This window comes from Pseudomonas sp. GL_090 (genome assembly GCF_057837765.1).
On record NZ_CM174452.1, the window covers coordinates 3787266 to 3902608 of the forward strand.

A 115343-nucleotide genomic window follows, 5' to 3' on the forward strand; every position below is an offset into this window, starting at 1 on the left:
AACCGGCGAGCATGCGCAGCAACGTGGTCTTGCCGCAGCCCGACGGCCCCAGCAGCGCGAAGAACTCGTTCTCGCGGATGCTCAGCGACACCTCGTTGACCGCCAGGCCGTTGCCATAAGACTTGCTGACCTTGTCCAGGATCAGTACCGCAGATGAATTATTCATGGGTGCGAGGAGCCTTGTTGAGACGCTGCGAAGCCAGCAGCGCGGTGATGCTGACCAGCATCACCAGCGTCGCCAGAGCGTTGATTTCCGGGGTGACGCCGAAGCGGATCATGGCGTAGATCTGCATGGGCAACGTGGTCGAGGCCTGGCCGGAGCCGGAGTTGAAAAAGGCGATGATGAACTCGTCCACCGACAGGGTGAACGAGAGCAAACCGCCCGCCAGCACACCGGGAAAAATCACCGGTAGCAGCACTCGGCGGAACGTGGTGAACCAGCTCGCGCCGAGGTCGATCGAGGCTTCAAGGATCGAATAATCGAAGTGCTTGAGCCGCGTGCGCACCACCGCGCAGACGAAGGCGATGTTGAACACCGCGTGGCTGATGATGATCGAGTGCAACCCCAGGCCGACCTTGAGCAGGTTGAAGAAGCTCAGCAGCGCAATCGCCAGCACGATGTCGGGAATGATCATCGGCGCCATCAGCAAGGTGTCGACCACCTGGCCTTTGTGGTTGTCCTTGCGGCGCAACTCGATGCCCAACGCCAGGAACGTGCCAAGCACACAGGCAATGAAGGTCGCCGACAACGCAACGACCAGGGTGTTGAGCGCCGCCGACAGAATCGCCGTGTTGTGCGCCAGTGCCGCGTACCACTTCAGCGATACGCCGCCCCAGGCGGTGGGCAAGCCGGACTTGTTGAACGACAGCAGGATCAACACCAGGATCGGTATATAAAGGAAGGCGTACACCAGCCCCAGGTGCGAACCCAGCACGGTGGCGCTGACAGAACGAGACTGACTCATGAGCGCGCCCCTTCTGCACGACGGGCCACCAGTGCCTGGATGAATAACAGGATCAACATGATCGCGATCAGGAAGAAGCTCAGCGCCGCGCCAAACGGCCAGTCCCGCGCCGTGAGGAATTGCGAGTAGATCAGGTTGCCGACCATCTGCACCTGCTTGCCGCCCAACAGGTCGGCCGTGATGAAGTTGCCGATGCTCAGCACGAAGACAAACACCGCGCCCGCAGCGATACCCGGCACGCTCAGCGGCAGGATGATCCGGCGAAAGGTCATCCAGCCCGAGGCGCCGAGGTCTTTCGAGGCGTCCCACAGTTCGTTGTTGATGCGCGACAGCGAGGAGAAAATCGCCAGGATCACAAAGGGGATGTAGTTGTAGACCAGCCCCAGCACCACGGACGATTCGGTGTACAGCAGGCTGATGGGTTCGCCGCTGTAGCCGAGCATTTGCAGCAGTCGGTTGATCAGGCCTTCGCGGTTGAGCAGGACGATCCAGGCATAGGTGCGGATCAAGTAGTTGCTCCAGAACGGCAGCATCACCAGAAACAGATACACCGCCTGACGCCGCCGTGGCGCGCGGGCAATCGCATAGGCCGCCGGGTAGCCGATCAACACAGCAAACACCGTGGCCAGCCCGGCGATCTTCGCCGACTTGAGCAGGATGCCCAGGTACAGCGGATCGAACGCGCGCTGATAGTTTTCCCAGGTGAACAACCAGTCGATGCCACCGTAGGCGCCGCGTTCAACGAAGCTGTAGACCAGCACCAGCAGGCACGGAATCACCAGGAACATCAGCAGCCAGCCGAAGCCGGGCGCAAGAAGCCAGGCCGACAGACGCCTGTCAGCATGCAAAGCACTCATTGACCCTATCCTCCCGCCTCAGGACAGAGGCGGCTTGCGAGCGTGGCGAGGCATGCCGGGCATGCCTCGAATCGACGTGGCGTTAGTTCTGCGCCGCCATGATTTCGGTGACGGCGCGGGTGTAGGCCTTTTGCGTGGTGCCGCCCAGGTCGCGCAATTGCTCCATTTTCAGCAGCTCGGCGGGGGCGATGGTCAGGTTGGGGTATTGCTTGAGCAAGTCAGCGGACAGCCCGGCCATGGCCGCCTGGTTGGGGACTTTGTAGAGGATGTTTTCAGCGACCCAGGCGTGGTTTTCCTTGGCCAGCATGAAGTTGATGAACTTGAAGGCTTCGTCCTGGTGCTTCGAGCTCTTGAGCACCACCATGGTGTCCACCCACAGGTCGGAACCTTCCTTGGGCACCACGAACTTGATCGCCGCGTTGGCCTGGGTGCCGTAGTTGCACCAGCCGTCCCAGGCGTGGGCCATCAGCGATTCGCCGGAGGCCAGCTTGGAGTAGAAGGTGGTGTCGTCGAAGGAGAGAATGCGTTTTTTGGTGGCGATCAGTTGGTCGCGAACGGCGGCGATTTGCGCGGGGTCGCTGTCGTTGACCGACCAGCCCTTGGCGAGGAACCCGGCGCCGAGCATCCAGCGGTCGGTGGCGAGCATCGTCACCTTGCCCTTGAGCGCGTCGCTCGGGTTGAGCAGTTCGTTCCAGCTCTGTGGCGCCGGTGTCACCTTGTCGGAGCGGTAGCAGATGCCGGTGGTGCCCCAGGTGTAAGGCACGGAGAACCGGTTGCCCTGGTCATATTCCAGGTGCGTGGCTTCGGGGTAGAGGTTTTTCAGGTTGGGGACCTTGACCGGATCGATGTCCGCCAGCAGCCCCTGTTTGTGCAGGACTTCGGCGAAGGGCGAGGAGACGAACACCACGTCGTACCCTTCACCACCGGACGCCATCAGCTTGCCCATGACTTCTTCGTTGGTGGCGTGCAGCGCCTTGTCGACGTCCACACCGCTGGCAGCCTTGAACTTGTCCAGGGCATCCGGGGCCATGTAGCCGTCCCAGATGGAAATCACCATGTCTTTCGCACTTGCAGCCTGTGAAGCGATCGCCAGGGAAACGGCCAATCCCACGCACAGAAGATCATTCAGCTTGCTCATAAATACTCACCCGACGATTGATTATTGTTGTGTTCGAAGGCAGTACGGCAAAACGAGAAACGATTGCTTGTGTTTTTTTTTAGAAATTAGGACCAGTATCAAAAGATGTCAACGCATTTTTTCCAGCCTGACGATTACCCGGCGCATGACATAAGATGAGCACCTGAGTCCGACAGCGGATCACAACGAGAAAAGACGCTTGAGTACGACAGTCGAAAAAAAACCGCGCACCAATCACCTGGAACTGGCCCGGCGCATCCTCGAGCACACCCAGGAAAGCGGCCTGGTGGCCGGCGACCCGGTGGCCGAGCAGGCCCTGGCCCGGACCTTCCAGGTCTCGCGCACGCTGATTCGCGGCGCGTTGAAAGTGCTGCTGGAAGAAAACCTGCTGAGCCACGAAGCCGGCAAGGGCTACCGATTGCTGGCCTCGCCGGCGGGCCAGGCCTTCAACGCCGCCCTGCCCCAGGCCGAGGAAGAAGAACTGGCCGCTTCGGTGCTGCGCGACCGCATGGCCGGACGCCTGGGCGACAGCATCAGCATCAGCGAGTTGATGCGCCGCTACGCCATCGGCCGGCCAGCGGCACAAAAGGCCCTGCAGCAACTGAGCGAAAGCCAGGCCATCGAGCGCGGCCCCGGCCAGTCCTGGCTGTTTCGCCCGTCGCTGAACAGCCTCGCCGCCCTTGAAGAAAGCCTGAAATTCCGCCTGATTCTCGAGCCCGAAGCCTTGCTCAGCCCGAGCTTCAATGCCGACCCGCAACGCCTGGCGCTGTTGCGCAGCGCCACGCAAAGCCTGCTCGCCCGCCCCGTGGAAGACTTCGATATCCAACAGTTTCGCGAACTGGACATCAGCTTCCACGAACTGCTGGCCCAGAGCTGCGGCAACCGCTTCATCAGCGACGCCCTGCTCCAGCATCAAGGCCTGCGGCGCCTGCCGAACCTGCTGCCCTCGGTGAGCGTGCATCGCCTGCAGGAGGCGCTGCGCGAACACCTGCAAATCATCGCGCAGATCGAACGCGGGCAGATGGAGATCGCCGCCGACCTGCTGCGCCTGCACCTGCGCCTGAGCGCCGCGCAACGCCCGCAAACCGCCAACCGTGGCATCCCGCAAAGTCATCTGTTCGGGCGTCGCTAACCGGCTCGCAAAAACATGATGATTTTTTTTTGAAAATAAGACAGCATCAAAAACACCTTCAGGAGCGGCGGGTCTGACCCGCCATGGACAGTCCCTCGCCATGCAAAAACAAAAACTGATCGCCCTGTTTCCGGAAGCCAGTTTCGGCGCGGCCTTGAACTGCATTGGTATCGCTCAGTCGCTGCGTGAACTGGGTGCCAGGCCAGTGTTCATCTGCCATGAACATTTCCAGGGGTTGTTCGCCGAATACGGTTTCGACGAGTACCCGATTCCGCAAGCGAGCCCATTGTCGGCGGCGGAACACCAGCACTACTGGGAGCGCTTCATCGAGCGCAGCATTCCGTACTTCGACCAGACCCCGCTGGCGCAGATCGACAGCTACGTGGCGCCGGCCTGGGAAGCCATCATCGACACCGCGATCGAAGCGGAAAAACCCTTGCAGCAGTTGCTCGGCCGCCTCAAGCCCGACGTGATCGTGCTCGACAACGTGGTGATGTTCCCGGCCATCGCCAACGCCGGTTGCCCCTGGGTGCGGGTGGTGTCCTGCGCCGAAACCGAACTGCCGGATGCGGCCGTTCCGCCGTACCTGTCCGGGTGCATGGCCAGCGACACCCAGGCCTGCGAGCGCTACACCGAGCAGTACCTGAAGGCCGTCGCACCGGCCCATGAACGCTTTTCGCAATTTCTCCTCGGCAACAATACGGCGCCGTGCCCAGCGGGGCAGTTCCTCACCGACTCGCCATGGCTGAACCTGCTACTGTCACCGACGCCAGTACGCTATGAGCGCCAGCAACCGCTGGACCCGCAACGCTACATCTACCTCGACGGTTGCGTACGCCGCGAAGCGCCGTACATCGCCCCTGACTTTCCACGGCACAACGACGCACCGCTGATCTACCTCAGCTTCGGCAGCCTCGGCGCCGCCGACACCGGGATGATGAAGCGCCTGATCAGCACAATCGAAACCTTACCGTATCGCTTCCTGGTCAACGTCGGCGCCTACCGCGACATGTACACCACCGTGCCGGACAACGTGTACCTCGACAGCTGGTTTGCCCAGCCGGCGGTGCTCAAGGAATGCCAGTTGTTCATCCATCACGGTGGCAACAACAGCTTCTGCGAAGCGCTGTATTTCGGCCTGCCATCGCTGATCATTCCGTACTGCTGGGACGGCCACGACAACGCCGCCCGCGCCGAGGAAGTCGGCGTCGGCCGCTACCTGCCGCGCTTCGCCGATCCCCTGGCCGCCCTGCCCGCCGCCCTCGAACAGATGCTGGCCGATCAAGCGATGAAACGACGCCTCCAATCGTTCAGCGAGCGCATGCAGGCGACCCGCGGCACCGACATTGCCGCCCGCGCGATCCTGGCGCTCTAGCCATAACAACAAAAACCGTCGGGCAACCGAACGCAATCGTCGCTGCCCGACACACCGCCGGAGTTTCAGCATGAATGCCCCACCGCGTCTTGATGCGCTTGACCGAGCCCTGCCTCACCCCTTTTGGCAGGACACCGTAACCCCACAGACCGCCGCGCCCGCCGTCATCGGGTCCATACAGTTCGATCTGGTGGTGGTCGGTGGTGGCTTTACCGGCTTGTGGACGGCCCTGCTGGCTCGCCAGCGCCAGCCCGGTTTGAGTATCGCGATCATCGAAGCACGTCGCTGCGGGGGTGAGGCCAGCGGGCGCAATGGCGGATTCTGCGCGCCGAGCATTTCCCATGGTGTGTCGAACGCGCTGAAGCGCTGGCCTGATGAAGCCGAACAGTTGATTCGTCTCGGCCGACAGAACCTCGACGAACTGGCTGCCGACCTGCAACGCTTCGGCATGAACGTTGAGTTCGAACGCCAGGGCAAACTCAACGTCGCGGCCCGGCCGTGGCAGGTCGACGGGCTGCGCTCGATGCAGCGCAACTATGCACGGTTCGGCATCGACTGCCAGTGGCTCGAAGGCAGCGATCTGACACGCAAGCTTGATTCACCGGCTTATGTGGCCGGCCTGTTCGAAACCAATTACGCCCTGCTCAACCCGGCGAAAATGGCCGCTGAACTGCGCCGTGTTTGCCTTGAGCAAGGCATTCAACTGTTCGAAAACAGCCCGGTCCTGCAATTGAGCGCGGACAAAGACAACCTGCGCCTGCGTACAGAAGGCGGCGAAGTGAGCGCCGGAAAAATCGCCCTGGCCACCAACATCGCCCCGCCGCTGCTCGGCCATCTGGCATCGAGCGTGATCCCGGTCTACGACTACAGCCTGGTCAGCGAACCCTTGAGCGATGCGCAGCTGCAAGCCATCGGCTGGATCGGCCGCTACGGCATCGCCGACGCCGGCAACCAGTTCCACTACCTGCGCAAGACCGCCGACAACCGCATTCTCTGGGCCGGCTTTGATGCCATCTACCATTTCGGCGGACGCCGCGACGAAGCCCTGACCCAGCGTCCGCACAGCTTCCAGCGTCTGGCCGAGCAGTTTCAACAGACTTTCCCGGCGCTGCGCGATGTGCGTTTCAGTCATGCCTGGGGCGGCATCATCGACACCTCCGCGCGCACCACGATGTTCACCGGTTGCGAACACCAGGGCCGCGTCGCCTATGCCTTGGGCTTCACCGGGCAAGGGGTGTCCGCCAGCCGTTTCGCCGCACTGAACATGCTCGATCTGTTGGCCGGCGAGCGTACCGAACGCACCGAACTGCTGATGACTTCCAAGGCGCCGTTCCGCTTTCCGCCCGAACCCTTGCGTTATGTCGGCGTGAAACTGGCCCAGCGTTCACTGGCGCGGGAAGACCGCGACGGTCACCGCGACCTGCTGCTCAAGACCTTCGATGCCTTTGGCATCGGTTTCGATTCCTGACCCGGAGACCCCCATGTCCACAGCCCTGCCCCGGCACGTCATCGACTTCGCCAGCGACCTTACTCCCCGTGAAACCGAAATCAGCGACCCGGCCGTGGTCGACGCGCCTTATCGCAGCAAGAGTTGGCGGCACTTTGTAGCACCCGGGAAAAACGCCGTGGCCGGCATCTGGGAGGCAGGACCGCACCGGGAGCGTTGCCAGTGCGATTACGACGAGCTGTGTCACATCCTCGAAGGCAGCGTACGCCTGACCGATGCCGAAGGCGTCGCGCGCACGTTCGGCCCCGGTGATTGCTTCGTGGTCGCCAGCGGATTCAATGGCACCTGGGAAAACCTCACGACGGTGCGCAAGGTTTACTTCATCCTCGGCTAAACGGCCCCGACCGCTACATCAGGCTGCTGACGCACCTGATTGCGCCCGTTGCGCTTGGCCTGGTAAAGCGCATCGTCGGCGCGGGTCAACAGGCTTTCCGGTGTGTCGCCGGGTTGAACATGAGCCACGCCAAACGACGCGGTGATGGTGTCCAGCACCGTGTCGGTGCCCCGGGCCTTGACCCGCAGCGACTGGATTTTCAGCCGCAGGCGCTCGGCAAAAGCGCCCGCGGCGGCCAGGTCCGGGCAATCCTTGAGCACCACGCAGAACTCCTCGCCGCCATAACGCGCCGCGAACGCTTCTTCGGGCAGCGAATCGCGCAACACCCGGGCGACATGCTGCAGCACGCGGTCGCCCAAGGGATGGCCGTACTGGTCGTTGAACTGCTTGAAGTGGTCGATATCCAGCATCACCAGCGCCACGCCCTTCGCCACGTTGCCCATGGCCTGTTCAAGCTGGCGGTTGAAGGTGGCGCGGTTGAGCAATTCGGTCAGGCCATCGAGGGTCGCGGCCAGTTGGGCGCGCTGCAGTTTGTCCCGCAGGCTTTTGATTTCATGCTGCGCCGACTGCAACTGGGCGAGGAAGTGTTCCTGCTGCCCCTGCATCAGCCGGGTGCTCTGTTGCAGCTCGCTCAGGATGCTCGGCAAGCGCTCGCTGGCGGGCTGTTCGAGCATCTGCAGGTATTGGCCCAGGCTGGCCTGGAAGTTCTGGTTCCCCCTCACGCTGCGCGAAACATCGCGCTCCATGTCGTCGACCAGGTTGATCGCGTCCTGCTGCCCGGAGCGGGCGTCCGCCAGCTCATCGCGGATGATGTACTCGCGAAACAGCTTGGCGGCCGACTCCGGCGGGAAACAGTCGAAGTCGTTGACTACCCGGTCCAGGTGCCGGTTGAGCTCCGGCTCCTGGCCCTTGCTGTAGGTGTACCAAAGCGCGTAATGCACCGGGTTGGGCGGAATGTTATGACGAACCATCAGCGGCACGGCCTGCTTGAGCAATGCCGCAGCCTCGCGGGAGTCTTCTGGATACAGCGCTAGAACAGTCGCTCGCGTGTCTGATTGGCTCATGGTTTCACTGTGGTTGTTATCATTGGCGTTTGGCAAACTCGCAGAGCATAGCGATACGCCCGGCAAACGACCATCCCGAATGACACAATCATTTCATCCCGGTACGCCCGAGGTATTGCCCCCGGCTTTTTTGTAGGAGCCGTGTGCGCCACATTACTATTGTGGGAGCCAGCCTGCTGGCGATGGCGGTGTATCAATCAACGACGATGTTGGATCTGATGGCCTCATCGCGAGCAGGCTCGCTCCTACAGGGGGCCATGTGCGCCACATCACTATTGTGGGAGCCAGCCTGCTGGCGATGGCGGTGTATCAGTCCACGAAGATGTTGAATCTGATGGCCTCATCGCGAGCAGGCTCGCTCCTACAGGGAGCCGTGTGCGCCACATTACTATTGTGGGAGCCAGCCTGCTGGCGATGGCGGTGTATCAATCAACGACGATGTTGTATCTGATGGCCTCATCGCGAGCAGGCTCGCTCCTACAGGGGGCCGTGTGCGCCACATCACTATTGTGGGAGCCAGCCTGCTGGCGATGGCGGTGTATCAGTCCACGAAGATGTTGAAACTAGTGGCCTCATCGCGAGTAGGCTCGCTCCTACAGGGGCCTGCGGTGCCTGTGTTATCGCGCAGCCCAGGCATTGAAGCGCTGTTCAAGCTCCTCGCCATGGTCGACCCAGAACTCCGCATCCACGGCCCGGGCGCCGGCCAGGTTGGCCTCGGCGGTCGGCAGTTGCTCCTGCACGTCCTTGGGCAGCAATGGCAGGGTCTGGCGATGCACCGGCCCGTAGGGGATGGTTTCCGAGAAGACCTTTTGTGCCTGCGGCTGGCTGGCAAACGCAATGAAGTTTTCCGCCAATGCCTTGTTCGGCGTGCCTTTGACCACCGCCCAGTATTCCGGGTCGTACAGGCTCTGCGGCCAGACGATGCTCAGCTTCATGCCTTCCTTTTGCGCCGAGGCTATCCGGCCGTTGTAGGCGGCGCTCATCACCACGTCCCCGGCCACCAACCATTGCGCCGGTTGCGCGCCCGCTTCCCACCATTGGATGTTCGGCTTGATCTGGTCGAGCTTGGCAAAGGCCCGCGTCACGCCTTGCGGGGTGTTCAAGACCTTGTACACGTCGTCCGCCTTGACGCCGTCGGCGAGCAAGGCGATTTCCAGGGTGTACTTGGCGCTCTTGCGCAGGCCGCGCTTGCCCGGGAAATCGGCGACATTCCAGAAGTCCGCCCAGGACTGCGGCGCCTTGGCCTGCTTGCTCTGGTCGTAGGCCATGACCATCGACCAGACGTATGTGGCCACCCCGCACTCGGTCAACGCACCCGGCACGAAGTTCGCCGAATCACCGAAGCGCCCCGCATCGAGCTTCTCGAACAGGCCCTCCTCGCAGCCGCGCAACAACTCGGGGCTTTCGACTTCCACCACGTCCCAACTGGTGTGACCGGCGGAGACCATGGCCTTGATCTTCGACAGCTCGCCGTTGTACTCACCGGCGATGATGTTGCCCGCGCCGCTGGCGTTGAAGGGCTGGAAATAGGCCTTATCCTGGGCCTGTTTGGTCGCGCCACCGAAGGAAATCACGGTGAGGTCCTGGGGGGCCGCCCACACACTGGCGCTCAACACCGCCAGGGCAAACGGAACACTGCAACGCAAGGATCTGGACATGGATCGCTTCCTCGGGCCTTGTCGACCCTTTGTTGTCATGGGTGTTCGGATTCACTCAAGTACGCCGCCAGGCGATCCATCAGGCGGTCGCAAGCCGCCATCTGTTCGACGCTGACAAATTCATCGGGCTTGTGTCCCTGGTCCATGCTGCCAGGACCGCAGACCACCGAAGGAATGCCGGCCTGATCGAACAGCCCGCCTTCGGTGCCAAAAGCCACGGTGCTGAACTCGTCACTGCCGCATAGCCGGGCAATCAGCCGGGCCGCCGCGCTGTCGGTGGGTGTCGCAAGGCTCGGATAGGCCGATATTTTTTCAAAGCGGATACCGGTATCGGTGTCCACGGCCTGCATGCCCGGCAGCAACGTCTGCTCGGCGTAGTCCTGCAGTTCGTCGACGACCACTTGCGGGGCGAAGTCCGGCAAGGCGCGGATCTCGAAATCGAAACGGCAGTCCGCTGGAACGATGTTCAGCGCCGTACCGCCCTGGATCACGCCGACCTGCACGGTCGAGAACGCCGGATCGAAACGCTTGTCGTGCAATGGCGGCCGGGCCAGGGTGGCGCCGATGTCGCCCAGCCGACCGATCAGGCGCGCGGCCTGCTCAATGGCATTGACCCCATAAGGCGCATAGGCCGAATGACAGGCGGCGCCGCGCACGTGACAGCGCATCGCCAGTTTGCCCTTGTGGCCGAGCACCGGCTTGAGTTCGGTCGGCTCGCCGATCAGGCACAAGGTCGGTGCCGGGATGCGTTGCGGCAGCACTTCGAGCAAGCCGCGCACGCCGAGGCAACCGACTTCCTCGTCATAGGAAAACGCCAAGTGCACCGGGCGCTTCAAAGGACTGGAGAGAAACATCGGTACCGCCGCCAGTACAGAAGCCAGATAGCCCTTCATGTCCGCGGTGCCGCGTCCGTAAAGCCTTCCGTTCGCCTCGCTCAGGCAAAACGGCTCGACCGTCCAGGCCTGGCCGTCCACCGGCACCACGTCGGTGTGCCCGGACAGCACGATGCCGCCGGCCACGCGCGGGCCGACCGTGGCCAACAGATTGGCCTTGGTCCGCTCGGCGTTGTAGATCAGTTCGCAATCCACGCCCAGTCCGTACAGGTAGTCGCGCACGAACTCGATCAGCGCAAGATTCGAATCGCGGCTGACCGTGGCGAACCCGATCAATCGCGCGAGCATGGCGCGGCTGCGCAACTCACTCATCGCCGGGCACTCCATAGGCGGGGGCCAGAGTCGGATTGAGGGCGCGGGTCAGGTAGTCCTGCAATTGCGGTTCGTAGGCCGTCCACAGTTTGCCCAACTCGCCGATCGGGTTTTCATCGGCCCAATCCACCCGCAGGTCGACCATCGGCCAGGTCAGGTCACCGACCACCGACAACGCCGCCGAGTGCACCGCGCCAGCTTCGCCGCCGGCATCCTGCCCGGCCTGCAAGGCGATCATCAGCCGGGTGGCGAGGCAGCCTTCGCTGTTTTCGAACGCCGCGACCATCGCCTCGATCACCCCGCTGTTGGCCAGCAAATTGCCGGCCGCCACACATTGGTCACCGGCCACCGCGTTATTGATGCCCAGGGCATGGTTGCCGCTGAACACCGCCGTGCGTCCGTGGGCATCGACCACCGCCACCTGGCGGTATTGGCTGTAGCCATTGCGGGTCAATGAGTGGTCCAGCGCCTGGGGCGGCGCCGAGCCGTTGGCCAGTTCATCGAGGATCTGCGGGCCGAGGGCCGGCAGCGTGATGTTCTGGCTCGACACCGCGCCGACACCGGCCCGCAGCCACGGGCAGCGCGCGCCGACAGCAATGCTCGAGGAGCTGATGGCAATGCCCAACTGACCGGTCTCGGCGCAGCGACCCACGATGGAAAAAGTCATAGCGAATTCCTTATTCAGGGATGACAGCGATCACATCGATTTCCATCAGCCACTGCGGCTGGCCGAGGGCGCTGACCACAAGGCCAGTGGAAATCGGGAACACGCCCTTGAGCCACTTGCCGACCTCCTGGTACACCGGCTCGCGATAGCGCGGGTCGATCAGGTAGGTGGTGGTCTTGACGATATGGCTCAGGTCGCTGCCCGCCTCTTCCAGCAGTTGCTTGACGTTGCGCATGGCCTGTTCGGCCTGGGCGCGCGGATCGCCGAGGCCCACCAGTTGGCCGTTGAAATCGGTACCGACCTGACCACGCACATACACGGTGTTACCGGCGCGCACGGCCTGGCACAAATCATTGTCCAGCGTCTGGTTCGGGTAGGTGTCCTTGGTGTTGAACATGCGGATGCGGGTATGAGTAGGCATTAACGAACTCCCATGAGGCTGGCTTTCTGAAGAGGTGCACGGGCGGCTTCGGCTTGACGCTGGGTCGCATCCCGATAGTTGAGATAGGTGTGCTGTTTAACGATGTGGTCGGCGATGTGCTTGGCATCGTGCCAAACGCCCCAGATAAACGCGGAGCCGCGGCGGGACTGCCAAGGTAACCCGACGAAATACACCCCCGGCTCGGCCGACACGCCGCGCTGGTGCCGGGGTTTGCCGTTTTCCTTGAAGGCATCGACCTTCAACCAGCTGTAATCGGTGGAGTAACCCGTGGCCCAGATGATCGTGGTAACACCGGCCTTGAGCAGGTCCAGTTCCAGGATTGGATGGGTCACGCAATCCGGATCGGCCAGCATGGCCCGGGCTTCGGGCTCCAGCGGCAGGTCCAGGCCATTGCGTTCGACATAGGCGTCGGCCTTGTCGAGCAGCGCCAGATAATTTTCATCGCCGCGCCGGATGTTGTCGGCCAGGTTGTCTTCGAAACTCACCACAGTGCCGTTGAACGATTGGGTCAGGCCGACCAGCGTCATGCCCTGATGGGCCAGCCGGCGGAAGTCCACGGTGTGGCCGCCTCGGGCACCGCTCACGGCGATGGTCACGTGCTCTTTACCGGGCTGCATGGTTTCGGCATCCCACTCGCCGAGCACCCCCAGCCACCAGCAGAAATCACGGTTACGATAGGCACGTGGCGGACGGTCATGGGCGCCGACTGACAGATAAACCTGTTTGCCGGAGCGTTGCAGTTCATCGGCGATCTGCACGCCCGAAGAACCGGCGCCCACCACCAGCACCGCGCCTTCGGCCAGTTGTTGCGGGTTGAAGTATTGGGCGGAGTGAATCTGCGTGATGCCGGCGATTTGCGGGGCAATCGGCGGGATTGCCGGGCGTTGGAACGGACCGGTGGCGACCACTACGTGGCGGGCCTCGATCACGCCTTCAGAAGTTTCAACAGTGAAGCCTGGACGATCAGCGTTGCGTTCCACTTTCCTGACTTCAACGCCAGTACGGATCGGTGCGTTAAATTTGCGAGCGTAGGCTTCGAAGTACTGAGCCACCTGCTCTTTCCCGGCGAAGGCATCCGGGTCCAGACCGTCGAATTCCAGCCCCGGGAAACGGTCGTGCCAGGCCGGACCGTTGGCTACCAGCGAATCCCAGCGACCGGTGCGCCAGGCTTCGGCAATACGATTGCGCTCCACAACGAGGTGCGGCACACCGAGCTTGCCCAGGTGTTCACTCATGGCCACGCCGGCCTGGCCGGCGCCAACAACAAGCGTATCAATTTCGGTCTTGTCTACTGTCATGGCTGTGCACTTCTGAAAGGTGGTTTGATTCAGGTCGGTCATGGCTGCCGCCTCGATGCTGATCACTGTTGTTCTTCTGCTTGAGCTATCGGTGCAAGGGTGTTGGCCGCATTCTGTTCGGAGCCGGGGATTAGCGAAATTATGTTTTTTGTGGTTGTTGGCGAGGAAAAAGCGTCGAGCCGACCGACTGGCCGTGCAAGGTTGCGGTCGACCCAATCCCGGCCTATGGTCCAAGCGATGCATTGCCCGCGACCGACGCGAAGACCCGGCGCGGATTGCTGTCCATCCAGTGCGGATTTACGCAAGGAGTGATGACATGCCCGACAATTCCCGTCCTGCCGTGCTCGAACTGATTGGCAATACCCCCCTGGTACGCGTCAGCCGTTTCGATACCGGCCCGTGCACACTGTTTCTCAAACTCGAATCCCAGAACCCCGGCGGTTCGATCAAGGACCGTATCGGTCTGGCCATGATCGACACCGCCGAGCGCGATGGTCGCCTCAGGCCCGGCGGCACCATCGTCGAAGCCACCGCCGGCAACACTGGCCTGGGCCTGGCCCTGGTCGGCCGCGCCAAGGGCTACCGGGTGGTGCTGGTGGTGCCGGACAAGATGTCCACCGAGAAGGTCCTGCACCTTAAGGCCATGGGCGCCGAGGTGCACATCACCCGCTCCGACGTCGGCAAGGGCCATCCCGAGTATTACCAGGACGTCGCCGCGCGGTTGGCGGCGGAGATTCCCGATGCGTTCTTCGCCGACCAGTTCAACAACCCGGCCAACCCGCTGGCTCACGAATGCAGCACCGCGCCGGAGATCTGGGCGCAAACCCAGCATGATGTGGACGCCATCGTCGTCGGCGTCGGCTCGGCCGGGACCCTCACCGGCCTGACCCGATTCTTCAAACGGGTGCAGCCGGACCTGGAAATGGTCCTGGCCGACCCGGTCGGTTCGGTGATGGCCGAATACAGCCGCGGCGGCACCCTTCCAACCCCCGGTTCCTGGGCGGTGGAAGGCATCGGCGAAGACTTCATTCCGTCGATTGCCGACCTGTCGAGCGTGCGCCACGCCTATTCGATCAGCGACGAAGAAAGCTTTGACCATGCTCGCCAACTGCTGCGCGCCGAAGGCATTCTCGGCGGCTCATCGACCGGCACCTTGCTGGCGGCGGCGTTGCGTTACTGTCGCGAACAGACCCAGCCGAAACGGGTGGTGAGCTTCGTCTGCGACACCGGTACGCGTTACCTGTCGAAGGTCTACAACGACCAGTGGATGAACGATCAGGGCTTGCTGCAACGCAAGCACTACGGCGACCTGCGCGACCTGATCGCGCGGCGTTTCGAGGATGGCCGGGTGATCAGCGTCGGCCCGGATGACACGCTACTGACGGCTTTCCAACGCATGCGCCTGGCGGATGTCTCGCAGTTACCGGTGCTGGTGAACGGCAAACAACTGGTCGGCGTGATCGACGAGTCCGACATCCTGCTGGGCGTGCATGAAGACGTTGCGCACTTTCGCAAGGCCGTCTCCAGCGCCATGACCGACAAACTGCAAACCCTGCCCCCCGATGCCACCCTGGCTGAACTGGAAGCCGAGCTGGGCCGTGGGCTGGTGGCGATCATCCAGGACGCCTCGGGCTTCCACGGCCTGATTACCCGAACCGACATGCTCAACCATTTGCGGAGATCCCTGCCATGAATCAACAGGACAAAAACGCCCCGCCACAGGGTTTCGCCACCCGGGTGATCCACGCCGGGCAAGCACCGGACCCATCCACCGGGGCGTTGATGCCGCCGATCTACGCCAACTCCACCTACCTGCAACAGAGCCCCGGGGTGCACAAGGGCCTGGACTACGGGCGTTCGCACAACCCCACGCGCTGGGCACTGGAGCGTTGCGTGGCCGACCTCGAAGGCGGCACCCGGGGTTTTGCGTTCGCCTCGGGGCTGGCGACCATTTCCACGGTGCTCGAACTGCTCGACGCGGGCTCGCACATCGTCTCGGGCAACGACCTGTACGGCGGCACCTTCCGCCTGTTCGACAAGGTGCGCCAGCGCAGCGCCGGGCATCGCTTCAGCTTCGTCGACCTGACCGACCTGGCGGCGTTCGAGGCCTCCCTGCAAGACGACACCCGCATGGTCATGGTCGAAACCCCGAGCAATCCGCTGCTGCGCCTCACGGACCTCGCCGCCATCGCCCGCACCTGTCGCGCCCGCGGCATCATCTGCGTGGCCGACAACACCTTCGCCAGCCCGTGGATCCAGCGCCCGCTGGAGCTGGGCTTCGACATCGTGCTGCACTCGACCACCAAGTACCTCAATGGTCACTCCGACGTGATCGGCGGCATCGCCGTGGTCGGGCAGAACGCCGAACTGGCCGAGCGCCTGGGTTTCCTGCAAAACGCCGTCGGCGCCATCGCCGGCCCGTTCGATGCCTTCCTCACCCTGCGCGGCGTGAAGACCCTGGCCCTGCGCATGGAGCGGCACTGCAGCAACGCGCTGGAACTGGCGCAGTGGCTGGAACGCCAGCCGCAAGTCTCACGGGTCTATTACCCGGGCCTGCCGTCGCACCCGCAACACGAACTGGCCCAACGGCAAATGCGCGGTTTCGGCGGAATGATCTCCCTCGATCTCAACAGCGACCTGGCCGGCGCCAAACGCTTCCTTGAAAGCGTGCAGATCTTCGCCCTGGCCGAAAGCCTGGGCGGCGTGGAAAGCCTGATCGAACACCCGGCGATCATGACCCATGCCACCATTCCGCCCGATACCCGCGCGGAACTGGGGATTGGCGACGGGTTGGTGCGGTTGTCGGTGGGGGTTGAGGATGTGGAGGATTTGCGGGCGGATCTGGCGCAGGCGTTGGCGCGGATGTAAGCAAGCTGGCTCCCACACTTTTGAATTTCTGTCATACGCAAATTTTGTGTTTACCAGAAATCCATTGTAGGAGCGAGCCTGCTCGCGATGGCGGCGGATCAGTCGATATTGATGCTGGCTGACACTCCGCAATCGCGAGCAGGCTCGCTCCTACAGTTTTGAATTTCTGTCATACCAAAACTTGGTGTTCACCAGAGATCCCCTGTAGGAGCGAGCCTGAACTGGCCTAATAATTCCGGACACCTCTTAAGGGCGATATGATTTCGCCAACTTGGAGGTTCCATGAACGAAAGAAAGGTCTATACCCGCGAATTCAAGCTGCATGCTGCCAGCATGGTGCTTGATGATAACTGCCCGGTTCCAGACGTGTGTGCATCGCTGGACATCGGGCCCACCGCTTTACGGCGCTGGGTCGATCAGGTTCGCAAGGAACGCGAGGGACAGCCCGTCAAGGGCACCAAGGCGATTACCGAAGATCAACGGCAGATCCAGGAACTAAAGGCCAAGATCAAGCGCATGGAGATGGAAGCCGAGATCTTAAAAAAGGCTACCGCTCTCTTGATGTCGGATCCCGATCGTTTTCGATGATTGCGGAACTAAGAGAGTCATTCCCGACTGCCATTGTGTGTCGTGTTTTCGAGGTGAAGCGCAGCAGCTTTTATGAGTGGCTTCAGCGGCGAGCCAAACCGCGGATCAGACGCGAAGAGCTCAAGCTGAAAGTGGTTGAACTGCACAGCGAAAGCCGGGAAGCCATGGGTTCCAGAATGATCAGCAAGAACCTGAAGTCCCAAAACATCGCGATCGGAAGAGGCCTTGTCAGAGTGCTGATGAGGGAGGCCAACATTGTCAGTAAACAACGTCAGCCTCACCCATTCAGATCCAAAGGCGTTGAAGCATTTGTCGCGCCCAATCGGCTCAAGCGCAATTTCAAGCCGGCTGCAGTCGATCAGGTTTGGTGTGGCGACGTTACCAGCTTGATGGTGGGCAAACGCTGGGTTCATCTGGCCATCGTGATCGACTTGTTTGCTCGCCGCGTCATTGGCTGGGCGTTTTCGCTGGTCAATGACGCCCACTTGGTCAGCAAGGCGCTACGCATGGCAGCAGAGGTTCGAACGTGTCCTCCGGGACTGATGTTCCATTCGGATCAGGGCTGTCAGTACACCAGCCGCAAGTTTCAAGAAGAACTGAAGCGTCGTGACATATTGCAAAGCATGAGTCATCGCGGGCAGTGCTGGGACAACGCTCCAACAGAGCGGTTTTTCGGCACGCTGAAATCAGAATGGGTGCCTCGCAGTGGTTACAGCAAGATCGAGGAAGCAAAAACCGATATGGTGCGCTTCTTCATGTACTACAACCGCACCAGGCTCCACAGCTACAACAACTATCTGTCGCCAATAGCCATGGAGCAAAAAGCGGCATAAACACCGTAACCGGTGTCCGGGATTACTTGACCAGTTCAGCCTGCTCGCGATGGCGGCGGATCAGTCGATATTGAAGCTGGCTGACACTCCGCAATCGCGAGCAGGCTCGCTCCTACAGTTTTGAATTTCTGTCATACCAAAACTTGGTGTTCACCAGAGATCCCCTGTGGGAGCGAGCCTGCTCGCGATGGCGGCGGATCAGTCGATATTGATGCTGGCTGACACTCCGCAATCGCGAGCAGGCTCGCTCCTACAGTTTTGAATTTCTGTCATACCAAAACTTGGTGTTCACCAGAGATCCCCTGTGGGAGCGAGCCTGCTCGCGATGGCGGCGGATCAGTCGATATTGATGCTGGCTGACACTCCGCAATCGCGAGCAGGCTCGCTCCTACAGTTTTGAATTTCTGTCATACCAAAACTTGGTGTTCACCAGAGATCCCCTGTGGGAGCGAGCCTGCTCGCGATGGCGGCGGATCAGTCGATATTGATGCTGGCTGACACTCCGCAATCGCGAGCAGGCTCGCTCCTACAGTTTTGAATTTCTGTCATACCAAAACTTGGTGTTCACCAGAGATCCCCTGTAGGAGCGAGCCTGCTCGCGATGGCGGCGGATCAGTCGATATTGATGCTGGCTGACACTCCGCAATCGCGAGCAGGCTCGCTCCTACAGTTTTGAATTTCTGTCATACCAAAACTTGGTGTTCACCAGAGATCCCCTGTGGGAGCGAGCCTGCTCGCGATGGCGGCGGATCAGTCGATATTGATGCTGGCTGACACTCCGCAATCGCGAGCAGGCTCGCTCCTACAGTTTTGAATTTCTGTCATACCAAAACTTGGTGTTCACCAGAGATCCCCTGTAGGAGCGAGCCTGCTCGCGATGGCGGCGGATCAGTCGATATTGAAGCTGGCTGACACTCCGCAATTGCGAGCAGGCTCGCTCCTACAGTTCCGTTTTGGCCCTCTCCCCTGCTTCAACGCTGGTCAAGCCCGCAAGAGTCCCTATAATCGCGCCGTTTTCGTCTACCCTCACGAAGCGTCGTGCAGCAATCAGCTTGTGCGGGGCGCATCGACATTTTTCCGCTATTGAACCGGAGAACTTCCATGCTCAAACGTACCCTGGCAATGGCCGTCGGCCTGACCCTGTCCTTTTCCACCCTGCTGGCACAGGCCGCCGACACCCTCAAGGTCAGCGCCATTCCCGACGAAGCCCCCACCGAATTGCTGCGCAAGTTCAAGCCCCTGGGCGAGTATCTGGAGAAACAGCTGGGCATGAAGGTCGAGTTCGTACCGGTGTCCGACTACCCGGCGGTGGTCGAGGCCCTGGCCACAGACCGTATCGACATGGCCTGGCTGGGCGGCTTCACCTTCGTGCAGGCGCGGCTGAAAACCGGCAATGCCATTCCATTGGTACAGCGTGAGCAGGACGCGCAGTTCACCAGCAAATTCATCAGCGCCGACCCGGCCGTCAAGTCGCTGGCCGACCTCAAGGGCAAATCGTTCGCCTTCGGCTCGGTGTCGTCGACGTCGGGCAGCTTGATGCCGCGTTACTTCATGCTGCAGGACGGCATCAAGCCTGAAACCTATTTCAGCCGTGTCGGTTACTCCGGCGCCCACGACGCCACCGTCGCCTGGGTTCAGGCTGGCAAAGTGGACGCTGGCGTACTCAATGCCAGCGTCTGGGCAAAACTGGTCGCGGCCGGAAAGGTCGATACCGACAAGGTCAAGGTCTTTGCCACCACGCCGGCCTACTTCGACTACAACTGGACCGTACGCGGCACCCTCGACCCGGCGCTTGCGGCCAAGATCAAGGCAGCCTTCCTCGCGCTCGACCCGGCAAAACCCGAAGACAAGGCCATCCTGGACCTGCAAGCCGCCAGCCGTTTCATCGAGACCAAGCCGGAGAACTACAAGGGTATCGAGGAAGCCGCGCGCGCTGCCGACCTGCTGAAATGACCTTGCATCTGAACCGGATCAGCCTCACCCACGGCAATGGCGTGCGTGCGCTGCATGAGATCGACCTGCACATCGCTGCCGGTGAGCAGGTCGCAATCATCGGTCCGTCCGGTGCCGGCAAATCGAGCCTGCTCAACGTGCTGGCCACCGCCCTGCGCCCGGACAACGGCGCGGTCGAGGTCCTCGGCGAGCACGCCTGGCAGCTTGGCGCGCATCGGCGTCAGCAGCTGCGGGCGCGCATCGGCCTGGTGCATCAGGCGCCGCCACTGCCACCCCGGCAACGGGTGGTCACGGCGGTGCTGGCCGGAAAGCTGGGCCAGTGGGGTTTTGCCAAAAGCCTGCTGAGCCTGCTGCATCCGGTGGATGTTCCGGGGGCGCGGGCGGCACTGGTCAAGCTGGACCTGGGTGACAAGCTGTTCGCCCAGTGCCAGCAATTGTCCGGCGGCCAACTGCAGCGCGTGGGCATTGCCCGGGTGCTGTACCAGGCGCCCGAAGTGCTGCTGGCCGATGAGCCGGTGTCGGCGATGGACCCCGTACTGGCCGGGCACACCCTGTCGATCCTCTGCCGCCACGCCCGGGAGCACAAGGTGACACTGGTCGCCAGCCTGCATGCCGTAGAACTGGCCTTGACGCACTTCACGCGCATCATCGGATTGCGAGAAGGACAGGTCCTGTTCGACCTTCCCGCCAGCGACGTCGACCACGATTTGCTCGACAAGCTCTACGCCAACGAGCAACTGCTGTCGCCACCCACGCCAGTGACGCCCTTGATCCTGCAGATTCCCCGATGCTGACCCGCGATACACGAGACCCGGCCACCCTGCCCCGCCTGCTGCTCAGTCTGTTGGCACTTGCTCTGCTGTGGCCCGGCATTCATTTCAGCGAACTGGACCTGGGTGTGCTGCTCCAGGCCGACAGCCAGAGTGAGATGGGCCGGTTTGTCTCAGCCTTCTGGCCGCCTGCCCATGGTGAAGAGTTCCTTCAGCTACTGTGGCAAGCCACGTTGCAAACCCTGGCCATCGCCACCGCCGGCATGGCCCTGGCCTTGATGTTGGCCGTGCCCGCCAGCTTGTTGGCCAGTCGAGCGCTGTCGCTGTCCGCAGCCTCGCGCAGTGGTCGTCCGAGCGCACTCGGGCGGCTGTTGCGCTGGCCGGTGCGCGGGCTGCTGATCTTCCTGCGCAGCGTGCCGGAAATCGTCTGGGCCTTGCTGTTCGTGCGCGCCGTCGGCCTTGGCCCGACGGCCGGGGTGCTGGCGATTGCCATCACCTACAGCGGCATGCTGGGCAAGGTCTACGCGGAAATCTTCGAATCCGTCGACCAGCGTCCCGCCCACTCGTTGCTGCAAGCCGGCAGCGGCCGGTTGGCGGCGTTCTGCTACGGCATCCTGCCCAATGTCGGCGCGGAGTTGCTGTCGTACACCGTGTACCGCTGGGAATGCGCGATCCGCGCGTCGGTGGTGATGGGCTTCGTCGGCGCTGGCGGGCTGGGCCAGCAGATCGACTTGTCGTTGCGCATGTTCGCCGGCGGTGAAGTGGCGAGCATGTTGCTGACCTTTTTCGTCCTGGTGCTGTTCGCCGATCAGATCAGCCGCCTGCTGCGCTGGAGGTTCGCATGAATCGCCTGATCAACCTGCTGCTGATCCTGTGCATTGGCGCAGCGGTCGTCGCTTCGTTCCGCTATCTGGGCATCGATCTCGGCGAACTGATGGGCAGCGGTAACCTGAAGCAGATGGGCGCCTACGTGCTGCGTTTTCTCAGCCCGGACCTGAGCGCCGGCCATCTGCAAGCCATCGGCCGTGGCGCCGTGGAAACCATGGCGATGTCGGCCCTCGGCACCCTGCTCGCGGCGGTGTTCGGCCTGGTGCTGGCACTGCCGGCAGCCGGGCGTTTCGGCTGGCCGCTGCAGAGTGCGGCGCGCCTGGTGCTGAACGCCCTGCGCGCCATTCCGGAACTGGTGTGGGCCGCGCTGATGGTGCTGGCCGCCGGACTCGGCCCCAACGCCGGTACCCTGGCACTGGCCATGCACACCACCGGGGTGCTGGGTCGATTGTTCGCCGAAGCACTGGAAAACACCCCGCCGCAACCGGCCGAAGCTATTCGTTTGCAGGGCGGCAACGTGGTCTGGGCTTTCTGCTACGGCACCCTGCCCAACCTGTTTCCGCAGTTGTTGGCGTACATCCTGTACCGCTGGGAAAACAACATCCGCATGGCCAGCGTGCTCGGCTTTGTCGGTGCCGGCGGTTTGGGGCAGATGCTCTATGTCAGCCTCAGCCTGTTCCAGGAAGCCCAGGCGAGCACGGTGATCCTGGCCATGTTGCTGCTGGTATTTGCCGTTGATGGGTTGAGCAGTTGGAGTCGCCAGCGCTGGGTTAAGGCGTGATGGGGGATTGAATGGATTTACACCTATATGACCGGTGATTGAGCTACTCGGCCTTTTTACCGGAGGTCACGAGTTCAATCGGATCAGTTATGTAGAACAAACAGGTAGATATGCAGGGTGAGGTTCAACCTGCCTGTACCGATCAACCATGATTACTCGCTGGCGGATCACGTTGAGGGTAAACATGCGGAGCCTCGATTCTCTCCTTGAGCCTGGCAGCAAAGTCGTGAGCACTTTGTTCATGCCGAAACTGGACTCGTCTGATGCCAAAACACACAGACCAAAGAGCTTCTCTTTGACTGGACAGGTACTCGACTTTCACTGACATGATCATGTCTCCAGGGCGCGATCCAAGGGTTAAAAGTGGATTTCAGCGGTCTTGAGGCCCAAGTCTCGAAGCTCGGCGATCAGGTCATCCAGATGCCCGAAAGACTCGACTTCCTCGTTGTCATCAACCAAAAAATAACTTCTCCCTGCGTCCTTCTTGAAAAACACGATCCACTCCTTGGGGTTGGTCGGGTTTGCGATCACATGGGTGTCAAAGGTCACGCCTTCGGCGTGTTTGCTTTTCACAGCTTTACGATTCATGTCAGTCACCACGCTACACGCGCTCTCAAGATTCTCTATTTACAGTGCATGCCCGCCCAGCTCCATCTGAACTTTCTCTATAAACATCTCCAGCCGCCCGAAGCAGTGGATCAAAGGCATTTCAATTATCACTGTATGTTAATATTATGCACATGCATCCACTGAGGAGCTAGCCATGATTGCGATAGGTGAGGCATGGAAGGCGGGGTTGTTGGGGCGAGAGCATTGGCTCCGCAATCTGGTGTCTGGCGTGATCGTCGGGGTCGTGGCGCTCCCTCTGGCAATGGCGTTTGCCATTGCATCTGGCGTCAAACCTGAGCAAGGCATCTACACCGCAATCATCGGTGGTCTGCTGGTTTCGCTCTTTGGGGGAAGCCGCTTGCAGATTGCCGGGCCGACAGGTGCGTTCATCGTGATCCTGGCCGGAGTCACGGCCGAGCACGGTATAGACGGTCTGCAAATCGCGACGATGATGGCGGGTGCCATGTTGATATTGCTGGGGATGGCCCGGCTCGGTGCAATCATCAAGTTTATCCCCGATCCGGTGATCGTCGGATTCACCGCAGGCATCGGCGTGATCATCTGGGTCGGACAGTGGAAAGACTTTTTCGGTTTACCGAGGATCAGTGGAGAGCATTTCCATGAAAAGCTCTGGCATTTGCTCCAGGCGCTCCCTGATCTTCATATGGCCACGACCCTGCTGGCGGTACTCAGTCTTTTCCTGGTCATCACCGCGTCCAAAATTCCCGGACTCAAACGGGTACCTGGCCCATTAGTCGCAATGGCGGTCGCTACAGCGATACAGTCAACCTTTCATTTCGAGGGGGTAGCCACGATCGGCAGCGCATTTGGTGGCATACCTCAAGGCCTTCCAGCGTTGAGCCTGCCTGAAATCACGCTGTCTCGCGTCATCGACTTGATCGGTCCGGCGTTCACTATCGCCATGCTTGGAGCGATCGAATCGCTGCTGTCCGCCATGGTGGCCGATGGCATGGCGGGCACTAAGCACGATTCCAATCAGGAACTGGTCGGTCAGGGTGTGGCTAATCTGGTCACGCCATTGTTTGGCGGTTTCGCAGCGACCGGAGCCATTGCCCGTACTGCAACCAATATCCGTAACGGCGGCACGAGCCCGCTGGCCGGCATTACGCACGCGGTCACGTTGGTGCTTATTATTCTGTTTCTGGCACCTCTGGCCTCAAACATCCCACTGTGCGCCCTGGCCGCCATTCTTTTCGTGGTCGCGTACAACATGAGCGAGTTGAAGCACTTCAAACGCATGGTCCAGCGGACCCCGCGCGCAGACGTAGCTATTCTGCTCATCACTTTCAGTCTCACAGTGTTCAGTGACTTGGTGATCGCTGTGAACATCGGCGTCATCCTTGCGATGCTGCACTTCATGCGCCGCATGGCCTCATCTGTTGAGGTACAACAGGTAGTCGAGCACGAGCTTGAAGAAGAATTGAGGGCCAATGGGCACACTCGCCTGCCGCCTGGGACAATGATTTATACGATTGAAGGGCCATTGTTCTTTGGCGCGGCCGAGACCTTCGAGCGAGTCCTGGCACAGACCCATACCGATCCACGTCTGCTGATTATTCGCTTGAAGCGTGTACCGTTTATGGATATCACTGGTTTGCAGGTACTGGAGGAGGTCATTCAGCAACTGCACAAGCGCAATATCGTGGTGAAACTCTGCGAAGCGAACACGAAGGTGCTCAACAAGCTCGATAGGGTGGGTATCTTGCAAGAAATCGGCACGGAGCATTACCACGCCGACTTCAACACCGCGCTGGCTAAAGCGGTCAGTCTCGCAGAGGGTCCATCGACCCTTTAAAGGCTTGCTGCCCGTGCCAGGTTATGACTTGGTACTGGCGGCATGCTTGCTTTTGGTCGAATAGGTGGCACCGTGGGTGTCCAGGTAGTCACGAATCAGTTGACGGACCACCTGAGAAGGCGTCAGGTCTTGTGCTGCACAGAGTTCCTCGAAGGCTTTTTTCTTGACGGGATCAATGAGCACAGTGAGGCGCGCAGTCTTGCTTTCCATGGGGTATTCAATCGCTCAATTCGCTAGATGTTAATCAAATTGTAATTGCCTTGTCCGGCGCTGTCACTGTGCTGCTCGTTACTTCGACTTTACTCACAAGAAAAGATTCGGCTCTCACGGTGGGTGATGAGTCGGATCTGCTTCGACTCGCGTGGATAGTCCCCATCCGCGAGGAAGGGAGCAAATTTATTCCAAGCTAGCCGACTGCCTGCCAAACCAATACTTTCAACGCAAAAAACCTTCCTGCGCGTCAACACAGGAAGTTTTTTTGTTTGCGGCCGATCAGTCTTTAGCCTGGCTCAACTTGGTGAACAACTCGGTCGGTACTTTCTTGCCGTTCGAGGTGAACTGGTTGGTGCGGAACTTGTACACCTCACCCTCGGACAGGAAACCATCGCCATTGGTGTCCATCGCCTTGAATTCCTCGGTGCCCTTGGGCGCCACCGCCAGCAGTTCCTTGAGCGACACGCGGCTGTCATCATCGGTGTCGGTGCGCGCAAACGAAGCATCGCCGCATTTGCCTTCACCGCACTTGCCCTCGGCCTGGGTCTTTTGCGCGCCGGCTTCGGCACCGCACTTGCCTTCGCCACACTTGCCTTCGCTGGTCTTTTCCGCGGAAGCCAGTTGATAGCCCTGAGGCAAGGCCTCGGCGGAAAACGCCGAGGACGCGAAGTTGATACCGCCGACCAGTGCAACAGCGATCAGGCCAATGCGGGTTTTGTTCGACTGGATACGAGACATGTTGATACTCCGGATCAATGGTGCGGCGGGACCTCTATTGGTCGTACCGCAAGGGTTGATAAACCTGGTGGCGAGCTGCGTTGTGCATCTCGCTTTGCCAGGTCTATTTGGCCCCGGTGGTGTATCCCGGCTGTATCCGTAAAGCGCTGGTTTTGTATGGCTGTATGCGGATGCCGCGCCCTGATACACGGCGATACACGAAAGCCGATACTCCGTTGCTCATGTCCGCAGGAGCGCTTGTTTAAAAAGGTTGTAGGGTATTTCCCGAGGGCTACAACACCTTGCGTCGTTGCCTACGGTTACGCCAGAATCCGCCGGCTTGTGCGCCTAGGGTCCAGGTTTTATCGTTTGCGCGTCGTTGCCAATTCAGCGACCAGGCTTGGAACCCTGATGATTAAACGGCGCATAACGCCCTTCATAACCTATGGTGCACACTTTTGAGTGTGTACTCCGTTATGGCGGCTGTGCGTGGGAGACCTTAGGGTCTGCCGGGTTTCCGTTTCCCGGGTTCCAACCTGCGTACAGCTGCCACCCTTCGCTTGGAACCGAATGGTGCAGCGCTAACTCGTAGACGGAGAGTTACCATGTTCAAAGTCACCCCCAACCCGCCGGACACCGATCCAACATCCCCGTACGAATCCGATTCAAACAAGCTCAACGAGGCTGCCGAACGCACGCTCGCCTACCACTTCCCGTCGACTGCCGACATCAAAGCCACACCGCGCACGCCTGGCTCTCTGTTTACCGTCGACCCCAAGATCGATACCGAAACCCTGATGGTGTATCTGGTCGAAACGCTGGCCTCGGTCGATGTGATGGTGCACCAGTTGGTGGATCACCTGGACGGCGGATCGCGCAATGCCCTGCTGGGGATTTCCAACAGTGTGATGTTGGCGGAGATCACGGCGAATCGGGTGCTGGACCTAATCGACCCGCCCGCATAAATACGGCTACCTGAGGCGAGGGAGTTTGCTCCCTCACTTCAGTTCCTGTGTTTTTGATGTTGGCTGGGCTATCACTAGTTCGGGTCCAGCAACCCCCCACTCCAATTACGCGACACCCGGCTACCGGTGAACTTCGCCACCCCCATGCCCTGGGGGATCAGGCGGTCGCGATAGCGCGTCACCAGGCGCCCCGCTTGTTCGGCGTGCAGTACCACTTCGGAGGACGGGTCGCCCGGCCGCCCAAGGATTCGCGCAAAGCGTTGCCCTTCCTCGACAAAATCCCCCAGCTCTTTTTCGAAGATCAGCACCCCGGGTTGCGGCGCGATGATGGTTTCCATGTTGCCCATTTCCACGGCCTCAACGGGCCAGTCCGTGGGCGCCACTGACTCATCGATGACACCGCAACCGCACAGCCAGTTGTACAGCCCTTCGGCATCCTGTTCGGCAAAACGATCGCTGACATCGCCCTGCCCGCGCAGCTCCAGGGTCGCAGCCAAGCGCCCCGCTGTGACTCCGTCGCGTATCCAAGGAGCAATGATGGTTTCCTCGAAGGAGCCATCGCCGCCGTCATCCCAGATGATCGCCACGTCCATCTTCATCGCCGCCGCCAGTTCGCGGCCACGGGGCCAGAAACTGCGGTGCATGTACAGGTACGGCAGCGCCTCGTCATCGGTGTGCAGGTCGAGCATCACATCGGCCGGGGCGGCCAGTTGCACCAGTTGCTTTTGCCATTGCTGAACGCAGGTCGAAGGTCGTTCCATGGCCGCCGACTGGTCGAACCCGCGATTGAAGTTTTGCCCGGTGGCGTCGTGATAACGGCCGAGGATCCGCCCCTGGCGAAACTGCCCGATGCCCAGCGGATTGGCCTGCGGCACCACGGTAATGTTGCCTTTGAGCCGGCCCTGGGTTTCGGCGGTGTGCAGTCGTTGCATCAACAAGTGAAGCACCAGCATCCCGGCGATTTCATCGGCATGAACGCCGGCCTGCAGGTGCACGTTTGGCCCGCTGCCATCGCCTGTATAACGCCAGGCACCGACCCGCACGGCGTCACCGTTGTTGTTGCGAACACTGAACGAAATATCCTGCGGCATTGGCTTTCCCTCCCGTCATGAACCTTGAAAAACGTTGTATCGCTGCTGCCGAGGCTGGTGATTGAACAGACGTTCAACTAAGCTCGGCATCGTGGAACCTCACCCAAGGACAGCCTTGTGACAACCGATGCCCCGAAAAACCGCCGCGCCGAACCCGAGGACCGTCGCGAAATGCTGGTGGCCGCCACCCTGCGCTGCCTGGGCCGCGACGGTCACGCCGGGATTTCCGTGCGACGCATTGCCACCGAAGCCGGGGTGTCCGTGGGGTTGCTCAACCATCACTTCGGCAGCATCGAAGTACTGATCGCCGACACCTACCAGCGGCTGGCGAGCGAACTGACCACGGCCCTGCTCCAGGAAATCGAGCAGGCCCAGACACCCGCGCAAAAGATCGATGCCTTTCTCGAAGGCTCGTTTTCCCCCAGGGTCATGGACCCGAAACTGCTCGGCGTGTGGGTGGTGTTCTGGAGCCTGATCCGTCACTCCGAACACGTCAGCCAGTCCCACGAAAAAAGCTACCGCGCCTACCTCGACCTGATCCGCCAGTTGCTCGAAGGGCTGGCCGCCAGCGAAGGCTTCGTGATTCACGACACGCGCCTGGCCGCCATCGGCTTATCGGCGATGCTCGACGGTCTCTGGCTCGAGTGGTGCCTGAATCCCGAGACCTTCAGCGCCGCCAACGGACTGCATATCTGCCGTTGCTGGATAAAGGGGCTGCGTCACGGAGCATTCAGCACCGACGACGTCTTGTGACACGTGTCGGCCGAAGATCATCGCCAGAGGGCCGCTGACGGAGGTCAACCCGTGGCGAACTCATCAGGCCGACCTGCGTACCGGCGTTCCGCGCCGTTCGGCAAAGGCAAACAGCGCTTCGATCAGGAACGTCAGGCAGACGTAGACACCGGCCACCAGCAACAGGGGTTCGTACACCTGCAGGGTTTGCGCGCGGACCACGTTGGCGGCGCCGAGCAGATCGATCACGGCGATGGTCGAGGCCAGCGCCGTGGACTTGAGCAGCATCACGGTTTCCCCCGCCAGAGTCGGCAGCAACAGGCGCATCGCCCGGGGCAAGCGCACCCGCAGCAAGGACTGGCGCGCGGTCATGCCGAAGGCCGATGCCGCTTCCATTTCACCCTTGGGTACCGCCAGCAGGCCACCGCGAATCACTTCGCCGACATAGGCCCCCACCGACACCACCAGGGCGAACACGATGTACCAGTAACCGTCGCGCAGGTACGGCCAGAGGAAGCTGCCGCGAATCAGCGGGAACTGGGCAAACAGGCTGCCCAGGCCGTAGTAGAAAATGTAGATCTGGATCAGCAACGGCGTCCCGCGCGTGACGCTGGTGTAGAACAGGCTGACCTTGGCGATCACCCTGTTTTTCGAGATCCGCGCCAGCGCCACCAGCACCGCCAGGACAAACCCGAACACACTGGCGATCAATAGAATCGTGAGGGTGGTTTGCAGCCCCCGGCCCAACAGTGCCGCGTATTCAACTATCCACGCTGGAATCATTTCATTCTCTCTGCCGGTTCAGTCAACAAGAGGCATCCAGCGACGAATGCGTCGCTCCAACCGTCCCGAAAGGTAGTTGGACACCAGCGTCACCGCGTAGTACAGCGCGGCAGCCGTGAGGTAGAACAACAGATAGTGGCGCGTCGACCCCGCGCCTTGCTTGGCGGTGTACAGCAGTTCGTTGGTGCCGACCACGCTGATCAGCGCACTGTCCTTGATCAGGTTGATCCACAGGTTGGCCATCCCGGCCATGGCGTAAGGCGCCATGATCGGCAGCGTGACCCGGCGGAACAGGCCGAAACCATTGAGGCCGAACGCCTTGGCCGCTTCGATCTGGCCGAAGGGAATCGCCTGGATCGCCGCGCGGAAGATCTCCGAGGCATAGGCGCCCTGCACCAGCCCCAGCACCACGATGGCCGCCAGCGGTCCGCTGACATTGACCACGCCGTAGCCCAGGTGGGTCATCAGCGAATTGAGGAGCATGGAGCCGACGTAGTACAGCAACAGAATCAGCAGCAATTCCGGCACCGCCCGGAACAAGGTGGTGTAGCCGCGCATCAGCGCTGCAATCGGCTTTGGCGCGCCAAGCTTGAGGCACGCCACCACCAGCCCGATGGCCAGCCCGAGCACAAAGGCCCCGGCGGAAATCTGCAGGGTCATCCAGAGCCCCTTCAACAGCGCACTGCCCCATCCCTGCTCGGTGAAATTGATCAGATCGAACATTGCCGGCATTTCACTCTCCAGTCGGAGGACACGGTCCCCTGTAGGAGCGAGCCCGCTCGCGAAAAACGTTAAAGATGGCGCGGTCACTCAGATGACCCGCGGCGCTTTTGCGTCCATCGCGAGCAGGCTCGCTCCTACAGGGTTTTTTGTGTGCCTGGGGTCAGAACGCAGGCTTCACGCTGGTGCCGAAGTAGCTCTGGGACAGGTCGTCGTAGTCTTTGCTCGCCAGCAACTCCTGGATGGCCTTGTCCAGTTTGGCCTTGAGTTCGGTGTCGTCCTTGCGCAGGTCGGCCCCCACGCCTTTGCCGAAGATCGGGTCATAAGGCACGGTGCCGAGGTAGGCCAGGTCCTTTGCATCCGGGGTCTTGATGAACGCGGCCATGGCAGTGCCGTCGGCCATCATCAGGTCAATGCGCCCGGCAATCAGGTCGGCGTTGGCCGAGTCCTGGGTGTCGTAGTACTTAACGTCGGCAATTTTTTCGTAGTAGGTCTTCAGGTAGCTGGCGCTCACGGTCGAGTTCTGCACGCCGATGATTTTGCCCTTGAGGTCATCCGGGTACTTCTTCACCGACGCTTCTTTCGGGCCGACGACGGCAATCGCCGAATCGTAGTAGGCCTTGCTGAAGGCGATCTGTTTTTCCCGTTCTTCGGTCACCGACATCGAGGAAAAGATCACGTCGATCTTCTTCGCCAGCAGCGACGGAATGATGCCGTCCCACGCCACTTCCTTGATCTCGCAATCGGCTTTCATTTCGCTGCACAGCTTGTGGATCAGGTCGACTTCGAAGCCTTTCCACTCACCGTTGGCCTGTTTTTCGGTGTACGGCGGATAGGGTTCAGCCGCCACCGCGAACCTGATCGGCTGTGCTTGCGCCGCACTCATGCCGGCCAGCATTACGCAGGCCGCACCGGTCAACCAGTTTGCAAAACGTCGATTTCCCATGTTGTTTTCCCGTCTTTTTATGATGAGTTAGCGAGTCTGATGAGCGTTGACGAATTGTCGGCAACGCTCGCTGCGTGGGTGTACGAACACTTCGTCCGGCGAACCGGTTTCCTCGATCAGCCCTTGATGCAAAAAGGCGACTTTGGAAGAGACATCGCGTGCGAAAGCCATTTCATGAGTCACCAGGATCATGGTCCGGCCTTCTTCGGCGAGGGAGCGGATCACCCGCAGCACTTCCCCGACCAGTTCCGGGTCGAGTGCCGAGGTGGGTTCATCGAACAGCATGACCTTGGGCCGCATGGCCAGGGCCCGGGCGATGGCCACCCGTTGTTGCTGTCCCCCGGAGAGAAACGCCGGGTACTCGTTGCGCTTGGCCGCAAGGCCTACGCGTTCGAGCAGCGCTTCGGCCCGTTCCGTGGCCTCCGCACGGCTTTCACGCAGGACCTGGGTCGGCGCTTCGATGAGGTTTTCCAGCACGGTGCGATGGGGCCAGAGGTTGAAGTTCTGGAACACCATGCCCAGGCTCGACCTTATGCGCACAAGCTGTTTGGCGTCCGACACCAGCGGTGCACCGGGGCGATTCTGGTTGAGGTGAATGCTTTCGCCATCGACCAGGATGCGTCCCTGATCCGGCACTTCGAGCATGTTGATGCAGCGCAGCAAGGTACTTTTGCCCGAGCCGCTGGCACCGATCAGGGAGATCACCTCGCCCTCGCGGGCGGTCAGGGAAACGCCCTTGAGCACTTCGATATTGCCGAAGCGTTTGTGCAGGCCATCGACCTCGATCATGGTCTTGGCGGCGACCGGTTCGACGGTCGCGGTACGGGTCACCGTGCCGATCACCGGCCTCGGCGCTTCACCGTTGAGCACCTGGACAAAGCCACAAATGCGCTGGCAGGCCTGGGCCAGTCGCTCGTCGCTCAGGGTGAACGACAGCCGTACAAAACCCTGAGCCGGCTCACCGAATGCCGCCGCATCCAGCACCGAGACACCGGCTTCGCGCAGCAGGCGCCAGGCGAATTCCAGCGAGGTCAGGCCGGTGCCGCGCACGTCCACCAGCACGAACATGCCGGCATCGGGGTTGAGCACGCTGATGCCCGGGCAATTCGCCAGGCCGGACACCACCAGGTCGCGGCGCCGACGATAGATCTCGCGCATGCCATGGCTGACTTCGTCATGGGACTGCACGGCCTTGAGCGCCGCTTCCATGACAAACCCGGGCAAGCCGTACAGCATGCTCAACACCAGGGTTTCGACATGATTGACCAGGGCTTCATTGGCCACGACCCAGCCGATGCGCCAACCGGTCATCGCATGGGATTTGGACAGGCTGCCGATCACCACGCAGCGCTCGGCCATGCCCGGCAACGCTGCCAGGCTCAGGTGTTGACGCTCGTAGGCGAGGCTCTCGTAGACCTCGTCCACCACCACCCACAGATCATGGGCGATAGCGAGTTCGGCGATGGCTTGCAGCTCTTCGCGATTGAGTACCACGCCGGTGGGGTTGTTCGGGTTGGAGAAGAAGATCGCCCGGGTGCGTGGGGTAATGGCCTTTGCCAACACGGCGGCATCAAGGCGAAAACCCGAGTCCGCCGCGCAAGGCACCCGCACCAGCGTGGCGCCGGACGCCTTGAGCGTCGCTTCGTAGGTGACGTACATCGGATCGAAGGCAATCACTTCGTCGCCGGCACCGAGCAGGCACATCGAGGTGGCGAACAAGGCGTTCTGCGCACCGGCCGTGAGAATGACGTTGGACGCCTGCAGTTCGCGGTCGATCAACTGGCTGTAGCGACCGGCAATCGCCTCGCGCAGGGCCTGACGGCCGGCGATTTCGGTGTAGTGGGTATCCCCTTCACGCAGGGCGTGGATGGCGGCGTCGGTGATGAAATCGGGGGTGGGGAAATCCGGGTCGCCGACGCTGAGGATGATCACGTCCTCGCCTTTGCGCTGCGCCGCACTGGCCGCGTAGTGGATATCCCAGGCGGCAACGCCTTGGCCACTGATCCGTTCAACAAAGGGTGAAAACCGCATGCCAGTGCCTCGTTCGAATTGAAGAAACGCAAGCCCGCAACCAGCCGGGGGAAGGTGGTCCCCAACATAGTCCAGACTGAACACTCGTTCAACAGAAAACTCGCAAGGCTTCGCGTTCAGCGCAAACAGGTCGTTTTCACGACAGTCGCGCCGTTTTTCAGCACGGCGCGATCAAGCGACGTGAAACGATTTTGCTGACGGCTCCCATCATCAGAGCCGCGAAAATCAGCCCCGCAGCCACCGCAAACGTCAACCGCATCCCCTGCGCGATGGCCTCGGGTTGCGCCTGCAAAATATCGCCGCTGGCCGTGCCGAAGGCGAACACAGCGCCCATGACCGAGGCGCCGGTAATCAGCCCCAGGTTGCGAGACAGGCCGAGCACACCGGACATCACGCCCCGTTGATCCGGCACAATGTCCGCCATCACGGCGGTATTGTTGGCCGCCTGGAACAGTGCATAGCCGGCCGTGAGGAGCACCAGCGGCACGACGTAGCCGAGCACGCCGACGCTCATCGGCACGACGGGAAGGAGGCAAGCGCCGGTCAACATGGCAATCAGCCCGACCGTGCTCGAACGCTGCGGGCCCAATCGGTCGACCAGGCGTCCGGAGGGCACACCGGCCAATGCCGCCACCAGCGGCCCGGTCGACATCACCAGCCCGACACTTGCCGCGCTCAAACCCAGCGCACCCGCCAGATAGAACGGGCCGACCACCAGGGTGGCCATGACCACCGTGGTCACCAGGCTACTCATGGCGAACCCTGCGCTGAGCAGCGGATTGCGCAACATCGCCAAATTGATCAGCGGCGACCCGGCGGTCTGCTCGACGAACACGAACAGTATCAAGCCGATCACCGCGACCAGCAGCAGCGCCGTATTGAGCGGGCCAAAGCTGCCGCGTCCGAGGGTCATTGCCAGTGCGTAAGCCAATAGGGTCAGGACCAATACCAGAGTGCCAAGCGCGTCGAAATCGGGCCGAGTGGACGTCATCTCGTGGCGATCCTGCGGCAAAAAGCGCCAGGCCTGTCCGATCGCCAGGACACCCAAGGGCAGGTTCAGCAGAAAAATCCCCTGCCAGCCCACCTGGGCAATCAACACGCCGCCAAGCGCCGGCCCCAGCGAAGTGCCAATCGCCGACATCGTGCCGAGCACGCCCATCGCGCTGCCCATTTTTTCCTTGGGCACCGCCCCGCTCACCAGCGCCATGGTCAGCGCCATCATGGTCGCCGCGCCGATGCCCTGTACGGCCCGGGCGGCAATCAGCAACCACAGATTGGGCGCCAGCGCGCACAGAAGCGAGGCGACGGTGAACAGCGCAATGCCGATCAGCAGCAATCGCCGCCGCCCCATGAGGTCGCCGAGCCGGCCGACGCTGACGATCAGCACGGTGATGCTCAACAGATAGGCGAGCACCACCCACTGCACGGCCTGGAACGACGCTGAAAACGCCTCGGCCAGTGTCGGTAAACCCACGTTGGCAATGCTGGTGCCCAGGGACGACAGCAGCATGGAAAGCGACAGGCTGGCCAAGGCGCCTCGAATCGATATGGACTTCATTTTCTCGCGACTCCGCAAATAGTTGTCCCGAGCCTAAGCCTGGCCATAACATGGCGGAAGACGCAGCATTTGCACTTTATTCATGCACCAGACGCCATATAGCTGCAAACCCTTGTGGGAGCGAGCCTGCTCGCGAAAGCGGTGTGTCAGACAACATCATTTTTAATGTGCCACCTTCGCGAGCAGGCTCGCTCCCACAAGGATTCACTCCATGCCAGACCTGAATCTGCTGATCACCCTGAATGTGCTGCTCGAAGAAGGCAGCGTGGCCCGCGCCGCGCAGCGTTTGCGCCTGAGCCCGTCGGCCATGAGCCGGGCACTGGCGCGATTGCGCGAAACCACGGGCGATCCACTGCTGGTGCGGGCCGGTCGCGGACTGGTTCCCACGCCCCGGGCGCTGGAGTTGCGTGAACGGGTCGGCGTGCTCGTGCAGGACGCCGAAGCCGTCCTGCGCCCCGCCGAGGCACTCGCCCTCGATCAACTGGTGCGCACCTTCACCCTGCGCACCAGCGATGGCTTCGTGGAAAATTTCGGACCGCCACTGATCGCCCGCCTCCACCAGGACGCACCCGGTGTGCGCCTGAATTTCGTGCAGAAGCTGAACAAGGACAGCACCCTGCTGCGCGAAGGTGCGGTGGATCTGGAAACCGGTGTGATCGGCGAATCCACCAGCCCGGAAGTGCGCACCCGGATGCTGTTTCGCGACCGGTTCATTGGCGTTGTGCGCAAGGGGCATCCACTGGCTCGCGGCGAGATGACACCCGCGCGTTATGCCGCCGCCCGGCACATCCTGGTCTCGCGCCGGGGCCACGAAAAAGGCGTCATGGACGACGCCTTGCATGAACTGGGACTGAAGCGGGACATCGCCACCATTGTCGCCGGTTTCTCTTCGGCGATTGCATTGGCGCGGGCTTCAGACCTGGTCGCCAGCGTACCGCAGCGGCACGTCGGCAACCTGTGCCAGGGGATGCACTGCTTTGCCCTGCCGTTCCCCACGCCGCCCATCACGGTTTCGATGCTGTGGCACCCGCGCATGGACGCCGACCCGGCGCACCGCTGGTTGCGCGGTTGCGTGTGGGAGGTTTGCAGTCAGTAACGCCACCGAAAAACGTAGGAGCGAGCCTGCTCGCGATGGTCGTTAACGATAACGCGTGTTTATTGATTAAACGCAGCGCTCTCAAGACCATCGCGAGCGAGCTCGCTCCTACATTACTGCTTCATGATCAGCAGCGGCTCGCCTTTCTTGACAATGTAGGTCGCCAGTTCCGAGGCCTTGCCCTGGCCCACGTTCTTCGCCACATGGGCCACGCCTTCGGGGATGTACAACGAATCACCGGCCTTGAGCGTTACCGGTGCCCGCCCTTCCAGCTGATACTCAAAGGTGCCGCTGATCACGTGCGCCACTTCTACGCCCGGGTGAGCATGTTTAGGCGACGTCACGCCCTGATCGAAGTCCACGAGCACCTGCAGGACTTCGCGGTTGGCGGCGCCCAGGTCTTCGCGTACCAGGTCGGTGCGATGCAGGCCCTGCTGCCAGCTTTTCATCGCCGGGGCCGGTTGTGTTTCCTGGGCTTGAGCGAGGCTCGCAATAGTCGCGAGCCCTGCGGCGGCCAGGACCAGACCAAGCTTGCCGAGGGTGTGACGGGTGTGGGTACGCGACATTGTCTTTCCTCCAGTTGAACCACGCCAGGCCGCGCCGAAAGTGGCGCGATGCCGGTGATTCCATTTGAAGGCCGCCGTGTATCGCCCAGGTGTCGGGAAACGGCGGTTTTGTATGCCCCGGTAACGGCGGGCGTTGCGGATACCTGCTGATACAAACCCGTATCGGCGGGTACGGCATCGCGGTCAATGGCGAAGATCAAGTGACCGCGACCCGCTCCCACTCAGGTCGCGGCTTTCAGGCCCTCAAAAAACCCTCTTTGGGGTTTGTATGTGCCCACAGGTCATAATTGATCAACTAGCGGCTGTACTCATCACAGATTGGTTGATCCAAATTCATGCACCGTCGAATATCTGTTGACCTGACTGTTTCGTACCAACAAACTTTTCTGTTCTTGTGTATTTCTAAAGGTTTGTCTGATGCGTAAATCATTCACTGTCGTTGCACTAAGCCTCCTTGTATCGCAGTACTCCCTCGCCGGCGAAGCCACCAACACAGCAATCGGTGGCGGTGTCGGTGGCGCCCTTGGAAGCGCGGTCGGTCAGGCTATGGGAGGTAGCACTGGCGCTGCGATCGGAGCCGGCGTAGGTGGCGCAGCTGGGGGCGCAATATCTGCGAAGAGTGGCAACAAGACCGAATCAGCCATTGGCGGGGGGCTCGGTGCAGCGGGTGGCCAGGTAATCGGCAACAGTGTTGGTGGTTCCACCGGTGGCCTGATCGGCGCTGGACTGGGCGGCGCAGCAGGTGGTGCTATCGGCAACAATCTGGCCAAGGACAACGATAATGACAATGACAACGACCACTACAACCACAAGCATAAAAATAAGTACAAGAACAAACATAAACACAAGCATGACGACTGATCTCGGTCGCCAAGCAGTTCGGCCACAAAGACTTGGACCCTGATCGCCAAGGTTTATGGCCGCTGGCTGCCCTCCGCTGATGCAGGAGCCGGAGGGCGAGCCGGGGTACTTTTTGCCGGCAATACCAACGTTACGACAACCTCCCCTATTTCAGATCGAAACGATCCAGGTTCATCACTTTTGTCCACGCAGCGACGAAGTCCTTGACGAACTTCTGTTGCGCATCGGCGGTGGCATAGAACTCGGCCAACGCACGCAACTGCGCATTGGAACCAAAGACCAGGTCAACCCGGGTCCCCGTCCACTTCACGGCACCGGTCTTGCGATCACGCCCTTCATACTCTTGCCGGGCATCCGACACGGGCTTCCACTCCACCCCCATATCGAGCAGGTTGGTGAAGAAGTCATTGGTCAAGGCTTCCGGCCGTGAGGTGAACACACCGTGTTTGCTTTGGCCGACATTGGTGTTCAACACCCGCAGCCCGCCCAACAGTACCGTCATTTCCGGCGCACTGAGCGTCAGCAGTTGTGCCTTGTCGATCAGCAGTTTTTCGGCCGGAACACGGTACTGTTGCTTCAGGTAATTACGGAAACCGTCGGCAATCGGTTCCAGGAAACCGAAGGATTCGACATCGGTCTGTTCCTGGCTGGCGTCCATGCGGCCCGGGCTGAACGGCACCGTCACACTGTGGCCGGCGTTTTTTGCTGCCTGTTCAACGCCCGCATTACCGGCGAGCACGATCAGGTCGGCCAGGGAGATTTTCTTGCCGCCACTGTTGAACTCGTTCTGGATGCTTTCGAGTTTTGCCAGCACGCGGGCCAGTTGCTCTGGCTGGTTGGCCTGCCAGGACTTCTGCGGCTCCAGGCGCAAGCGTCCGCCGTTGGCACCGCCGCGCTTGTCGGAACCACGGAAAGAGGAAGCCGCCGCCCAAGCTGTAGATACAAGCTGCGAGACCGTCAGCCCGGATGCCAGCACCTTGCTTTTCAGGCTCGCCACATCGCTGTCATTGACCAGCGGATGATCGACAGCAGGGATCGGGTCTTGCCACAGCAGCTCCTCGTTTGGCATTTCCGGGCCGAGGTAACGCGAGAGCGGGCCCATGTCACGGTGAATGAGCTTGTACCAGGCGCGAGCGAAGGCATCGGCCAGTTGATCGGGATTGGCCAGGAAGCGCCGGGCAATCGGCTCGTAGATCGGGTCCAGACGCAGGGCCAGGTCAGAGGTCAACATCGTTGGATCACGGCGTTTGGACGGATCATGGGCATCCGGAATGGTCCCGGCACCCGCGCCGTTCTTCGGCTTCCACTGATGGGCGCCGGCCGGGCTCTTGGTCAGTTCCCAGTCGAAACCGAACAGGTTTTCCAGGTAGTTGTTGCTCCACTTGGTCGGCGTGGTGGTCCAGGTCACTTCCAGGCCGCTGGTGATGGTGTCGGCCCCCTTGCCGGTACCGAACGTGCTTTTCCAGCCCAGGCCTTGCAGCTCCAGGCCAGCGGCTTCAGGTTCTGGCCCGACGTTGTCGGCAGGCCCGGCGCCATGGGTCTTGCCGAAGGCGTGGCCACCGGCGATCAACGCTACGGTTTCCTCATCGTTCATCGCCATGCGGCCGAAGGTTTCGCGGATATCCTTGGCCGATGCGACCGGGTCCGGCTCGCCTTCCGGACCTTCCGGGTTCACGTAGATCAGGCCCATCTGCACCGCGGCGAGCGGGTTTTCCAGATTGCGTCCCTCCTCGGTCCGGCTGTCCTCGTTGCGCCCCGGCTCGGCCACGAGCGGGACGTCGCCAGGTTTCTGTACCGGCTTGTCCTCTTTGCCGTAGCGCGTGTCTCCGGCCAGCCACTTGCTTTCAGAACCCCAGTAGACGTCCTCGTCCGGTTCCCAGGCATCCGGGCGGCCGCCGGAAAAACCAAAGGTCTTGAAGCCCATGGATTCCAGTGCGACGTTGCCGGCGAGGACGATCAGGTCGGCCCAGGAAATTTTGTTGCCGTACTTTTGCTTGACCGGCCAGAGCAGCCGACGGGCCTTGTCGAGGCTAACGTTGTCCGGCCAGCTGTTGAGCGGTGCAAAACGCTGCTGCCCGGAGCCGGCGCCACCCCGGCCGTCACCGGTGCGATAGGTGCCCGCGGCGTGCCAGGACATGCGGATAAAGAGAGGCCCATAGTGACCGAAGTCCGCCGGCCACCAGTCCTGGGAATCGGTCATCAGCGCAGTCAGGTCTTTTTTCAGCGCCTGGAAGTCCAGGCTCTTGAAAGCTTCGGCGTAGTTGAAGTCGCCCCCCAGCGGGTCAGACTTGGGCGAGTGTTGACTCAGGATCTTCAGATTCAGTTGGTTCGGCCACCAGTCGCGGTTCGTCGTGCCACCGCCAGCGGCGTGATTGAACGGGCATTTCGATTCAGTTGACATGGCATCTCCTCTTGATTTTGTTTTCAGCTAACCATCCTTAAGCGTGGATCCGGATCACCGATTGAAGAAATAGCTTTTCGGTATGGGATCCATAGCCTTGAGGCTATGACGGCCCAGTGATCAGTCGCTCCAGACCATCCATTAAAGTACCGGTCGGGGAAACTGTCGCTTCATTTGGGGGAGATAGCTGATAAACAGCTCAAATCAGTCTGGAGGTTGGCAAAGCTTCCATGACCCACGGGGCCTGAAATGTCCACGCCGTTACTGCACGCAATAAAAAACCGGCCTGTTTCAGCCGGTTTTTTTCGTTTCTCTCAACAGCACTTCGGTCCGGCTTTACTGCCGTAACGGGCCTCCTGGCGCTCGCGGAAGAACGCCTCGTAGTCCATCACCGGTTTGTCCGGGTGCTTGGTCTGCATATGCTCGACGTAGTTGTCGTAGTCGGGCATGCCGACCATCAGGCGCGCGGCCTGACCGAGGTATTTACCGAGGCGACTCAGGTCATTGAACATGATCAGGCATCCGGCAGCGCCTGGAATGGCGCTTCCTTGTCCGTGCGTTCCTTGGTGCCCCAGGCGGCAATACCGACCTTGAGTGCAAAGAACAGGATGCTGAACACCACGAACAGGAACAGCGCGGTCAGCGTCGCGTTGGTGTAGGCGTTGAAGATCACGTGCTGCATCTGGTCGATGCTCTTGGCCGGGGCCAGCACCTGACCATTGGCCAGCGCATCGCTGTACTTCTTCGCCAGTGCGAGGAAGCCGATCGCCGGGTTGGCGTCGAACAGCTTGATGAAGCCGGCGGTGGTGGTGCAGATCAGCAGCCACACGGCCGGCAGCAAGGTCACCCACACATAACGCTGGCGCTTCATCTTGATCAGCACCACGGTGCCGAGCATCAGCGCGATACCGGCCAGCATCTGGTTGGAGATACCAAACAGTGGCCACAGGGTGTTGATGCCACCCAACGGATCGATCACGCCCTGGTACAGCAGATAACCCCACATGGCCACACAACCGGCGGTGGCAATCAGGTTGGCGGTCCAGGATTCGGTGCGTTTCAGCGCCGGAACGAACGAGCCGAGCAAGTCCTGCAGCATGAATCGACCGGCACGGGTACCGGCATCCACAGCGGTCAGGATGAACAGCGCTTCGAACAGGATCGCGAAGTGGTACCAAAACGCCATGGTGTTCTCGCCTGGCAACACGTGGTGCAGAATCTGCGCGATCCCCACCGCCAATGTCGGCGCACCACCGGCACGGGCCAGGATGGTGGTTTCACCGATGTCATGGGCCACCGCTTGCAGGGCTTCCGGGGTAATGGCGAAGCCCCAACTGCTGACGGTTTGTGCAACGGCTACCGCATCGGCACCGACTACAGCGGCCGGGCTGTTCATGGCGAAGTACACACCCGGATCGATGACCGAAGCCGCGACCATGGCCATGATCGCCACGAAGGATTCCATCAGCATGCCGCCGTAACCGATGTAACGGGCATGCCCCTCACTGGCGAGCAGCTTCGGCGTGGTGCCGGAAGCGATCAGCGCGTGGAAACCCGATACCGCGCCACAGGCGATGGTGATGAACAGGAACGGGAACAGACCGCCCTTCCATACCGGGCCGGTGCCGTCGATGAATTGAGTCAGGGCCGGCATTTTCAGCTCGGGCATGGTCACCAGGATGCCGATGGCCAGGGCGACGATGGTGCCGATCTTCAGGAAGGTGGAGAGGTAATCACGGGGCGCCAGGATCAGCCACACCGGCAACACCGCTGCGACAAAACCGTAGCCGATCAGCATCCAGGTGATCTGGAGACCAGTAAAGGTAAAGGCCTTGGCCCACACCGGATCCGCGGCAATCTGCCCGCCAAGCCAGATCGAACCCAGCAGCAACAGCACGCCGATCACCGAAATTTCGCCGATGCGACCCGGGCGGATGTAGCGCATGTAGATGCCCATGAACATCGCGATCGGGATGGTCGCCATCACCGTGAAAATCCCCCACGGGCTCTCGGCCAGGGCTTTCACCACGATCAGCGCCAGCACCGCAAGGATGATGATCATGATCAGGAAGCAGCCGAACAGCGCGATGGTGCCGGGGATGCGGCCCATTTCTTCACGGACCATGTCGCCCAGGGAGCGGCCGTTGCGGCGGGTGGACATGAACAGGACCATGAAGTCCTGAACCGCACCGGCCAGCACCACACCAGCGATCAGCCAGAGCGTGCCGGGCAGGTAGCCCATCTGCGCCGCCAATACCGGGCCGACCAGAGGGCCTGCACCAGCGATGGCGGCGAAGTGGTGACCGAAGAGTACGTGTTTGTTGGTCGGCACGTAGTCCAGACCATCGTTATTGAGCACAGCCGGTGTGGCCCGATTGGGGTCGAGCTGCATCACTTTATTGGCGATGAACAGGCTGTAGTAGCGGTAGGCAACGAGGTAGATGGCGACGGCTGCGACTACGATCCACAGGGCGTTGATCGCTTCGCCGCGGCGCAGGGCCACAACACTCAGCGCAATCGCTCCCAGGACAGCCACGGCAAACCAGGCGAGGTGTTTAGCCAGACGGGGCATAGCGTGTCTCCTGCCGACAGCCAGTGACTGCGGCGGTAATTTTTATAATTGTGTCCGCAGTGCGGAGCTGGCCCAATATCTGCGCATGGCGTCCACAAATAAATCCGCGTTACTACGTACGTGGCGTCTACGTAGTTCTACGTAGACGATACCGATCTTCTGTGGGTTGACCATTGACTCTGGGGCGATCCACGATCAATTGTGGGAGCGAGCCTGCTCGCGATGGTATTTCAGGCGCCGAGTCGCGTCGGCCGTACCTTTTTCGCGAGCAAGCTCGCTCCTACAATGCGTATCTTTGGCATATGATCCCCACCCCTCGCGCGGGCAGGAGTGAACATGCAGCTCAAACACAAGATCGTCGCCCTCGGCATTTTGCCGCTGGTGCTGGCCATTGCGGTCATTTGCGCCCTGGTGATTTCCCTGAATCGCCAACTGGGTGACCAACAGGCGCAGCTGATCGAAGACAGCATTCTGGCGAGCAAGCGCGCGGAGCTGAAGAACTACGTGGAAATGGCCCAGAGCCTGATCGAGCCTCTGTACGACGACGGCCACGGCGATGCCCATGCCCAGCAACAAGTGCTGGAGGAACTGCGCAAGCTCAGCTTCGGCATCAACGGCTACTTTTTCGTCTACGACCACGAAGGCCGCAGCCTGATGCATGCACGCCAGTCGGAACTGGTGGGCCAATACCTGTGGGACATGAAAGATCCCCACGGCTTGCCGGTGATCCAGGCGCTGCTCAAAAGCGCGCAATCGGGTGAAGGTTTTCAACGCTACGCCTGGAACAAGCCCTCCTCCGGCCAGGTGACCGACAAGCTCGCCTATGTAGTGATGCTCGATCGCTGGGGCTGGATGCTCGGCACCGGCATCTACCTCGAAGACGTCGAACGCGCCACCCAGCAGGCCCGTGCCGAAGTGGCCATGGGCATCCGCAAGACCATGATGGCCATCGCCGTGGTCGCCCTGGTCGCGGTGCTGTTCGTGTTCGCCACCGGCATGACCCTCAACGTCAGCGAACATCGCCTGGCGGACAAGAAACTGCAGCGCCTGACCCAGCGCATCGTCAGCCTGCAGGAGGAAGAACGATCCCGGGTGTCCCGCGAGTTGCACGACGGCATCAGCCAGGTGCTGGTCTCGATCAAGTTCCAGTTCGAACTGGCCAGCCATCTGCTGGAACGCGGACAAGCCCACGACAAGGGCTTGAGCACGCTAAAGGACGCTACCGAGCGCCTGGGCGATGCCATCGGTGAAGTGCGCAGCCTCTCCCACGACCTACGCTCATCCTTGCTCGACACCCTCGGCCTGCCGGCAGCCATCGGCCAACTGGCCGCTGAGTTCGAGCAGCGCAGCGGGCTGACCGTGACCTATGACGAAAATGAATTCGACTGCCAACTGGTCGACGGCGCGGCTGTGTCGCTGTTCCGCATCGTCCAGGAAGAACTGACCAACATCGAACGCCATGCGCAGGCGAAGAACGTGTCCATTACACTGCGCGGCTGCAACGAATCCGTACGGCTGACGGTGGTCGATGACGGTATCGGTTTCAACGTCGCCCAGGTCGAACGTCGTCAGGCGGGCATTGGCTTGCGTAACATCCGCGAACGCGTCGAACATTTTGGCGGGCGCTTCGATTTGATCTCGATGCCGGGCAGAAGTGAGCTGGACGTACGGCTGCCGATGAAACCTGGCGCAAAACTACAAGAGTGAAACCTTGCATGAACCTGCCCTCCCCGATCCGCGTCGCCCTGGTCGACGATCACTCCCTGGTCCGCGACGGCATCAAGGCGCTGCTGGCCGTGATGTCGCCCCTGGAAATGGTCGGCGAAGCGGAAAACGGCGCCGAGGCCATCGAGATGGTCGGCCGCTGCCAGCCCGACCTGCTGCTGGTCGACATCAGCCTGCCGGACATGAACGGCCTGGAACTGACCCGCGTGCTGCGCAGCCAGTACCCGTCGCTCAAGGTGCTGGTGCTGAGCATGTACGACAATTACGAATACGTCAGTGAATCGGTGCGCTCCGGGGCCAGCGGCTACGTGCTGAAAAACGCCCCGTCACGGGAAATCATCGCCGCCATCGAAGCCATCAGCAGCGGCGGAACCTTCTACAGCGCCGAAATCGCCCAACGCCTGATCGCCGACAGGAACACCGACAACGAACTGACCCCGAGGGAAAGCCAGGTGCTGTCGAAAATGGCGCAAGGCTTGAACAACAAGGAAATGGCCCGGGAACTGGACATCAGCGTGCGCACGGTGGAGACACACCGCTTGAGCATTCGGCGCAAGCTCAACATCGACAAGCCGGCGGCGTTGGTCAAATACGCCCTTGATCATGGGCTCATCTCCCGCTGACACCTCGAAACCTGTGGGAGCGAGCCTGCTCGCGAAGAGGCCGGCACATTCAATATCCATCGCGACTGACACACCGCCATCGCGAGCAGGCTCGCTCCCACAAGGATCAGCGAATCAGCCATTGACTGCGTCGATAGTCACCATCAACTCAATGAAGTTCTCTTAAAAAATCCACGGCGTAACATCTGCTCCATACCAACCCATAAGTACCCCCGGAGCACACGATCATGAAACGCCAGACCCTCCTCAGCATCGCTTTCTCGGTTTTCGCAGTTAACGCTTTCGCCGCAAACTCCGCTCAACCTGTGGTCGCTGAAGGCGGCTCGGATCGTCTGATTGAAAGCCGTGTGGCCGAGGGTGGTTCCGATCGCCTGATCGAAAACCGCGTTGCCGAAGGTGGCTCTGACAAGCTCCTGCAAAACCGCGTTGCCGAAGGTGGCTCGGATCGTCTGATCCAGAATCGCACTGCCTGAATAAGGCGCTCTACTGCGGTCCCACAAAAAAACCGGCCTGATCAGCCGGTTTTTTGTGATGGTCAGAGATCCTCAGGCCAGGCTCGGAACAGCCTCACCGCTGCTTGCCCGTTGAGCATCCAGCAGCACATCCAGAGTCGTGAGGAACAGGTCATGGCTCATGATGCCGGTGCATACTGTTGATAGAATCTGTCTGCCGGTTGCATCTTTGATAGTGACCATCTCGGTCCACTTATTTAAATCAACTGTGGAAAGTGTCGACAGCGGAACTTCACTACCTTCAACTTTCAGAAACTCACGTGTCATAATGATTGGCCGAGTAGTGATATTCAGGAAGTCCCCCGCAATTCGCTTGCGCCATACCTGTCCGGTAGGCACATAGTTGAAAGTCACTGCACCGTCAGACTCAAGCTCCTTCATCACAACCGGCAAACGCTCGCGGACGTGCAGCTCACGCACCAGTTCCTGAAACTCAAAAAAACCTTTGAGCGACGCGATAGCTCGATGAAATGGCTCACTATCATTACGACGATACGCCAAGTTAGTGATCAAGCCAGAGATTGCGGTTTGTCCCGAACTGAACAGATACAGGTCTTCTATTTCAGCAAACGCCGTGTATTGATGATCAGCTCCGCTAATAGCAACAATACCGTGCTCATAAACCTCATAATGGGTCGCGCGCAACTTCTTCTGCCACGCATAAAGTCCGAATAGAACTGCCGAAATGACTATCAGTAAGCCACTAGTAGAATAGATCCAGAACTGCGGACTGAAATCACGACTGGTGTTCGCCCCAGCACTGCCCGCTGGCAGGATGGTACCCAGGTACAACACAAATCCTGACAGGCACAACATGATGATGCCGAACAACAGCGTGAAAACCAGAAAGCCCTTGCCATGGTGGTAGGTTTGGATCAGTTGACCTGTCTCGGTGGGAGAGTGTGTGGTTGATTGCTGCATAAGGTGATTACTTCCCTAGTAGTTGATTTAAAAACACGGTAATCCAGACTGGAGCCTGCAAATACACTGTCGATTCCATTACGAGGCTTCAGATACAGGTTGTACGGTTCAGGCCGTTGATCACAGAATCAAAGGACTGCCCAAGAGATTTGGCGTCTCGCAGGATGGGATTATTCATTTTCCACATCATTTGTCGTTGTTCATCAGGCTTGTAGCCACCGTTTCTTGCCGTATTGATCGCTTCACGCCCTTTACCGACAAAACGGTTCAAATCATTGAGCAAGACACTGCATTTGAGCGCTGGTGTCTGAGATTTGCCTTTCTTGTCCCAGCCTTCGATCATTTGGGCAGTCTTATTCAAACTGTCCTCGAACGCTTTGGCAGCCTCTTGCGCCCCAGCAGACCGGAAAAACTCATCGGATAAGCGTACAGATTGCTTGGCATAAAGCACGATCCCCGCGCGGTAATAACCCAAACTGTCCTTCTCGGAGTTATCAAAGGCGGCCTTGGTATTGATCTCGTCGCGCTTGCTGATACCGTCATAAAACTTCGCCTGCTCCATGGCGACATCTTCCAAGGCAGCCTCCAGCAATGGCTCCATTTCCCTGGCTTTTTTCCCGCCATCGCTCAGGTATCCTTTGGAATTGGCATAGTTGGCGAGTTCTGCGTGAATTGGCTGCAATTTTGCCAGCGCCACAATCATGCTTTTCGCAGGGTCATCGAGCTCTGGCATTGGGTAGGAGAGCTGCAATGCCTTGTTAAGATTTTCCTGCAAAATGCTAATGTCATAACCACTGAACATGTAGTAACTCGTCAGTTTCTTGCCTGACGCGAGCGTTTCAGAATACTCGACCTTACGCTTCTCCAGCGTGGAGGCAAAATCTCCACCCTTGTTCGCGGCTTCAACATATATGTTGTATTTTTCTATCTCCGCCTGGCTTGAATTCTTCTCCGCTTGGTGTGCCTGATTCTGGGGCGCAACGCCTTGGGCATTGTCGGACTTGTCACATCCGCTCAGAAAAACCCCTAACAACATCAACATCCCTGCCAGCATATTTCTTGAGTGCATGTTATATTTCCCTATTCATACTGAATCTTATCTTTTTCAACCCAAACGAATTTCCAATACAACCCCCTGCCCCCTCAGACAAAGTCTAGGCTGTCTGAACAAAAAATACCCCGGATCCACTCCTATCTTTTTTTAAGAACAGATAACCAACAGCATCGGTAAGATAGAAAATATCCTTAAATGGGTCTGAAAAGTCCGAGGAATAGAACTGACACAAAAAATCGTATTCCGCAAGAAACACATCGGGAAGAATAACGCCATGCGGGACTACATTTGATATCATAGAAAAAACAGGAAAATCGTCTGCACCTATATCTCTATCTTTCAACTCCGTCGCAGTCTCAGGAATGCTATCAACAGGACTTTCTTGAAATACACCGCCTTGCCCGCGGACGACTAGAGTATAACCACTTAATATTGTCTCTAACTCTGAAGGATCGCCACTGTATGTCACATTTTCAAGAAAATAATCTGATTTACTGTAGGTGGTAAATACGTGTAATTTACCTTGGCCGGGGACATTCTTTGCACACTCAATACCTTGAATTTTAGAAAAATCAATAGTAGCGACCAGAGTAAGCGGCTCACCATCAGGGTTAACCGGCCAATCTTCGACCTCAGCCTTGCTCCCGCCAAAAGTCAAACCAGAGTTAGTAACTACGCCACCCGATGGAATAATTTGCTTTACCGTTATCATATTGATCTCATCTGCAAGTACCAAGACTGTTATGGAATTTTTTCGCGATTCTTTTAAGTTGTTTTACCCGTGAACTAGGCACGCCGCTTTTCCTAAGAGCACCGGAGGTTATATCTAGCTCCCGTTTGAGAGAAGGCGCAAACTCGTTTCTGCCGAGACCTTGACTTCCACGGATCTGTGTTTCATGCCAATGAGCTCCACCTACACCTCTAGTATCTTTTAGAGGCCCTCTAGTGTGATGATCTAGATCAAGAGCAATAGATGGACTCCCTGAGAGTCTAGTTCCTTTTTCAGCAAGATTTTGTTGCACCAAGTACTCATGGCGAAGGAGTTCGTGCGCCTGCATACCATCTCCTATGTGCGTCCCCCCGTTTAACTCACCATATGTTCCTAATTCGAAAAGTGTAGCTAGCCCTAGAGGGTCAATCCAACCAATAGCGCTAGGAGCATATTGGTAAAGATTGACCCCACCCAACAACCCAATCGGATCCTGCGTTACAAACCGCCCCACCTCCGGATCGTAATACCGAAACGTGTTGTAGTGCAGCCCCGTCTCGTCGTCGAAATACTGCCCCTGAAACCGCAAATTCTGCTCGACGTCATTGACCGCCAGCTTCTCAACCGCCCCCCACGCCTTATACGTCGCCTGCCAGACAATGCTCCCGTCCGCGTCCGTCATCTCCAACGGCGTACCAATCTGATCGGTATGAAAGTAATAAAGCTTCTGCTCCTCACCTTCCGCCTGATCCACCCGCGCCAACGGCGCATAACTCCCCGGCTCATACAGGTACAGACTGCTCTGCCCCGGTCGCTCCTCCCACAGCATGCGCAAGCCTTGCCACAAAAAGTGTTTCTGCTCGGTTTTACCCTTGACCTCTGAAACCTTGGCCACCCGCCGCCCGAGGCTGTCGTACCGATACGCACCGGTACTTTCCAGCTTGCCGTTGACCACCGTCTCGGCCCGCACCAACCGATTTTCACAGTCATAACCAAACGTCTGCAGCGTGCCCATGCCGCTGCGTTTTTCAATCAGGTTGCCCCACGCATCGTAGGCATATTCCTGATCCCGCCAGCGCTGGAGGCGGTTGTCTTTGACGTGGTCAAACTGGCTGGTGTTGAAGTTCAGCCGGTTCGCCGCAGCGTCATAGCGGAATTCTTCACTGTCGATCAGCCGGCCGGTGTCGCGGCTGTGCAGCTGGCCGTTGGCTTCGTATTGGTACTTGATCTCGCCGCGCAGTTTGTCGAGGGTGCGGGTCAACTCGCCGGCCGGATCGTACTGGTGACGGCGGTGGATCGGGTTGTAGGCGTGCTCCACCAGCAGGTCGGGCTGGATGCCGGGGTTGTGGATTCTCGAGAGTTTTTCCGCCGGCAGGCGCGAGGCGAACTGCCAGCTCTTGCGGCCCATGGCGTCGTAGCCGAAGCAGCTGAAGTGACTGAGAGCAAATTCCCAGCCACTTAATTAGATAAAACTCATGGAATTTTAGCCAACGCCTTTTCAATCTTGCTTGTATTATTAATATCTCCACCTTTATCCACGTAGGCGTGCCAAGCTGGAACTGCCTTCTTGAATAGTTCGAGACATTGGGAGGTAACATCTGATTTTTTTATAACCAAATCCATCTTCAAATTACCATCACTATCAAATGGCTCCTTAAAAATCAGACCACGCACCTTAAGGAAACTCATTAAAACTGTATACCGCACAACTATCTGCCTCTGATATTCGGCGCTTTTATTTCTAGTCATTAGCATCGGTATGCTGCACAAAGTAAAATCCAGATCACTCATTACCAAACTCCTATTACCTTGCACGAATCACTGTCGACACATCAGTTACTTCAATCAATTTTTTGGTACCCGGCTCGCGCACAAAAACTCCACCCGCCTCTCGAATTCTCATTTCTTTTTCCAGCTGCGCAAATTTCGAAGCGGTCAAATTTGTAATTTCTTTAGCTGTGCCGGAACCATCAGTATTCTTAACAACAAAATCAACTCGACGCCCCTCACCAGTTAACGGGTCCTTGACTATTTTCCCCTCAGCATTACGTAGATACCTTTCGCCGAGAACATTTTTCTTACCGTAACGTTTCTCGAATATTGCTTTGGCCCTAGCCTCTCGAGCAGAGCCGGCCACTTTGTTTGGTATGCATTCCCATCCCCACGGATCAGTCCATGCAGTCGTGTTTGGAGCATAGCTGTAGAGATTGTAACCCCCAAACAATCCTATCGGATCCTGCGTAACAAACCGCCCCACCTCCGGATCGTAATACCGAAGCGTGTTGTAGTGCAGTCCCGTCTCGTCGTCGAAATACTGCCCCTGAAACCGCAGATTCTGTTCGACTTCGTTTACGTCCAGTCTCTCAACCGCCCCCCACGCCTTGTACGTCGCCTGCCAGACAATGCTCCCGCCCGCGTCAGTCATCTCCAGCGGCGTACCAATCTGGTCGGTATGGAAGTAGTAAAGCTTGTGCTCTTCACCTTCTGCCTGGTCGACGCGCGCCAACGGCGCATAACTCCCCGGCTCATACAGGTACAGACTGCTCTGCCCCGGACGCTCCTCACGCAGCATCCTCAGGCCTTGCCACAAAAAGTGCTTCTGCTCGGTTTTACCCTTGACCTCTGAAACCTTGGCCACCCGCCGCCCGAGGCTGTCGTACCGATACGATCCGGTACTTTCCAGCTTGCCATTGACCAACGTCTCAGCCCGCACCAAGCGATTTTCACAGTCATAACCAAACGTCTGCAGCGTGCCCATGCCGCTGCGTTTTTCAATCAGGTTGCCCCACGCATCGTAGGCATATTCCTGATCCCGCCAGCGCTTGAGGCGGTTGTCCTTGACGTGGTCAAACTGGCTGGTGTTGAAGTTCAGCCGGTTCGCCGCGGCGTCGTAGCGGAATTCTTCACTGTCGATCAGCCGGCCGGTGTCGCGGCTGTGCAGCTGGCCGTTGGCTTCGTATTGGTACTTGATCTCGCCGCGCAGTTTGTCGAGGGTGCGGGTCAACTCGCCGGCCGGGTCGTACTGGTGACGGCGGTGGATCGGGTTGTAGGCGTGCTCCACCAGCAGGTCGGGCTGGATGCCGGGATTGTGGACTCTCGAGAGTTTTTCCGCCGGCAGGCGCGAGGCGAACTGCCAGCTCTTGCGACCCATGGCGTCGTAGCCGAAGCAGCTGGTGAGCGTGCCCTGGGTGCGCAGGACTTCGCGGTGCAGGTCGTCGCGCTCGATGTCGCTGATGAGCTGGCCGTCGAGGTTGAGTTGGTGCAGGTGGCCGCTGCCGTAGTACAGGTGATTGAGGTGTTGGCCGCTGGGCAACGTCAGGGTGGTGAGGTTGCTCAGTGGATCGTATTCGTAGGACAAGGCGCCTTGCGGTGTCGTCTCCTGGACCAGCCGGCCGAGCAGGTCGTAGGCGAATTCCAGCGTTTCTTCGTTGACGCCGATTTGCTTACCCTGCGCGGTCGGCTGGCGCTGGATCGACTGCAGGCGATCAGCGTCGTCGTACACATAATCCTGACGCGCATCGGCATTGAGTTTGGCCAGCAGCCGGCCAATGCTGTCGCGCTCGAATTCGGTGCGGCGCTGTGGCCGCTCACCGCGTTCGCCGTAGCCGGTTTCGTCGACCTGGGTCAGATGCCCGCCGAGGTTATAGCTGAAGCGTCGGGTCAGGTTGTCGATGCGTTTTTCTTCGATCAACCGGTCCGAGGCATCGTAGGTGAACTGGTACGCCGCGTTGTTTTCGTTGATCAGCGCGGTCAGGCGAATCGCCGGGTCGTATTCGTAGCGGATGCGCTGGCCCTTGGCGTCCTGACGGCTACTCGGCAGACCGCGAGCGTTGCGTAGCAGCCGGGTGGTCTGGCCCTTGCCGTCGGTGTGCGTCAGCACCTGGCCGAGGGGGTTATAGGTGAACGATTCGGCGCTGCCGTCCGGGTGTTTGATGCGCAGCACTTCGCCGTCGGGCTTGCGTTCCAGGGTGGTGGTCTGGCCCAGCGCGTCGGTGACGGCGACCAGATGCTGGCGCTCGTCGAAGCGGTAGGTGGTGTTTTTACCCGAGCAATCCTGAAAGCGTTCGACCTGGGCCAGGGTGTTCCACTACAGGCATTTGGGCATGCGGCTGGCGTCGATTATTAATATAAAGAAAGTGATTGAGACAATGTTGGCAGCCACTTTTTCAATGAGTTTTGAAAGAGCGAACGACAGAAAGCGTTAGTGACCGCATCACAAACAGAAATAGCGTCGAAAAATATCAATTACTCAAGGTCTGACAACCAAAAAACTATTAACCTCTTTTTGTGCAAAATCCATTTTTTCAAGCAGCGGGCTCTCATAATCACTATATATATCTAAATACTAGGCGAAAACCTGATTAAATTATCGGTCAAAGCACCTCCAAGCAAGAGAACTATAACCCTTTCGTAATTTTCAATAATAGAGTGAAGATCCGTCCCTCCCCGCACTACCTGAACTTGTTTAAGCTCATTCAATACTTCTCGCAACAAATCAATCAACTCAGTTTTTTTCATCTCACACCCCTTATATAGCGCTTATATTTCTGATACCTACAATCCAACTTTCCGGCCAATTTTGCGGCATTAGTATTTGGTCCGCACCACCTTTAAATACTGTTCCTGACCTGGTGACGTCACAGTTCCTCTGGCCTTCGATTTTACAGGTCGATCTCAGATTCGTCCTTTAAACCTTCAACAAAAGCGTCAAACGAACTTGCGAGCCAACGATAGGCCTTTGCATGATTGGCGGCATAACTACTATTCGAATCAAAGGAATCAGTTGCGTAAAAACATACATCACCATCAGTCAAATCCAGACAGAAAAAGTTACCACCATCGTCAGTCGCAAACGGCAGCAATGTTTTAGGTATCACATTTTTAGAGGTCATCGCTGCATAACAGCCGCTTAAATATTTTGACTCTGCAGCATCCAAAGCACCACTAGCTGCAACTGCTTTAAATTTCTTTATTCGAACAGGCTCATATTCATCACCACTATCCCACCAATCTCTATCTGCAACCCCACCATTATGAGTTAAATAAAAATTTTTAAAGCCTTCAGGCAATGTATGTCCGATCTCGTCCTCCAGCAAACTGAGATCAGAGCTATTCACTTTCGGATCGGACTTCGACATTTTCAGTACACCCATCATTGTCTCCTTACTAACAAGTTGTAGAGGCAGCTTTCGGAGCCCGCCCATTCAGCCAGCCCTTAGAGTGCGAGATACCTACAGCATCAGTATTGCCATAAGAACCAGAAGGTAGACCGAAATGCTTTTCAAACTGAGCTACAGAGCCGCCATGTGGAAATGTCGCTTCATGGGCTGATGTTTTGACTAACTGCATAGTGGTCTTACCGGTTTTCGGATCAAAGTCATCAACGTGATGCCAAGTATAATCATCGGCTGCCGAAGCTTTGATACCTGCCTCTTTATATGCCTGGGTGAAGTCCCGTCCCCTCGCACCCTGCATTGTGATTGAAACGATATTTTTTTGATTACCGGTCACCGGAAACAAATCAGGAGAGCCCGTAAAGTCAACGCCCTTGAAAGCCCAACCCCACGGATCAATCCAAACGTTCGTATTAGGGGCGTAACGGTAGAGGTTGAGCCCCCCATCCAACCCAATCGGATCCTGCGTAACAAACCGCCCCACCCCCGGATCGTAATACCGAAACGTGTTGTAGTGCAGCCCCGTCTCGTCGTCGAAATACTGCCCCTGAAACCGCAGGTTCTGTTCGACGTCATTGACCGCCAGCCTTTCAACCGAACCCCACGCCTTGTACGTCGCCTGCCAGACAATCTGCCCTTCACGGTCAGTCATCTCCAACGGCGTACCAATCTGATCGGTATGAAAGTAATAAAGCTTCTGCGCTTCACCTTCCGCCTGATCCACCCGGGCCAACGGCGCATAACTCCCCGGCTCATACAGGTACAGACTGCTCTGCCCCGGACGCTCTTCGCGCAGCATCCGCAAGCCTTGCCACAAAAAGTGCTTCTGCTCGGTCTTGCCGTTGACCTCTGAAACCTTGGCCACCCGCCGCCCGAGGCTGTCGTACCGATACGCACCGGTACTTTCCAGCTTGCCATTAACCAACGTCTCAGCCCGCACCAAGCGATTTTCACAGTCATAACCAAACGTCTGCAGCTTGCCCATGCCGCTGCGTTTTTCGATCAGGTTGCCCCACGCATCGTAGGCATATTCCTGGTCCCGCCAGCGCTGGAGGCGGTTGTCTTTGACGTGGTCAAACTGGCTGGTGTTGAAGTTCAGCCGGTTCGCCGCGGCGTCGTAGCGGAATTCTTCACTGTCGATCAGCCGGCCGGTGTCGCGGCTGTGCAGCTGGCCGTTGGCTTCGTATTGGTACTTGATCTCGCCGCGCAGTTTGTCGAGGGTGCGGGTCAACTCGCCGGCCGGGTCGTACTGGTGACGGCGGTGGATCGGGTTGTAGGCGTGCTCCACCAGCAGGTCGGGCTGGATGCCGGGGTTGTGGATTTTCGAGAGTTTTTCCGCCGGCAGGCGCGAGGCGAACTGCCAGCTCTTGCGGCCCATGGCGTCGTAGCCGAAGCAGCTGGTGAGCGTGCCTTGGGTGCGCAGGACTTCGCGGTGCAGGTCGTCGCGCTTGATGTCGCTGATCATGACCGCGAGGGTGGAAAATAGAAACTCCTCAGGTCAGGCCGACATTCGAAATTAATGACGCACACAATGCAATAAATGAACAAAAGAGTGACTGAGGTGAAGCTTACAGCCACTCAATAGATTAAATTTTAAAGAACTTGATTAACTCTACAGATTATCTCAAAAGGTGAACCATTCTGATCGATATAGAGGAAATAAATCTGGAATTCTCAACCGTCCTCCTGATCCACCCCCCAATGGCGCATAGCTACTCGGCTGACTTTTCTTAAAAACTATGCTATCTGAAGAAGAGTCATCCGCCGCTAAAAATCATCCCAAGGCGCATATTGATAACTATCATCTATTTTTTTAAAACCCAGGCCATATATTTTTTTATTAACACACTCATTCAAGAAGCGTGCAGAGCAGACAACTTCGTTAATTTCTTCAAAATAGAACAAGTCAGAATCAATATTTTCCGCAACTACAAGCCTATCAATACGTTCAAAATTTAGGCCTCTCGAATCGGGACCCTCTATTTTCACATTATTATCGAGTACAAAAGAGGAATTATCCAAATCCATGGCCCTCAACCTTTCGATAACAGCGAAGAAAAAATATTCCTTATCCTGCTTAGCCTCGCCATGAACAAAAAGTTCAACTGGCCGGCTCACATATTTACACTCACAAAAATCACAAACAGCTAAAAAGGCCTTGGACGCTAAAAAATGATCAGGCAACCAATCTGCCCTTAGCTGTGGAATGTCAGCCATAGCTCGGTAGTGAGTACTTAATATATCAAGCCTTGGATTTTCGGTTGGATAGTGAAAAGTTGGTAAATCGGGAACCCAATTCAAATCAAAAAAATAGGGCGCCCCTTCACCATCTGGTTCGTACTTAATGATATATAGATCTTTCATTTTCTCACCTCAAAGCAGCCGACCAGTTATAGAATCAAGTTTGAATAGTCCGCTTTCAAGCCCCTGAGCGGCCCACGTTTGGACATTTTTCACGCCCAGCGCAAGATCCATGTCGGTCAAACTACTTAAGTTATTGTTAAGTTTTACGAGTTTATTTTTTACAGCCTCAGTGTACTGACCATGATTCGACCAGTGCCCCGGCATGCCAGTAGTTTGGGCTAGTTCTTTGGAACCAGGCAGGAAAATGCCATTGGAAGCCCCATCAGGATCCCAGCCAATTTTCTTCAATCTGTCAAACATACTTTTGAATTGAGTACTTTTAATCAATTCTTCGGGTACCAAATGATGATTTGCCATTCCATCGCCAGATTTCATCCCCATGTTGTTACCTAACTTCGTAGAACACCAGCCTAATGGATCAACCCAGTTATTAGGGCTTGGTGCGTACGAGTAAAAATTCATTCCTCCTGATAGAGCAATCGGATCCTGCGTAACAAACCGCCCCACCTCCGGATCGTAATACCGAAACGTGTTGTAGTGCAGCCCCGTCTCGTCGTCGAAATACTGCCCCTGAAACCGCAGGTTCTGTTCGACGTCATTGACCGCCAGCTTCTCAACCGCCCCCCACGCCTTGTACGTCGCCTGCCAGACAATGCTCCCGCCCGCGTCAGTCATCTCCAGCGGCGTACCAATCTGGTCGGTATGGAAGTAGTAAAGCTTGTGCTCTTCACCTTCTGCCTGGTCGACGCGCGCCAACGGCGCATAACTCCCCGGCTCATACAGGTACAGACTGCTCTGCCCCGGACGCTCCTCACGCAGCATCCTCAGGCCTTGCCACAAAAAGTGCTTCTGCTCGGTTTTACCCTTGACCTCTGAAACCTTGGCAACCCGCCGCCCCAGGCTGTCGTAACGATACGCACCGGTACTTTCCAGCTTGCCATTAACCAACGTCTTAGCCCGTACCAACCGATTTTCACAGTCATAACCAAACGTCTGCAGCGTGCCCATGCCGCTGCGTTTTTCAATCAGGTTGCCCCACGCATCGTAGGCATATTCCTGATCCCGCCAGCGCTTGAGGCGGTTGTCCTTGACGTGGTCAAACTGGCTGGTGTTGAAGTTCAGCCGGTTCGCCGCGGCGTCGTAGCGGAATTCTTCACTGTCGATCAGCCGGCCGGTGTCGCGGCTGTGCAGCTGGCCGTTGGCTTCGTATTGGTATTTGATCTCGCCGCGCAGTTTGTCGAGGGTGCGGGTCAACTCGCCGGCCGGGTCGTACTGGTGACGGCGGTGGATCGGGTTGTAGGCGTGCTCCACCAGCAGGTCGGGCTGGATGCTGGGGTTGTGGATTTTCGAGAGTTTTTCAGCCGGCAGGCGCGAGGCGAACTGCCAGCTCTTGCGGCCCATGGCGTCGTAGCCGAAGCAGCTGGTGAGCGTGCCCTGGGTGCGCAGGACTTCGCGGTGCAGGTCGTCGCGCTCGATGTCGCTGATGAGCTGGCCGTCGAGGTTGAGTTGGTGCAGGTGGCCGCTGCCGTAGTACAGGTGATTGAGGTGTTGGCCGGTGGGCAACGTCAGGGTGGTGAGGTTGCTCAGTGGGTCGTATTCGTAGGACAAGGTGCCTTGCGCCGTCGTCTCCTGGACCAGGTCTGCCGAGCAGGTCGTAGGAAAACTCGAGCGTTTCTTCGCTGACGCCGATTTGCTTACCCTGCGCGGTCGGCTGGCGCTGGATCGACTGCAGGCGATCAGCGTCGTCATACACGTAATCCTGACGGGCATCGGCATTGAGTTTGGCCAGTAGTCGGCCAATGCTGTCACGCTCGAACTCGGTGCGGCGCTGTGGCCGCTCGCCGCGTTCGCCGTAGCCGGTTTCATCGACCTGGGTCAGATGCCCGCCCAGGTTGTAGCTGAAGCGTCGGGTCAGGTTGTCGATGCGTTTTTCTTCGATCAGCCGGTCCGAGGCATCGTAGGCGAACTGGTACGCCGCGTTGTTTTCGTTGATCAGCGCGGTCAGGCGAATCGCCGGGTCGTACTCGTAGCGGATGCGCTGGCCCTTGGCGTCCTGGCGACTGCTTGGCAGACCGCGAGCGTTGCGCAGCAGGCGGGTGGTCTGGCCTTTGCCGTCGGTGTGCGTCAGCACCTGGCCGAGGGCGTTATAGGTGAACGATTCGGCGCTGCCGTCCGGGTGTTTGATGCGCAGCACTTCGCCGTCGGGTTTGCGTTCCAGGGTGGTGGTCTGGCCCAGCGCGTCGGTGACGGCGACCAGGTGCTGGCGCTCGTCGAAGCGGTAGGTGGTGTTTTTACCCGAGCAATCCTGGAAGCGTTCGACCTGGGCCAAGGTGTTCCACCACAGGTATTTGGACTTGTGGGTCGCGTCGATGATGGTGTGCGGCAGGCCGTCGTCGCCGTTGAGGTATTCAGTGGTGTGGCCAAGGGCGTCGACTTCGGCGATGAGGTTGCCCTTGTCGTCGTAGCGGGTTTTCCAGACGCTGTCGTCCGCGAAGATCGTCTCGGTGATCAACGTAGTGTTGAGATGGTGCTTGTATTTGACGGTCCGGCCGAGCGGATCGGTCTCTTCGATCAGGCGGGAGAAATCGTCGTACTTGAAGGCCAGCTGATTGCCATCGGGCAGCGTAATGCCAATCAGATTTCCAGCTTCATCCAGGTCAATGGCGTAGCGCTCGCCGCCGTAATCGCGGCTGGCAATACCCCGACGGTCTTCGTTGTAATGCACTTCCAGTTCACACCCCAGCACATCAACAGCCCAGGACGTGCGCTGTTTGAAGTCGTAGCGGAAGTGAAAATGCTCGCCGTCGCTGGTCCAGTGTTCGACCACGCGAGGCTGCTGATCAATGGTTTCCCAACGGTAATGACAGCCCAGGCCCAGAGCGTTGCTGTGGCTGGCCATCAGGTCTTCGGCGTAGCTGAAACGACGCATCGAATCGCCGTTGCGGTTGATCACTTCGCACAGCTGGCCGTTGTCGTCGTAACGATACTGGACTAGGGTTTCAACCGCTTGATTGTCCACCACGCGCCTGACATCGGTGAGGCGACCCAGCGGATGTTCGTAGTTCAGATGGATACGTACGCCACCGGGCGCACTGATATCGGTCAGGGTGCCTTCGACGGTGCGGGTGAAATGCAAATAGCCCCCGAGGGCGTTTTCAATGCGTTGCAGCGGGACGTTGGAGTTATCGTCCGGCACTTCGCCGAAGTAGAAGAATATGTTGTCGAGGGTGTGCAGGAGGTAGTGGCCGCCTACCGTGCAAACCAGATACACCTGTTCATGGGGGTTATAAATACGCTCGCCCGGTTGCACGTCCACAAACGGGATGGTGCGACCCTGGTTGTCAGTGAGGTAAACAAACTTGCCGTTGCGGCGCAGGCTTTGTTCTAGGGCCAGATGCAGTCCCAACCTGACCAGCAATCCAGAATGCTAAAAAACATCTGCAGAAACGACTTACATCGATGACGGAGTTTGTATCCGCGATACATCTATCTAATCCGCAAGAACAAAAAAAGACAAATACATGCGGGACACATAGAGCCCCGCACAATTACATCAACAAATTCTTAAAGATCGGCTGCACCACCTAAAAATCACTAACAACCCGATGCGAAAGTATATAGCACAGAAAGCGTCGCCACCTTAAACCAGCACTCACCCTATCATTCAAGCAACTAAAAACTCATAAAATCATCATTTTCCTGATAGTAATTTAACGCTTTAACATAATCATCATGGACAGCATCTGGCTTCTGCTCCAATAACAATGTCACTACGTCAGCAAATTGCTGCCCAGAATATAGATAATCGAGGCCTTTCTCTTGAACAGATCCCGGATAGATTTCCCTATCATTATTTACCTCCGGGTAATCGGCAATGAAATAGCTAGTGGCTAAGTCGAGCTGTTCTTGATCATCACCATACAGACAAAAATCGTCACCCTGCTCCCCGGTAGCCTTCAGGCAATCAATTATTTCAGACAATTTGTAGTACTGATTTCGCGGTAACATATAATCACTCCAATCATCATTTATCCGCAGCAAATTTTTCCTGTAGCCCCATTAAGCTTACCTTTTCGACCCGGTGCACCTCCACCCCATATGTCCCGCCCGCCTTTTCCTGTGGGATGGTATAGCGCATGATTAGACCTATGGTCCACCCGATCCACAAGAGAAAGTCTGTTCACATCCTCATGATGGTGCCAGGTGAGATCTGGAGGACTAACGCTTTTATTTCCTGACTTAGCCCATTCGTCAAGTTTCGGATAACGGTTCAGCATGTCTTTTCTGAATTCAGGGTTTGCTTCCATTCGATTCAAGAGATCTGTATTTGCTCTATTGAATTGAACAGAATCACTAGAATATCTATACTGAGGATCTAAGGTGTGATCATGAAAAATATTATACTGACCATTATTAGGTCGGTTAGCCAATCCGAGCGGATCAATCCACATCTGTGCGTTGAGAGCATACTTGTAAAGATTCTCCCCACCCAACAATCCAATCGGATCCTGCGTAACAAACCGCCCCACCTCCGGATCGTAATACCGAAACGTGTTGTAGTGCAGCCCCGTCTCGTCGTCAAAATACTGCCCCTGAAACCGCAAATTCTGCTCGACGTCATTGACCGCCAGCTTTTCAACCGTCCCCCACGCCTTGTACGTCGCCTGCCAGACAATGCTCCCGTCCGCGTCAGTCATCTCCAGCGGCGTACCAATCTGATCGGTATGGAAGTAGTAAAGCTTCTGCGCTTCACCTTCCGCCTGATCCACCCGCGCCAACGGCGCATAACTCCCCGGCTCATACAGGTACAGACTGCTCTGCCCCGGACGCTCTTCGCGCAGCATCCGCAAGCCTTGCCACAAAAAGTGCTTCTGCTCGGTCTTGCCGTTGACCTCTGAAACCTTGGCAACCCGTCGCCCCAGGCTGTCATACCGATACGCACCGGTACTTTCCAGCTTGCCGTTAACCAGCGTCTCGGCCCGCACCAAGCGATTCTCACAGTCATAACCAAACGTCTGCAGCTTGCCCATGCCGCTGCGTTTTTCAATCAGGTTGCCCCACGCATCAAAGGCATATTCCTGATCCCGCCAGCGTTTGAGGCGGTTGTCCTTGACGTGGTCAAACTGGCTGGTGTTGAAGTTCAGCCGGTTCGCCGCGGCGTCGTAGCGGAATTCTTCACTGTCGATCAGCCGGCCGGTGTCGCGACTGTGCAACTGGCCGTTGGCTTCGTATTGGTACTTGATCTCGCCGCGCAGTTTGTCGAGGGTGCGGGTCAACTCGCCAGCGGGGTCGTACTGGTGCCGGCGATGGATCGGGTTGTAGGCATGTTCGACCAGCAGGTCGGGCTGGATGCCGGGGTTGTGGATTTTCGAGAGTTTTTCCGCCGGCAGGCGCGAGGCGAACTGCCAGCTCTTGCGACCCATGGCGTCGTAGCCGAAGCAGCTGGTGAGCGTGCCCTGGGTGCGCAGGACTTCGCGGTGCAGGTCGTCGCGCTCGATGTCGCTGATGAGCTGGCCGTCGAGGTTGAGTTGGTGCAGGTGGCCGCTGCCGTAGTACAGGTGATTGAGGTGTTGGCCGGTGGGCAACGTCAGGGTGGTGAGGTTGCTCAGTGGGTCGTATTCGTAGGACAAGGCACCCTGAGCCGTGGTCTCCTGGACCAGTCGGCCGAGCAGGTCGTAGGCGAATTCCAGCGTTTCTTCGCTGACGCCGATTTGCTTGCCCTGCGCGGTCGGCTGGCGCTGGATCGACAGCAGGCGATCAGCGTCGTCGTACACGTAATCCTGACGGGCGTCGGCGTTGAGCTTGGCCAGCAGCCGGCCGATGCTATCGCGCTCGAACTCGGTGCGGCGCTGTGGCCGCTCACCGCGTTCGCCGTAGCCGGTTTCGTCGACCTGGGTCAGATGCCCGCCGATGTTGTAGCTGAAGCGCCGGGTCAGGTTGTCGATGCGTTTTTCTTCGATCAACCGGTCCGAGGCATCGTAGGCGAACTGGTACGCCGCGTTGTTTTCGTTGATCAGCGCGGTCAGGCGAATCGCCGGGTCGTATTCGTAGCGGATGCGTTGGCCCTTGGCGTCCTGGCGACTGCTTGGCAGACCGCGAGCGGTGCGCAGCAGGCGGGTGGTCTGGCCCTTGCCGTCGGTGTGCGTCAGCACTTGGCCGAGGGGGTTATAGGTGAACGATTCGGTGCTGCCGTCCGGGTGTTTGATGCGCAGCACTTCGCCGTCGGGCTTGCGTTCCAGCGTAGTGGTCTGGCCCAGCGCGTCGGTGACGGCGACCAGATGCTGGCGCTCGTCGAAGCGGTAGATGGTGTTTTTACCCGAGCAATCCTGGAAGCGTTCGACCTGGGCCAGGGTGTTCCACCACAGGTATTTGGACTTGTGGGTCGCGTCGATGATGGTGTGCGGCAGGCCGTCGTCGCCGTTGAGGTATTCGGTGGTGTGGCCGAAGGCGTCGACTTCGGCGATGAGGTTGCCCTGGTCGTCGTAGCGGGCTTGCCAGGTGCTGCCGTCGGGGTAGTCCACCTGCGTGACCAGCGGGGTCAGGTGGTGATAACGGTATTTGATCGTGCGCCCGAGCGGGTCGGTCTCTTCGAGCAGGCGCGAGTACTCGTCGTACTTGAGCTGGAGCCTGTTGCCGTCGGGCAATGTCAGGCCGGTCATATTGCCGGTGTCATCGATGTCGATGACGTAGTGCTCGCCCCCGAAGTCGCGGCTGGCGGTGACGCGATGATCGGCGTTGTAGTGAATCTCCGTTTCGCGCCCGAGCACGTCGGTGACTTGTGTGGTGCGTGCCTTGATGTCATAGCGGAACTGGAAACGTTCGCCATCGCTGGTCCAGTGCTCCACTACCCGTTGCTGGCCGTCGATGTGGTCCCAGCGGTAGTTGCAGCTCAGGCCCAGGGCATTGCTGTGACTGGCCATCACGCCGTCGATGTAGCTGAAACGGCGCACTGAATCGCCGTTGCGGTTGATGACTTCAGCGAGCTGGCCGTTGTCGTCGTAACGGTACTGCACCAGGGTTTCAACGGCCTCGTTGTCGACCACGCGTCTGACGTCGGTCAGGCGGCCCAGCGGGTTGTCGTAATGCAGGTGCACCCGCACGCCGCCGGTGGCGCTGATGTCGGTGAGCGTGCCTTCGGCGGTGTGGGTGAAATGCAGGAAGTGGCCCAGGGCGTTTTCGATGCGCTGCAGCGGTACCGGGATGTTGTCGTCCGCGACTTCGCCGAAGTAGAAAAACGTGTTGTCCAGGGTTTGCAGCAGGTAGTGACCGCCCTCGGTGCAGACCAGATGCACCTGTTCATGGGGGTTGTAGATGCGCTCCCCCGGCTGCACGTCCACGAACGGAACGCTACGCCCCTGATTGTCGGTGAGGTAAACGAACGCACCACTGCGACGCAGGCTTTGCTCCCAGGGCAAGACCCAGCCCTGGCCAAGCACGCTGTCAGCGCTCAGGTCACTGGCATAGAAGCGGGACCATTGAATCGGCATCAGGCCCGGCAGGCTGAAGTCGGTTTCGTCGGGAATGACCTTGCGGCCGGTGGTGGCGTCGACCGGGTTGCCGATCAAGCCTCCCACCGCGCGCTCGATGGCCGGCCCCACGACGTAACGCGAGGCGACCTCACCGGCGACGAAACCGGCGGTGAATTTCAGTGCGCAGGGCATGACGGCTTTCATGCCGGCCTGGGTCCCGGCCTTGATCAATTGGGCAATACCACCGGCCGCACCGGCGACCGCCATGAGGATGTCGACTGTGGTCCGCAGCCAACCGGGGATCTCGTCGTCGACTGGCAGATAGCGGTGGGTCCCACCCCCGATGTAGACGTTGTCCGAACCGCTGGAGAGTGTCGCGCCGCAGGTCAACTTGTCGCCCTTGCGGGCGGCGGCTGTGCCGTTGATGAAGACGTTGGTCGAGCCTTCGGCGACCTTTACCGGCCCGGGATGCTTGTCGCAGGCGCCCGTGCTTTTTTCGACATGGGCCGCCTTGCGGCTGTTGATGAAGACGTTGGGCGACGCGGTGACGATGGTCCCCGCGGGTGAAGAAAACATACTGCCGATCTTCTCCCCGGCCGCGGTGAGCAGGCTACCTCCGACGCCTGCGGCCAGGCCCGCCAACAAAGCCACGCCAAACCCACAGGTGAACGTCGCGATCGCCACCGTGGCAATCAGCGCGATGCCGAGCGCCGCGCCGATGAGAAACCCGCCCAGGGCACTGGTGTGCGACAGTTCATCGCCAAACCTTGCGGCTTCGAACATGGCCGTTACTCCTGTGCGCTGGAGTCGGTCTTGGGGCCGCCGGGCTGGCGAGGTTGAAAGCTCGCCAGCAGGTCAATCCAGTTCTGATTCTGCTCGCTGCTGAAGTCAGCCTGGGCTGTGGTGGAAAAAATGATCGCGCGTCCAGGCTCGATCAGAAACGCCGCCTGGCGCTGATAGAAAGGTCGGCCATCAGTCATGTAATACGCATCGATCTGCACGCCCTCGATCGGTGCCGTGGTCGACAGCGCAACGGCCTTCTTGCCCAGCAGCGTATAGCCGCGCAACTTGGACGCGAGCATCTTGATCTGACGCTCGACGTAGGCCTTGAGCGCTTCGCCGGGCAGTAATGTGTCCCGGGAAATAGTGATGCTCAACGGCGCCGGAATGCTCGCCCCCAGCACAAACATGTTCACCGTGCGGTCCTGAAAACCTTGCGGCAACGCGATGCTGCCTTCCTGCAACTCATAATCCATTTTGGGTAACTTCCTTGAATCAAAAAAAGGGTGTTCAGCGGACGGTAAGGCCATCGAGCATGCCGTCAAAATCAACCAGCCACAGACTGAGCGCAGGCCGGACCGGATCAATCTCGCAAGCAATGCTCAGCCATTGCGCATCGTCACGCCCGGCAACAGGCACCAGGGCACCGACAAGGCGCGCGTGGCGATCGGCATGACCGGACTTGAAATGCAGATCCACGGCTTTCGCCGCACTGCCGGCCACGCTGACATCGCGCTGGCGGATGATGCGCAGGTCCGGGTGTTCCTCGCGAAACGCCTGCACCGCGACCTCGAAAAGCTGCTCCAGCGTCTGCCCCTGTTGCACATCTCGACGCTTGATCATCAGGCTGACCGGCTCGCCTTCGTGCTCGAGGGTGGTCTGGACCTCGCGGAAATTGAACCCCGTCGGGAATGCCAGGTTGAAGCCACCGAAGCTGAAACTGCTGGGCGTGTCTTGCAGCGCCACCACAGGTTCGGGTTCCGGCTCGGGCTCAGGCTGAACGAGGAGCGCGTTCTGCTGGGCAAGGCGTTCGGCTTCTTCCCGCGCAATACGCTTTTCGGAAATACGATCGTAGAGACTGACTCTGGTCATGGCGCCGTTACCTCAATCATTGACCCTGACCTCGGAACCGGTGATCTGGGTCGTGCCGGTACTCGTCGTGGTGATCGCCTTGCCCTTGATCTCGATGCCGTCTGGCGTGAGGGTGATGCTGCTGTCTCCCACCTGAAGAATGATGTGCTGTTTGGCACTGACCTGAATGAACTGGTTGTCGACCTGGATCGTCAGCGAGCCTTCCTGGACATTCATCACCGTGTCTTTCTTGATCGTTTCGGTGTGCGTGCCGCCGACCGTGATCGTGCGGTTGCTGCCGACACTGTGGGTCTCGTCGACCTCGATCTCGGTGTCCATGTTGCGCTCGGCATGCACGATGATCTGCTCGGCACCGGACTTGTCTTCGAAGCGGAAGAAGTTGGCCGTGCCGCCATTGCCTTTCATCGACCGGGTCAAGAAACCACTCTGGGTCTTGTTTGCCGGGAGCGACCATGGTGGCGTGTTCTGGCTGTTGTAGAGGCTGCCCATGATCAGCGGGCGGTCAGGGTTGCCATCAAGGAATACCACGACGACCTCGTCGCCTACACGAGGGATCTGAATGCTACCGAAACCGCCGCTGGCTCCAGATTGGGCGACGCGGACCCAGCAGGAGCTTTTGTCGTTGAACTCGCCATAGCGGTCCCAGTGGAACTGCACTTTTACGCGACCCAGTTCGTCGGTGTAGATCTCTTCGCCGGGTGGGCCGACGACGATGGCGGTTTGTGGGCCACTGATCAATGCCCGCGGGGTACTCATCGGTGCTTTGAATGGGATCTTGCGGCGGATACAAATGAATTGATTCTGGTAGAACGCCTCTCCGTCACCGGTATAGTTATTACGCCCAAAGTGTTTCACGCTCAAAATCAGGAACTGCCTATCCTCTACAGCACCTTTGTCATGATCGTAATGTTGAGTCAATTCGAAATAATAGCCAGGCTGCATGGCACGACAGTTACTTTTGCCCTGAAAGGTCTTGCCCTGTACTTCCATTGCCTCCAAACGATTGCGTGCTATTTGCTGACCATGTTCTGGATCTGAATAGCCGTAGAGCCCTTCGTATTCAAACACCTCATACTGCCCCACATCGCCTTGCCTGGCGATAGTCTGGAGTTGCACCTGATTTTGGAAATTAGGCTGTTTGTAATCAAATGACTTCAATGACAGTCGTGTCGAATGGAGAGTACGCTGCGATGACCATTCGGTAATGGAGTCAGACTCTTCAGTGACAGAGGCCGTGTGGAAACGGATAGTCGGCTGATCGGGCAACGGTTCAAAGTTAAGGCTCTCATCAAAAATGACCATGCGATGATCATCTTTACTGTGCTCGAAATTAAAAAACAAGCCTTCCTGCTGCAGGAGTCTGAGTACAAAATTGAGGTCCGACTCCTGATACTGCGTGCAATAACTGACAGGTTTTAAAGGCCGGCTCAATCTAAATTCATAGCTGGCCAAACTGAGGTAATAGGAAAAAACCTCCTTGATGATCTCTTCAATGGTCTTATCTTGAAAAATCCGCGAATCACGACGCCGACTCAGTATCCATAACCAAGGTACAACCTTGGCCACGTATTTGGCGACACCGGCGTTGGCACCAACGTGATTGAAGTGTGAACAATGGCCATTGATAACTTTCGAGCCACCATCCGCTAAAGCTATTTCCATGGACACTTTCTTGCCGATCAACTTTTTAAGTTCGATCGTTGCGTCGGTGGACAAAAGCTGCAAATCATATTCAAACAGAATCGAAAGCCCCTCCTCACCGCCAAAGCTCTCCAGGATCAGTTCCTGCTCGGGTGGCAACGGGGAATCGAAGGTGATGAGCCGATTATTCTGGGCGGTAATCTGCCCGATGAGTTCCGATATCATGCGTTGCATCCTGCAAAAATTGGCCTGAAGTCGGCGATGGAAACCTCTTGAAAGTTCTTTGTCAAGGCAACGAAACACTTCAGAATGATGGCAATTCGCCTGTTTGATTTTATTTTTCTGTCAGTGCACCCTTCGCCACGGGAGCTTGCCACGCAAGGCGAGTAGACACACTGACAGGGAGTTCGTCATGAGTTTGAGCGAGACACAACTCAAGCAGCTGGACCGAGACATGGACAGTAATCAACGCGAAATGGTCGTCCTGAGCATGGACGACGCAAACGCGATGATGGCAGAACGCAATGCCTCCTCAAGTATTGGCACACAGTCACCGCAAATTTGTTACCGAACGCAACCGGGCATGCTGGATGGTCTCTGGGGGAACACTCAATCCATCTACAACGCCACCGTACATCAGTTCGTCAATACTACCTGGGGCGTACCGGCAGCGTTGGGCGCTTATGATGCGTACAACGTCAGCCGCTTGCTCAGCGATATTGGCGGGTTCGGGACCAAGATTAAGGTTTTGATTAATAACGGCAAGCAATATGTCGTTCTAACCGGATATCCAGGATTGCGGAACCGTTTGAAAGGAACCCGCTATGGGATTCGAAACGCTCAATTAATTGAAGTTGGCATAGGTCGATATGGCATTCGAGGGTCGTCGATAAAAGGATTTAAACTTTCCTGCTATGTTGCGGTTGGCATTGAAGTAGCGGAGTGGGCGTTCAATGACGAGGCCGTACTTACTGACTTGTTTGCGGGTGTTGGCGTTGAATTGATTAAAGCAGGGATTGCGACTGCGATTGGGTATGCAGTTGCAACGTTAGTCGGAACCTCTCTTGCCTTCGCTGCACTACCGGTCATAGCCGGAGCAATCCTTGTATTCGGCATCGGCATTGGATTGAACGCACTAGACAACAACTACGGAATAAAAAACAGTGTAAAATCCGGAATGCGCTATGCCGTGGACAACATACGTTACCTACATGAGCAAGCGACCAGAGTTAGTGCTAAAGACTTGCAAATTTATACGGAAAAAGTCGCTGCCAGTATCATTAACCAACTTCTTGATCAGGCATACGACGAAACAAAATCCTGGATCCTCCGAAAAATTCAGCCCGGCGATCTACCACTACCTAGTTGGCCAAAAGCCCCGGAACTACCAAACTTTTCAAATTTTAAGCTTCCTAAATTTTAGGATCCAAATGAAATCTTTCGCACCTGAACACATCATGTCTCCGCTGGCCTTCAGACTCAGCGCTTTGGCACTTGTTTTTATCATGACCCTGATGGGTGCATTTTCATTGTATTGGCTTTGGGAGCACGTGCTACCGATTTACGGGCGCATCTACCGAAACGCTCCAGTTGTAGAGACCCCCTACTTAGCATTCTGCCTCCTAATGGCACCGCCTGCTGTTTTGCTCACGATCATAGGAGCTTCCATTGCTGTATGGACTGGAAAAAAATTTGACCCACCAAATAACTCATTTTTACACAGATTCTCAGCACTAATGATGTATCTCTCGGTCAAGACAATAATTTATATTGTTCCTGCGATTATGATCCTGACCACACTTACATTGCTCTACAGAGACTACACCCCTTGCCCTAAACTTCTTATCTCCGGGTCGGCGTGGCAGTTGTTTTGGGTAAACGACAAAAATGCCTGCTTCAAGCCGACTCGCTACATCAATGACAACTGGCCTTGCAAAATGATCGGCAATCAGGAAGTGTGCATCCAAGTGGATGGCAGGTGAATGGCTATTCCGAAGGGTGAGCGTTTCGCCAATGAAGACATATTTGTTGACTACCCCTACGAAGAAGTCACCTTTCGATGGGACCATCATTCGAAGCAGGTATTCGTACGATTCTACGGCGACGAAGAGAGCATTCAACCAGTCCCTCATGACAACCGTTTATTCAATGAAGCGCTGCGCTTTGGCGAGGAGATCAACCGCCAGGACTACGATAGAGGTCGCTCTCGTCGATAATGTTGTGTGACGACAAGCTATTCATTGAAAACTATTGAGGGAAAAGGGGTCAACTCAGACATAGCATGGAGCTAACGTCACCTGAACATGTCAAAAAAAAAGGAATAGTTAGCACAACTGATAAACGTCACGAATGCAGCGCATGACAAACTCAAACCTGACAGCACTGCTTATTACGCTCAAAGAAATCTTTCACAGTGAGAGCTGCCGAAATTTTGATTCAGGAATAAACGCGATAATCCGCCTGCTTTCCGACGACCCTTTACCGGACAGTAATGAATGGGCACAAGCGAATTCAATGTATAGAACAATGGCAGGCAGTAAATCAGGTTTCTCAGACGTCTACATTGATCGAGGTACCGCCGAACAGCGAGTCGCTGCCAATGCAAGACTGGATGCTTTGCGACAGATATTGTGGGACGCATTTGAACGGATCTGAAGTCAGACGATATGTCGTGACAGATCATTGCCTGGTGCCGAGATGTTAAACAAACTTATTGATCTCAGAAGCTCAAACGAAGCGCTCACCCAATACACCGAGCGTTACGACCACCTGCTTCCACCGCCCTCTCCTCAACTACGTCAGCGCATGGACCCTATATTGCAGCCGGACGCCCCCAGATATCCGAACAGGAAGCCTGAGTGGCTGACTTCCAGGCCTTGCACCCTCACTGAAGAGCAGGCGCTGGACCGCGCAAAAGGTTGCCTGCTGGGGCTCGCGATTGGCGATGCCGTGGGTACAACGCTCGAGTTTCTGCCCCGTGATCGTCAACATGTCAGTGACATGGTTGGCGGTGGCCCTTTCAATCTGAAACCGGGAGAGTGGACCGACGACACCAGCATGGCACTGGCTCTCGCAGACACCTACGTGGCAAACAAGGAATTCGATTTCCGCGACTACACGCAGAGGCTTTGTCGCTGGTATAAAAATGGCGAAAACAGCCACAACGGAAAGTGCTTTGACATTGGCAACGCCACTCGTACCGCACTGGAAGGCCTGATGGCGCAAGGCGTCGACTGGTACGGCAATGCTCACCCGTCCACAGCCGGCAACGGAACAATCATCAGGCTGGCACCCACCGCTATTTTCCGTCGCCACTCCTTGTCCGGTACCTGGCGGGAAAGCGCGGCACAAAGTCGCTGCACTCACAGGGCAGCAGAAGCCGTAAATTGCTGCGAACTGCTCGGCGCTCAACTGCACCTGGCCCTTAATGGCGCGAACAAGGAAGAGACCTTGTCTTCAATGGTTCGTGCCTTGTATCCCCGCCCCTTGATCATTAACGCTGGCGAATACAAACAAAAAACCCGCGATCAGATCCGCTCCTCCGGCTATGTCATCGATACGCTGGAAGCCGTTCTGTGGGCGGTCTGGAACACCGACAACTTCAAGGATGCAGTCCTGTTGGCGGCCAATCTGGCGGACGACGCCGACAGCGTGGCAGCTACAGCCGGCCAGATAGCCGGGGCGCTTTACGGGGTGACGGGCATGCCTGAAGAATGGGTCAAAACGGTCGCCTGGTCAGAACATATTCAAGACCTGGCGCAAAAGTTATTCGAAAGCGCCCCTCTCCATGAAGAGATGGACGAAGTGATTTATGGGAATCCCTGAAACGGAAAGTGCTCCTGGAAATTCTTGTCAGCGGATAGTTTTCCTCAAAATCAAATTCCCTGAACGGCTACTCCATGTCAAAACTATTGCATCGTTTGAAAATCCTTTTAGGACAAAAGACAGAGCTCCCACCCGCCCCCACCGAGCAGGTTGTCGATGCAGCCCCCAACACCGAAGTGGACAAGCCACTTTCCCGGGTGGAAAGGAACCTGTCCTGACTACCGATCAATCGTGGGCCAGAAGTGTTTGTCCCGCTGATGCCCCCCGCCTGCCCGGACCTGACGCTTGTGGATGCCCTCCTATTGCAGCGTTATCGGGTTTTCGTCATAGCGAATGACCCGGCCGACCGGACTTCAGAGACCACGATAAACCGCGATTACGCCAGCCAACTGGCTCAAGACTTGTACGGCAAAGCGACAGATCTTGGCTATTGTCGAGGCACCGAATCCTCGTTCGAAATTTACTGGCTCGTGCAATGTGCGGCGATTGTTTCGCTGCTGACCCATGGACCAGAATCAGAACAATTCCTGACCTATAGAAAACACGTTGGTTATGATCGAGACTCTGCCCGGACCGGTGAGCAGGTTCGAATGTTTGATGAGTACGTAGCGTCGCGCAGCTATCAAACCGCTGGAGCCGATAAGGACCGCCGTCTGAAAACGCCGATAACGGCCCTCAACTACATCGACAATGCGATAACCATCACCGCCCTGAGATACAACGGCTGTCCAGAGTTCCAGATTTACTCAAGCTCGCTGATCCAATTGCAATTCATCAGAAACGTGTTGCTGGGCGTTGAAAAAAATAAAGCCAGGCTGCACCAATTGACTATCGGCGCGTGGGCCAGCAAAGAGTTTGAAGCCGACGATCCTGAACTTGCCGGCGCACTGGGGGATGCCTTCTACATAGGCATTCAGATTGCACGCGGCCTGAAGATTCAGCTGCCGAATGGATTGCCGCCGGAAAGTCTTCCTCGTACACGACATTGCTGCGACTTCACGGATAGCGCTAGAGGTAATGTAATGACCGAAACGTGGTACCGCGTTGACAATGGAATCCTATGGATAGCGAATCAACCCATTGATCTGCCTCACCCGGTCAAAGTCGCCTTGCCGCATGACGACAGGCTCGCGGTATTGATCGAACCCGCTCCAAATGTCATTTCCAACAAAAACATCCTTGCACTATCCAGCCATGGAAAAGTGCTTTGGTACATCCAGGAAAGTCCCCACGGTACACAAGCCGATAAACCCTACATCAGTCTTCACTGCGACAAAAACGCGGCGCTGATCGCTGGCAACTGGAATGGCCTCAGTTACTCGGTCGACTGGAGTAATGGCTCCATCAGCGTTGTGAGCGTTGAAAAGTGACCCTCCGAAAACACAACGGCTCAGGGCTGTCACCATGAAAGACCTCCACAAGATCTCCTCGAACATCGCCCGAACAGCTGAACTGCTGAGGACATTCGACCACCCGCAATGGGCGGACAGACTTGAGGAGTGCAGCCTTGCGCTGCCCCGGGATACGACGTACGCGCTGTCTCGATTGATGCCGCTGTACGGTGGCATGGGCTCGATCAACGACGTTGTTCTGTATGAAAACGCAAAACCCTTGCTGGACGAAAACAACGAACTGCAAGGGCTGCTTTCAGACCTTTATCGGCTTTGCGCAGGGAGCCATTGAACCCGGCGCCCCACGCTTGCCGATGCTGAAAGCCTTCAGGCCTGCTCGAATCGTTGCTGCAGCAAGTGCCGCGCAGTGCCTGCATTGAGGTAGGTGCCGATCAGTTCCGCCAATTGCTCATTCTTGAGCTTTTTGTCGTCCTGGCAGAACTGAATCAACTGTAACTGGACCCAGCGCTTTTTCTTGTCGAGCTTCGCATCAGGCGAAAAGAACGAGCGCGAGGCCAACTCAGGCATCGGCGCATCGTCTTCCAGCAGCAGATTCAAGTGCAGCCCCTGGCCCATTTGCAGAGCAAAATCGGCGATGTGCCGGATCGGCAATGGCGCCTTGAGATTAGCGAAAACGAAGTGCTCGGGAGTCAGTAGCAACGCAGTCTTGTTCGCCCGCTTGAGCATGCGCAGCGAGAACGGCAGCAGGCACGCCATCAAGACGACCAGCCCGCCGCCAGCACCCTGCATCATCGATTTGCTCTCCGTCAAAGCCAGCGGCGACAGCAACGGCAAAATCAGTAGGCCCAAGCCCGACAGCAACAGGAGTGTGAAGCAAACCAGGGTAATCCACCCGCGCAATCGTGCACCTTCATGCAGACGGACTTCGTCCGCGACACTGTCGGCCTGGGCACGCAATTCTTCCACGACCGTGGCGTCCTGCTCCACGTAATGATCGAGAAAATCCTCGGTCATGCGGGCACGCAATGCCTGGGGATCGGCGAAATAGCGATCCATCGCGGCGCAGGCTTGTGCCGCGATGATCGGGCGAGTCCCACGGTTCACCGCCTCTTTAAGCGCGACTTGCAAAGAAGTAACTCGCTCGCCATTGGATGGATGAGTGTCCGACGGATGAGGCAGGCTGGTTGCCATTTCCTCCTCGGGCAGGGTCAGTGACTGCGCGGCCAATTCCTGCACCACACTGGTTGGCAAGTCACGGGGCAGGACGTGCCCTGTGCTCGAGTTGGTCGCGCGGGCCACATGGGTAAATGCACTCTGCTGCAACAACGGGTCGATGGCAGAGATGCGCACCAACGCCGAGGCCGCGGCGACATTCCCCACCAACTCTGCGCCCGCCGCGTCCGCCGCCAGTTCCCGAACGCGGCTCCAATGGTTCACCGCATGGTCGAACCGCTCGAGAAAATACTCTCCGAGCATGAAGGCCGGCCACAGTATCGTTCGTTGCAGCACATCGCTATGGAGCATGGTCTCGGCAATCACCCCAAGGCTGTTGCCAATGCCATCGTAGATCGGCACGAAGCGCAAGCTGTACTCGGTATCGGCGCCGGCGAAGTGCGCCAGTTCGTGCCCGATCACCGCGCTGGTTTCTTGTGTATCGAGCAGTCCCAGATACACCATCGGCACGTGCAGGGTTCGGCCCTTGAGTGTGGTCTGCGAGGGGAGCAGATCGACGTTGCTTGAGGTGACGTAAAAACCTTCGGTCATGCCCAGAACGATGTGCTCGGGAGGTAGTGCACCGAGTCGATCGGCCAGGCCGCGAACAAACGCCCATAGCTGCGGAGCCTGTTCTGCCGAGATCTCCTGACCGAGGACGGGCATCGGCGTCGACTCGAACATGTGCAGCATGACGGGTAACTGCTTGCCCATCTGCCAGATCGAGTACAGGAAGCCGAATATCACCATCATTGCAATGGCAATCAACTTGATTTCACCGGCAAACATTTGTCCCGCACGCCAAAACACCAGGCTTTCGAAAGCCAGGATGGCCGCGGCCGCCGCGCCCATGAAGACGACATGGCCCACCAGCAAGTAAGGCAGGATACGACTGACTTCCGTAAAGTTGTACAGCAGTTGTTCACGAGACCGGCTCGCGCGCAATCCGGCCCAACCGAGCCAGAGTAAGCCCGACACGCCGATCAGCGAGGCCGTAAGGCCAAGGACGACGACACCTTTGGCCAGAGAGATTCTCACCGTATTTACCGGGATCAGAGTGTCAAACGCATCCTCGGCTTCTTCCAGGCGAGACAAGCCCAACGCAACGTCCACCCGTTCACCGTCGACATCGACTACGAGAGCGCTGGAGCCTCGTTTCCTGGAAAGCGCTTCGAGCTGCGGACGAATATTGTTCAGGTCAGCCCGGGCCTTGGCGAACTGCCGGCCGGCGTCACTGCTGCGTTGCAACTCCCAGATGCCAATCAATCCAAGGCAAAGCGGCAACAGCACAAGTACGGCAAAGAGTTTCAGATGTTTCATGAGACATGGCCTCAATCGTTGCATCGCCCATATAGCCATGGCGAGCAGAAAGTCCGTTTAAAAAAGGCGTGGAAGTCCTTTCGCGATTGCACAACCGGCCATGAAGTTACCGGGCGAAGTTGTACCTGGCGCGTTATACAGAAATGCCAGCGACATGTAACCTCTCCCCCCCCCAAACACTCGTTCACTCACCCATTCCTTCCGAACAGCGCCTCCCTGCCTCATCGATACTTCCTACAAACAACCTAAAAACTTCCTACAAAACTTGTTTTTTCAGCGATGCCCCTCCTCGTATTGAGTGAACCGGTTCACCTATTTACAATTTGAATTGTACAAAAAATTGGATCCAACACACTTCTCAAACCCTTGATACAGCTGGGTTTCACGGCTGTTTTCAGGTTATTTCCTACAAATAGTGGCATGTAGACAGTATTGCGATATGTATCAAAAACGCGAAAAAATCCGCTCCCGATTTGAACTTCTCGATTTCGTTGCTGCCCTACACAACGCTGATGGCAACTCAATATCTTTATGCCATCAAGCCAGACTAAATCATTTCTGGCCGCAAGTTTTTTTGATGTCAAACATCAGCAAGCACAACTCGTGAACAGATGTTCAATCGAGAAATTAGTAGCTCTTCACGCCCAGGTTAATCCGGGAATCCCTCGTGAAGTGTTCAAGGACGAAGTACCGATGACCCAAACGTTTTTTGATGTTGAAGCACTGATCAAGCTGCGAAGCCAGACCCGGGCCATTTCCGATGTGCTCAAGGCGCAGGCCTCGGATTATCTGGCGACCCTGGCTTTGCTGATTCGTCCTCAGGCGTTTTTCGGTGAGTACCTGCAGGGCGCGCAACGCAGCAGCGGGCGTGAGACCCAGCACCATTTCAAGGAACTCAAGGAGCTCTACGACCGCATCGGTTCTGGCGCGCCGTTCCAGCTGGTCAACGAACTCGAAGTCCCCCTCAACCTGCTCAGCACCACCCCGCAACTGTTTGCGCTGGAGTACGACAAGGTGCTGTCGCAAAGCGGCCAATCCATTCGCATCACCAGCCCCGTGCGCTGGGTGGTGGGCTTCAGTTCGTTCGACCTGGCCCGCTTTCGCACCGTCATCAAAGACCCCAATCGCAGCAGCGCTGAGCTGTACCGCTTCGTGGTGCATTACCTGGTGCTGTTCTACTGCCTGAGCAAATCGCCCGGCATCAGCCGCCTGCTCGAAGGCCTGCGCTTTCCCGTCAGTTTCGAACGTTTGAAGGAGTTCGGCGACCTGCCCTTCTGCGTCATCGGCTCGCCGGTTCGCTCGCAGTTGCCCGACGAGGCGGTGATCCGCAGCAGCACCCAGATCGCCGGCAACACCAGCTTCGAAGAGTTGGTGGGCCTTGAGAACATCATGGAAATGAACGATGAAATCCGTCAGCGCCTGCTGCTGACGATCGAAGGAATGTAACGCGCTCGGCCACCCATTGAACCGACACGCAAACGACTTGCAGCGAACTGTTCGCACAGGAGATCACGATGGCGAAGAAGGAAAGTACCCAGCACAAACTCGACCGCGTTCGCGCGCCTCGGGTCCACATCACCTACGACGTGGATATTGGTGACGCTCAGGAAAAGAAAGAGCTGCCCTTTGTCGTCGGTGTGCTGGGCGATTTCGCCGGCAACCCGCTGGAGCCGCTGCCGAAGCTCAAGGACCGCAAGTTCATTTTCATCGACCGCGACAACTTCAACGGCGTGCTCAAGGGCATCAAGCCGCGCCTGACCTACCGCGTCGACAACACCCTGGCCAAGAACGGCACGCAGCTGGGGGTCGAGCTCAACTTCAACGCCCTCGAAGACTTCGAACCGCAGAACGTGGTCAAGCAGGTCGAGCCGCTGCGCAAGCTGCTGGAAGTGCGCAACAAGCTGGCGGACCTGCGCAACAAGATGGGCGGCAACGACAAGCTCGAAGAGCTGCTGATGGACGTGTTGCAGAACACCGAGAAGTTGAAAACCCTGGGCAAGGAATTCGGCCGCGAAGCCGCCGTTCCGGCCACCGACGGCAAAGCGTAGGAGCCTGATGATGAACGACAAGCAAACCGTGACTCAACAGGACAGCACCCTGGTCGAAGTGGACAGCTTCACCGCGCAATCCTCGTTGCTCGACAGCATCATTTCGCAAAGCCGCGTGGCCCGCTCAGAAACCGAGCGCACCCGCACCCGCGACCTGATCGGTGAATTGGTCAACCAGATCCTGGAAGGCGAAATGACGCCGAGCAAGGACCTGATCGCCGTGCTCGATGCGCGCATCGCCGAGATCGACGCGATGCTCTCCGAGCAGATGAACGAGATCATGCACGCCAGTGAGTTCCAGCAGCTGGAAGCGTCATGGCGCGGCCTGAAGTATCAGGTCGACCAGACCGAGACCAGCACCACGCTGAAGATCCACCTGCTCAATGCGTCGAAGAAAGACCTGGTGCGCGACCTCAAGGCCGCTTCCGAATTCGACCAGAGCGCGCTGTTCAAGAAGATCTACGAAGAAGAATACGGCACCTTCGGCGGTGCACCGTTCGGCATGTTGTTGGGTGACTACGAGTTCAACCGCAGCCCGGAAGACATGTACCTGCTCGAAGAGATTTCCCACGTTGCCGCGGCCGCCCATGCGCCGTTCATTTCGGCGGCCTCGCCTGAGCTGTTCGGCTGGGATTCGTTTACCGACATGTCCGGCCCGCGGGATCTGGCGAAGATTTTCGACACCGTCGAATACGCCAAGTGGAAGTCGTTCCGCGCCTCCGAAGACTCGCGTTATGTCGGCCTGACCCTGCCCCACGTACTCGGTCGCCTGCCTTACGGCCCGGATACCACGCCGGTCGAGGAATTTAACTTCGTCGAAAGCGTCGATGGCCGTGACCACAACAAGTACCTGTGGATGAACGCCGCCTACGCGTTGGGCACCCGGGTTACCGATGCGTTTTCCCGCTACGGCTGGTGCGTGGCGATCCGTGGTGTCGAGGGAGGTGGTCTGGTGGAAGGTCTGCCGACCCACACGTTCAAGACCGATGACGGTGAAATCGCCCTCAAGTGCCCGACTGAAATCGCCATCACCGACCGCCGTGAAAAAGAGCTGTCTGACCTCGGCTTCATTCCGCTGGTGCACTGCAAAGGCACCGACTACGCCGCGTTCTTCGGCACCCAGTCGGCGCAGAAGCAGAAGCAGTACAACACCGACATCGCCAACGCCAACGCCCGGCTTTCCGCACAGTTGCAGTACATCTTCGCCACCTCGCGCATCGCGCACTACATGAAGGCGATCATGCGCGACAAGATCGGCAGCTTCGCTTCGCGCAAGGACGTCGAGTTGTTCCTCAACAAGTGGCTGTCGAGCTACGTGTTGCTGGACGACACCGCGAGCCAGGAAGCCAAGGCCAAGTTCCCGTTGCGCGAAGCCCGCGCCGAAGTGTTCGAGGTGCCGGGCAAGCCGGGGGTGTACAAGGCCGTGACCTACCTGCGCCCGCACTACCAACTGGACGAGCTGACCGCTTCGTTGCGCCTGGTCGCTGAATTGCCGCAATCGACCCGCGGCTGATCGAGCACATTGCCAGGGAGGCACCATGACCAGTCAACACAAGCTGTTGCCATCACTGCTGGACCGATTGCTGGACGATCGTCCACATCAGTCCATCGAAGCGTCATCGCAGCGCTTGTGTTCGCTGGCCGATTACAAGGCCAGCATCGTTCGCGACCTGGAAATCCTGGTCAACACCCGCCAGTCCCTGGTCGCCAACGAGCTGGAAGGGTTCGTCAACCTGAGCGGCAGCATCCTCGATTACGGCATGCCGGACTTCACCAGTCGCAGCGTGCTTGATCCGAAGGATCGCCTGCTGATCCAGCGACAGCTGGAGAAAGCGATCACGGTCGGCGACCGGCGCTTTCATAGCGTCAAAGTGCAACTGCTCGCCCAACAGACCGGCCAACGCATGCTGACCTTTCGCGTGGACGCGGTCCTGCGTCTGCAAGACGTCACCCGTCAGGTGTCCTTCGACGCGGTGCTGCAGGTCAACACCCAGGAATACAAAGTACAGAACCTCAACTGATGCTCGACGATCTGCTGCCCTATTACGAAAAGGAACTGTCGCACCTGCGCTTTTTGGGCCAGGAGTTCGCGAGCCAGTATCCGAAGATCGCTTCGCGGTTGCTCATCGAGGGCGATAACTGCGAAGACCCGCATACCGAGCGCTTGATCGAGGCCTTCTCGTTCCTGTCGGCGCGGGTGCATAAAAAACTCGACGACGAGCTACCGGAAATCGTCGAGTCGTTTCTCGAAGTGCTGTACCCGCATTACCTGCGCCCTACCCCGTCGATGTCGATCGTCGAGTTCAACCTGGGCAAGCAGGAAAAAGTCACCGAAGCCTTCCGCGTGCCCCGGCATACCGAACTCAATGCCAACCCGATCGATGGCGTGGTGTGTAAATTCCGCACCTGCTACCCGGTCGAGCTATGGCAGGTGGCGGTGCAACAAGCGTCGTTCATCGAGATGGAACGCTCGGCGTTCAATGGGCATAGCGCCGACCTGGTCGCGCGCTTGCGCATCGGCCTGGTGGCGACCTCCGACGTGATGTTCGGCAAGCTGGAGCTGGACAGCCTGCGGTTCTTCCTCGACGGCGAAAGCACGTTGATGCTGCAGCTGTACGAGCTGCTGTTCAACAACCTGGCCAAGGCCACGCTGACCTTCGAAGATCAGGGGCGCACCCGCGAGGTCGTCTTGCCGGCCAACGCGTTGAAAGCCGTCGGTTACGGCCTGGACGAAGGCCTGGTGGACTACTCCGAGCGCTCGTTCCTCGGCTACCGCCTGCTGCACGAGTACTTCACCTTCCCCGACAAATTCATGTTCTTCGACCTGTCGGGTTTTGCACGGATTCTGGCTGGCAAGAACCTCGAGAAAATCGAAGTCAATTTCTACTTCTCCGACTACGACTTGAACGACCGCCTGGCGCGCCTGACGCAAAATATCGGGCGCAATAACTTCAAGCTCAATTGCACGCCGATCATCAACCTGTTCCGCCAGCAGGCCGAGCCGATCAAGCTGACCCACGCCCAGCACGAGTACGCGGTGACGCCGGATGTGCGCCTGCAAGGCTCGGCCGAAGTGGTGTCCATCGATCGCGTACGACGGGTGCGCAAGGTCGGCGGTATCGATCAGGTCGGCACCTGTCATCCGTTTTTCGAACCCCGTGGCGATCAGGGCCCGGGGCAAAGCTTCTGGATTGCCCGGCGCCGCGCGGTGCACAGCGGCCAGCGCGACGGCTCGAACGTATTTATCCGGGTGGTGGATCGTGAGCTGGGGTTGATGGAGGCCAACAACGATACGTTGAGCATCCGCCTGACCTGCAGCAACCGCGACCTGCCCCTGATGCTGCCGTTCGGTGGCGAACGCGGCGATTTCCATATCCTGGGCAACTCGGTGATCCAGGACATCCGTTGCCTGCGCAAGCCCACCGCCACCGCCCGGGTGCCGCTGGGCAACGGCGTGATCTGGCGACTGATTTCGCACCTGTCGCTCAACCACATGTCGCTGGTGGCCCGTGGTCGCGAGGTGCTGCTGGAGCTGTTGTCGCTCTACAACTACCGCAACGTGTCGGCGATCCGCAAACAGATCAACGGCATCGTCTCGGTCAGCAGTGAACCCGTAGTCGCACGCATCGGCCACCCGCGGCCGAACTTCGTTCGCGGCGTCGGCATCACCCTCAATTTCGATGAAAGCCAGTACACCGGTAGCGGTGTGTTTTTGTTCGGCATGGTGCTCGACCACTTCTTCGGTCAGTACTGCTCCATGAACAGCTTTACCCAATTAACCCTTCGCACCTTGCAGCGCGAAAAGAGAGTCGTCCAATGGCCACCGCGAACCGGCGATCAACCCCTGGTCTGATCGACCAGGCACGGGCTGAGCCGCACCGATTCGAGTTTTTCCAGTTGGTGCGCTTGCTTCGCCTGCATTACAGCAGAACCGGGCGCATGGACCTGGAAACCCGACCGCACGAAGACCCTCTGCGTTTTCGCTCGCAGCTGTCGCTCAACTTCCCGGCCAGTGAAGTCAGCGACTTGCAGTTCGAGCGTGAAGGCAAGGTGTCCGTGGCCGGCCTGCCGCTGTCCGAGATGCAAGTCACCTTCATGGGGCTGGTCGGGCCGTCAGGCGTGTTGCCGCGCCCGTACACCGAGTTGTTGATCGAGCGGCACATCCAGTACCGGGATGACGCGGCCCACGCGTTCCTCGACATCTTTTCGCACCGCATGACCACGCTGTTCTACGAGGCCTGGCAAAAGTACAAGTTCTACATCGAGTACGAACGCAACGGCACCTCGGACTTCGACCGCTACCTGCTCAACCTGGTGGGTTTCGGCCCCGAGGCGCAGAAGCAGAAATTCGACAGGCAAGGCTCGCCCCTGCGCCGCGAATTGTTCAGCTATTTCTCCGGCCTGTTCGCCCAGAAACCGCGCAACGCCTTGAACCTGGTAGTGATGCTCAGCTTCTATTTTTCCCTGCCGTTCAAGGTCAAGCCGTTTGCCGGTCGCTGGCTGAAACTCGACGCCAGCCAATGCACGCAGCTAGGGCGCAAGAACGCGGTGCTGGGGCAAAGCGCCGTCGCCGGCAATCGGGTCTGGGATTACCAGTCGTGCGTACGCATCGAAACGGCACCACTGGAACTGGCCGACTATCAACGCTTCCAGCCAGGCACCGAGGACTACCAAAAACTGGTGGAACTGGTGCGTTTCTACGTCGGTGCGGAACTCGACTTCCAGTTGGCGCCAAAGCTCAAACCGCAGTCCGTACCCGTCGCCCGCCTGGGTCGCCAGGGCAACGTTTCCCTGGGCCGGCTCGGCTGGCTCAAACGACCAGGCGTCGACGTGGAGCCTTCCCGTTGCGCGCTCTTTCACATTCCTTTTGATGGGGTCTCCCTGTGAACCTGAAGTCCCTGTTCGCCAAGCTGAACGACACCAGCCGTACCGCCACCGAAAGCGCCGCGGCGCTGTGCCTGTCGGAACACCACTACGATGTCGAAATCGAGCACCTGTTGTTGCAGTTGCTCGACAGCCACGACAACGACCTGCCGGCCATCCTGCGTCATTACGACGTGGTGCCTGAGCGCTTGCAGGCGCAGTTGGTGACGGCACTGGGGACGTTCAAGAAAGGCAATACGCGCACCCCGGCGCTGTCGCCGCACCTGACCCGCATGATCGAACAGGCGTGGGTCCTGGCCTCAATCGAGTTCGGCCAGGCGCAGATCCGCACCGGCCATCTGTTGCAAGCCTTGCTCGATGACGATGAGCTGCGCCGGGTGGTGATCGCTGGCGCCGCCGAACTGGAGAAAATCAACGCCGACGATTTGCGCGTGAATCTGAACGCGTTGGTGGAAAGCAGCGCCGAGTCCGCCCTGAGCAAACCGCTGGGCACTGTCGACGTCGCCAACCCGGTAAAAGGCAACGGCAAAACCCCGGCCCTCGATCAATACACCATCAACCTCACGCAAAGCGCTCGCGAAGGCCGGATCGATCCGGTGCTGGGTCGCGAATTCGAGGTGCGGCAGATGGTCGACATCCTCACCCGCCGCCGCCAGAACAACCCGATCCTCACCGGTGAGGCCGGCGTCGGCAAAACCGCAGTGGTCGAAGGCCTGGCCCTGCGCATCATCCAGGGTGACGTGCCGTCGGTACTCAAGGGCGTCGCCATCCACACCCTGGACCTGGGCTTGTTGCAAGCCGGAGCCGGGGTGAAAGGCGAATTCGAAAACCGTCTCAAATCGGTCATCGAGGAAACCAAGCGCAGCCTGCACCCGATCATTCTGTTCATCGACGAAGCGCACACCCTGATCGGCTCTGGCGGTCAGGCCGGGCAGAACGATGCCGCCAATCTGCTCAAGCCAGCCCTGGCTCGCGGCGAACTGCGCACCATCGCGGCGACCACCTGGGCCGAGTACAAGAAGTACTTCGAGAAAGATGCCGCCCTCGCCCGCCGTTTCCAGGTGGTGAAGGTCGAAGAGCCGGACGAGGACAAGGCGATCCACATGTTGCGCGGCCTGCTGGCCAAGATGCAGGAACATCACAAGGTCACGGTGATGGACGAAGCGCTGCTGCAGGCCGTGCGCCTGTCCAATCGCTACATCACCGGGCGCCAACTGCCGGACAAGGCCGTCAGTGTGCTGGACACCGCCTGTGCCCGGGTCGCCCTGGGGCAATCGGCGCAACCGGGGCCGCTGGAAGACTGCAAGCGCCAGATCGACAACCTGCAGGCGGAAATATCGGTACTGCAACAGGAAGCCGCCAAAGGCAGCGACCATGCCCGCCGCCTGACCGCCCTCAACACCGAACTGCTGAGCGAACAGCAGACCCGCGATGCCCTCGAACAACAGTGGCAACGCGAGCTGCAACTGGTGGATCAACTCGGCGCCCTCAGCCACCCGGAGAATCAGGCACCGGATACCCAGGAGATTGCCGCGGTACGCGCCGAACTGGCCAGCGTCCAGGGTGAACAACCGCTGGTGCATGCCCTGGTGGATGGCGGCACCATCGGTGAAGTGATCTCCGGCTGGACCGGCATTCCGTTGGGCAAGATGCTGCGCGACGAAATCGAAACCGTGCAGCGCCTGCCGGCATTGCTGGGCGAACGGGTGCTCGACCAGGACCACGCACTGCTCGAAATCGGCAAGCGCATCAAGATTTCCCGCGCACGCATGGAAGACCCGAACAAGCCGATCGGCGTGTTCCTGTTGCTCGGCCCAAGCGGCGTCGGCAAAACCGAAACCGCACTGGCGCTGGCCGACACCCTGTACGGCGGCGAGCGTAACGTCATCACCATCAACATGTCCGAGTACCAGGAAGCCCACACCGTCTCCAGCCTCAAGGGTTCGCCTCCGGGTTATGTCGGCTATGGCGAGGGCGGCGTGCTGACCGAAGCCGTGCGACGCAAGCCGTACAGCGTGGTGCTGCTCGATGAAGTGGAAAAGGCCCACCCGGACGTGCTCGAACTGTTTTTCCAGGTGTTCGACAAAGGCGTGCTGGATGACGGCGAAGGTCGCGAGATCAACTTTCGCAATACCGTGATCATCCTCACGTCCAACACCGGGACCGACCGCATCATGCAGTGGTGCCTCAATGCCCAGCCGCAACCGACGCCGGACGACATCGTCGAAGGGCTGCGTGACGAGTTGAACCAGGTGTTCAAGCCGGCCTTCCTCGGTCGCCTGACCATCGTCCCCTACTACCCGGTCAAGGACGCGATTCTCGAGCGCATCGTCGCGCTCAAGCTTGCGCGCATTCGCCAGCGCTTCGAGCGCAATCATCAGGCCGTCCTGAGCTATGACGAGGCGCTGGTCAAGGCCATTGCCTCGCGCTGCACGGAAGTCGACAGCGGCGCGCGCAACATCGACAACATTCTGTCCAAGACCCTGATGCCGGAACTGGCCCAGCGGGTCCTGGAGCGCATGGCGCAGGACAAACCGATTCAGAGTCTGAACATCGAGTTGGGCAGCGACGGCGATTTCGCCTATCGCCTGAACTGATCGGGCATTTACAGGTAGTGGTCATGGACAAGAGATATTCAGGGAAGCGTCCCGAAAAGACAGCGTTGGCTAAATGCCTGACGGCGGTGGCGATGATGGCGGTACTGAGCGCCTGTGGCGTCACCGACCGGGTCGGCAAGCGGGTCGACAACACCTGGGCCGGCGACATGCTGTTCCAGGACAACGAGAAAATCATCCTGACGTCCGACGGCGGCAACCAGCTCAATCCCGATGCGTCCGGCCAGCCACTTTCGGTGGTGCTGCGCGTGTACCAGCTGACATCGCTGGAGCGTTTTGCCTCGGTGGACGCCGACTCGCTGTGGGACGACCCACAAAAGGCCCTCGGCAATACCTTGCTGGAAAACCGCGAAATCACCTTGTTGCCGGGTATGGGGCAAGTCGACAAGTGGCCGCTGAACAAGGCGGCGGGCTATGTCGGCGTCGCGGCTTTTTTCCGCACCGACGAGAACAGCCGCTGGAAGGTCGCGTTCGACGCCAACTCCCTGCGCAAGGACGGCATCTGGTTCTCCTCCGACGGCCTGCGGGTGCTGGTGGACAACAACACCGTGTCCGCCGTCAGTGGTGTCGACGTCCTGGACAAACCCAAGACCCAGGAACGACTGGCCAAAGCCACCGCCCAGCCCGACCCGTCTGCCGAACCGACACTGACCGAACGAGTTCAGGACGCCGTGGTGCAAAAGGCCCAGGACAAAGCCGTCGGTTCTGCGCAAAAAGCCGTGGACTCGAAATTGAATTCATTATTGGAAAGCGCTCAATGAGTAAGCAAAGCCGGGTGATGTGGTCCGAAGGCATGTTCCTTTTACCGCAACATTTCCAATATCAGGATGAGTTCCACCAGCATCAGCTGGCGCAGGCGACCCTGCGCAACACGCCCTTTCACTGGGGCGTGCAGTTGCTGGAAGTGGACGAGGAAGCCCTCGCCAGCGGTTCCCTGCAGCTCAAGCGACTGAAGCTGGTGTTTCCCGACGGCAGCCTGTTCGACGCGCCGCAGCACGATCCGCTGCCGGCCGCCCGGGATTTGAAGGACTTGCTCAAAGGTAACGACCTTAAGGTCTACGCCGCGCTGAAACTGCCTGAGCCCTTCGGCCTGAACTACGTCGAAGACGGCCAGGAGCAGAAGACCGGGCGACGCTTTCGCAAGCAATTCGATACCTTGCCGGACCTCAACGAAGGCGACCTGGAAAACGAAATCACCAGCCTGCGCCTGAACGTGGTGATGCTGATCGACGGCGACACCCTCGATGGCTACACCTGGTGCCCGATTGCCCGGCTGTCGCGCAACAACATCGGCGGCTTCAACCTCGACGGGCATTTCGTGCACCCGACGCTGCACCTGGGCACCCACGACACACTGATCGGGCTGGGCAAGCGTTTGCTCGGCGCCCTGCAATCCAAGAGCAAGGCGCTGTCGGGCCGTCGTCGCGAGCGCGCGGACCAGATTGCCGAATTCGGCTCCAGCGACGTGACCCTGTTCTGGCTGCTGAACACGGTGAACCGTGCCCACCCGGCCCTGGCGCACCTGCTTGCGCACCCGCGCCTGCACCCGGAGCGCTTGTATCTATTCCTGGCCGAACTCGCCGGCGGCTTGCTGACGTTCTCGCTGGACACCCAGCTCAACGACATCCCCGAGTACGACCACCACGACCCGGCGGCCTCGCTGGTCAAGCTCGACGAAATGATTCGCGTGCTGCTCGACAACGTGGTGCCGAACCAGTGTGTGGTGATCAACCTGACCCAGACCAAACCCTCCTACTGGCAAGGGCAATTGCACGACCCACGGCTGGCGGAGGCGGACTTCTACATCTCCGTGCACGCCGACATGCCGGGCGCGAGCCTGCTGGAACTGGTGCCACGGGCGTTCAAGGTCGGCTCGCCGGAAGACATCGAAGTGGTGGTCAACAGCGCCATGCCGGGGGTCACCCTCAATCATTCGACGCGCCTGCCCAATGCGATTCCGGTGCGACTGGACAATCACTACTTCTCCATCGAACCCCATGGCCGGGTGTACGAGCGAATGATGAGTGCCCAGGCCATCTCTTTCTATGCGCCCAGCGCGTTCACCAACCTCAAGCTTGAACTGATGGCGGTACTCAAATGACCGAAGCCGTACTGCAAGGCGCCGTTGCGGCCGCCCGTGAAAAACCGACCCTCAAAGACCTGGTGCAGGACTTCATCAGCATGGCGCTGATCGTGCGCAAAGGTCGCCAGGTGACGTCGGTCAGCGCCTTCGAGGCGAGCGTCGACACCTTCTTCAAGGCGCTGGAACGCAATGCCCGCAGCGCCGACTACAGCGTTGAACAGGTGAAAGACACCCAGTACGCCCTGTGTGCGTTCCTCGATGAAAGCGTGTTGCGCTCCGGGGACAACGAGTTGCGTCGCCACTTTGAATTGCAGCCGCTGCAGTTTCGCTACTTCGGCGTGCACCTGGCCGGCGAAGGTTTCTTCGAAAAGATCGACGCACTGCGTGGCGACGTCAAACAGAACCTCGATGTGCTCGAGGTTTACCACCTGTGCCTGGCCCTGGGTTTCGAAGGCAAGTTCAGCCTCGGGCAAAAGGACCAGCTGCGCTACCTGGCCAATACCCTGGGCCAGGACATCGCGCGTTTTCGCAAGACGCCCAAGACCCTCTCGCCGGACTGGGCGTTGCCCGACCAGGTCTCGCAGATGCTGCGTCATGAAGTGCCCCTCTGGCTCTACCTGGCGCTGATTGCGCTGGTCTGCGCGGGTGTCTACCTGACGCTGGACTGGCTGCTGGGCAAAGACCTGGCCGCATTGTCCGAACAAATCAGCCAGCTGTTCAGTGCCTGAAAACAGGTCAGGTAATCGAGTCAGGAAGACATGAAGACATTATTGCGCTCGTTGAAAAGTTTTTGGTTCCTCGTCACCGTCCTGTGGCTGGCGAGCCTGGCGGTTTGCTGGTTCGCTGCGCCGCACGTGAGCTGGTTGCGCGGTTATACGCTGGAGGCGATGGCGATCCTGTGCGCCTTTTACTTGCTGATCATCGTAATGCGTCAGTACAAGCGTATCCGGACTGAACAACACCTTGAGAATCTGGTGCAGCGTGAAGTGGATCGTTCGTTGAAGTCGAGCGGCGAATTCCGTGACCGCCAGGTATTACATGAACGCCTCAAGCACGCCATCGCCATGCTGCGCGCCGACCGTTCGGCCGGCGGCGGTGGCTCGTCGGCGCTTTATGATTTGCCGTGGTACCTGGTGATCGGCATGTCGGCAGCGGGCAAGACCTCGTTGCTGACCCGCTCCGGCCTGTCCGCAAGCATTGCCAGCAGCGCCAACGACACACAAAGCGGCACCCAGCATTGCGATTGGTATTTCAGCCCCGAGGCCGTGATGATCGATACGGCCGGCCGTTACCTGCGGGACGACCCGTCGGCCAGCGAATTCGCCGCCTTCCTGCGCATGCTGAAAAAGCAGCGCAGCAAGGCTGCGGTCAACGGTCTGGTATTGGTGGTGAGCCTGCCTGAACTGCTGGCGAACAGCGCGGCCGAGCGCAACGAGCTCGCCGCGCAACTGGTGTCGCGCATCGAGGAATACAACGATTGCCTGGACGCCAATCCACCGATCTACCTGATGCTGAGCAAGACCGATCAACTGCCAGGCTTCAGCCAGGCGTTTGAAGGCCTGGACCTGAACGAGCGCCAGCAACCGCTGGGCATGACCTTCGGCTTGTCCGAAATCCGCAACCAGGGCCTGCGCCCGGTGCTGGATGCCAAGCTGGCCAATTTGCACAGCCACATCCGTCGTCACGTCGACGCGCAGATGATTGCGCTGGGTGCCGACGCCAACAGCGCACTGCTGAATTTCCCGAACTATTTCGCCGAGCTTTCAGGCGTGCTGGAGAAGTTCCTCCAGCACTTCGCCGAGACCGGTCGCAGCGGCGCGCCGCTGTTACTGCGCGGGCTGTATTTCACCAGCGCCCTGCAGACCGACCAGCAACTGAGCCAGGTGTATGAAGACGACCTGGCCGAGTCGTTCGCCTTGCAAGCGGACCAAGAGCAATCGGAACAAGAGCAGCCCGAGCCAAGCAGCGGCAAGAAAATCAGCGAGCGCAGCTACTTCATCACCGATACGTTCCGTCGGGTGATCTTCCCGGACCGCGACCTGACCCTCTATCAGTCGCGCCTGGGCAAGAACACCTCCGCCAGCCCTGCCCTGCTGGGCCTGGCGGTACTGGCCGGGGTTGCGTTCATTGGCTGGCAAGCCCTGTCGTTCCAGAACAACCGTCAGTGGCTGGCCACATTGCGCGAGCAACTGACTGAGCTGCAACAGTCTGCGGACCGTGCCGGGCTGCTCGCCTCGGGCCAGGGCCTGGAACTGCTGCGCGAACAACTCTCGGCCATCGAGAAGCATCGGGCCAAAGGTGTGCCGCTGCAACTCGGCGCTGGCCTCTATCGTGGCGACGACCTCTACCGCGCCGCGCAGGCCGCCTATTTGCAGCAACTGCGCACCCAGGCGCTGGAACCTGTCACCTTGCAACTGCAATTGCAGATGCGCGCATTCAATGAGTTCGCCAAGACCATGGATGCGCAGAACAGCTTTGCGCCTGTGCCTTCCAAGGCCAATTCTGCCAAGGCGCGGGCACTGGGGCAGAAGCTGCCTACCGGCTTGAATAACGTGCCGCGCAGCACCGGCGATGTGGCCAATCGGCTGAGCGGTGCGGCCAAGGGCGCCGCCAACAAGGCTCGTGGCGAAGCCCTGACAGCGTTGCGCAACCCTGCCACGGCGAGCGATGCCGCTGAACTGTCGGCGACCACCGGCGGGCTGTCGTTGTCCGAAGAAATGTTGGGCCGACTGGATGAGCGCCAAGTGGCGTCGATCATCGAATCCTATAACGCGCTCAAGCTCTACCTGATGCTGACTCAACCCACCACTCACCCGGATCCGGAGTTCGTGGCGGCTGCGTTGCCGGCTGCCTGGGCCAATACCGCCAGTGCCGACAACCCTGTCAGTACAGCGGTGATTGAGGACAACGCGCCGGTCTACGTGCAATTGCTCAAGAATGGTCAGGCACCGACCTTGTCGCGCAACGAGCAACTCATCAACGAGACCCGCAATAGCCTGAAGTCCTTCATGATTTCCAGCTCGCTGGTGGACCGTGAATACCTGCGTCTGCAACTGGAATCCAGCCGACAGTTCCCGGCCGTCGGCTTGAGCGACCTGGTGCCAATGCCGGGCCGTCAGTTGCTGTACGGCTCCGAAGCGGTCCCGGCGATTTTCACCCGTCAGGGCTGGGAACAGTTCGTCAAGCCCGAGCTGATCAAGCTGGTGTCGGGCAACCTGCAAAACGAATCGGACTGGGTGCTCGACGGCGAAGGCGGCGACAGCATCGTGCAGAAAGCCAACTTCATCCGTGAGTTCATGACGCGCTACAAGCGTGACTACACCCAGGCCTGGTACACCTTCATCGACAGCGTTGGCGTTCGTCATTTCACCGACATGGCCAATGCGACCCAGCAACTGTCGCTGCTCAGCGACGTGCAGAACTCGCCGGTGAAAACCCTCCTGGCGGCGGTCAATGACAACACCCAATGGGACGTCCCCGCCCCTCGCGAAACCCTGCAAGCGGGCATCAAGCCCGATGACGGATTCTGGAGCAGCGTCACCGGGATCATCGACGGCAAGAACACCTCGCCAGGCGCGCTGATTTCGCCTTTGCCGGCGGTCGACGACGGCAGCCTGGCGAAGCGCTTCGAATCTGTGTCGCGGGTGTTCGCGGTGCAGAACGCCGAAGGTGCCGACAGCACGATCATGGACCGCTACCTCGCGGCCCTGCGCAAGCTCAAGGTGCGGATGAACAACATCCAGCGCTCACAGGATGTTGGCAAGAGCAGCAAGCAGCTGATCAGTGAAACCCTTGAAGGGCTGCCAAGTGAAGTGACCAGCGTGCGCAACTATGTCGAGACCACCGTCGACACCAGCCAGGGCGGTCTGTCCGATTCGTTGCAGGGCCTGTTCAGCCTGCCGATCCAGTTTGCCTGGGAAACCCTGCGAGACCCGGCCGGCCAACAGATTGCCAAGGCCTGGGCACAGCAGATTGCCAAGCCCTGGGAGCAGGTCATGGCGCACCGTTACCCGATTGCACCCGGCAGCCGCAATGAAGCCTCGGTCAAGGATCTGCAGCGTTTCGTCGACCCGGAATCCGGGCTGCTGCCGAACTTCAAGCGCAACGAAATCGGCAACCTGTCCGGTGGCGAAGGCCTGGGGATGAGCAGCAACAGCAAGGCTACGCCGCTGGTCAACCCGAACATGGTCAACAGCATCGACAAGGCCAGCTCGTTGGGCCAGGTGATCGCCAGCCTGTCGGACCGCGACAACGGCTTCGAGATCATGCTCGAACCTTCCGCCAACCTCACCGACATCATCTTCACCCTCGACGGCCAGGTGCAGCACTACCGCAACGGCAAGACCAGCTGGAGCCGTTTCTCGTGGCCGGGCACGACCACCACGCCGGGCGCTCGCCTGGATGTGGTCACCCTGAGCGGCGAGCGCATCACGGTGTTCGACTACCCGGGCCGCTGGGGCCTGCTGCGCATGAACGACAGCGCACGGGTCAGCGATCTGGACGGCATCCAGCAACGCTTCAGCTGGAACACCAGCAGTGGACCGGTCAGCCTCGCCGTGCGCAACTACGGTGGCGTCAAGCTGACGGACCTGGCCAACGTCAAGGCCTTGAGCGCGCTCAACGCCAAAGAAGGTCAAGCGCTGTGAGCCGCCGAACCTTGAAGCAGGGTTTTGGCCAATGATCGGCTGCTTCGGCAAGGTGCCCGCGAGCCCGGACTTCGTCAGCCTGCAAGGTGCGGGCGACGACGTCTGCGAGTTCGATAGCTGGCTGCAAGGGGCGCTGGCCGCCCTGCAGCATAGCGAAGACTGGCGCAAGCTGTTCGACGGATTGCCGCTGTGCTTTTTCAGTTACCGGGCGCGCAGCGGCAACTGGCTGCTGGGCGGGCTGATCAGCTCGAAGGATTCGAGTGGGCGGCGCTATCCGTTTTTCATTTTCCAGACCCTCAAGGCCAGCGAAGCCGAGCCTCTGGTCAATCCGTTCACCCTGGGCGAATTGTTCAGCGGGCAGATCAGGCCCTTGCTGCACATGGCCGTCCAGGGCGAAAGCACTTCGGTGCTGTTCGACCGCATCAAGGCCCTGCGCCCGTTGCAAGGCCAGGACTTCGAGTTGTTCCGGCGCGTGCATGACAAGTTCCTGGTGAATTTCAATCTGCGGGACATCGCTTGTGCGCTCCAGGGCACCTACCCCGAGTTCGTCACCAACGCCGTATTGACCCGGCTTCAGGCCCTTAAAAGGCATCTGGATCACGCAACGTCCATAGGCATCGCCCTGCCCTTGCCGGCGGAAAGGGGTTTGAAAAATCCGACTGCCGATCTGTGGGTCACCTGGCTGACGCAAATGACCCCGGAGCGCGCCGTGCCACAGATCAGCCTGCTGGCGGACGACTTCATGCGGCCCCGGCTGATCTGTTTTGCCTCACGCAATACCAGTGATGCCTATCGCCTGCTGACCGGCATCGCTGACCGTTCGCAGAGCTATGACGTGCTGGCGTCTTTCGATGCCTTTGACGAGCACCACCGCACACACGCCTTTCCCGAAATCGACCGCCCTCTGGGTGACGTTATCGACCGTTTTGTCGATGCCCTGGATTCGAAGCCTGTATGAACAAGATCAAGTATTACTTCTTGCGCTATCAACCCTACATCCTGGGGGTGTGTTTTTTCCTCGCGATCTTCGTGGTGTGGGGCATCGGGCGTGCGTTCGGCTTCAGTTCGCTCAACAGTCTGCTGACCGGCATCGGTGTGTTCCTGGTGTTGTCCGCCGGTTATGTGCTGCTGCTTAATCGAGGCGTGTCCCGGCATCACGACCTCGAAGGCCTGCTGCGCGAGGATGCCGATCAGGCGGTATTGAACGCGAGCCCGGCGGATCGCGAGGAAGTCAGCCTGTTGCGCGAGCGTCTCTTGCAGAGCATCGAGCGCTTGCACAGCAACAAGCCACGGGGCAGCAACCCCAAGGATGCGCTGTATGCCCTGCCCTGGTACCTGGTGGTCGGTCAGCCAGCAGCGGGCAAAAGCACCATGCTCTACCAGTCGGGACTCAACTTCCCCTATGCCGAGCGTGAGGGCGTGCGAGTCGCCGGTCTGGGTGGTACGCGCAACTGCGACTGGTTCTTCAGCTCCGAAGCCGTGCTGCTGGACACCGCCGGCCGCTACATGAACAACCAGGAAGAGGCCGGCAAATGGCGCGCGTTCCTCCAGCTGCTGCGCCAGCATCGCCAGCGTCGGCCGCTCAATGGCCTGATCGTCACCGTCAGCATCCACGACATCCTGCAAGCCTCGCTCGAAGATCAGGAGCGCATCGCCAAGCGTCTGCGCGAACGCATTCAGGAAACCCATGCCTTGCTGGAAGTGCGGTTGCCGGTGTACCTGGTGTTCACCAAGTGCGACCTGGTGCCGGGTTTCGCGCCCTTCTATCGCCAACTCGATGAAACCGCGCGCGGCGAAGTGATGGGCAAGACCTTCTCCCACAAAGGTTACGAACAGGCCGACTGGGGCCAGCGCTTCGGCGTCGCGATGGACGAACTGGTCAGCTACTGGCACCAGGTGGCCAGCCAGCAATTGGTCACTCAGGACATCCAGATCACCCGCCAGGATTCGGCGGTGTATCGGTTCCCGCTGGAACTGGCGGCCCTCAAGCCACGGCTGCAACTGTTCGTCGATGCCCTGTTGCGCGCCAACCCTTATCAAAGTGCAGAGCTGCTGCGCGGTTTCTATTTCACCAGCGCGCTGGATGCAGACCAGCCGGAAATGGGCGGACACGCACGGCAGGTGACAGAGCGCTTTTCCCTGGAAGGTGATCGGGAGATCGCCAACGGTCACGCGCAACCGCGCCCCTTGTTCATCAACAGTCTGTTCCGCAAAGTCATCATTCCCGACCAGCATCTGGTGGCGCTGTACACCACCAACCACCGCGAGCGTCGGCGCCGGGCGACCTGGATCGGCGGCGCCGGACTGGTCGCGGTACTGCTGTGCAGCCTGTTGGGCTGGTCGTACGTCAACAACAAAAACACCCTGCAAAGCCTCTCGGCAGAACTGACCCAGGCTGGCGTCGACGACCGTTCAATACCCGCTCAGTACACCGATTGGCAAACCCTGGATCGCCTGCGTTTCTGGACCGCGCACTACTACGCGCAACACCACGACGAAGGTGTGCCGCTGCGCATGCGCCTGGGGCTCTATCAAGGCCACAAGGTAGAACCACTGGTGCGCAGCCGCTATTTCGACCGGCTGGAAAGCGTGATGCTCAAGCCCACGGCCGACAACCTGACCCGCTCGCTGTACTTGCTGACCACCCTCAAGGTCTATCAGCGCAACGCCAAAGAGTTGATGCCCGTGACCGGGGTCGACAGCGTTGAACCGAAGGCGCTACCCAATGACAACCGGGCGCAGTCCATCGCCGGTTTCGGCAAGGCGACGCTGGACACCTACGTCATGCTGTCCCGTGCACAACGGGAAAAGGCCGACCCTGGGTTCCTGAAAGCGAAAATCCCGGATTACTGGTACCCGGCAATTGCCCGTCAGGTCGGCAATGCCAGTATCGCCGCCTCTGACTATGAATTCGCCAGCCGCCAGATCAATTTCTACAGCGACCAGATCCACCAGCCGGACGTGCCGCGGATCCTCGATAACGCGTTCCTGATCTCCAGCTCGCGCAACTACATCAACAGCCTGCTGACCCAGTCGTTGCGCTCGATCGAAACCATCACGCTGGAGTCGGACACCCTGTTCGCTTTCGCCCGTGCGGATTTCCAGAGCCTGAAGACCGAAGGCCAAAGCCAGCTCAGCGCGATCGCCGGCAAGCTGCTCAGCACCCCCAACATCGGAAAAATCATCATCGCCGGGCATGCCGATCAACTCGGCGATCCCCAAGGCAACTTGCAGGTTTCCAAACAGCGGGCACAAACCATCAAGACCTACCTGGTGGGCAAAGGCGTGCCCGGCGAGCTGGTCGAAGCCGTCGGCGAAGGCAGCAACAAGCCCTTGGTCAAGTGCGATATGCAACAGCCAAGAGCGCAGCTGATCCGCTGCCTGGAGCCTAACCGGCGGGTAGAAATCGAAGTGCGGGCACTCAACTGAGCATGCGCGCCTTGTGAAGAAATACCGGTACCCGGGTCATCTCGACGAGAGGCCCGGGCCGGCATAAGACACCTCTGTTGATCGATTCAAAGAGGTTAAAACGAAGGGCTGCGACCTGCTTGCAGGTGACATCCCTTTAAATGAAGGTAAGGAGAAAAAAGAAATGGCATTTGACGCATACATCCAGATCGACGGCATTCCTGGTGAAGTTCTGGACGACAAACACAAGGATTGGATCGAAGTGCTGGGCTACGAGTACGGCGCAACCCAAGCGACTTCCGCGACGGCCAGCTCTTCGGGCGGTGCTTCGTCGGAGCGTGTTGCGTTGAGCGACTTCAGCATCCGCAAAGCCGTGGACAAGGCTTCCGCCAAGCTGTTCGAAGCCTGCTGCAAAGGTACGCACATCGCCAAGATCCAGCTGAACGTGAACCGTGCCGGTGGCGACAAGGTCACCTACCTGACCATCAACCTGGAAGAAGTCGTGGTGTCGTCCGTGAAAGCGGTCGCTGGCGGCAGCCAGAACGGTGAAGACAAAGCGGTTGGCGATCTGCCGATCGAGGAAATCAGCTTCAACTTCGCCCGCATCAAGACCACCTACACCCAACAAAGCCGTGCCGATGGCCAGGGCGGCGGTAACGTCACCGGTGGCTGGGATCGCACCGCGAACAAGGTTTTCGCATAACACCGCAGTAATGACGGGCCGCGCACGCGGCTCGTTTTCGGCACCGCGCCTGCCCGGCAGGCGCGGTGTTCTTCTATTCTGATCAGAGTTTCCCATGTCTGAATTTCTCAACGACCTTTCGCTGGCCGAACTGACCGCGCCCATCAATGAGGGGAGTGGCGAAGACCTGAGCTTTTCCACCTTGTTCGATCAGGTGAAAGAAGCCCGGCGAGCAGACCCCGATTACCTGACCCAGGGTGACTGGCAAACCGACCTGAAGTCATCCGACTGGGATCTGACCCTCACCCTGGCGGCCCAAGGCCTGGCTCGACAGAGCAAGGACCTGATGCTCGTCGCCTGGCTCAGCGAAGCCTTGGCGCACAAGCATCATTTCACCGGTATCACCTTCGGCCTGACCCTGGCCGAACGCCTGCTGGACAATTTCTGGACCGGCCTCTTCCCCTCCCTCGAGGATGGGGTCGATGAACGCGCTGCCCGTCTGGCGTGGATGAAAACGACCCTGGCGGATGTCGTGGGCGGACTGCCGATCACCCAGGGCCAACAGTACGGCCTGCTGCGCTATGACGAGTCCAGGCATGTCGAAAACCTGGCGTTGCAGAACCCCCAGGCCATGCGCGCCGCCCTCGACGAAGGCAAGATCAACGCCGAGGTGTTCCAGCGTTCGGTGGTGCTGACCGACTCCGATCACCTGCGCCAGAAAGCCGGCGAAATCGCCGCCAGCCTGAAGGCCTGCCAGCAACTGCAGAGCACCGCCGACAGGCTGTTCGGCAATGACGCGCCAAGCTTTGCCGAGCTCCATGACGTGTTGTCCCGCGCCGGCCAACTGGCCGAGAAACTGCTCAAGGATCGCGGCATCGAATTGCACCCGGCGCCTGCCGCGCCCACCCCGGTCGTATCCGAAAGCGCTGGCGCACAACATGCAGGTGCCGCAATGACCCAGACCCAGCAAGACATCCCAGTCACACCGCTGCGCACCACGCCACAGACCCGTGACGAGGCATTCACCCTGCTGGCGGGCATCGCACAGTTCTTCAAGCAGACCGAACCCCAGAGCCCTGTCCCCTACCTGATCGAACGGGCGATCAAATGGGGCAACATGCCGCTCGAGGGTTGGCTCAACGATGTGATCAAAGACAGCAATGTGGTGGACAACATCCGTGATGTGCTGGGGACGAAGGAGGCGAAGTCCTGATGGACAGCCGGTAGCAAACCCGACGCACCGCTTGACGCCGCATCACCGCTGATCCCCTTCCTTACCTTTCTCTCCTCCCCCATGCCGGGCCTGTGCCCGGCGTAAGCCTGTGCCTGCCGTTTGTCCGCTGCTGCCCGTGACGCACATTTTTGCGTGCCATCCAGCCAGAAACTCCGTTCAGGGTCTTGTGCTTACGGTATTATGGTATACCATCAGACGCACAGACACCCAAAACCTCTACGGAGCAGCTCATGAGTTTCGAAATCCGCAAGATCGTCAGCTATGTCGAAGAAACCTTTATTGAAGGCGGCAAAGCCACCGATAAGCCCGTGACCATGGTCGGTCTGGCCGTGGTGATGAAGAATCCCTGGGTGGGCAACGGTTTCGTCGAAGACCTGAAACCACAGATCCGCGCCAACTGCTCCGACCTCGGCGCGCTGATGGTCGAGCGTCTGGTGGGCATCATTGGCGGTGCCGAGAAAATCGAGGCTTACGGCAAGGCTGCGGTGGTCGGCGCCGATGGCGAGATCGAGCACGCTTCGGCGGTGATCCACACCCTGCGCTTCGGCAACCATTACCGCGAAGCGGTCAAGGCCAAGAGCTACCTGAGCTTCACCAACAAGCGCGGCGGTCCGGGCACTTCGATCCAGATCCCGATGATGCACAAGGACGACGAAGGCCTGCGTTCGCACTACATCACCCTGGAAATGCAGATCGAAGACGCCCCTCGTGCCGACGAAATCGTCGTGGTCCTGGGTTGCGCCGACGGCGGCCGCCTGCACCCGCGCATCGGCAACCGCTACATCGACCTGGAAGAACTGGCCGCCGAAAAAGCCCAGTAACCGGCCAGCAGAACGACAACAAGAAGGCATTGCAGGAGCGCTCCATGATTCGGCTCACCGCTGAACTCACCCCGGCTGGCACCAGTTACCTGGCGACCGGCCAAGGCCAGCCCGTGGTCTTGATCCACGGCGTGGGCCTGAACAAAGAAATGTGGGGCGGCCAGATCGTTGGCCTGGCCACGAAGTACCGCGTCATCGCCTACGACATGCTCGGCCATGGCGCCAGCCCGCGCCCGGAAAGCGGCACGCCGCTGCTCGGCTATGCCGACCAGTTGCTGGAGCTGCTCGACCACCTGCAATTGCCCAAGGCAACGGTGATCGGTTTTTCCATGGGCGGGCTGGTGGCGCGGGCGTTTGCCCTGCACTACCCGCAACGCCTGGAAGGCCTGGTGGTGCTCAACAGCGTGTTCAACCGTAGCGCCGAACAGCGCGCCGGGGTCATCGCCCGCACCAGCCAAGCTGCCGAACACGGGCCGGACGCCAATGCCGAAGCGGCACTGTCGCGCTGGTTCAGCCGTGAATACCAGGCCGCGAACCCGGCGCAGATCGCCGCGATTCGCCAGACCCTGGCCGGCAATGACCCGCAGGGTTACCTGACCACTTACGAACTGTTCGCCACCCAGGACATGTACCGCGCCGACGACCTGGCCAGCATCAAGGTGCCGACGCTGATCGCCACCGGCGAGCTGGACCCCGGTTCGACCCCGGAAATGGCCAGGCAACTGGCCGAACGCATTCCCGGTGCGACCGTTGCCGTGCTCGCCGAGCAACGGCATATGATGCCCGTAGAGTCTCCGCGCCTGGTCAACCAGCTGTTGCTGGAGTTTCTGCAGACCGCGCACTCCCAACAAAACCAGATCAAGGGGATCGTTGCATGACACTCGCACGCTTCCAGATGTGCATCGGCGGTGAATGGGTCGATGCCCTGTCCGGCAAGACCTTCGAAAGCCTCAACCCGGCGCTGGCCGAGCCTTGGGCCGAATTGCCCGACGCCGACGAAGCGGATGTCGAGCGCGCCGTACAGGCCGCGCAAACCGCTTTCGACAGCCCGGCATGGCGCGGTTTGACCGCCACCGCGCGCGGCAAATTGCTGCGACGCCTGGGCGACCTGATCGCCGAAAACAAAGAACAACTGGCGCAGCTGGAAAGCCGCGACAACGGCAAGCTGATCCGCGAAACCCGTGGCCAGGTCGGCTATCTGCCGGAGTTCTTCCACTACACCGCAGGCCTGGCGGACAAGCTCGAAGGCGGCACTCTGCCGCTGGACAAGCCGGACCTGTTTGCCTACACCGTGCACGAAGCCATGGGCGTGGTGGCCGCTATCATTCCGTGGAACAGCCCGCTGTACCTGACCGCGATCAAACTCGCCCCGGCCCTCGCCGCGGGCAACACCATCGTGATCAAGCCGTCGGAACACGCCTCGGCGACCATCCTCGAACTGGCACGCCTGGCACTGGAAGCCGGGATTCCACCGGGAGTGGTCAACGTCGTCACCGGTTACGGCCCGAGCACCGGCGCCGCCCTCACCCGCCATCCGCTGATCCGCAAGATCGCCTTCACCGGCGGCGCGGCCACGGCGCGGCATGTGGTGCGCAGCAGCGCGGAGAACTTCGCCAAACTGTCGCTGGAACTGGGGGGCAAATCGCCGAACATCATTTTCGCCGACGCCGACCTCGACAGCGCGATCAACGGCGCCATCGCCGGGATCTACGCCGCCTCCGGGCAGAGTTGTGTGTCCGGTTCGCGCTTACTGGTGCAGGACGAAATCTACGACGAGTTCGTCGGTCGTCTGGTGGAACGCGCCCAGCGCATCCGCATCGGCAACCCGCAGGACGACAGCAGCGAAATGGGCCCGATGGCCACCGCGCAGCAACTGGCCGTGGTCGAAGGGCTGGTGGCCGATGCGATTGCCGAAGGCGCGCGCCTGCGCCTGGGCGGCAAGCGTCCGGAGAATCTGGGCGACGGCTGGTTCTTTGAGCCGACGCTATTCGAGTGCGACCGCAACTCGATGAAGATCATGCAGGAAGAAGTCTTTGGTCCGGTGGCCTCGGTCATCCGGTTCAAGGACGAAGCCGAAGCCCTGGCGATTGCCAACGACTCACAGTTCGGCCTCGCCGCCGGCATCTGGACCCGCGACCTGGGCCGTGCCCATCGCCTGGCCCGGGACGTGCGTTCGGGGATCATCTGGGTCAACACCTACCGCGCGGTCTCGGCCATGGCGCCGATCGGCGGTTTCAAGAACAGCGGCTATGGACGCGAAAGCGGCATCGATTCGGTGCTGGCCTACACCGAGCTGAAAACGGTGTGGATCAACCTGTCCCAGGCACCGATGCCTGATCCCTTCGTGATGCGCTAGGAGTCCTGGAAAATGATCGAACCCGGCATTTACAAAGACGTGATGAGCTCGTTCCCTTCCGGGGTCACGGTGGTCACCACCCTGGACCCGGAAGGTGGCATCGTCGGCATCACCGCCAGCGCCTTCAGTGCGCTGTCGATCGACCCGGCACTGGTGCTGTTCTGCCCCAATTATGGCTCCGACACCTACCCGGTGCTGCGCGACAGCAAGCAGTTCGCAATTCATTTGCTGTCCGCCGACCAGACTGCAGAAGCCTATGCCTTCGCCGGTAAAGGCAAGGACAAGGCCAAAGGCATCGAGTGGCACCTGAGCGAATTGGGTAACCCGATTCTGGCCAAGGCCACGGCGATCATCGAGTGCGAGCTGTGGCGTGAATACGATGGCGGTGATCACGCGATCATCGTCGGCGCGGTGAAGAACCTGATCCTGCCCGCGCAACCGGTCACACCGATGATCTACCACAAAGGCAAGCTGGGGCCGCTGCCCACACTGGCCTGATGCCCATACACAAAACCTTGTGGGAGCGAGCCTGCTCGCGATGGTCGTGAACGATAACGCGTGCTGCCTGACAGCCCTTGGCGTTCTCGGGTGCTTCGCGAGCAGGCTCGCTCCTACAGATAACCACCCTTTTTTCTTGGGAGCCGGCATGAGCCCAGCAGCCTCGTTATTGTTCCGCCAACAGGCCTACATCAATGGCCAATGGCTGGACGCGCCGGATGGCGCCTGTCAAGACATCTTCAATCCGGCCACCGGTGAACTCATCGGCCGGGTGCCGAACCTTGGCGCCGAGCACGCGCGCCTGGCTATCGAGGCTGCCAACAAAGCCTGGCCAGCCTGGCGCGCACTGACCGCCAAGGAACGCAGCAACACCCTCAAGCACTGGCACGCGCTGATGCTGGAAAACGCCGACGCCCTGGCTGAAATCCTCACCCTGGAACAAGGCAAGCCACTGGCCGAAGCCAAGGGTGAAATCCTCTACGCCGCGAGCTTCATCGAGTGGTTCGCCGAAGAGGCCAAGCGCATCTACGGCGACACCATTCCCAGCCACAAGGGCGATGCGCGCATCGTGGTCAGCAAGGAGCCGATCGGCGTCGTCGCGGCCATCACACCGTGGAACTTCCCGGCGGCGATGATCACCCGCAAGGCCGGCCCGGCGCTGGCCGCCGGTTGCCCGTGCATCGTAAAACCGGCCCCGGAAACACCGTTTTCGGCACTGGCCATGGCGGCACTGGCGGAACAGGCCGGGATTCCAGCCGGGATTTTCAATGTAATTACCGGCGATGCCATCGCCATCGGCGGGGAGCTAACCGCCAGTCCAAAGGTTCGCAAACTGTCGTTCACCGGCTCCACCGCCATCGGCAAGCTGCTGATGGCCCAGTGCGCGCCGACCCTGAAAAAAGTCTCGCTGGAACTGGGCGGCAACGCGCCGTTCATTGTCTTCGACGACGCCGATCTGGAACGTGCCGTCGATGGCGCGCTGATCGCCAAATTCCGCAACGCCGGGCAGACCTGCGTCTGCGTCAACCGCTTCCTGGTGCAGGACGGCATCCACGACGCCTTTGTCGCGCGCCTGGCCGAGCGGGTTTCGCAGCTCAAGGTCGGCAGCGGTTTCGAGGATGGCGTCACCCAAGGGCCGTTGATCAATGAGCGTGCCGTGGCCAAGGTCGAAGACCATGTGCAAGACGCGCTGGAGCACGGTGCACAACTGCTGTGCGGCGGCGAACGTCATGCGCTGGGCAACGGCTTCTTCCAGCCGACCGTGCTCAGCGGCGTCACCCCGCAGATGAAAGTCGCCCGGGATGAAACCTTTGGCCCGTTGGCCGCCGTTTTCCGTTTCGACACCGAGGCCCAGGCCGTCGAGATGGCCAATGACACCGAATTCGGCCTGGCCGCCTACTGCTACACCCGCGACCTGGGCCGCGCCTGGCGCATGAGCGAGGCGCTGGAGTACGGCATGGTCGGGATCAACGAAGGGCTGATTTCCACCGAGGTCGCGCCATTTGGCGGCATCAAGTCCTCGGGGCTGGGTCGCGAAGGGTCGAAGTACGGCATCGAGGATTACCTGGAACTCAAATACACCTTGATGGGCGGCCTCTGAGCCCACGGGAGCTACGCAAATGAACAACGAAAAATACGAAAAAGGCCTGAAGATCCGCACCCAGGTGCTGGGCGAAGCCTACGTCAACCGCTCCATCGAAAACGCCGACGACTTCACCCGGCCCTTACAGGAAATGGTCACCGAGTATTGTTGGGGTCATGTCTGGGGTCGTGAGGGTTTGTCGCTCAAGGAGCGCAGCATGATCAACCTGGCGATGATCTCGGCCCTCAACCGGCCCCATGAACTCAAGCTGCATGTGCGCGGCGCCTTGCGTAACGGCCTGAGTCGTGAGCAAATACGCGAAATATTGCTTCAGGTCGGCATTTATTGCGGTGTCCCCGCTGCCGTAGACAGTTTCCGGCTCGCCCGTGAAGCCTTCGCCGAAGCCGATGCCGAGGCCTCCAGTTAACCCTTGGCTGTTTGATCCGACCGGGCACCCAGATTCCCGTAATCGAAGTGCTCTTTTTGCATGGACAGCCACAATCAGAGCGGACCCCATGAAACGCCTGCCACTCGACGACAGCTTCAAGGTCAATCGCAACCCCGTTACCCTGCGCGAAATCGTGCTGGATAAACTGCGAAGCGCCATCATGAACTTCCAGCTCCTGCCGGGAGACCGTCTGGTCGAACGCGATCTGTGCGATCGCCTGGGCGTCAGCCGTACCTCCGTGCGCGAAGCCTTGCGTCACCTGGAATCCGAAGGCCTGGTGGAATTCGCCGATGCCAAGGGCCCGCGTGTCGCGATCATTACCCTGGCCGATGCCGTGGACATCTACGAGCTGCGCTGCGTGCTCGAAGGGCTGATCGTGCAACTGTTCACCCTGCGCGCCAAGGCCAAGGACATCAAGGCCCTGGAAAAAGCCCTGGAAGAGAACCGCAAGGCGCTCAAAGACGGCGAGCTGCAACAGGTCATCGACTCCGTGCAGGGTTTCTACGACGTGCTGCTCGAAGGCTCGGGCAACCATGTCGCGGCCACTCAGCTGCGCCAGTTGCAGGCACGCATCAGCTACCTGCGCGCGACCTCGGTGTCCCAGGAAAACCGTCGCGGCGCCAGTAACCAGGAAATGGAGCGCATGGTCGAGGCGATCAAGGGCGGCGACCCGCTGGCCGCCCACCAGGCGTGCGTCGACCACGTGCGCGCGGCCGCCGCCGTGGCCCTGGACTACCTCAAGCGCAAGCAGGAAGAAACCGGCGACATCCCGGCAATCACCCAGCCCATCGCGCTGAAAGAACCGCGCATAGGTCGCTGACATGTTCAGCCCGAGCTTTTGCCCCAAGTGCGGCAGCGCTGATCTCGGTCAGCAGATGCCGCCGGGCGATACGCACGAGCGCCTGATGTGCCGCGGCTGCGGCTACATCCATTACATCAATCCGAAGATCATTGCCGGCTGCATCATCGAGCAGGACGGCAAGTACCTGTTGTGCCAGCGCGCGATTCCACCGCGTCCGGGCACCTGGACCCTGCCGGCAGGCTTCATGGAAAGCGGCGAGACCACCGAGCAGGCGGCCTTGCGCGAGGTCTGGGAAGAAAGCGGCGTGCGTGCGGAAATCGTCTCGCCCTATTCGATTTTCAGCGTGCCGCAGATCAGCGAGGTGTACATCATCTTCCGCGCCATCGCGCTGGAGATTACCGGGCAATACGGCCCGGAAACCCTCGACTACAAGTTCTTCGCGCCTGAGGACATTCCCTGGGACAGCATTTACTACCCGGCGATCCGGCAGATTCTTGAACGCTATATCGAGGAGCGCCAAGCTGGGGTTTATGGCATTTACATGGGTAATGACGATAGCGGCAAAATCCATTTCATCCGCTGAAAAATCCCCCATTCCCCTGTAGGAGCGAGCCTGCTCGCGATGGTCGTCAACGATGACGCGTGCTGACTGACCGAACGCGTTGCTCTGACGTTTTTCGCGAGCAGGCTCGCTCCTACAGGGTCAAGCGGTTGGTTAGAGCGGCGCCACGCCCTCGACAATAATCACCTCAACCTTAGCCACGCCTTCGCGGTGCCCCCTAGCCTCCTGATACAACGCCGAGTGGTAGCACGCCACCGCCTGCTCATAGGAATCAAACTCAATCACCACACTGCGTTGCGGCGTAGACCGTCCTTCCATCGCCTCGCTACGCCCACCCCGCGCCAGAATCCGACCGCCATACAACGCAAACGCCTGCGGCGCCCGCCGGGTGTATTGGCTGTATTGATCAGGGTCAGTGACATCCACATGAGCAATCCAGTACGCCTTCATAGTGACCTCTCGCTTTGTTTTGTATTATGGTATACCACATTACCAATCCAACAAACACAGAGACTCCAGCATGGCCTTCAACAGCATCGAAGAAATCATCGAAGATTACCGCCTCGGCAAAATGGTCCTGCTGGTCGACGATGAGGACCGGGAAAACGAAGGCGACCTGTTGCTGGCCGCCGACTGCTGCACGCCCGAGGCGATCAGCTTCATGGCCCGCGAAGCCCGTGGCCTGATTTGCCTGACCTTGACCGACGAGCATTGCAAGCGCCTGGGCCTGGAGCAGATGGTGCCGAGCAATGGCAGCGTGTTCAGCACCGCCTTCACCGTGTCCATCGAGGCCGCCGTCGGTGTCACCACCGGTATCTCTGCTGCTGATCGTGCATGCACCGTCGCCGCCGCCGTCGCCGCCAACGCCGGCCCCGCCGACATCGTGCAACCGGGCCATATCTTCCCGCTGCGCGCCCGCGAAGGCGGCGTGCTGACCCGCGCCGGCCATACCGAAGCCGGCTGCGACCTGGCGCGCCTGGCCGGCCATACGCCCGCCTCGGTGATCGTCGAAGTGATGAACGATGACGGCACCATGGCCCGGCGCCCGGACCTGGAAGTGTTCGCGCGCAAGCACGGGATCAGGATCGGCACCATCGCCGACCTGATCCACTATCGCCTGAGCACCGAACACACCATCGTGCGCATCGGTGAGCGTGACCTGCCGACCGTGCATGGCACCTTTCGTCTGATCACCTTTGAGGATCGCATCGAAGGCGGTGTCCACATGGCCATGGTCATGGGCGATCTGCGCCGCGAGCAACCGACACTGGTGCGGGTGCATGTAATTGACCCGTTGCGCGATCTGGTCGGTGCCGAGTACAGCGGCCCGAGCAACTGGACGTTGTGGGCCGCCTTGCAGCGTGTCGCCGCCGAAGGCCACGGCGTGGTGGTGGTGCTGGCCAATCATGAATCCTCCCAGGCGTTGCTCGAGCGGGTGCCGCAATTGACCCAGCCGCCCCGGCAGTTCAGCCGTTCGCAGTCACGGATTTATTCGGAAGTAGGCACCGGTGCGCAGATTCTGCAGAACCTGGGTGTCGGCAAGTTACGCCACCTCGGCCCGCCGCTGAAGTATGCGGGCTTGACCGGGTATGACCTGGAGGTGGTGGAGAGTATTCCATTCACCGACTGACGCTTGGTTTAACGCAATTCATTGTAGGAGCGAGCCTGCTCGCGATGACGGTATGACAGTCAACACTGATATCGACAGACACACCCTCATCGCGAGCAGGCTCGCTCCTACAGGGGATTGCGTTGCCTGACCGGCTCAGGCCAATCCCCAGAACCCCAAAAACCACCTTTGGCTGATAGCCGGTACGGCAAAATGCTTGCACAAAGTTTGGAATACCATAATATGATATTCCATAGACCGGACAGTCAGCACTGACTCGACGGACTGATGCTCCCGATAGGCGGGCACTCGAAAGCCCCGCTCATAAACACAACAATGAGGGCGTGAAAATGGTGTTGAACAAACGTGCGACCGCGGTTCTTTTTGCGGGACTGCTGAGCGTGACCAGTCAGGCCTTGCTGGCGGCTGAAAGCGTCAACTTCGTCAGTTGGGGCGGCAGCACCCAGGATGCGCAGAAGCAGGCCTGGGCCGACCCGTTCAGCAAGGCCAGCGGCATCACCGTGGTGCAGGATGGTCCGACCGACTACGGCAAGCTCAAGGCCATGGTCGAGAGCGGCAACGTGCAGTGGGACGTGGTCGACGTCGAAGCCGACTTCGCCCTGCGCGCCGCCGCCGAAGGCTTGCTCGAACCCCTCGACTTCAAAGTGATTGAACGCGACAAGATCGACCCGCGCTTCGTCAGCGATCACGGCGTCGGCTCGTTCTTCTTCTCCTTCGTCCTCGGCTACAACGAAGGCAAGCTTGGCGCCGGCAAGCCTCAGGACTGGTCCGCGCTGTTCGACACCAAGACCTGGCCCGGCAAACGCGCCCTCTACAAATGGCCAAGCCCTGGCGTGCTGGAACTGGCGCTGCTGGCCGACGGTGTAGCGGCGGACAAGCTCTACCCGCTGGACCTGGATCGCGCGTTCAAAAAGCTCGACACCATCAAGAAAGACATCGTCTGGTGGGGCGGCGGCGCGCAGTCGCAGCAGCTGCTGGCCTCCGGTGAGGCGAGCATGGGCCAGTTCTGGAACGGCCGGATTCATGCCCTGCAAGAAGACGGAGCCCCGGTGGGCGTAAGCTGGAAGCAGAACCTGGTCATGGCCGACATCCTGGTCATTCCCAAGGGTTCGAAAAACAAGGACGCGGCGATGAAGTTCCTGGCCAACGCCAGCAGTGCCAAGGGCCAGGCGGACTTCTCCAACCTGACCGCCTACGCCCCGGTCAACGTCGACAGCGTGCAGCGCCTGGACTCGGTGCTGGCCCCTAACCTGCCGACCGCTTACGCAAAGGATCAGATCACTCTTGATTTCGCGTACTGGGCCAAGAACGGTCCGGCCATCGCGACACGGTGGAACGAATGGCTGGTCAAATGAAAATGACGGTAACCGCATCCCGTCCATCCACGTCAGTCGGGAGCGCCCCTGGCGCTGCCGGCAAGGCAGTTGCGATGACGCAATCGCCGAGTCTGGCACAGCGCTGGCGTGGCGCGAGCAACCTGGTGCCCGCCCTGTTGTTCCTCGGTCTGTTCTTTCTGGCGCCGTTGATTGGCCTGCTGCTGCGCGGGGTGCTGGAACCGGTGCCGGGCCTGGGCAACTATGAACAACTGTTCGCCAACTCGGCCTATGCCCGGGTGTTGCTCAACACCTTCTCGGTGGCCGGCCTGGTGACGTTGTTCAGCCTGCTGCTGGGCTTTCCGCTGGCCTGGGCAATCACCCTGGTGCCCCGTGGCTGGGGTCGCTGGATCCTCAACATCGTGCTGCTGTCGATGTGGACCAGCCTGCTCGCCCGCACCTACTCCTGGCTGGTGTTGCTGCAAGCCTCGGGGGTGATCAACAAGGCGTTGATGGCCATGGGCATCATCGATCAGCCGCTGGAGATGGTGCACAACCTCACCGGCGTGGTGATCGGCATGAGCTACATCATGATCCCGTTCATCGTGCTGCCGTTGCAGGCGACCATGCAGGCCATCGACCCGATGATCCTGCAGGCCGGTTCCATCTGCGGCGCCAGCCCCTGGACCAACTTCTTCCGGGTGTTCCTGCCGCTGTGTCGGCCGGGGCTGTTCTCCGGCGGTCTGATGGTGTTCGTGATGTCTCTCGGTTACTACGTGACCCCGGCGCTGCTCGGCGGTGCGCAGAACATGATGCTGCCCGAGTTCATCATTCAGCAGGTGCAGTCGTTCCTCAACTGGGGCCTGGCCAGTGCCGGCGCCGCGTTGCTGATCGTGATCACGCTGGTGCTGTTCTACTTCTACCTGAAGCTCCAGCCGGAATCCCCGGTTGGCGCCAGCAACGCGAGGTAAGCCGTCATGCTCCTGACCCCCAATGCCATGAGCCGGCGCATGCGCTTCGGCCTGTATGCCACCACCGGGCTGATCGGTCTGTTCCTGCTGCTGCCGATCGTGTTCATCGTGCTGCTGTCGTTCGGATCGTCCCAGTGGCTGGTGTTCCCGCCACCGGGCTGGACGCTGAAATGGTACGGCCAGTTCTTCTCCAATGCCGACTGGATGAACGCCGCCATGGCCAGCCTGAAAGTCGCGGTGCTGACCACGTTCTTCGCCGTCGCTTTGGGCCTGCCCACCGCGTTCGCCCTGGTGCGTGGCCGCTTCCCCGGCCGGGAAATGCTCTACGGCCTGTTCACCCTGCCGATGATCGTGCCGCTGGTGATCATCGCCGTGGCGGTGTACGCGCTGTTCCTGAAACTGGGTTACACCGGGACCATGTTCGCCTTCGTGGTCAGTCACGTCATTGTCGCGTTGCCGTTCACCATCATCTCGATCATCAACTCGTTGAAGCTGTTCGACCAGTCGATCGAGGATGCGGCGGTGATCTGCGGCGCCTCGCGTCTGCAAGCGGTGTTCAAGGTGACCTTCCCGGCGATCCGTCCGGGCATGGTGGCCGGCGCCCTCTTCGCCTTCCTCGTCTCGTGGGATGAAGTGGTGCTGAGCGTGATGATGGCCAGCCCGACCCTGCAAACCCTTCCCGTGAAAATGTGGACCACCCTGCGCCAGGATCTGACGCCCGTGATCGCCGTCGCTTCGACGCTGCTGATCGGCCTCTCGGTCCTGGTCATGGTGATCGCCGCCGCTCTGCGCCGGCGCAACGAAATCAGCGCTTGAGCGCCAGGAGTACGACATGAGTGCAGTGATCAAAGATTCCGCGCAGCAAAATGACAAACCCCTGGTCAGCCTGCGTAACCTGAACAAGCACTACGGCGACTTTGCCGCCGTGGACAACATCTCGCTGGACATCAAGGACGGCGAATTCCTCACCTTCCTCGGCTCCAGCGGCTCGGGCAAAAGCACGACGCTGTCGATGCTGGCCGGCTTCGAAACCCCGAGCAGCGGCGAGATCCTGGTCAACGGCCAGTCACTGGTGAACGTGCCGCCGCACAAACGCGACATCGGCATGGTGTTCCAGCGCTACTCGCTGTTCCCGCATCTGTCGGTGCGCGACAACATCGCGTTCCCGCTGGCCATTCGCAAACTGGCCACCGCCGAACGTGAACGCCGCGTGGATGCGATGCTCAAACTGGTGCAGCTTGAGCCATTTGCCCATCGTCGCCCTTCGCAACTCTCCGGTGGCCAGCAGCAACGGGTCGCCATCGCCCGGGCGCTGGTCTATGAGCCACGCATCCTGCTGATGGACGAACCCCTCGGTGCGCTGGACAAGAAACTGCGTGAAGACTTGCAGGATGAACTGCGTCAGCTGCATCGGCGCCTGGGCATCACCATCGTCTACGTGACCCACGACCAGGAAGAAGCCATGCGCCTGTCCCAGCGCATCGCGATTTTCAGCCACGGCAAGATCGTCGGCCTGGGCAGCGGCTTTGACCTGTACCAGAACCCGCCGAACGCCTTTGTCGCCTCGTTCCTCGGCAATTCGAACTTCCTCAAACTCAAGGCCCAGGGCAATGCAGTGGCGACCTTCGAAGGGCAGCCGCTGTCGATCCGACTCACCGCCGGCCTGCAAACCGATCAGGACGTGCTGCTGATGGTGCGTCCGGAAAAAGCCCTGGCCCTGAGCACTGAACAAGCCCTTGCCGAAACGCTGGCCGCCGGCTGGAACGAAGTCTCGGCCAAGGTCGTGGAAGTGCTGTTTCTCGGCGAGAGCCAGACCTGCAGCGTGGTCACCGCTGGCGGCACCTCGATGACGGTCAAGGCACTGTCCGCCGCCGGCATGCCGCTCAAGGCCGGTGATCCGGTGCGGGTGCGCTGGGCCACCGCCGATGCCTGCGTCTACACCGAATGGGCCGAAAGCGACCTGAACAAGGCTGCCGGCGCTCACTGATCCATTGGCCTGCGCGCGCGGGCCACTATAATGAGTCACCCTCGGGCCACCACAACGTCGGGTTGTGGTGGCCTTTTTTCTGTCGCCTGTAAGATAAATTGGACAACGGATTCCTAAAATCCCGGTTTAATGCTAAATAGTGCTCAGTATTTTTAACACCCGACCCTGTCGTGCCACACAGTGCAACGAGAATAACGATATGAAAGTCCATTTCGAGAAAAGTGAAGTGTTTGGGACCCTCCACCTGCAAGCGGCGGTGGCAGCATGATCGAAGTTACCGAAGTTTCCATTGCCGAGTTGCGCGCGGCGCTCGAGTCCGGCCAGACCACCTCGGTTGAACTGGTCCAGGCTTATCTTGCGCGGATCGACGCCTTTGACGGCCCCGAAACGCCGACTGCGCTGAACGCGGTCGTGGTTCGCAACCCCGAGGCGCTCGCCGAAGCGCAGGCGTCCGACGCCCGTCGCGCCAAGGGCCAGACGCTGGGAGCGCTGGACGGTATCCCTTACACCGCCAAGGACAGTTATCTGGTCAAGGGGCTCACCGCTGCTTCCGGCAGCCCGGCTTTCAAGGACCTGGTCGCCTATCGCGATGCGTTCACCATCGAACGCCTGCGCGCCGCCGGGGCGATCTGCCTGGGCAAGACCAACATGCCGCCGATGGCCAACGGCGGGATGCAGCGCGGTGTCTACGGCCGCGCCGAGAGCCCGTATAACGCTGACTACCTCACCGCCCCTTTCGCCTCCGGCTCGTCGAACGGCGCGGGTACTGCCACTGCGGCAAGCTTCGCAGCCTTCGGCCTGGCGGAGGAAACCTGGTCGAGCGGTCGTGGCCCGGCCTCGAACAATGGCTTGTGCGCCTACACCCCTTCTCGCGGGGTGATCTCGGTGCGCGGCAACTGGCCGCTGACCCCGACCATGGACGTGGTCGTGCCGTTCGCCCGGACCATGGCCGACCTGCTCGAAGTGCTCGACGTGGTGGTGGCCGATGACCCGGACACCCGTGGCGACCTGTGGCGCCTGCAACCCTGGGTGCCGATCCCGAAATCGTCTGAGGTACGCCCGCAATCCTATGCCGCGCTGGCTGCGAACAGCGATGCGCTCAAAGGCAAGAAGTTCGGCATCCCGCGCATGTACATCAATGCCGACCCTGAAGCCGGCACCTCCGAAGCCCCAGGCATCGGTGGGCCGACCGGTCAGCGCATCAACACCCGCCCTACGGTGATCGGGCTCTGGGAGCAGGCACGCAAGGCCCTCGAAGACGCTGGCGCCGAAGTACTCGAAGTGGATTTCCCGCTGGTTTCCAATTGCGAGGGCGATCGCCCTGGCGCGCCGACCGTGTTCAATCGCGGCATTGTCTCCAAAGAATTTTTGCACCATGAACTGTGGGACCTGACCGCTTGGGCGTTCGATGATTTCCTGCAAGCGAACGGCGATCCCAAACTGAATCGCCTCGTCGATGTCGACGGCCCGCAGATCTTTCCTCACGACCCGGGCACCCTGCCCAACCGCGAGGGCGACCTGGCTGCCGGCATGGACGAATACGTGCGCATGGCCGAGCGCGGCATCACCCCATGGGACCAGATCAGCACGGTGCCGGACGGCCTGCGCGGGCTGGAGAAAACCCGCAAGATTGACCTGGAAGACTGGATGGATCGCCTGGGGCTCGACGCAGTGCTGTTCCCGACGGTTGCCGATGTAGGCCCGGCGAATGCCGATGTCGATCCAAAATCGGCGGACATCGCCTGGAGCAATGGCGTATGGGTCGCCAACGGCAACCTCGCCATCCGTCACCTCGGCGTGCCAACGGTCACCGTACCGATGGGCGTGATGCCGGACATCGGCATGCCGGTCGGCCTGACGTTTGCCGGACGCGCCTATGACGACTCGTCGCTGCTGCACCTGGCGTCGGCGTTCGAGTCGACCGGCAGCAAGCGCATGATCCCGCCCCGTACCCCGCCATTGGTCGCCGACAAGCGCTGACCGGTAAAACCGTGGCGGCTCACTCGAGCCGCCACGGCTGGCCAATCAGGGATCGACCTGGGCCATCAGTTCCGGAATCGATTCCGGCCGCTTGGCATAGCGCTGCGCCAACACCGCACAGACCATCAGTTGAATCTGGTGGAACAGCATCAGCGGCAAGATCAGCAAACCAATGGTGCTACCGGCAAACAACACCTGCGCCATCGGCACGCCGGTCGCCAGGCTTTTCTTCGAACCGCAGAAGAGAATGGTGATGCGGTCTTCCTGGTTGAAGCCGAATGCCTTGCCCAGCACGGTCGAAGCCACCAACACCAGCGCCAGAACGATGCAACAGACCACCACCAGCCCGACCAGATCCAGTAACGGAATCTGCTGCCAGAGGCCTTCGATTACCGCTTCGCTGAACGCGCCGTAGACCACCAGCAAAATCGAACCCTGGTCGACGAACTTCAACCAGCTCTTGTTGCGCGCCACCCAGTTGCCGATCCAGCGCCGCGCAATCTGCCCGGCAATGAACGGCAGCAGCAACTGCACGCTGATCTTGAGGATGGCGTCGAGGGTCGAGCTGCCTTCGCCGTGCACATTGAGCAACAGGGTCACCAGTAACGGCGTGAGGAAAATCCCGAACAGGCTGGACGCCGCCGCGCTGCAAATCGCCGCCGGGATGTTGCCCCGTGCCAGCGAGGTAAAGGCAATCGCCGACTGCACCGTGGCGGGCAGCGCGCACAGGTAGAGCATGCCCATGTACAGGTCATTGCCGATCAGCGGCGACAGCAGCGGCTTGAGCGCCAGGCCGAGCAGCGGGAACAGCACGAAGGTCAGGCTGAACACCAGCAGATGCAGGCGCCAGTGCCCGGCACCGGCAATGATCGATTCGCGGGACAGCTTGGCGCCATGCAGGAAAAACAGCAGCGCGATGGCGATGTTGGTCAGCCAGCCAAAACCGACCGCGACCTGGCCGCTGGCGGGCAGCAGGCTGGCGAGTGTCACGACGCCGATCAGGGTCAGGGTGAAGTTGTCGGGTAACAGACGGGGGCGAGTCATGGGGTTGATCATCCGGGGGTTGCCAGTACGTGAAAGCGACTCTAACGTGACTGGGAATTACCGACTAACGCCGATGAGCCAGCCGATGCCGCCTAAAGGACATGACAAGAGTGTTCGACGCAGTGTTCCCGGGATTTCCAGCCTGCCACGACCGCTCTACGGCCGTACCGAATCGCTGCCCAATCGCGCCCTGACCCGGCGCCACAGCCATCCGTGGGTGCAGCTTTCCTATGCGATTGCGGGCGTGCTCGAAATACAGACCGGCGTCGGGCGTTTCGTCGCCCCGCCAGAGCGGGCGGTGTGGATACCGGCGGGCATGCCGCACCGGGTGTTCAGTTCGCCGCGCACGGAAATGCGCAGCCTGTACATCGATTGCAGCGTCTCGACCTGGGCGCCACCAGGCTGTCATGTGTTGGGGGTCAGCGATCTGTTGCGCGAGTTGATCCGTGCCTTCAGTCAGGTTCCGGTGGAGTACGATCAGAGCGGGCCGCACGGGCGGTTGGCCCAGGTGATTCTGGATCAGTTGGCGCAGGCGCCACAGATCGATTTGATGCTGCCCCTGCCCCAGGACAGCCGATTGCGGCAAATCGCCCAAAGCCTGGAGTCGCACCCCGAGCAACAGACCACCCTCAGCCACTGGAGCGACCAATTCGGCGTCACCGAGAAAACCCTCAGTCGCCTGTTCCTGCGCGACACCGGCCTGACCTTTCGCGCCTGGCGCCAGCGCTTGCGCCTGCTCGGCGCCCTGACGCCACTGGAACAGGGCGAGCGAGTGACCGACGTCGCATTGGCCTGTGGCTACGACTCGACGTCGGCGTTTATCGCGGCCTTCCGCCAGCAGTTCGGCGAAACACCGGGGGAGTTTTTTCGATAAGCCCTACACAGAACAAACTGTGGGAGCGAGCCTGCTCCGGGCGGCGTTCCGACGATGGACTTAAGAGCGCCGCGTTTAGCCAGTAAACACGCGTTATCGTTAACGATCCCGCTGTCCTTGGCGAAATCCTTGGGCACGGACGGCAGGATGTAATCCGCTCAGTTGTACACCCGCAATTCGCGCTGTTCGGCATGCACCGCGCTGGCCAGCAGCGACAGTCCGCAAATCAATCCCCGGTTAGTCCAAACTGCCGATGCCTGCGCAGCCTGTTTGCTGCTTATTACGCATTACACCAATAACAAGATCGCGAGGCTTCGATGCGTGCTCCACTCCTGCTTGCCCTGCCCCTGCTCGGCCTGCTCAGTGCCTGTTCCGAACCCTATGACCCGCAACCGCTGGCCAGCACCGGTAATGCCCCGCCATTGATCGGCAGTGCCGCTGTCGCGCAACCGTTGAGCGGTGCCGTGCCCGCCAACCCCTACATGGCCAGCAATGGCAGCAGCTACATGCATTCCGACGGCTACAGTTCCGACTCGCACCCGGGCCCCGGTCCATTGGGCCGCGACATGCAAACGAGCAGCCGCGACGGCAGCCGCAAACCGGGTGGCATGTGCCCGATCCATACCTTCGATCAGCAGGGTCGCCTGGTGGTGCTGTGCGCCAACCTGATGCAGTTCGAACTGCAACTGCTCGAACCACGCACCCTCGAACTGCTGGCCCGCTACCCGCTGCCGCCGCGTCCGTCGACTTTCCACGCGCTGATTACCCTGGACCCGGACAAGATCATGGCCGACACCTCCGGCGCCTATTTCTATGTCGACGAACAGAATCGCGTGGTCATCGCCGATGCCGAGCAGCACATCCGGCGCGTAGTGCATCGTCAGGATGAATCCGGTGCGTGGTCGTTCGAAGAAGTCGGCAATTGGGACCTGAGCGACAAGGTTCCCCACGATTGCGTGAGGCCCACCAACTGGTTTCCCAAAGGTGAATGCGACCCCATCACCGGGGTCATGCCCGATCATCAGGGCTTGATCTGGTGGATCACTCGACGCGGCCGCATCGGCACCCTGAACCCGGACACCGGTAAGGTCCAGGGCATTCAACTGACCAACGAAGAAATCCAGAACGGCATGTCGGTGGCGGCCGACGGTGTCTATCTGGTGTCCGACCACGCCCTGTACCGCTTTGCCGCCGATGCCGAGGGCAAGCCCGTGCAAGACTGGCGCGAAGTGTACGACCGTGGCACCAGGCGCAAGGTCGGCGCGATCAATCAGGGCAGCGGCACCACACCGACCCTGCTGGGCGAGCGCTACGTCACCATCACCGACAACAGCGACGGGCGCATCAACCTGCTGGTCTACCGCCGCGAGCAGGACTACGCCGGCAACCGCCTGATCTGCAAACTGCCGGTGTTCGACCACAACGCCTCGGCCACCGACAACTCGGCCATCGGCTGGGGTCGCTCGATCATCCTCGAGAACAACGCCGGCTACACCAGCGCCTTCGCGCAAAAGGACTGGCAGGCCGTGCATGGCGGCATCAGCCGCATCGACATCCGCACCGATGAGTCGGGCTGCGACCGGATCTGGGAATCGAAAGAGCGTTCGCCTTCGGTGGTCCCCAAACTCTCGGTAGGCAACGGCCTGTTGTACTTCTACACCTTCGAACCGCAAGCCAACGGCGAGAACGCCTGGTACCTGATGGCGCTGGATTTCGCCAGCGGCCAGACCCGATTCAAGGCACTGAGCGGGGTCGGCCAGGCCTTCGACAACAACTGGTCGCCGATCACCTTGGCGCCGGATGGCACGGCTTATGTCGGGACTTTCGGTGGGTTGGTTGCGCTTTGGGACAAGGAGCAACCACGCGTGAGCGCAAGCAGCGGCCAACCTTGATTTGTGGGAGCGAGCCTGCTCGCGAAGAGGCCGGCACATTCGACATCGATGTCGACAGACACTCCGCCATCGCGAGCAGGCTCGCTCCCACAGGTCCAGTGGCTGTACGCAAAATCTGCGAACCACCCAAATCACAGTGGGAGCGAGCCTGCTCGCGAAGAGGCCGGCACATTCAATATCGATGTCGCCTGACATACCGCCTTCGCGAGCAGGCTCGCTCCCACAGGTCCAGTGGCTGTACGCAAAATCTGCGAACCACCCAAATCACTGTGGGAGCGAGCCTGCTCGCGAAGAGGCCGGCACATTCAATATCGATGTCGCCTGACATACCGCCTTCGCGAGCAGGCTCGCTCCCACAGGTCCAGTGGCTGTACGCAAAATCTGCGAACCACCCAAATCACAGTGCGAGCCTGCTCGGGAAGAGGCCGGCACATTCGACATCGATGTCGCCTGACATACCGCCATCGCGAGCAAGCTCACTCCTACAGGGGATTGTGGTGTGATTACAACAACGACAAGGTGTAATTGATGATGAACCGGTTCTGATCCACATTGCGCCCGGCGTCAGTATTGGACTTGGCATTACGCAGCGTGAACCCCACCCCCTTGAACGTGCCCGATTGCAGCACGTAGTCCAGGGTCATGTCGCGCTCCCACTCGGACTGGTCACTGGCGTTTTGCGCCTTGATGTCCGTGCCCTTCAGATACACGATCGAGGCTTTCAGGCCCGGCACGCCCAGGGGCGCGAAGTCGTAGGTGTATTGCCCGAAATTGGTCTGCTCACCGGCCCGGGCAAAGTTCTGGATCATCTTGTCGGTGGGCAGGTAGACGCTGCCGCCACCCGCCCCCTTGTCCACCAGGCTGCCTTGGTTGGGCTGGACAAAGTTGCTGCCGTCGCCCACCCGTTGATGCCCCACCGATACCGCGTGACCACCGTGTGTGTAGGTGATCATCGCTGACCAGGTGCTGTTGTCGATTTCACCGTCGTTGTCGTCGGTGTAACCCGATACCCGATAGCCTTGCGCGCGGCCGGAGGCAGAGCTGTTGGCGCCGCTCGACGTGGTGCGGAAGTAGCGCAGGTCGGTGGTCAGAGAGCTGGCGCTGTCGATTGGCAGGATGTGCGTCAGGCCGAGAAAATTCTGGTTGTAGAAATCCTCCAGCTGCGCGAAGTAATACTGGGTCTTGAGATTCCTGGTGAGGTTGTAGTCACCGCCGGCGTAGTAGAACTTGTTGCTGTCCTGCGTGCTACCGGCCACCGACAGGCCTGTGC

General features: G+C 59.5%; 97 protein-coding genes and 5 pseudogenes (2 of these 102 cut by a window edge). 58 read left to right on the forward strand and 44 right to left on the reverse strand.

Annotated elements, in window-relative coordinates; genetic code table 11:
* The 4 genes from AC3ITA_RS16905 to AC3ITA_RS16920 all read right to left on the reverse strand — a co-directional run.
* Positions 1-166, reverse strand: partial view of an ABC transporter ATP-binding protein gene (locus tag AC3ITA_RS16905; protein WP_489277958.1) — the 5' portion only. 914 nt of this gene lie to the left of the window's left edge; only the first 166 of its 1080 coding nucleotides appear in the window; its start codon is at positions 164-166; its stop codon lies beyond the left edge, outside the window.
* A complete protein-coding gene (locus AC3ITA_RS16910; RefSeq protein WP_150673311.1) occupies positions 159-965 on the reverse strand; it encodes an ABC transporter permease in 807 nt (268 codons plus the stop codon). The genes AC3ITA_RS16905 and AC3ITA_RS16910 overlap by 8 nt, the downstream gene beginning before the upstream one ends.
* A complete protein-coding gene (locus AC3ITA_RS16915) occupies positions 962-1822 on the reverse strand; it encodes an ABC transporter permease (protein ID WP_056727353.1) in 861 nt (286 codons plus the stop codon). The genes AC3ITA_RS16910 and AC3ITA_RS16915 overlap by 4 nt, the downstream gene beginning before the upstream one ends.
* Positions 1823-1904: 82 nt before the next feature.
* Complete coding sequence (locus tag AC3ITA_RS16920; protein ID WP_414928923.1) at positions 1905-2960, reverse strand: polyamine ABC transporter substrate-binding protein; 1056 nt, start codon at positions 2958-2960, stop codon at positions 1905-1907.
* 199 nt (positions 2961-3159) lie between these two features.
* Between AC3ITA_RS16920 and AC3ITA_RS16925 the strand changes: the two genes are divergently transcribed.
* The 4 genes from AC3ITA_RS16925 (at position 3160) to AC3ITA_RS16940 (ending at position 7308) form a co-directional block, all read left to right on the forward strand.
* Positions 3160-4092, forward strand: coding sequence for a GntR family transcriptional regulator (locus AC3ITA_RS16925; RefSeq protein ID WP_095946269.1), 933 nt, complete (start codon positions 3160-3162; stop codon positions 4090-4092).
* A gap of 100 nt (positions 4093-4192) precedes the next feature.
* A complete protein-coding gene (locus AC3ITA_RS16930) occupies positions 4193-5467 on the forward strand; it encodes a nucleotide disphospho-sugar-binding domain-containing protein (RefSeq protein ID WP_489277961.1) in 1275 nt (424 codons plus the stop codon).
* Between the two features lie 70 nt (positions 5468-5537).
* Entirely contained in the window at positions 5538-6935 is a 1398-nt protein-coding gene (locus AC3ITA_RS16935) for an NAD(P)/FAD-dependent oxidoreductase (protein WP_489277963.1), read from the forward strand.
* Positions 6936-6948: 13 nt separating this feature from the next.
* Positions 6949-7308 carry a cupin domain-containing protein gene (locus AC3ITA_RS16940; protein WP_095946272.1) on the forward strand — a complete coding sequence of 120 codons (360 nt, stop codon included), beginning with the start codon at positions 6949-6951 and terminating at the stop codon, positions 7306-7308.
* Here AC3ITA_RS16940 and AC3ITA_RS16945 read toward each other — a convergent pair.
* The 6 genes from AC3ITA_RS16945 to AC3ITA_RS16970 all read right to left on the reverse strand — a co-directional run bounded on the left by AC3ITA_RS16945 (position 7305) and on the right by AC3ITA_RS16970 (position 13684).
* The gene (locus tag AC3ITA_RS16945) at positions 7305-8372 is read right to left on the reverse strand and encodes a GGDEF domain-containing protein (protein WP_150673316.1); all 1068 of its coding nucleotides are present in this window, start codon (positions 8370-8372) and stop codon (positions 7305-7307) included. The two genes, AC3ITA_RS16940 and AC3ITA_RS16945, sit on opposite strands and share 4 nt — an antisense overlap.
* Before the next feature lie 617 nt (positions 8373-8989).
* Entirely contained in the window at positions 8990-10030 is a 1041-nt protein-coding gene (locus AC3ITA_RS16950) for an ABC transporter substrate-binding protein (protein ID WP_095946341.1), read from the reverse strand.
* Between the two features lie 35 nt (positions 10031-10065).
* Positions 10066-11235 (reverse strand): acetylornithine deacetylase, encoded by a 1170-nt coding sequence (gene argE / locus AC3ITA_RS16955; protein ID WP_489277967.1) that lies wholly within the window; start codon positions 11233-11235, stop codon positions 10066-10068.
* Positions 11228-11902: a DUF1028 domain-containing protein gene (locus AC3ITA_RS16960; protein ID WP_150674157.1), complete on the reverse strand. Its 675-nt coding sequence runs from the start codon at positions 11900-11902 to the stop codon at positions 11228-11230. The genes argE and AC3ITA_RS16960 overlap by 8 nt, the downstream gene beginning before the upstream one ends.
* A gap of 10 nt (positions 11903-11912) precedes the next feature.
* Entirely contained in the window at positions 11913-12323 is a 411-nt protein-coding gene (locus tag AC3ITA_RS16965; RefSeq protein ID WP_003201555.1) for a RidA family protein, read from the reverse strand.
* On the reverse strand, positions 12323-13684 hold the full coding sequence (locus AC3ITA_RS16970; RefSeq protein WP_489277969.1) for a flavin-containing monooxygenase: 1362 nt from the start codon (positions 13682-13684) through the stop codon (positions 12323-12325). Before AC3ITA_RS16970 ends, AC3ITA_RS16965 begins: the two co-directional genes overlap by 1 nt.
* A 274-nt stretch (positions 13685-13958) precedes the next feature.
* On the opposite strand from AC3ITA_RS16970, the gene AC3ITA_RS16975 reads away from it, so the two are divergent.
* From AC3ITA_RS16975 to phnE, 8 genes are all read left to right on the forward strand, one after another.
* Complete coding sequence (locus tag AC3ITA_RS16975; protein WP_150674156.1) at positions 13959-15335, forward strand: pyridoxal-phosphate dependent enzyme; 1377 nt, start codon at positions 13959-13961, stop codon at positions 15333-15335.
* Entirely contained in the window at positions 15332-16510 is a 1179-nt protein-coding gene (locus AC3ITA_RS16980; protein WP_414928928.1) for a trans-sulfuration enzyme family protein, read from the forward strand. The genes AC3ITA_RS16975 and AC3ITA_RS16980 overlap by 4 nt, the downstream gene beginning before the upstream one ends.
* 282 nt (positions 16511-16792) lie before the next feature.
* Positions 16793-17098: an IS3 family transposase gene (locus AC3ITA_RS16985; protein WP_008047186.1), complete on the forward strand. Its 306-nt coding sequence runs from the start codon at positions 16793-16795 to the stop codon at positions 17096-17098.
* Positions 17095-17931 (forward strand): IS3 family transposase, encoded by an 837-nt coding sequence (locus tag AC3ITA_RS16990; RefSeq protein ID WP_489277972.1) that lies wholly within the window; start codon positions 17095-17097, stop codon positions 17929-17931. Before AC3ITA_RS16985 ends, AC3ITA_RS16990 begins: the two co-directional genes overlap by 4 nt.
* 1101 nt (positions 17932-19032) lie before the next feature.
* Positions 19033-19884, forward strand: coding sequence for a putative selenate ABC transporter substrate-binding protein (locus AC3ITA_RS16995; protein ID WP_489277973.1), 852 nt, complete (start codon positions 19033-19035; stop codon positions 19882-19884).
* The gene (locus AC3ITA_RS17000; protein WP_489277975.1) at positions 19881-20678 is read left to right on the forward strand and encodes a phosphonate ABC transporter ATP-binding protein; all 798 of its coding nucleotides are present in this window, start codon (positions 19881-19883) and stop codon (positions 20676-20678) included. The genes AC3ITA_RS16995 and AC3ITA_RS17000 overlap by 4 nt, the downstream gene beginning before the upstream one ends.
* Positions 20672-21499, forward strand: coding sequence for a PhnE/PtxC family ABC transporter permease (locus AC3ITA_RS17005; RefSeq protein WP_414928930.1), 828 nt, complete (start codon positions 20672-20674; stop codon positions 21497-21499). Before AC3ITA_RS17000 ends, AC3ITA_RS17005 begins: the two co-directional genes overlap by 7 nt.
* Positions 21496-22263 carry a phosphonate ABC transporter, permease protein PhnE gene (gene phnE / locus AC3ITA_RS17010; protein ID WP_489277977.1) on the forward strand — a complete coding sequence of 256 codons (768 nt, stop codon included), beginning with the start codon at positions 21496-21498 and terminating at the stop codon, positions 22261-22263. The genes AC3ITA_RS17005 and phnE overlap by 4 nt, the downstream gene beginning before the upstream one ends.
* A gap of 357 nt (positions 22264-22620) precedes the next feature.
* On the opposite strand, the gene AC3ITA_RS17015 is transcribed toward phnE, so the two are convergent.
* Positions 22621-22851 carry a hypothetical protein gene (locus AC3ITA_RS17015; protein ID WP_032828974.1) on the reverse strand — a complete coding sequence of 77 codons (231 nt, stop codon included), beginning with the start codon at positions 22849-22851 and terminating at the stop codon, positions 22621-22623.
* Positions 22852-23026: 175 nt separating this feature from the next.
* Here AC3ITA_RS17015 and AC3ITA_RS17020 point away from each other — a divergent pair, with 175 nt between their 5' ends.
* On the forward strand, positions 23027-24688 hold the full coding sequence (locus tag AC3ITA_RS17020) for a SulP family inorganic anion transporter (protein ID WP_489277979.1): 1662 nt from the start codon (positions 23027-23029) through the stop codon (positions 24686-24688).
* A gap of 21 nt (positions 24689-24709) precedes the next feature.
* On the opposite strand, the gene AC3ITA_RS17025 is transcribed toward AC3ITA_RS17020, so the two are convergent.
* Positions 24710-24898 (reverse strand): ribbon-helix-helix protein, CopG family, encoded by a 189-nt coding sequence (locus tag AC3ITA_RS17025; RefSeq protein WP_046043116.1) that lies wholly within the window; start codon positions 24896-24898, stop codon positions 24710-24712.
* Positions 24899-25180: 282 nt separating this feature from the next.
* Positions 25181-25639, reverse strand: coding sequence for an HvfA family oxazolone/thioamide-modified RiPP metallophore (locus tag AC3ITA_RS17030; protein ID WP_150674150.1), 459 nt, complete (start codon positions 25637-25639; stop codon positions 25181-25183).
* Positions 25640-26223: 584 nt separating this feature from the next.
* Here AC3ITA_RS17030 and AC3ITA_RS17035 point away from each other — a divergent pair.
* Positions 26224-26583 (forward strand): DUF6124 family protein, encoded by a 360-nt coding sequence (locus AC3ITA_RS17035; protein WP_489277982.1) that lies wholly within the window; start codon positions 26224-26226, stop codon positions 26581-26583.
* Between the two features lie 74 nt (positions 26584-26657).
* On the opposite strand, the gene AC3ITA_RS17040 is transcribed toward AC3ITA_RS17035, so the two are convergent.
* On the reverse strand, positions 26658-27674 hold the full coding sequence (locus AC3ITA_RS17040) for a M14 family zinc carboxypeptidase (protein WP_489277983.1): 1017 nt from the start codon (positions 27672-27674) through the stop codon (positions 26658-26660).
* Between the two features lie 117 nt (positions 27675-27791).
* Here AC3ITA_RS17040 and AC3ITA_RS17045 point away from each other — a divergent pair, with 117 nt between their 5' ends.
* The gene (locus tag AC3ITA_RS17045) at positions 27792-28427 is read left to right on the forward strand and encodes a TetR/AcrR family transcriptional regulator (RefSeq protein ID WP_095946245.1); all 636 of its coding nucleotides are present in this window, start codon (positions 27792-27794) and stop codon (positions 28425-28427) included.
* Positions 28428-28490: 63 nt separating this feature from the next.
* Here the strand turns inward: AC3ITA_RS17045 and AC3ITA_RS17050 are convergent, their stop codons facing one another.
* From AC3ITA_RS17050 to AC3ITA_RS17070, 5 genes are all read right to left on the reverse strand, one after another.
* On the reverse strand, positions 28491-29189 hold the full coding sequence (locus tag AC3ITA_RS17050) for an ABC transporter permease (protein WP_103397407.1): 699 nt from the start codon (positions 29187-29189) through the stop codon (positions 28491-28493).
* Positions 29190-29207: 18 nt separating this feature from the next.
* Positions 29208-29921 (reverse strand): ABC transporter permease, encoded by a 714-nt coding sequence (locus AC3ITA_RS17055; RefSeq protein ID WP_150674147.1) that lies wholly within the window; start codon positions 29919-29921, stop codon positions 29208-29210.
* 151 nt (positions 29922-30072) lie between these two features.
* Complete coding sequence (locus tag AC3ITA_RS17060) at positions 30073-30855, reverse strand: transporter substrate-binding domain-containing protein (RefSeq protein WP_489277986.1); 783 nt, start codon at positions 30853-30855, stop codon at positions 30073-30075.
* 27 nt (positions 30856-30882) lie between these two features.
* Entirely contained in the window at positions 30883-32886 is a 2004-nt protein-coding gene (locus AC3ITA_RS17065; RefSeq protein ID WP_150674145.1) for an aminotransferase class I/II-fold pyridoxal phosphate-dependent enzyme, read from the reverse strand.
* 157 nt (positions 32887-33043) lie between these two features.
* On the reverse strand, positions 33044-34462 hold the full coding sequence (locus AC3ITA_RS17070) for an MFS transporter (protein WP_489277988.1): 1419 nt from the start codon (positions 34460-34462) through the stop codon (positions 33044-33046).
* Between the two features lie 193 nt (positions 34463-34655).
* Between AC3ITA_RS17070 and AC3ITA_RS17075 the strand changes: the two genes are divergently transcribed.
* Positions 34656-35540 carry a LysR family transcriptional regulator gene (locus AC3ITA_RS17075; protein WP_150674142.1) on the forward strand — a complete coding sequence of 295 codons (885 nt, stop codon included), beginning with the start codon at positions 34656-34658 and terminating at the stop codon, positions 35538-35540.
* Positions 35541-35653: 113 nt separating this feature from the next.
* Here the strand turns inward: AC3ITA_RS17075 and AC3ITA_RS17080 are convergent, their stop codons facing one another.
* Positions 35654-36106 (reverse strand): cupin domain-containing protein, encoded by a 453-nt coding sequence (locus AC3ITA_RS17080; RefSeq protein ID WP_489277990.1) that lies wholly within the window; start codon positions 36104-36106, stop codon positions 35654-35656.
* Between the two features lie 417 nt (positions 36107-36523).
* On the opposite strand from AC3ITA_RS17080, the gene AC3ITA_RS17085 reads away from it, so the two are divergent.
* Positions 36524-36967 carry a glycine zipper domain-containing protein gene (locus AC3ITA_RS17085; protein WP_489277992.1) on the forward strand — a complete coding sequence of 148 codons (444 nt, stop codon included), beginning with the start codon at positions 36524-36526 and terminating at the stop codon, positions 36965-36967.
* A gap of 145 nt (positions 36968-37112) precedes the next feature.
* On the opposite strand, the gene katG is transcribed toward AC3ITA_RS17085, so the two are convergent.
* The 3 genes from katG to AC3ITA_RS17100 form a co-directional block, all read right to left on the reverse strand.
* Positions 37113-39368, reverse strand: a complete 2256-nt coding sequence (gene katG / locus AC3ITA_RS17090) for a catalase/peroxidase HPI (protein WP_414928937.1) — start codon at positions 39366-39368, stop codon at positions 37113-37115.
* 314 nt (positions 39369-39682) lie between these two features.
* Positions 39683-39880 carry a YbdD/YjiX family protein gene (locus tag AC3ITA_RS17095; RefSeq protein WP_007976534.1) on the reverse strand — a complete coding sequence of 66 codons (198 nt, stop codon included), beginning with the start codon at positions 39878-39880 and terminating at the stop codon, positions 39683-39685.
* 2 nt (positions 39881-39882) lie between these two features.
* Positions 39883-41940, reverse strand: a complete 2058-nt coding sequence (locus tag AC3ITA_RS17100) for a carbon starvation CstA family protein (protein WP_095942940.1) — start codon at positions 41938-41940, stop codon at positions 39883-39885.
* A gap of 336 nt (positions 41941-42276) precedes the next feature.
* Between AC3ITA_RS17100 and AC3ITA_RS17105 the strand changes: the two genes are divergently transcribed.
* From AC3ITA_RS17105 to AC3ITA_RS17115, 3 genes and pseudogenes are all read left to right on the forward strand, one after another.
* Positions 42277-43647: a cache domain-containing protein gene (locus AC3ITA_RS17105; RefSeq protein WP_150674141.1), complete on the forward strand. Its 1371-nt coding sequence runs from the start codon at positions 42277-42279 to the stop codon at positions 43645-43647.
* A gap of 8 nt (positions 43648-43655) precedes the next feature.
* The gene (locus AC3ITA_RS17110) at positions 43656-44288 is read left to right on the forward strand and encodes a response regulator (protein WP_046042521.1); all 633 of its coding nucleotides are present in this window, start codon (positions 43656-43658) and stop codon (positions 44286-44288) included.
* 227 nt (positions 44289-44515) lie between these two features.
* Positions 44516-44758 (forward strand): annotated as a pseudogene (locus AC3ITA_RS17115) (hypothetical protein); the annotation flags it as partial.
* A gap of 75 nt (positions 44759-44833) precedes the next feature.
* Here AC3ITA_RS17115 and AC3ITA_RS17120 read toward each other — a convergent pair.
* The 17 genes and pseudogenes from AC3ITA_RS17120 to AC3ITA_RS17200 all read right to left on the reverse strand — a co-directional run bounded on the left by AC3ITA_RS17120 (position 44834) and on the right by AC3ITA_RS17200 (position 66229).
* Positions 44834-45721, reverse strand: a complete 888-nt coding sequence (locus AC3ITA_RS17120; protein WP_150674139.1) for a hypothetical protein — start codon at positions 45719-45721, stop codon at positions 44834-44836.
* A gap of 88 nt (positions 45722-45809) precedes the next feature.
* Entirely contained in the window at positions 45810-46790 is a 981-nt protein-coding gene (locus tag AC3ITA_RS17125) for a YiiG family protein (RefSeq protein ID WP_489277994.1), read from the reverse strand.
* 85 nt (positions 46791-46875) lie between these two features.
* Positions 46876-47487, reverse strand: a complete 612-nt coding sequence (locus AC3ITA_RS17130; protein WP_150674137.1) for a DUF1963 domain-containing protein — start codon at positions 47485-47487, stop codon at positions 46876-46878.
* A 7-nt stretch (positions 47488-47494) separates the two neighbouring features.
* A pseudogene (locus AC3ITA_RS17135) lies at positions 47495-48913 on the reverse strand (RHS repeat domain-containing protein); the annotation flags it as partial.
* A gap of 44 nt (positions 48914-48957) precedes the next feature.
* Positions 48958-49275 carry a hypothetical protein gene (locus AC3ITA_RS17140; RefSeq protein ID WP_150674136.1) on the reverse strand — a complete coding sequence of 106 codons (318 nt, stop codon included), beginning with the start codon at positions 49273-49275 and terminating at the stop codon, positions 48958-48960.
* A gap of 13 nt (positions 49276-49288) precedes the next feature.
* Positions 49289-51571: pseudogene (locus tag AC3ITA_RS17145) on the reverse strand (RHS repeat-associated core domain-containing protein); the annotation flags it as partial.
* 574 nt (positions 51572-52145) lie between these two features.
* A complete protein-coding gene (locus AC3ITA_RS17150; RefSeq protein ID WP_489277997.1) occupies positions 52146-52637 on the reverse strand; it encodes an SMI1/KNR4 family protein in 492 nt (163 codons plus the stop codon).
* 13 nt (positions 52638-52650) lie between these two features.
* Entirely contained in the window at positions 52651-52959 is a 309-nt protein-coding gene (locus AC3ITA_RS17155; protein WP_130904582.1) for an HNH endonuclease, read from the reverse strand.
* Between the two features lie 81 nt (positions 52960-53040).
* Positions 53041-54120, reverse strand: a pseudogene (locus tag AC3ITA_RS17160) (RHS repeat domain-containing protein); the annotation flags it as partial.
* 305 nt (positions 54121-54425) lie between these two features.
* Positions 54426-55022: an imm11 family protein gene (locus tag AC3ITA_RS17165; RefSeq protein ID WP_150674135.1), complete on the reverse strand. Its 597-nt coding sequence runs from the start codon at positions 55020-55022 to the stop codon at positions 54426-54428.
* 9 nt (positions 55023-55031) lie between these two features.
* On the reverse strand, positions 55032-55403 hold the full coding sequence (locus AC3ITA_RS17170) for an AHH domain-containing protein (protein WP_489280804.1): 372 nt from the start codon (positions 55401-55403) through the stop codon (positions 55032-55034).
* A 21-nt stretch (positions 55404-55424) separates the two neighbouring features.
* Positions 55425-58425: pseudogene (locus tag AC3ITA_RS17175) on the reverse strand (RHS repeat-associated core domain-containing protein); the annotation flags it as partial.
* A 269-nt stretch (positions 58426-58694) separates the two neighbouring features.
* On the reverse strand, positions 58695-59030 hold the full coding sequence (locus tag AC3ITA_RS17180; protein WP_489277999.1) for a DUF7716 domain-containing protein: 336 nt from the start codon (positions 59028-59030) through the stop codon (positions 58695-58697).
* A 20-nt stretch (positions 59031-59050) separates the two neighbouring features.
* A complete protein-coding gene (locus tag AC3ITA_RS17185; protein WP_489278001.1) occupies positions 59051-63274 on the reverse strand; it encodes an RHS repeat-associated core domain-containing protein in 4224 nt (1407 codons plus the stop codon).
* Positions 63275-63279: 5 nt separating this feature from the next.
* A complete protein-coding gene (locus tag AC3ITA_RS17190) occupies positions 63280-63747 on the reverse strand; it encodes a DcrB-related protein (RefSeq protein ID WP_489278003.1) in 468 nt (155 codons plus the stop codon).
* A 34-nt stretch (positions 63748-63781) separates the two neighbouring features.
* A complete protein-coding gene (locus AC3ITA_RS17195; RefSeq protein ID WP_414928116.1) occupies positions 63782-64363 on the reverse strand; it encodes a DcrB-related protein in 582 nt (193 codons plus the stop codon).
* Positions 64364-64375: 12 nt separating this feature from the next.
* On the reverse strand, positions 64376-66229 hold the full coding sequence (locus AC3ITA_RS17200; RefSeq protein ID WP_489278006.1) for a type VI secretion system Vgr family protein: 1854 nt from the start codon (positions 66227-66229) through the stop codon (positions 64376-64378).
* Positions 66230-66416: 187 nt separating this feature from the next.
* On the opposite strand from AC3ITA_RS17200, the gene AC3ITA_RS17205 reads away from it, so the two are divergent.
* From AC3ITA_RS17205 to AC3ITA_RS17235, 7 genes are all read left to right on the forward strand, one after another.
* The gene (locus AC3ITA_RS17205) at positions 66417-67427 is read left to right on the forward strand and encodes a hypothetical protein (protein WP_489278008.1); all 1011 of its coding nucleotides are present in this window, start codon (positions 66417-66419) and stop codon (positions 67425-67427) included.
* 7 nt (positions 67428-67434) lie between these two features.
* Positions 67435-67986 carry a hypothetical protein gene (locus AC3ITA_RS17210; protein ID WP_412072633.1) on the forward strand — a complete coding sequence of 184 codons (552 nt, stop codon included), beginning with the start codon at positions 67435-67437 and terminating at the stop codon, positions 67984-67986.
* Positions 67987-68220 carry a hypothetical protein gene (locus AC3ITA_RS17215; protein ID WP_150674129.1) on the forward strand — a complete coding sequence of 78 codons (234 nt, stop codon included), beginning with the start codon at positions 67987-67989 and terminating at the stop codon, positions 68218-68220.
* 142 nt (positions 68221-68362) lie between these two features.
* Positions 68363-68659 (forward strand): hypothetical protein, encoded by a 297-nt coding sequence (locus tag AC3ITA_RS17220; protein ID WP_150674128.1) that lies wholly within the window; start codon positions 68363-68365, stop codon positions 68657-68659.
* Between the two features lie 42 nt (positions 68660-68701).
* The gene (tri1, locus tag AC3ITA_RS17225) at positions 68702-69829 is read left to right on the forward strand and encodes an ADP-ribosylarginine hydrolase Tri1 (protein ID WP_489278011.1); all 1128 of its coding nucleotides are present in this window, start codon (positions 68702-68704) and stop codon (positions 69827-69829) included.
* A 242-nt stretch (positions 69830-70071) separates the two neighbouring features.
* Positions 70072-71199: an immunity protein Tsi6 family protein gene (locus tag AC3ITA_RS17230; RefSeq protein WP_489278013.1), complete on the forward strand. Its 1128-nt coding sequence runs from the start codon at positions 70072-70074 to the stop codon at positions 71197-71199.
* 34 nt (positions 71200-71233) lie between these two features.
* Positions 71234-71512, forward strand: a complete 279-nt coding sequence (locus AC3ITA_RS17235) for a DUF6966 domain-containing protein (RefSeq protein WP_150674127.1) — start codon at positions 71234-71236, stop codon at positions 71510-71512.
* 35 nt (positions 71513-71547) lie between these two features.
* On the opposite strand, the gene AC3ITA_RS17240 is transcribed toward AC3ITA_RS17235, so the two are convergent.
* Positions 71548-73713, reverse strand: a complete 2166-nt coding sequence (locus AC3ITA_RS17240; protein ID WP_489278015.1) for a M48 family metallopeptidase — start codon at positions 73711-73713, stop codon at positions 71548-71550.
* Between the two features lie 693 nt (positions 73714-74406).
* Here AC3ITA_RS17240 and AC3ITA_RS17245 point away from each other — a divergent pair.
* The 23 genes from AC3ITA_RS17245 to AC3ITA_RS17355 all read left to right on the forward strand — a co-directional run bounded on the left by AC3ITA_RS17245 (position 74407) and on the right by AC3ITA_RS17355 (position 102403).
* Positions 74407-75159 carry a hypothetical protein gene (locus AC3ITA_RS17245; RefSeq protein ID WP_489278017.1) on the forward strand — a complete coding sequence of 251 codons (753 nt, stop codon included), beginning with the start codon at positions 74407-74409 and terminating at the stop codon, positions 75157-75159.
* Between the two features lie 68 nt (positions 75160-75227).
* Complete coding sequence (tssB, locus tag AC3ITA_RS17250) at positions 75228-75761, forward strand: type VI secretion system contractile sheath small subunit (RefSeq protein ID WP_150674124.1); 534 nt, start codon at positions 75228-75230, stop codon at positions 75759-75761.
* A gap of 10 nt (positions 75762-75771) precedes the next feature.
* Positions 75772-77274, forward strand: a complete 1503-nt coding sequence (gene tssC / locus AC3ITA_RS17255; RefSeq protein ID WP_056723981.1) for a type VI secretion system contractile sheath large subunit — start codon at positions 75772-75774, stop codon at positions 77272-77274.
* 25 nt (positions 77275-77299) lie between these two features.
* On the forward strand, positions 77300-77782 hold the full coding sequence (gene tssE / locus AC3ITA_RS17260) for a type VI secretion system baseplate subunit TssE (protein WP_414928120.1): 483 nt from the start codon (positions 77300-77302) through the stop codon (positions 77780-77782).
* The gene (gene tssF, locus AC3ITA_RS17265) at positions 77782-79614 is read left to right on the forward strand and encodes a type VI secretion system baseplate subunit TssF (RefSeq protein WP_414928121.1); all 1833 of its coding nucleotides are present in this window, start codon (positions 77782-77784) and stop codon (positions 79612-79614) included. Before tssE ends, tssF begins: the two co-directional genes overlap by 1 nt.
* Entirely contained in the window at positions 79578-80648 is a 1071-nt protein-coding gene (gene tssG, locus AC3ITA_RS17270; protein WP_489278020.1) for a type VI secretion system baseplate subunit TssG, read from the forward strand. The genes tssF and tssG overlap by 37 nt, the downstream gene beginning before the upstream one ends.
* Positions 80645-83242, forward strand: a complete 2598-nt coding sequence (gene tssH / locus AC3ITA_RS17275) for a type VI secretion system ATPase TssH (protein ID WP_489278022.1) — start codon at positions 80645-80647, stop codon at positions 83240-83242. Before tssG ends, tssH begins: the two co-directional genes overlap by 4 nt.
* 23 nt (positions 83243-83265) lie before the next feature.
* A complete protein-coding gene (gene tssJ / locus AC3ITA_RS17280) occupies positions 83266-84021 on the forward strand; it encodes a type VI secretion system lipoprotein TssJ (RefSeq protein WP_095942920.1) in 756 nt (251 codons plus the stop codon).
* Complete coding sequence (gene tssK / locus AC3ITA_RS17285) at positions 84018-85361, forward strand: type VI secretion system baseplate subunit TssK (protein ID WP_095942919.1); 1344 nt, start codon at positions 84018-84020, stop codon at positions 85359-85361. The genes tssJ and tssK overlap by 4 nt, the downstream gene beginning before the upstream one ends.
* A complete protein-coding gene (gene icmH, locus AC3ITA_RS17290) occupies positions 85358-86071 on the forward strand; it encodes a type IVB secretion system protein IcmH/DotU (protein ID WP_095942918.1) in 714 nt (237 codons plus the stop codon). Before tssK ends, icmH begins: the two co-directional genes overlap by 4 nt.
* A gap of 30 nt (positions 86072-86101) precedes the next feature.
* On the forward strand, positions 86102-89989 hold the full coding sequence (locus tag AC3ITA_RS17295) for a type VI secretion protein IcmF/TssM N-terminal domain-containing protein (RefSeq protein ID WP_095942917.1): 3888 nt from the start codon (positions 86102-86104) through the stop codon (positions 89987-89989).
* Positions 89990-90020: 31 nt separating this feature from the next.
* The gene (tagF, locus tag AC3ITA_RS17300; protein WP_095942916.1) at positions 90021-90947 is read left to right on the forward strand and encodes a type VI secretion system-associated protein TagF; all 927 of its coding nucleotides are present in this window, start codon (positions 90021-90023) and stop codon (positions 90945-90947) included.
* The gene (gene tssM / locus AC3ITA_RS17305; RefSeq protein ID WP_489278026.1) at positions 90944-93418 is read left to right on the forward strand and encodes a type VI secretion system membrane subunit TssM; all 2475 of its coding nucleotides are present in this window, start codon (positions 90944-90946) and stop codon (positions 93416-93418) included. The genes tagF and tssM overlap by 4 nt, the downstream gene beginning before the upstream one ends.
* A gap of 163 nt (positions 93419-93581) precedes the next feature.
* The gene (locus AC3ITA_RS17310) at positions 93582-94100 is read left to right on the forward strand and encodes an Hcp family type VI secretion system effector (protein WP_007978712.1); all 519 of its coding nucleotides are present in this window, start codon (positions 93582-93584) and stop codon (positions 94098-94100) included.
* Positions 94101-94194: 94 nt separating this feature from the next.
* Positions 94195-95292, forward strand: coding sequence for a type VI secretion system protein TssA (gene tssA / locus AC3ITA_RS17315; RefSeq protein WP_489278029.1), 1098 nt, complete (start codon positions 94195-94197; stop codon positions 95290-95292).
* Positions 95293-95543: 251 nt separating this feature from the next.
* The gene (locus tag AC3ITA_RS17320) at positions 95544-96134 is read left to right on the forward strand and encodes an amino acid synthesis family protein (RefSeq protein ID WP_003225712.1); all 591 of its coding nucleotides are present in this window, start codon (positions 95544-95546) and stop codon (positions 96132-96134) included.
* Positions 96135-96178: 44 nt separating this feature from the next.
* Positions 96179-97012, forward strand: a complete 834-nt coding sequence (locus AC3ITA_RS17325; RefSeq protein WP_095942913.1) for an alpha/beta fold hydrolase — start codon at positions 96179-96181, stop codon at positions 97010-97012.
* On the forward strand, positions 97009-98490 hold the full coding sequence (locus AC3ITA_RS17330; RefSeq protein WP_489278032.1) for an aldehyde dehydrogenase: 1482 nt from the start codon (positions 97009-97011) through the stop codon (positions 98488-98490). The genes AC3ITA_RS17325 and AC3ITA_RS17330 overlap by 4 nt, the downstream gene beginning before the upstream one ends.
* A 12-nt stretch (positions 98491-98502) precedes the next feature.
* On the forward strand, positions 98503-98988 hold the full coding sequence (locus AC3ITA_RS17335) for a flavin reductase family protein (protein ID WP_095942912.1): 486 nt from the start codon (positions 98503-98505) through the stop codon (positions 98986-98988).
* A gap of 148 nt (positions 98989-99136) precedes the next feature.
* Positions 99137-100588: an NAD-dependent succinate-semialdehyde dehydrogenase gene (locus AC3ITA_RS17340; RefSeq protein ID WP_150674112.1), complete on the forward strand. Its 1452-nt coding sequence runs from the start codon at positions 99137-99139 to the stop codon at positions 100586-100588.
* Positions 100589-100607: 19 nt separating this feature from the next.
* The gene (locus AC3ITA_RS17345) at positions 100608-100997 is read left to right on the forward strand and encodes a carboxymuconolactone decarboxylase family protein (protein ID WP_007991919.1); all 390 of its coding nucleotides are present in this window, start codon (positions 100608-100610) and stop codon (positions 100995-100997) included.
* 88 nt (positions 100998-101085) lie between these two features.
* Positions 101086-101838 carry a GntR family transcriptional regulator gene (locus AC3ITA_RS17350; protein ID WP_046042558.1) on the forward strand — a complete coding sequence of 251 codons (753 nt, stop codon included), beginning with the start codon at positions 101086-101088 and terminating at the stop codon, positions 101836-101838.
* A 1-nt stretch (position 101839) separates the two neighbouring features.
* On the forward strand, positions 101840-102403 hold the full coding sequence (locus AC3ITA_RS17355; protein ID WP_150674111.1) for an NUDIX hydrolase: 564 nt from the start codon (positions 101840-101842) through the stop codon (positions 102401-102403).
* 132 nt (positions 102404-102535) lie between these two features.
* Here AC3ITA_RS17355 and AC3ITA_RS17360 read toward each other — a convergent pair whose 3' ends face one another.
* Positions 102536-102832: a DUF1330 domain-containing protein gene (locus AC3ITA_RS17360; RefSeq protein WP_095942909.1), complete on the reverse strand. Its 297-nt coding sequence runs from the start codon at positions 102830-102832 to the stop codon at positions 102536-102538.
* A 70-nt stretch (positions 102833-102902) separates the two neighbouring features.
* On the opposite strand from AC3ITA_RS17360, the gene ribBA reads away from it, so the two are divergent.
* The 6 genes from ribBA to AC3ITA_RS17390 all read left to right on the forward strand — a co-directional run bounded on the left by ribBA (position 102903) and on the right by AC3ITA_RS17390 (position 110263).
* Complete coding sequence (gene ribBA / locus AC3ITA_RS17365; protein WP_095942908.1) at positions 102903-104012, forward strand: bifunctional 3,4-dihydroxy-2-butanone-4-phosphate synthase/GTP cyclohydrolase II; 1110 nt, start codon at positions 102903-102905, stop codon at positions 104010-104012.
* A gap of 329 nt (positions 104013-104341) precedes the next feature.
* Positions 104342-105367 carry an ABC transporter substrate-binding protein gene (locus AC3ITA_RS17370; protein ID WP_095942907.1) on the forward strand — a complete coding sequence of 342 codons (1026 nt, stop codon included), beginning with the start codon at positions 104342-104344 and terminating at the stop codon, positions 105365-105367.
* The gene (locus AC3ITA_RS17375; protein ID WP_172435314.1) at positions 105364-106296 is read left to right on the forward strand and encodes an ABC transporter permease; all 933 of its coding nucleotides are present in this window, start codon (positions 105364-105366) and stop codon (positions 106294-106296) included. Before AC3ITA_RS17370 ends, AC3ITA_RS17375 begins: the two co-directional genes overlap by 4 nt.
* A gap of 6 nt (positions 106297-106302) precedes the next feature.
* Positions 106303-107112 carry an ABC transporter permease gene (locus AC3ITA_RS17380; protein ID WP_007976227.1) on the forward strand — a complete coding sequence of 270 codons (810 nt, stop codon included), beginning with the start codon at positions 106303-106305 and terminating at the stop codon, positions 107110-107112.
* 16 nt (positions 107113-107128) lie between these two features.
* Positions 107129-108283 (forward strand): ABC transporter ATP-binding protein, encoded by a 1155-nt coding sequence (locus AC3ITA_RS17385; RefSeq protein ID WP_095942905.1) that lies wholly within the window; start codon positions 107129-107131, stop codon positions 108281-108283.
* A gap of 264 nt (positions 108284-108547) precedes the next feature.
* The gene (locus tag AC3ITA_RS17390; RefSeq protein ID WP_095942904.1) at positions 108548-110263 is read left to right on the forward strand and encodes an amidase; all 1716 of its coding nucleotides are present in this window, start codon (positions 108548-108550) and stop codon (positions 110261-110263) included.
* A gap of 45 nt (positions 110264-110308) precedes the next feature.
* On the opposite strand, the gene AC3ITA_RS17395 is transcribed toward AC3ITA_RS17390, so the two are convergent.
* Entirely contained in the window at positions 110309-111307 is a 999-nt protein-coding gene (locus AC3ITA_RS17395) for a bile acid:sodium symporter family protein (RefSeq protein ID WP_095942947.1), read from the reverse strand.
* An 85-nt stretch (positions 111308-111392) separates the two neighbouring features.
* On the opposite strand from AC3ITA_RS17395, the gene AC3ITA_RS17400 reads away from it, so the two are divergent.
* Positions 111393-112181: an AraC family transcriptional regulator gene (locus tag AC3ITA_RS17400; protein ID WP_095942903.1), complete on the forward strand. Its 789-nt coding sequence runs from the start codon at positions 111393-111395 to the stop codon at positions 112179-112181.
* 317 nt (positions 112182-112498) lie between these two features.
* Positions 112499-114073, forward strand: coding sequence for a PQQ-binding-like beta-propeller repeat protein (locus tag AC3ITA_RS17405; RefSeq protein WP_489278038.1), 1575 nt, complete (start codon positions 112499-112501; stop codon positions 114071-114073).
* 503 nt (positions 114074-114576) lie between these two features.
* Here the strand turns inward: AC3ITA_RS17405 and AC3ITA_RS17410 are convergent.
* On the reverse strand, positions 114577-115343 hold the 3' portion of the coding sequence (locus AC3ITA_RS17410) for an OprD family porin (RefSeq protein ID WP_489278040.1). 559 nt of this gene lie beyond the right edge of the window; the window shows 767 of its 1326 coding nt (coding positions 560-1326); its start codon lies off the right edge, out of view — the gene reads right to left on this strand; the stop codon is at positions 114577-114579.

Coding starts and splice junctions, on each gene's coding strand:
- AC3ITA_RS16910 (WP_150673311.1), bottom strand. CDS start 965: ATGAGTCAGTCTCGTTCTGTCAGCGCCACCGTGCTGGGTTCGCACCTG.
- AC3ITA_RS16915 (WP_056727353.1), bottom strand. CDS start 1,822: ATGAGTGCTTTGCATGCTGACAGGCGTCTGTCGGCCTGGCTTCTTGCG.
- AC3ITA_RS16920 (WP_414928923.1), bottom strand. CDS start 2,960: ATGAGCAAGCTGAATGATCTTCTGTGCGTGGGATTGGCCGTTTCCCTG.
- AC3ITA_RS16930 (WP_489277961.1), top strand. CDS start 4,193: ATGCAAAAACAAAAACTGATCGCCCTGTTTCCGGAAGCCAGTTTCGGC.
- AC3ITA_RS16935 (WP_489277963.1), top strand. CDS start 5,538: ATGAATGCCCCACCGCGTCTTGATGCGCTTGACCGAGCCCTGCCTCAC.
- AC3ITA_RS16940 (WP_095946272.1), top strand. CDS start 6,949: ATGTCCACAGCCCTGCCCCGGCACGTCATCGACTTCGCCAGCGACCTT.
- AC3ITA_RS16945 (WP_150673316.1), bottom strand. CDS start 8,372: ATGAGCCAATCAGACACGCGAGCGACTGTTCTAGCGCTGTATCCAGAA.
- AC3ITA_RS16950 (WP_095946341.1), bottom strand. CDS start 10,030: ATGTCCAGATCCTTGCGTTGCAGTGTTCCGTTTGCCCTGGCGGTGTTG.
- argE (WP_489277967.1), bottom strand. CDS start 11,235: ATGAGTGAGTTGCGCAGCCGCGCCATGCTCGCGCGATTGATCGGGTTC.
- AC3ITA_RS16960 (WP_150674157.1), bottom strand. CDS start 11,902: ATGACTTTTTCCATCGTGGGTCGCTGCGCCGAGACCGGTCAGTTGGGC.
- AC3ITA_RS16965 (WP_003201555.1), bottom strand. CDS start 12,323: ATGCCTACTCATACCCGCATCCGCATGTTCAACACCAAGGACACCTAC.
- AC3ITA_RS16970 (WP_489277969.1), bottom strand. CDS start 13,684: ATGACCGACCTGAATCAAACCACCTTTCAGAAGTGCACAGCCATGACA.
- AC3ITA_RS16975 (WP_150674156.1), top strand. CDS start 13,959: ATGCCCGACAATTCCCGTCCTGCCGTGCTCGAACTGATTGGCAATACC.
- AC3ITA_RS16980 (WP_414928928.1), top strand. CDS start 15,332: ATGAATCAACAGGACAAAAACGCCCCGCCACAGGGTTTCGCCACCCGG.
- AC3ITA_RS16985 (WP_008047186.1), top strand. CDS start 16,793: ATGAACGAAAGAAAGGTCTATACCCGCGAATTCAAGCTGCATGCTGCC.
- AC3ITA_RS16990 (WP_489277972.1), top strand. CDS start 17,095: ATGATTGCGGAACTAAGAGAGTCATTCCCGACTGCCATTGTGTGTCGT.
- AC3ITA_RS16995 (WP_489277973.1), top strand. CDS start 19,033: ATGCTCAAACGTACCCTGGCAATGGCCGTCGGCCTGACCCTGTCCTTT.
- AC3ITA_RS17000 (WP_489277975.1), top strand. CDS start 19,881: ATGACCTTGCATCTGAACCGGATCAGCCTCACCCACGGCAATGGCGTG.
- AC3ITA_RS17005 (WP_414928930.1), top strand. CDS start 20,672: ATGCTGACCCGCGATACACGAGACCCGGCCACCCTGCCCCGCCTGCTG.
- phnE (WP_489277977.1), top strand. CDS start 21,496: ATGAATCGCCTGATCAACCTGCTGCTGATCCTGTGCATTGGCGCAGCG.
- AC3ITA_RS17015 (WP_032828974.1), bottom strand. CDS start 22,851: ATGAATCGTAAAGCTGTGAAAAGCAAACACGCCGAAGGCGTGACCTTT.
- AC3ITA_RS17020 (WP_489277979.1), top strand. CDS start 23,027: ATGATTGCGATAGGTGAGGCATGGAAGGCGGGGTTGTTGGGGCGAGAG.
- AC3ITA_RS17025 (WP_046043116.1), bottom strand. CDS start 24,898: ATGGAAAGCAAGACTGCGCGCCTCACTGTGCTCATTGATCCCGTCAAG.
- AC3ITA_RS17030 (WP_150674150.1), bottom strand. CDS start 25,639: ATGTCTCGTATCCAGTCGAACAAAACCCGCATTGGCCTGATCGCTGTT.
- AC3ITA_RS17035 (WP_489277982.1), top strand. CDS start 26,224: ATGTTCAAAGTCACCCCCAACCCGCCGGACACCGATCCAACATCCCCG.
- AC3ITA_RS17040 (WP_489277983.1), bottom strand. CDS start 27,674: ATGCCGCAGGATATTTCGTTCAGTGTTCGCAACAACAACGGTGACGCC.
- AC3ITA_RS17050 (WP_103397407.1), bottom strand. CDS start 29,189: ATGATTCCAGCGTGGATAGTTGAATACGCGGCACTGTTGGGCCGGGGG.
- AC3ITA_RS17055 (WP_150674147.1), bottom strand. CDS start 29,921: ATGCCGGCAATGTTCGATCTGATCAATTTCACCGAGCAGGGATGGGGC.
- AC3ITA_RS17060 (WP_489277986.1), bottom strand. CDS start 30,855: ATGGGAAATCGACGTTTTGCAAACTGGTTGACCGGTGCGGCCTGCGTA.
- AC3ITA_RS17065 (WP_150674145.1), bottom strand. CDS start 32,886: ATGCGGTTTTCACCCTTTGTTGAACGGATCAGTGGCCAAGGCGTTGCC.
- AC3ITA_RS17075 (WP_150674142.1), top strand. CDS start 34,656: ATGCCAGACCTGAATCTGCTGATCACCCTGAATGTGCTGCTCGAAGAA.
- AC3ITA_RS17080 (WP_489277990.1), bottom strand. CDS start 36,106: ATGTCGCGTACCCACACCCGTCACACCCTCGGCAAGCTTGGTCTGGTC.
- AC3ITA_RS17085 (WP_489277992.1), top strand. CDS start 36,524: ATGCGTAAATCATTCACTGTCGTTGCACTAAGCCTCCTTGTATCGCAG.
- katG (WP_414928937.1), bottom strand. CDS start 39,368: ATGTCAACTGAATCGAAATGCCCGTTCAATCACGCCGCTGGCGGTGGC.
- AC3ITA_RS17095 (WP_007976534.1), bottom strand. CDS start 39,880: ATGTTCAATGACCTGAGTCGCCTCGGTAAATACCTCGGTCAGGCCGCG.
- AC3ITA_RS17100 (WP_095942940.1), bottom strand. CDS start 41,940: ATGCCCCGTCTGGCTAAACACCTCGCCTGGTTTGCCGTGGCTGTCCTG.
- AC3ITA_RS17105 (WP_150674141.1), top strand. CDS start 42,277: ATGCAGCTCAAACACAAGATCGTCGCCCTCGGCATTTTGCCGCTGGTG.
- AC3ITA_RS17110 (WP_046042521.1), top strand. CDS start 43,656: ATGAACCTGCCCTCCCCGATCCGCGTCGCCCTGGTCGACGATCACTCC.
- AC3ITA_RS17120 (WP_150674139.1), bottom strand. CDS start 45,721: ATGCAGCAATCAACCACACACTCTCCCACCGAGACAGGTCAACTGATC.
- AC3ITA_RS17125 (WP_489277994.1), bottom strand. CDS start 46,790: ATGCACTCAAGAAATATGCTGGCAGGGATGTTGATGTTGTTAGGGGTT.
- AC3ITA_RS17130 (WP_150674137.1), bottom strand. CDS start 47,487: ATGATAACGGTAAAGCAAATTATTCCATCGGGTGGCGTAGTTACTAAC.
- AC3ITA_RS17140 (WP_150674136.1), bottom strand. CDS start 49,275: ATGAGTGATCTGGATTTTACTTTGTGCAGCATACCGATGCTAATGACT.
- AC3ITA_RS17150 (WP_489277997.1), bottom strand. CDS start 52,637: ATGGGTGTACTGAAAATGTCGAAGTCCGATCCGAAAGTGAATAGCTCT.
- AC3ITA_RS17155 (WP_130904582.1), bottom strand. CDS start 52,959: ATGCAGGGTGCGAGGGGACGGGACTTCACCCAGGCATATAAAGAGGCA.
- AC3ITA_RS17165 (WP_150674135.1), bottom strand. CDS start 55,022: ATGAAAGATCTATATATCATTAAGTACGAACCAGATGGTGAAGGGGCG.
- AC3ITA_RS17170 (WP_489280804.1), bottom strand. CDS start 55,403: ATGGGGATGAAATCTGGCGATGGAATGGCAAATCATCATTTGGTACCC.
- AC3ITA_RS17180 (WP_489277999.1), bottom strand. CDS start 59,030: ATGTTACCGCGAAATCAGTACTACAAATTGTCTGAAATAATTGATTGC.
- AC3ITA_RS17185 (WP_489278001.1), bottom strand. CDS start 63,274: ATGTTCGAAGCCGCAAGGTTTGGCGATGAACTGTCGCACACCAGTGCC.
- AC3ITA_RS17190 (WP_489278003.1), bottom strand. CDS start 63,747: ATGGATTATGAGTTGCAGGAAGGCAGCATCGCGTTGCCGCAAGGTTTT.
- AC3ITA_RS17195 (WP_414928116.1), bottom strand. CDS start 64,363: ATGACCAGAGTCAGTCTCTACGATCGTATTTCCGAAAAGCGTATTGCG.
- AC3ITA_RS17200 (WP_489278006.1), bottom strand. CDS start 66,229: ATGATATCGGAACTCATCGGGCAGATTACCGCCCAGAATAATCGGCTC.
- AC3ITA_RS17205 (WP_489278008.1), top strand. CDS start 66,417: ATGAGTTTGAGCGAGACACAACTCAAGCAGCTGGACCGAGACATGGAC.
- AC3ITA_RS17210 (WP_412072633.1), top strand. CDS start 67,435: ATGAAATCTTTCGCACCTGAACACATCATGTCTCCGCTGGCCTTCAGA.
- AC3ITA_RS17215 (WP_150674129.1), top strand. CDS start 67,987: ATGGCTATTCCGAAGGGTGAGCGTTTCGCCAATGAAGACATATTTGTT.
- AC3ITA_RS17220 (WP_150674128.1), top strand. CDS start 68,363: ATGACAAACTCAAACCTGACAGCACTGCTTATTACGCTCAAAGAAATC.
- tri1 (WP_489278011.1), top strand. CDS start 68,702: ATGTTAAACAAACTTATTGATCTCAGAAGCTCAAACGAAGCGCTCACC.
- AC3ITA_RS17235 (WP_150674127.1), top strand. CDS start 71,234: ATGAAAGACCTCCACAAGATCTCCTCGAACATCGCCCGAACAGCTGAA.
- AC3ITA_RS17240 (WP_489278015.1), bottom strand. CDS start 73,713: ATGAAACATCTGAAACTCTTTGCCGTACTTGTGCTGTTGCCGCTTTGC.
- AC3ITA_RS17245 (WP_489278017.1), top strand. CDS start 74,407: ATGACCCAAACGTTTTTTGATGTTGAAGCACTGATCAAGCTGCGAAGC.
- tssB (WP_150674124.1), top strand. CDS start 75,228: ATGGCGAAGAAGGAAAGTACCCAGCACAAACTCGACCGCGTTCGCGCG.
- tssC (WP_056723981.1), top strand. CDS start 75,772: ATGAACGACAAGCAAACCGTGACTCAACAGGACAGCACCCTGGTCGAA.
- tssE (WP_414928120.1), top strand. CDS start 77,300: ATGACCAGTCAACACAAGCTGTTGCCATCACTGCTGGACCGATTGCTG.
- tssF (WP_414928121.1), top strand. CDS start 77,782: ATGCTCGACGATCTGCTGCCCTATTACGAAAAGGAACTGTCGCACCTG.
- tssG (WP_489278020.1), top strand. CDS start 79,578: ATGGCCACCGCGAACCGGCGATCAACCCCTGGTCTGATCGACCAGGCA.
- tssJ (WP_095942920.1), top strand. CDS start 83,266: ATGGACAAGAGATATTCAGGGAAGCGTCCCGAAAAGACAGCGTTGGCT.
- tssK (WP_095942919.1), top strand. CDS start 84,018: ATGAGTAAGCAAAGCCGGGTGATGTGGTCCGAAGGCATGTTCCTTTTA.
- icmH (WP_095942918.1), top strand. CDS start 85,358: ATGACCGAAGCCGTACTGCAAGGCGCCGTTGCGGCCGCCCGTGAAAAA.
- AC3ITA_RS17295 (WP_095942917.1), top strand. CDS start 86,102: ATGAAGACATTATTGCGCTCGTTGAAAAGTTTTTGGTTCCTCGTCACC.
- tagF (WP_095942916.1), top strand. CDS start 90,021: ATGATCGGCTGCTTCGGCAAGGTGCCCGCGAGCCCGGACTTCGTCAGC.
- tssM (WP_489278026.1), top strand. CDS start 90,944: ATGAACAAGATCAAGTATTACTTCTTGCGCTATCAACCCTACATCCTG.
- AC3ITA_RS17310 (WP_007978712.1), top strand. CDS start 93,582: ATGGCATTTGACGCATACATCCAGATCGACGGCATTCCTGGTGAAGTT.
- tssA (WP_489278029.1), top strand. CDS start 94,195: ATGTCTGAATTTCTCAACGACCTTTCGCTGGCCGAACTGACCGCGCCC.
- AC3ITA_RS17320 (WP_003225712.1), top strand. CDS start 95,544: ATGAGTTTCGAAATCCGCAAGATCGTCAGCTATGTCGAAGAAACCTTT.
- AC3ITA_RS17325 (WP_095942913.1), top strand. CDS start 96,179: ATGATTCGGCTCACCGCTGAACTCACCCCGGCTGGCACCAGTTACCTG.
- AC3ITA_RS17330 (WP_489278032.1), top strand. CDS start 97,009: ATGACACTCGCACGCTTCCAGATGTGCATCGGCGGTGAATGGGTCGAT.
- AC3ITA_RS17335 (WP_095942912.1), top strand. CDS start 98,503: ATGATCGAACCCGGCATTTACAAAGACGTGATGAGCTCGTTCCCTTCC.
- AC3ITA_RS17340 (WP_150674112.1), top strand. CDS start 99,137: ATGAGCCCAGCAGCCTCGTTATTGTTCCGCCAACAGGCCTACATCAAT.
- AC3ITA_RS17345 (WP_007991919.1), top strand. CDS start 100,608: ATGAACAACGAAAAATACGAAAAAGGCCTGAAGATCCGCACCCAGGTG.
- AC3ITA_RS17350 (WP_046042558.1), top strand. CDS start 101,086: ATGAAACGCCTGCCACTCGACGACAGCTTCAAGGTCAATCGCAACCCC.
- AC3ITA_RS17355 (WP_150674111.1), top strand. CDS start 101,840: ATGTTCAGCCCGAGCTTTTGCCCCAAGTGCGGCAGCGCTGATCTCGGT.
- AC3ITA_RS17360 (WP_095942909.1), bottom strand. CDS start 102,832: ATGAAGGCGTACTGGATTGCTCATGTGGATGTCACTGACCCTGATCAA.
- ribBA (WP_095942908.1), top strand. CDS start 102,903: ATGGCCTTCAACAGCATCGAAGAAATCATCGAAGATTACCGCCTCGGC.
- AC3ITA_RS17370 (WP_095942907.1), top strand. CDS start 104,342: ATGGTGTTGAACAAACGTGCGACCGCGGTTCTTTTTGCGGGACTGCTG.
- AC3ITA_RS17375 (WP_172435314.1), top strand. CDS start 105,364: ATGAAAATGACGGTAACCGCATCCCGTCCATCCACGTCAGTCGGGAGC.
- AC3ITA_RS17380 (WP_007976227.1), top strand. CDS start 106,303: ATGCTCCTGACCCCCAATGCCATGAGCCGGCGCATGCGCTTCGGCCTG.
- AC3ITA_RS17385 (WP_095942905.1), top strand. CDS start 107,129: ATGAGTGCAGTGATCAAAGATTCCGCGCAGCAAAATGACAAACCCCTG.
- AC3ITA_RS17390 (WP_095942904.1), top strand. CDS start 108,548: ATGATCGAAGTTACCGAAGTTTCCATTGCCGAGTTGCGCGCGGCGCTC.
- AC3ITA_RS17395 (WP_095942947.1), bottom strand. CDS start 111,307: ATGACTCGCCCCCGTCTGTTACCCGACAACTTCACCCTGACCCTGATC.
- AC3ITA_RS17400 (WP_095942903.1), top strand. CDS start 111,393: ATGCCGCCTAAAGGACATGACAAGAGTGTTCGACGCAGTGTTCCCGGG.
- AC3ITA_RS17405 (WP_489278038.1), top strand. CDS start 112,499: ATGCGTGCTCCACTCCTGCTTGCCCTGCCCCTGCTCGGCCTGCTCAGT.